This is a genomic window from Bradyrhizobium sp. SMVTL-02 (assembly GCF_051853005.1).
Taxonomy (GTDB): Bacteria; Pseudomonadota; Alphaproteobacteria; order Rhizobiales; family Xanthobacteraceae; genus Bradyrhizobium.
Window position 1 is genome coordinate 7,118,826 of sequence record NZ_CP182469.1, and the last position, 111,805, is coordinate 7,230,630.

Below are 111,805 nucleotides of genomic sequence, written 5' to 3' on the forward strand. Positions count from 1 at the left end.
GAATGCGCTGAGCTGAAGTCCATGCCGCCCGATCTGGGACGGCCCGCACGCGACCCATGTGGGACATTTTCACTTAACTTAAACAATAGCAAAAGGCCTCCGGGGTCGGACCGGAGGCCTTCTGGCTCGCTGGGGTACATCCGCCCGAGCGAACTTCAATGCGGTTGCCGGAGCTGCCGCTCTATGTCTAAGGCTTGCTCTGCGTTGCGGGCCTCCTTGAGAAGTTCGTTCTTCTCAGCACCGATCGGCTCAGCGTCAGCTCGCTTTCTCATGTGCTCCGCGAATTGAGCCAAGCGGTCTTCGAGAGAGGTTGTCTGCTTGATCCGCCTGCGCTTCAATCCCATCGCGTTTCCTTTTCTTGACTTGATGAGAATATGCAATTGGGCACGAAGTGCCCACAACAAAGGTTAATCTCGCGATCCTTGAATCGGCAGAGGGACTTCGGCGACGAATGTCGCCCCACGTTGGGCTTGTTCAGTTGCTTACTCAGTTTGCTCCGACGACCTCGCCCGGTCTCGGATGCTCGTTGCGCACTTCGGCTTTCGCCCGAACACCCGCCTTCATAACAAAAGTTAAAGGCGCTCGAGGTCAATTCTAAGCAGAGCAACCATTCTGCACTGTCGCTGTTTTGCCAAGCACAGACACACGAATAGAGGCAGCCGAGACATTTGCACGAGCCCCGTCCCACAATCGATCCGCACGACCCCGCCGCCTGCAGTCAATGGGCGCTTCGCTTGGAAACGAACGGAGGGAGCTCAAGGCTGCGATTCATCAATTCGGCAGCGCCGCGGATGCGGTGGCCTATGGCCTGCAGCAGTGGCGGCACAGCGCCTCTCGCGGCCAGTGGCAGGCGCGCACCGGCGCGCCGCAGGTGGGCATTCTCTCCGACACGATGGTCGCACGCGGCGAGCAGCTCTCGTCGGTCGCGATGATTTGCGTGAACGCCATCGGCCTGGTCGCCGGCGCCGTGCCGCGGATCCTTCCCGCGGCGCGCGAAGCCGACATCGACGCCTATCTCGATGGCCTCGACGGTCTTTTCGTGGGCGGCGGGCAGACCAACGTTCATCCCTCGCGTTACGGCCAAATGGTCGACGAGACTCGCGACGGCCCGTTCGATGAATTCCGCGACGAAGTCGCGCTCCATCTGATCCCGCGCGCGCTGGCGCGGGGCATCCCCGCACTCTTTGTCTGCCGGGGCATCCAGGAGCTGAACGTCGTTTTTGGCGGTACGCTGTCGAAGGAGCCGGATGGCCTGCCAGAAGACCAGCGCCACGGCACGCCCGACGCCGACAATGAAGATGCGCGCTACCGGCTCCGGCAAAAGGTCACGCTGCGCAAAGGAGGTGTCCTGCAACAGATCTGCGGCGCAGACACCGTCACGGTGAATTCGCTGCACAGTTTCCTGATCAAGGATCTCGCACCGGGGCTCATCGCGGAAGCGGTGGCGGAGGACGGCTCCATAGAGGCCGTCAGCGTCGCGGGCGCCGGCGCCTTTGCGCTCGGCACGCTGTTTCACCCGGATTATTGGGCAAGCACAGATCATGCATCGGCGCGCATCCTCTCCGCCTTCGGAGATGCGGTTCGCCTGCATGCAAAGGCGAAAAGGACAGCTTAGGGCCATGCACCGCTACCGCTTCGGTATCGAGGAGGAATATTTCCTGGTCAACCGCCAATCCGCGGCGCCGCGGTCCGAGCTGCCGAAGGCCTATATGACGGCGGCTCAGAAGCGCCTTGGCGAGCGACTGACCACCGAGATACTGCAATCGCAGATCGAGGTCGCGACCCCGCCGCTGACCAATTCGGCCGATGCGCTGGCCGACCTCGCGCGCTACCGCTCCGTCCTCGCCGAGGTCGGCAGGGATCACGGTATCGGCATCATCGCGGCCGGCACGCACCCGCTGGCGCAGCCGCAGCAGCAGCGCATGACGCGCAAGCGCCGCTACAGCAAGGTCACCAGCGACCTCGGGATGGTCGGCCTCGGCAACCCGATCAGCGGACTGCACGTCCATGTCGAGGTGCCCGAGCCCGATTTGCGCGTCGAGATCATGCACCGCCTGGTGCCGTTCCTGCCGCTGCTGCTGGCGCTCTCGACCTCGTCGCCATTCTGGTGCGGCTACCCGACGGGGATTGCTGGGCTACCGCAATGCCGCCAACGACGCTCTGCCCCGGACCGGCTTTCCCGAGATGTTTCGCAACCTCGCCGAATACGAGACTTACGTGAAGACGCTGGTTGATGCCGGCATCGTCCCCAACGCCACCTATGTCTGGTGGGCCTTGCGGCCCTCGCTGCAGCATCCGACCCTCGAGCTGGGCATCACCGATTGCTGCACCGCGATTGCGGATTCGGTGGCGATCGCAGCGCTGTTTCGTGCGATGGTGAGGCACGCGGTGCATCATCCCGAGCTGAATGCCGACCATTCGGCAGTGCATCGCGCGCTGATCGAGGAAAATCGCTGGCGCGCCCAGCGCTACGGAACAGATGGCACCTACATCGATCTGTTGTCGTTAGAGCCGGTCTCGTTCAGAAGCTGGCTGGACGCGGTGATCGCCATGCTGGCTCCCGATATCGAGCATCTCGGGGTCGAAGACGACATCCAGCATCTCAAGAGCATCCCAAAGCGCGGCACCTCGGCCCACCTTCAGCTCGAATATTACCGCGGCTTGCTCAAGTTCGGCCGCTCGCCACGCGAAGCGATCGGCGACGTGACGAAATGGCTAAGGACTTCGACCGAGACCGGCAAGTTTCACCGCGAGGAACGACGAGCTGAAGAAAGCCAGGGATCAACAGCCTTTCGCAACACCGGTGGCCTTTGGGTCGAAACTGCCTCCGGGTGATCTCGCGTCCAAGTGAACGCTAAGCGCGATCTGTTTCGACGAGTCAGGGGCTCAAGGCGTTGTTTCCAATGCAATACGACCTTTTAACGATCCACCTCGCCAAACACGATGTCCAATGAGCCCAGAATCGCCGAGACATCGGCGAGCAAGTGACCCTTGCAGAGAAAGTCCATCGCTTGAAGGTGCGCAAATCCCGGCGACCTGATCTTGCATTTGTAGGCCTTGTTGGTGCCATCCGAGACCAGGAACACTCCAAACTCGCCTTTGGGGGCTTCGACGGCTACGTAGATCTCGCCGGCAGGAACGTGAAAACCTTCCGTGTACAGCTTGAAATGATGAATGAGCGCTTCCATGGAGCGCTTCATCTCGCCGCGCCGAGGCGGCGCGACCTTGTTGTCTTGTACGAGAACCGGGCCTCTTCCGTCCGGAGACCTCAGCTTCTCGATGCACTGCTTGATGATGCAGATCGACTGCCGCATCTCCTCCATTCGAACGAGATACCGGTCGTAGCAGTCGCCGTTCCTGCCAATCGGGATATCGAAGTCCATTTCCGCATAGCAGTCATAGGGCTGCGCCTTCCGTAGGTCCCAGGCCGCCCCGGACCCGCGCACCATCACGCCCGAGAAGCCCCAGGCCCAGGCTTGCTCGAGGAGCTACTAGCTCCCTTCAACGATTAATTCGATCCCGATTGGTCCTAACGCCTTGGAAGTGCTAAACTATTGAGCTGAGAGAGCGGGCGATTTGCTCCCGTTTCCTGTTAACGCATTACGTTGCGGTGGAGGCCGCCGTGAGGATTGATCGAGCGTTGCAGATCGCAAGTCGAGCCCGCGTGCGGCGATATGCTTTGCCGCCGGGGACTGGCGCGCCGACGCCAACATCGCCGTCATCCGAGCGTGATCAGCGTGGTCGTTTCTTGCAGGGCCATGTCGGTGTGAGCCCTGGTCGGCCCCCGCGCGATGAGCTGTGGGAGGTGTACATCGATGATCTCTTCCATTCCTGGCGCTACGGCGGTCGCGCAGCGATCCGGCGACTCATGAAGCAGGATCCGGCCACGTATTTGCGTATCATGATCAACGTGGTCGGCAAGCTGCCCACGCCGAGGGATTGATGGACGCAGCACCGAACGATCTGGATCGTATCGCCAAACGGAAGCGGCAGAACGTACTGCGGGTGCAGCGGTGCCGGGCGCGCAAGCAGTCGGGCGCGCGCATTGTGCGCATCGAGGTCACGGATTGGGCCGAGACGCTCGACGCGTTCGTCCCGATCGGCGTGCTCGCGGCTGAGCAGCGCAACGACGATACGGCAATCGAGGCGGCCATTGCGCAGTTGTGCCGGGCGGGGTTTCGAGCCGTTGAGGCGCAGCAGAAGGCGTCTGCCTAATATCGCCTAGCAACCGATCGCCAAGGCAAGAGCGGCTTGGGCATCGAAGCGCAGCAAGATTTCTATTTTTTCCTGTACCTCCCCTTGGGTCCACCTGACGCCGAAAAAAGGTGGCGCACCCCCTCTGCTGTGAGGTGATAAAAGGCAAGCCCGCCAAGTCCGCCCGATGGATCGACCTATGGGCTGCATTCACGAGACTGTCTTAGTGACGCATGACGCATAGTGACGCATTTGACCTTCCCCCTAACTTCACGCGCGCGATATGGGGGATATATAAGGAGAAACAGGGGTCACACGCGTCAGTGCGTCACTCCCGTGACGCATAATGACGCATTTGGGCGTCACTAATTTGATCCACCATCTTGCCATGTTTGCTTCTTTGCCGTTATTGCCGCGCCAGTGCGTCACTTGATCCACCAGCGACCATTGGCCTGTCGCGGTGCCCGGTACCAGCCTTGCCGCTCCAGCACCGCAGCAATCCGTCGTGCGTCGGCGGTGCCGATTCTGCCATCGGACACAAAGCCGAGCGCATTCTTAGCCACCTGTGAGACTGTGACCTTCGCGTTCGTCAATAGCGTCTCAAGATAATCGGCAATCGGCACCTCCCAAGGATCAGCCTCGTAGCGCTCGTCCTGTTCCGGCTTGATGTAGTTAGCCTCGAAGGCCTTGTCCGGCCACCACTGCACACCGTCTCGAAACAGCTGCACGGCCTCGGCCAACAGCTGGTCGCGGTCCCTGCGCAGGCCAGTGAGATCGATTGTGCCGGTCTTGACCGGCCAGTAGCGCCGAGCTCCGGTCTCGTCGCGCAGGTAGACCGATTTGTTAGTGGTACCAATGAAAACGCACTGCCGCGGCTCAACCGATTCTTTGTAGCCATAGGTGCGGCGATAGCGCTCGGTGGTTCGTGAAATGAACGACTTCAGCTGCGCGCTCTCCGCCCGGCTCATGGCGTTGAGCTCGGAGATCTCGATGATCCACTTGCCGCGCAGGTGCTGGCTGACATCCTTTCCAGCCGTGGCGATGTCAGGCAGATTGTCGGAGAACCATTCGCCGGCGATGATCTTGCAGGCCGACGACTTGAACTCGCCCTGCAACCCTTCCAAGATCAGCATGTAGTCGGCCTGGCATCCTGGCTGATAGATCCGTGCCACAGTAGCGACCAGAAACATCCGTCCGATTGCCGTGGTGTACTCGCTCGGTTTGACGCCGAGATAGGTCACCAGCCACTGCGCAACCCGCGGTATGCCATCCCAAATCAGACCATCGAGATAATCCCGCACCGGATGGAACCGCCGCTCGTGCGCCCGCAGATCGATTGCCCTGTGCACGGCATCCCGTCCGATCAGCGGCAGACCATTGAGCTGAAGCCACTCCTGTATGGCGGTGGCGTCGACATCTTCCACCGGCTTTGGTGTCGCCAGGTCGAGTTGGCTGCCGATCTTCCGGATCATGACCTCGCCGCAATACATCTCGTCATAGGCGAGCATGGTCTTGACGGCCTCGTCGTTGCGCAACGCCAGCATAACGTTGGCCAAGTTGGACAACGGCCGTCCCTTGCCGTCGCGCTGGCAGAACCTGAGCCACCACTGTCCCGATGTGCCGGTCGTGCTGCCAGTAGCCGTAGCACTAGCCCCACCTCCAGCAGCAGCACCGGCACCACCAGCGCCACCAGCACCACGGACACCAACACCACCGCCAGCTACAGCGCGCCATTTGTCGAACGAGCGCATGACCTCAGCCAGCAGCCGTCCAGCATATTTTGCGCCGATACCGTTGGGATGTTTGGCGAGCTCTTCGGCAATCTGATCGGGCGACCAGCCTTGACCAGCCAAATGCCAAACCACCCGCTGGAATTCTTCGCTGCGACCTCCTTGCGGGCGCCATTCTGAATCAGATCCGGGTAATCCGGAGCAACTTGTTGCGGTCCGGCGTTATTGAAATCAAGCTCATTCTCCTCGTCGATCGGTTCGACCGAGATCAGCATCTCGCCATCAAGTTCGCAGCGCGTCGGCCGTTGGGCATTATCAGAGAAGCGCGCCACCAGCGCGTCAAACAGCGCATCATATTCTGGCAGTTTGGTGCTCACCGGGAGTCCCGGATAATCACCTGAGATCTGGAATCCGGAGATGGTGATATAGCGCTCGCAGTGCCGATAGAATTCGATGGCACAGCCATTGGCGCCGAGACTGATCTTCTTGTGCAGCTTGCTGCAACGGGCAATGCCAATGATGCGCGCGCCGGTGCCGGACACCGTCCATTCCAGATAGCAACCGGCAGTAGCGGCTTCGACAAACAACTCCTCCACCCACCGTGGCACTTCGCCAGTGGCAACGTCGCGAATGCGATCGAGATCGATAGCGCCGAGCTCGCTGTCCTTCAGCATGAACCCGATGCCATCACACTGCCCGTTGACAAAGGCGAGCACCGCATCTTCGTAGCTGCCCCAGGTGCTGGGATCGTTGGATCTGGCTTTGCTATTAGGATAACGTGCCTGGAATGGCGGCTTGGTCCACTTGACCTTGCCGTTTTGATCCTTTCGTTCCTGCCATTTCCACACCACCCAGCGCTTCAACTTGGTGAGTGGCAGCAAGGCTGCTGGCAGATGCGCAAGATCGGAATGACAGGTCCGTGGCTTCGAAACTGTTGCCATCATTCTGTTGTCTCCTGGATCATTCCTCCGGATTTCTCTCACCACCGCATGTTTTGGGGATCATAGTGCCCGCCAAGTCTGACGAAGATGGCGAGCAGATACCTGGCCTGTTTCGCGCTCGGCTCACGCAACAACGTCACGCCGGCCATGTCATCGATGAAGGTGCGCTCCCAGTCGTTGCGCAATCTTGCCTGATTGCGCCGGCAGAACAGCGCGATCTCGTTCCAGCGCGGTTCTCCATTCCTGTCGTAGAATTCCCGTGGCGCCTGTTGCGCGCGCATCTGTTCGGCGCGCCCCTTGTCGACGCCGCGGGCGAAGATGATCTCAGCGTCCTTGTCGGAATATTTCCGCTCCTCAATTTCGCCGTTGCAGTTCTCAAGGACTATAGCGAGATCGTTAATCGACAGTCCTTCAGACATGAGTATGCGTTTCAGCGCGGCTGCCGCAGCCACCACCTCACCATCGAAGTCGGAGCCGAGTCGGCGAAAGACTGCCGCGATCCGCTTTGCGATTGTCTCGTTCAGCACTGCAGTCATCGTTGTCTCCAGCAACGTTCGCGGTGTTGGCACATGCGACAACGCCAGTCGTCGGCATCCTCGGTGATTCGCGGCAATAGCTCGCCGGCGCGCGTCGCCACGATGATCATGACCGCACGGTCGCTCATCATCTGTGCCAGTTGCGCGTTGAACGGCACCAGACAATGCAGGCGTTCACAGGTGTCGGCATTGACGACGCTGAATAGTGCTGGGTTGGTACAATCCAAATAGGCCTGATAGATCGAGACTTGCGCCGCGTAGATCTCGTAGAGCCCGACCAGACCGTCGAGCTCGATCGCGCGCCAACTCTTGGCCTTCAGGCATTTGTGCTCCCACACACAAGGATATTGGAGGTTCGGCACCGCGGGTCCGCTAATGATGATGCCGTCAGCATGGCCCCGAAACAGGCCATCGGCGGCCACAAATTTGAGGCGATCAGCTGGCGCGAACTTGAACCCGGCGGCGACGAGGTGCTGGCGCGTCACTTCTTCGAAGAAGTGCCCGCGGGCAAAGATATCCTTGATGCGCGCCGGGAATACCGGGTCACACATCCAATCGTACTGCACCTTGCGCAAGCACTCGGATCCGATCGCGCTGGCGCCGAGATAGTGCCGGTAGTTCTCGCTCCGCGGCTCAGCGCGTTCGATCAACTCGTTGATGAGTTGGCTGATCGGCTGGTCCGACAAGTTGGAGCGGTTGAAGTTCCGGACGGTACTCATGCTTTACGCCTTAAGTCGACACATCGCGTGCCATGCTGACGTAGCACCTCCGTGAGAACCCAGCGCAACGACCGAATACCATCAACGCCAGGCAGTGGTCGCAGCGTCAGTACGAACGTGTTGTTTTCTAAAAATGAATGGCATCCCCATTCTTCTCATCGAGACTTGGCCTACGAAGCTGGGCCGCGCCCTGATCGCGTGTGAGCGCGGCTTGATCGATTAACTGCCGCACCATCAACACAAAGTTGGTCATCTCGTCTTTCGACCAGGCCATCAGCGGCTTCGACCAATCGATGCCGCTCTTGCCAGCCAGCAGTGGGAGGACCGAGCGCGCGGCTGCAACATCACCGGGCGATGGGGAATGCTCGATCGCGCGCATCAGCTCTTCTGGATCGAGACATTCGGCGATGGCCTGCTGATAGCGAGTCTGAATCCAGCCGAAGATCACGCCACAGACAATCCAGCCCCACTCTCGATCGTTCAATCGCCCTACCGGCGTGTTCAGCAACGGAGCAGAGCCAACCGCCCTGCGGGCCTCTGCGATGGCGGCAGCGGTTGCCTGCCGCTGCCACTCGTCTTCCTTTTCCGGCACCTCGCCCATCACCCACCCATGAGGGTCGCGCGATCGCATTGGCCGGCGGCGCGCTTGGCGTCGATGCATTCGCGCTGGTCGTCTGGACTTTCTCAGGTTGCGTCCATCCCCGCCGTTCCGGCGTGATGACCTCTGCAATCGTATTCTTGGCCTCGTAACCATTCTGTGGTGGTTTGATTCCGAGACGTGCCACAAAGCGGAGTCCCTCGAGCTCGCCCCATCCGGCGATTCTCCGCTTGGCCTGCGCCTCCTCGCTTTTGTCGTCGGGACGAACGCCGCGCGCGCTTTCCAGCATCCACCGCAACGTGTTGCGGGAGATCTCGGCTGCCTTTGCATGCCCTTCTGTTGTGCCGTGCAGGGTCAGTCGCTGATACAGCTTGCGTTTGGCGTGCGGTCCCTCAACGACCACGAACTCGCAGTCAAGGCCTTCACTGTTACCGTCCTGCGCGCGGGTCAGATAGCCATCGTCGCCAATGCCACCAGGCCGGATATTGAGTTGCAGGATGCAGATAGTGCCTGCGGGGATCACATCTGACGTACGCTGTTCGCCGCTGGCGGTATTGAAGTCAAGATCAGCAGACATGGTGGGTTTCCTTCTTTGCGGTTGGATAGTTGCAGTGGGAGTCATCGAGTTGCAGTTGCATGGTCTAAGTCTCCTTGGGTGGTGGTAGTGAGTTTGATAAGTAGTTTGCCCAGGTCCGGCTCTTCGATTTGCGCAAGGCGACCGCTGCGGTCCTTGGCCGGGTAACCCCATGCATTGGGCGTAGTACAGACGAACCCACGGATCGGTGGCTTGCCATCGCCAAAGTCAAGGAATTGCATCGTGATGATCTGGTCGACGATGCCCGGCAGTTCGCGGCCGGTCTTGGCACCTTCGGCTTGCAGTTGCCAGGTGGCGACGTTGAAGTCGTCAACGTTGCGCTCAAGAACGCCCACAAACACGATGTTCTTGGCGCGCGCGTGCTGGAGCTGATTCAACCAGAGGATCATCTCGCGGCCATGCAGGCCGTAGGCGCCACGGACGTCTTTCCTGCCGGTACGCTCTGAGGTTGCCTCCGGCTGTTGTTCGGCCCAGCGATGTGAAAGCCTGGAAATTGCTGTGAGCGAATCGACGAACACGGTCTCGATCTGATCAAGGTTCTCCAATTTGCCGCCGACCGCGTCGTAATGTGCCGGCGAGTAGCAGGCGCTGGGCGGGAAGCTCCGGTTCGGCCCCCCGATCCGACAGGCGAGATCGCGCGCGGTCGGCCAGTCGTCCAGCCTGATGGTCGCGATTGGCACGTCGAGGACGGCCAAATCGCCGGCTTCAATATCGATGAACAGCGCGCGTGCGGGATCTAGCGTACGCAGCAGCGACGTCTTGCCGACGCCGGGTGGGCCCACGATCAGCACCTTCGCGCCGCGGCGTTCGCGCAACCTGTCGTCTGCGCTGATGATCTGCATGGCGAGTCTCTTTTCTTGAGTTGAGTAAGCAGCAGCGTCGCCGCCTCGCTGTTCTGGGCGGCGAGCGCTTTGACGCCGCCGGCGGCGAAGGCAGCGACGGCCTTGAGCAGATCCTCCAGCCGGCCGGCTGCGCCGAGATCGAACTTCGCCACGGCTCCGCCGGTGACGCCGGCGATCTCGGCATAGATCTCGCCGACTCGTTCGTCGTTACCTTCCTGAAACAGCAAGACCGGCACATCACCGAGCCTGCGCGCCTCGGTGTAGAGAATGGTTGGCAGTTCTTCGCAGGCGTCCGAAATCAGCACCAGCGCGGCTACCCTCTTCCGCTCATTTTCCTTGCGAGCGTGGATCAGTATTTTCCCTATCTGGGTTTCACCGGAGCGGCACATCACACCGGACATGATAGCGGTCAGCGACCTGGCGTCAGACAGCCAGCGTGAAGCGACGCATTCGGCCGCGCCGCGGAAAAGGACCAGTTGAATATCCAGCCCTCCGATCGCGGCTGCGGCGTCGAACATCTGCGCCGTCAGCTTCGCTGCCCTGTCCCAGGTCGGTTGCCTGCTCGCGGTAGCGTCGATCGCGAAGATCAGTCGGTTGCGGACTGGATCGACCTTGGCAAAGAATTCATCGAGATGTGGACGTGTCGAAACAGATGACGATGTGACCGCTGAAGATGCTGCGGCGGGAAATAGTTTGAACTGCTCGTCCATTTGTCTCTCCGTTGCTGTGGGGTTGCACCGCCGGCTGAAACGAGCTCGGCCGGCGACGCGGGGCTAGCTGGCAGCCGCTTTGATCAGAATGTCGAACGCATGGTCGACGCCGACCTCGCGGAATGCGGCGAGCAACTCGGTATCGGTGATGGACGGATTCTTTTGGACGGGTGGCACTAGCGAGAGCCGGCCCGCTTCGATCTCGGCACGCTACGGCATGCCAGGCGTAGGCATAGCTGACCCGGGCCAACCTCGCGGCCTGCGCCAGCGTTGGCTGGATGAGCTGCATTTGGCCGCGGTAGAGATCGGCCGCCAAAAAGGCTTTGCCGATGGCGTCGTACTTGTTATGGGCCAGGTAATTCCCCGACACGGTCGGGGGCAGATCGACGCGCACGGCATCGTTGCCATTGACGCTTGGTTTTGAGAGGTGGTACAGATTTGTGCCCATTGAGACCTCCTAGGTCGGGCGGTTGCGGTTACGAGACGCTCTCGCTGCAAACGAAGGCTTCTCGGTTTTTCCAGCTCATGCTGGGAAACTGGTTCACATAAGACAAAGCCCTGGAGCCGACTGATGTCAGCCCAGGGCACTTTTCATTCAGCTAGCTGCAGAAGCTTGAGTCCAGCATCGCGCGGAATGATCCGGCGGCCGCCGACCTTAACGCTAGCGAGCTTGCCCTCTTGCAGCAATTTCCAGACGGTGGCAGGCGACAGGCTGCTGAGGACGGCGAACTCCTCAACGGACCAGCCGAGGCGTCGTTCGAGATCGATCTTGAAGGACGGGGCCATAGAGAACCTCCCAGAGCGGACCAGATCGCTACAGAGGCTCCGACGTTATCCCCTCAAGAGAAATTCAGTCATTAGGAGTTGGATTGTGACAAGATCTTCCGCTGTCGGCTTAGATCGTTGATCAGTCCAACGGCATCGGCATGTGACGCGCCGACAAGTCGAAGGCATTCGTGCACGAAATTGGCGAACGGCCGATCAGGATCTGATGGACTAACGGTAGCCGTCGGCTTCTCGCCTGTCGCTTCCAGCCACGCCAATTGTAGATTCATGACGAACCGCCGCTCGAGCTCGCGTTTTGCTGAACGTGCTGCAGGGTCAAGCACGTCAGTGACCCCGCCGGCGTCGAGCGCATTGGCCTCGGTGAACTCGGGTAGAGGATCGTCCGCGTTGGCCTCGGTGAGCTCGGGTACATGGTAGCGGCTCTGCGCCGGGCCACGAAGGTGCGGCTGCCATGTGACCGATCGCCTGCCTGATGGGCGCGTGCGACCTTGGATATAGCAACCCCCAACCCGGCAAAGTCGCTCGATCATTTTGCAGGCATACTCACGGCGCTTAGGATCGCGTAGCTCCTGCTCGGTCGGCAATCTCAGTCCGGCTGCTCGCGGCCCTGTCCGGCTCAGCCGCGCTTCGAGATAGCGAAGCGTTTCTGGTGAGAGCTGGGCACGCAGCACTGCAACGCGATCATATTGCCGGCGCTCGGCCGCCTGGTAGAGCGCTTTGATTTTGTCACGCACTTCGCCGACGGTATGTAGTCGGACCTCACGCGTATAGATACTTGCAGCCTGACGGACGCCTTCGGCAAGGAGCGCTGGATTCATGTCCGGAGAGAGATACTTCGCCAACCGTGCCATACATGCATTGTTGAACACGCGCTGCACGTCAGCTTCTGCAATCGCGAGGTGTTTCTTACCGGTCACGTGGGCCTGTCGAACTTGTACGTTCGGTCCTGCTCGAGCTCCTCATTCAACATCATTAGGGAAAACCGCCGCCCCCGGATGCATCTCAACATCTCAGCCCAATTTACCTTCCGGCCATACACGACTGACCCTGCTTCAAAGGTAGACATAGAGTTCCTCCCACTCGCTTCCGTGTGTTAAAGGGCCTTTCGGCGCTCTCGGCCAGCGCTTGAATTCAACTTGCGCTGCGAGCGTGCGGCCATTCGCTTGCGCCACTTGGCGTGGCTGGCGGCGGTGATGCGAACGATCTTGGTCCCTGGTACGCGGAGTTCTTCCGGTCCTAAGCCGCGTCGGCGCAACTGGAAGTACGTCGTCCAACTGAGGTGCTCAAGTGCGCAAAACTCTCGGATAGTTTTCGATGCAATGTCATCCATGGGTGCAGTCCTTCCTTTCCTGTTGCTGTTATTGCTTTCATCTTGACCTTCTGACAGCGCGCTTTCATCTCCATCACTTCGATTGCGGCGAAGAGGGCTTTTTCATCCAGAGGCCGAACATGATGCCGAGATTGCACTCTTGGCAAGAACTCCGTGACCAAGCACGCCGGGCACAGATTTAACGGCGACTGCCGCAGGCGTTGGCCTACTGGCGCCGACAGGGTATCGACGTAGCCGCGCATCCAGGTGTGCCCGTCCGTCGAGGTCCAGCACTTCGTTTGGTTTTCGCTGTCGGCTGGTCGTTTGCTCACGGGTCAACCTCCTCCTTCTTCGTTTTGCGCGGGCGGCTTTTGCTCGTGCTCTTCGTCTGTGGGGGGACGCGCGACTGAACCTCCTCCGAATTGATGGACACCCGTAGTAGGCTCGAAGAGCCAGGAGGTGTCGGATGGAAGGACGTCAACGTCGCTCGTTTACCGATGACTACAAGCGGCAAGCGGTTGATCTCGTAGCGTCTAGCGGTCGCTCGATCGGCTCGGTTGCCAAGGAACTTGGCTTGCGTGATTCCGTGCTACGGCGGTGGGTGGAGCAGCGAGGGGCCCGGCTGGAGCCGACGGCGGCGGCGCGGCGCCCCGCAACGCAGGCGACGCTGCCGTCGGCGGACCACGCGGCGGAGATCGCTCGTCTGCAGCGCGAGAACGACCGGCTGCGCATGGAGCGCGATATTTTAAAAAAGTCCATTGCGATCTTTGCTGGAGTTCAGAAATGAGATTTCGCTTCATCGAAGATCGCCGCGCCGACTATCCAGTGACGATCATGTGCGACGTGCTTGGCGTCTCGCCTGCTGGATATTACGCCTGGCGAGCGCGCCCTGAGAGCCAGCAGGCCATTGCCAACCGTGAGCTCGTCGACGACATCAAGCGGGTTCATCGCGACACAAACGGCCGCTACGGCAGCCCGCGCATCCATGCCGAGCTGAGAGCCCAAGGCCGTGGAGCGAGCCGTGGTCGCATCGAGCGGTTGATGCGTCGTCACGGTATCAGAGCCATCATGGCGAGGCCGCGACGGGTGCGCACCACCGACAGCCGTCACGATTTCCCGATCGCGGCGAACTTGCTCGAGCGCAACTTCGTCGCCGCCGCGCCGAACCGCATCTGGCTCGCCGACATCACCTATGTCCAGACTGATCAGGGCTGGCTCTATCTGGCCACGGTCATGGACCTCTACAGCCGCAAGATCGTCGGCTGGGCGATGGCGGATCATTTGCGCGCCGAGCTGCCTCTGGCGGCGTTGCGGATGGCAATCGCGGCGCAGCGGCCAAATGCCGGCCTGATCCACCATTCCGATCGCGGCGTTCAATATGCCTCGGCGGATTATCGCAAGCTGATGCAAGCCACCGGCCTCAGAGCCTCGATGAGCCGCAAGGGCGACTGCTATGACAATGCCCCGATGGAGAGCTTCTTTCACACGCTCAAGACGGAGCTCGTTCACCACCGGCACTATGAAACGCGGGCAGAAGCCACACGGGATCTCTTTGCCTATATCGAGGGCTTCTACAATCGAGTTCGCCGTCACTCCGCCATCGGCTTTATCAGCCCGATCGAGATGGAGCTAAAAGCAGCTTAACCCTGTCCATTTTTTCGGTGGAGGATCAGACTCCTCTTTGGGCGCTTCTCGCCGCAGCCAACGTTCAAAGATCTCCTTTTCGAAGAAGTCCTGAGCGCGATAGCCACCGCGCCGCCGCGCACCGACCAGATGGCTCTTAATGTGCAGCCGCCGAAGCAGAGCGCTTATATCCCACTGGTTCACGCGCTTGCCATTATAGTTGCACCATTCGGACGTTGGCTCATTGGTCAGGCGCCGGACCAGCTCTTCGCTCTCAATGTACTTGCGCATTTCCACGGCAAAGACGACCCAAAGTTCGTGCAGCAGGCGTTCCAGCCAGCTGGGTTCGCGCTCCTCACGCAACAGCCGATCCAGGGCATTGCGTGCCATCCCGGCCCACTCATCGCCGGCCAGTTCTGCGACAGCCAACAACAATTTTGCATTCGCTTTTGGGCGGTTCACAAGGCCAGCAGGAAATAACGGTGTCGCGCTCTTCAGCGCGTCGATGTTGTCCGTGGCCCAGCGCGCCAGCTTGCACTTTAAGATTTTGAACTGCTCGAGCAGTTCAAGGTTGTGGGGGTCGACTTCAACAAGCTCTTCCCCCGGCAATGGCCGGGTAAGTTCGATCAAAAGGCAGCGCGTCAGCAGGGGCTCCGGGATGTTAGTGCCGATAAGTGTGACCGCCTTGGGACAGAACACATCGAATGCGACCGATTTTCCACCAATCTCGCGCCTGACTGGAATATCGCGCGTCCAGCCAAACAGGAAAACGTCCGTGACGTCGGCCTTGCAACTGGATCGACTGGCGAACAATGTATCGACGTTGTCGAACAGCATCGACGGTTGCTCACGGTCGGCCAAGCGGAAGATGCTGGCCGGCGTCGGGTTGCTGCCATATGCAGCGGGCCTCGGCACCAGCCGCCTGATTACGTCGATCAGCAAGGTAGTCTTGCCGCAATCCTTGTCGGGCGCAGTGATAACCAGATAAACGGACCAATGTGCGATCGGGTGAACCCAGGCCATCATCACCCATAGCGCGGTGGCCAACACCTCGTGCGGCTTTGCCGCGACATGAGTGCTGATGCGGGCAATTAGCTCCTCCAGCACCGTCGCCGTGCTGACGGACTCACCCCACGGCTCGACGCCCCATTCCGACATGCTGCTGTGCTTTTCTGCTTCAGCTTCAGCTTCGCAATAAGCGGTGAACTCCGCAGTGAGTGCACCAACATCCTCATCGAATTTCTTTGCCAGTTCAGCGATCTTGCCGTCGTGCTGGTCGATCGGGAGCTTGATGATGTCGGCGAACGCCCTTGGTTTTTCCTTCGCCTTCCTGGTAGCGAGCTCCTCGGCGTACATCTTTTCGCGAAACCGTTGCGCTTCAGTTTTGCGCAGCCGTTCGGCGCGCTGCTCTTCGAGCTTTTGCCGCGCCAATTGCTTTGCTTCTTCCGCCTCGCGCTCATCACGGATCGCTTGGCTCATGGATGTGAGGGCATTCACCAGTGCCGCGAGCGTCATGTCGGTCATGCCCAAAGCACCCAAGGCCTGCAACATCAGCTCGTAGCGTAGCGGCTGAGAGAGTTGAAATGCGCGGTCGACCGCGGCCAGGTCGGCAAGGCGTTCAGCCTCGGCCCTGATTTTGGCTTCGGCCTTGCTGCTATGTTCAATCTCGGGGAATTTGATGATTTTGTCGTCGGCCATGAGAACCCTCCCGCGCCGAGATGGGTTCTCAAAAAGCACGAGACCGCCATCGGCGCAAAACTGTTGCGCAAGGCGGCCTACCGTTGACGTTCACGACGTTGAACGCACCGCATTGCGCGGTGCCGGGGGCCGGTAGTTCAAGGCTTACCCTAAAGGGCAGCAGGGGTATGGTTCTATCGGTGCTGGCGCTCGTGAAATGCGCGGCTGGACCGTATGTGTAGGCGGTGTTGAAACGCAGTGCAAGGCACAGCAATGAACAATTACGGACATACAGTCGTAAGATGCACATCCATACTAAGTGGTAGCTTGAGTGAGAGGTTGAGAGGCTGGCGGTCGAACTTCGGGCCTATCCAACAAATCCGGAACAACTCGGGAATCGGAAAAGCGATGGGACATCGATTTCTGGACTTGCCGACCTCTCAACCTCTCGCCCCGCCCCAATGATTTTTGCCTTGGTTGTTGGTTATCTGGTTTGCAATCCATCTTCTGCTTTGCAGAAATGTTGCGATCAGACAACCAGCACCCCCCGGGGGCGCAGGACGTCCACGGTTGTTCAGGAAGGTGTTCTAGCTCCTGCCTGCGAAGTTGATTGATGCCGAGCGTCAGCTCAAGATCAGCAATCCCTATTACAAGCACATTTCGACATCATAGGAGCGCAGACGGCAGCAGCCCAAATCCTCATTCATCATCACGGCAGATCCCAATGACGTTGGATCCCCGCCGCGGCGTCTTCTGCAGGTACTGACCAACAGGACTCCGCCGTCTACTGAAATGTTTCGGCGAACGCGCCGCGATTTGACCGGCCATCGAAGCCAACTCGCGCCGCCGCTCGGCTTCAAGCTGGGCGGCCCCGCTCCGAGCGAACTCGGCCATCCGCTCGCGCCAGGCGGTACGCGCTTCGGCAGTGATGCGAATGATTCTTGTGCCGGGCACGACCCGTTCCTCAGGCCCCAGACCGCGCCGTCGCAGCGAATAGTAGGTTGATTTAGAAAGAGACTCGGCGCGGCAGAACTGCGAGACCGTGAGCGCAGAGTCGACGTGCGACACCTGTAGTGCAGGATTGCTGATTTTCGACATCGAGACCGCCTCCTGGCCGAGGGGTCTCAAAAGCATGAGGCCGCCCCGGCGCAAATCGTGTTTGCGCTTGGCGGTCCTCGTTGACGTTCACGACGTTGGACGCACCGCATTGCGCGGTGCCGGGGGCCGGTAGTTCAAGGCGACCCTAAAGGGCGCAGGGTATGGTACTCTCGGTGCTGGCGCTCGTGACTGCGCCGCATTAGTACCTTAGCGCAACCCTCAGACATTCGCAAACAACACGCACCGCCCGCGATGTTTGGTCGATGTTTGGTTTGCCGAAATTTTTGGAAGCTAAGTGCTTGATTTTATTGGCGCTCCCTAGGGGAATCGAACCCCTGTTTCAGCCTTGAGAGGGCCGCGTCCTAACCGCTAGACGAAGGGAGCGTGAGGGACAGGACATAGCCGCGAATTTTGCCGGCGGCAAGGTGAGATTCACGCGGTTCAGATGGCCTTTTCAACCGTCGTCCTGGCCTAGGGCGCAATCGCGCACGGGAGCTACAACCAACCCGTTCCCCCGAATGGTGATGGTCAAGGCCGCTCTCACGGCTCGTTGGCGAATTTCAGCTTTCCGGCCGGCCTCAAGGTGTGGGCGTCGAAAGTGCGGATCTCGGTGACCCCGCCGATATCGAGCGTGATCACCAGGCGGCCGCCGGCGACCCCGGTCGCGATGATTTTGGCGCCCTTGGGCAGGGTGGCGATGACGTCGCCGGCGGCTTCGACCGCCCTTCCCTCCGACTTGAAAAGGCGGTAGCCCACCGCGATCAGCACGGCGCAGATCGCCAGCGCCGTGGTCAACCCCGCGATCAGCATCATCCGCCGCACCCGCGCGAACAGCGCGGCCTGCTCGGGACTCGGTTCGGGAAGAGCGGTATCAGACGTCGTCATGGAAAGTCTTGGCCCTAAAAGTCTTGGCTCTGCGCAAAGGTTGGAGGTTGTCGTCGCCGGCGACGAGGGCTCGCCCCGGCTCGACCGCGTGCTGGCGGCGCACCTCACGGACCTGTCGCGATCGCGGCTGAAAGCCCTGATTTTGGCGGGCGCGGTGAGCCTGAAGGCCACCGCGATCCGCGACCCCGCTTATCACGTCGCATCCGGCGATACGATCATAATCGACGTGCCGGAGGCGGCGCCCGCCGAGCCGAAAGGCGAGGATATCGCGCTCGATATCGTGTTCGAGGACGACGACATCATCGTCATCAACAAGCCCAGGGGCCTGGTCGTTCACCCCGCGGCCGGCCACGAGACCGGCACGCTGGTGAACGCGCTGATCGCCCATTGTGGCGCCTCGCTGTCGGGCATCGGCGGGGTGCGCCGGCCCGGCATCGTGCACCGGCTGGACAAGGACACCACAGGGCTGATGGTGGTCGCCAAGAACGACCTCGCCCATGCCTTCCTGTCCGCCCAGTTCGCCGACCACGGCCGCACCGGCGCGATGCGGCGTGGCTACATGGCCTTTGCATGGGGCGTGCCGAACCGGCACCGCGGCACCGTCGATGCGCCGATCGACCGCCACCCGCACGCCCGCGAGAAGATGGCGGTGCGGCAGGGCGGCCGCGAGGCAGTCACCCATTGGGAGATCCTGGAGAGCTTTGCCGGGCGCGACGGCAAGCCGGTCGCCGCCCTGCTGGCTTGCGAGCTCGAGACCGGGCGCACCCATCAGATCCGCGTCCATCTCGCCCATATCGGCCACCCGCTCATGGGCGACGCAGTCTATGGCCCGCATTTCAAGACCAAGGCCCACCAGCTCGGGCCGGAATCGCGAGGAACTCTAACCGCGCTGGGGCGCCAAGCCCTGCACGCTTATCTTCTGGTATTGCAGCACCCCAGAACCGGAGAATTACTCCACTGGGAGGCGTCTCTCCCGGAGGATTTGCTTCTCTTGGAAAGCGCGCTGAAAGCGGCGCAATGACGCAGGCCGTTTAAGAAAGTCGTTACATTACAAAAAGTTATAGCTGCCACACGGGGACGTGACGTCAGCAATCCTTCCCTTTTCGCCCCCCGATGGGGTATATTGCGCCTGCGTTGGAAATGACCCACGCGGAACATCGCAGCCCGGCCGGCTTTGACACAGCGGTCGTCTGCCTGGCCCGCCGCTATCGGGGGCCTGAACCTTTGGAGGGCGCACTATGGCCCGTACCGCTGCTTTGCCGGTCCTCAATGGAGAATCCGGCCTTTCTCGCTACCTTGCCGAGATCCGCAAGTTCCCTATGCTGGAACCTCAGCAGGAATACATGCTCGCCAAGCGTTGGCGCGAGCATGACGATCGCGACGCGGCGCACCAACTCGTCACCAGCCATCTTCGCCTCGTGGCCAAGATCGCCATGGGCTATCGCGGCTACGGCCTGCCGATCTCCGAGGTCGTCTCGGAAGGCAATGTCGGCCTGATGCAGGCGGTGAAGCGTTTCGAACCCGAGAAGGGGTTTCGTCTCGCCACGTACGCGATGTGGTGGATCAAGGCGTCGATTCAAGAGTACATCCTGCGTTCCTGGTCGCTCGTGAAGATGGGCACCACCGCGAACCAGAAGAAGCTGTTCTTCAACCTGCGCAAGGCGAAGAGCAAGATCAACGCGCTGGACGAAGGCGATCTCCGCCCCGACCAGGTCGCGACCATTGCCAAGCGCCTGGGCGTGACGGACCAGGACGTGATCGACATGAACCGCCGCCTCGGTGGCGACGCGTCGCTCAACGCACCGATCCGTGACGACGGCGAAGCCGGCGAATGGCAGGACTGGCTGGTCGACAACACGCCCAACCAGGAAGCCATGATGGCGGAGCACGAGGAGTATGATCACCGCCGGGACGCGCTGAACGGCGCCATGGGCGTGCTCAACCCGCGCGAACGCCGCATCTTCGAGGCCCGTCGCCTCGCCGATGAGCCGATGACGCTGGAAGATCTTGCCGCCGAGTTCGGCGTGTCGCGCGAGCGCGTCCGCCAGATCGAGGTCCGCGCCTTCGAGAAGGTGCAGTCTGCGGTCAAGGGCACGATCGCAAGGCAGGAACAGGCCGCGCTGGAAGCCGCGCATTAAGCGGGCTTGCGCGGCAAGAGATTGGCGGATCGAAAGAGACGAAAAGCCGGCGGTGACGCCGGCTTTTTTGTTGGGTGTGGGCTTCGACATGTTTCGCGGGGATCCTGCGGGGCCCATGAACGCTTGCGACGGGTCGCCCGACAAACTCTTGCCGGGCCGAATCCAAAGAACGGACACGCGCCGTGTCGATCATCCTGCAATCCACAGTCGGCGGCTTCGAAGCCCAGTTCATGCGCAAGCTGCCACTGGTCGAGCAGGCGATGCGCGAGCACGGGCTCGAGCCGTCCGAATTCGTGATCTCGAAGGACTATGCCTCGACCGCGACAGTGCCGTTCGTGGGGCCGTTCTTCTACGATTACAGCGTGTTCTTCGGCGACGAGAAATTCACCGTCACCGAGCCGAACGACATGGTGTTCCTGGACTACTTCTTCAAACGCGTGCTGGCCGCCGACGGGCCGCCGGAATTGCCGAAGCGGCCGGGCCTGATCCGGCGGCTGTTCCGCTGGATGGCGCAGCCGGTGTGATCTTCCCCTCTCCCCTTGCGGGAGAGGGTGGTGAGGGGTCTCTATCCGCACGTACTGATGTGCGATTGTTCGCGGAGAGAGCCCCCTCATCCGGCGCTTCGCGCCACCTTCTCCCACAAGGGGAGAAGGGAAGAACGCACCGCCATTACGAAGACAACTTTCTACTCCCCCCAAGTCCGGGCCAGCGTCGCGAGCCAACAGCCTTCGCAATAGCGCGCGTCCTTGTAGTCGATCCAGTTGTGCGCATAGACGTGATCAAGCGGGATGTCGTAGCGCGCGCGCAGCACCTTCACGAGGATCTTCCACGCCGCGACCTGCGCCTCGGTCGGTCCCGTCGCGACATCAGGATAGTTGCCGGCGAACTCGACGCCGATCGAATTGTCACGCACGACCTGACGATAGGTCGGCCGGTTGTCGATGTACTTGTTGTCGTTGCGGTTGGCGCCGTCGCCGTGGGTCGGCACCAGGTTCTCGGCGACCGCCCAATAGACCGTGCCATCGGTCTCCACCCACACCGTGACGCCGCGGCGCCTCGGGTTCTTCGATTGCTCCACGGCGCCGCCGCGCGCCGAGCCCGCCGGCCCCTCGGTCTGGTGCACGATGATGTTGCGCCAGGGATGGGCGCTGCGGACATCGCCCCACGGCGCGAGCCAGACCATCTTGAGGCCGGGAATGTCGGGCGTGCCGGAGGCGCGCGCGATCTTCGCGAGCTCGGCGTCGGTTGCGGCGGCGGGCGTGATCAGGAGAGCGGCGAGAATGACCGCGAGCAGGCGAGGCATCATCATGCAGGTCCACTAACGGACCCAGATCGTAACAGGCTTTACGCGAATGTGCGCTCGCTCTCGGCCGGTCCGATCGGCTCCGGCGAAAGCGGCGGGGCCGGATCGTAGACCGCGAAATCGTTCTTGCCGTTCTTCTTGGCGGCATAGAGGGCGTGGTCGGCATGCGCGATGAGGCGGTCCGGGAATTGGCCGATGCCGCGGTCCCATTCGGCGACGCCGATCGAGATCGTGATCGGGATCTCCTTGGCCGTGCAGGTGGCGGCATCCTGGCGACAGACCTCGAGCACGCGGCGGGCGATCGCCGCAGCCTCGCGCAGGGACGACGACGGCAGCACCACGCAAAACTCGTCGCCGCCGGTTCGGGCGAGCATGTCGCCCGGCCGCAAGCGCGTTTGCGCCATCAGGGTGAAGTGCCGCAGGCAATCGTCGCCCGCGGCGTGGCCGTGGGTGTCGTTAATGGTCTTGAAGCCGTCGAGGTCGATCACCAGCAGCGAGAACGGCTCGCCGCTGCGCTCCGAGCGGGCGCATTCCTCGGACAGGCGCTGCAACAGATGGCGCCGGTTGGCGACGCCGGTGAGATCGTCGAGCAGCGCGAGGTCAGCGACCTCGCCCCGCAGCCGGTCCATCGCCATCAGCAGGAAGCCGAAATTGAGCGTCATCGACAGGAACAGCAGTCCCAGCACCATGACGGCGTGGTTCTGACCGCCCGCGATGGCCGAGAAATCATAGCCGAGCAAATTGCCCACGACGCGCATGCAGAACGTAGCGACCAAGGCGATGATGACAATGCCGGACAGCCGGGCTCCCGGGCTGACTCGCTCTTCCGGCGGCGACAGCAACAGATGCAGCGAGCGCAACAACGGCAGGGACTGCCCGAGCGTGTAGCAGAGCATCCGCAGCGGCATGTGATCGAAACCGAACTTGAAGAAAGCGACTGCACCCAGGCTCAGGGCGCTCGCCGCGACCATGAACCGCCAGGATACTGGCCGATGATAGAAGCGCTGGATGCCCATTGCGGCGAAGCAGCTCGCCGCGATGATGCCGGCACCGCCGATCAGAAGCGGCACAGCAGACATGACCAAGAGGCCAATCAGGGCAACCACCGCGCCGGCCGCGCCGACGAAGGCCGATGCCATCCAGAACCGAGCGGCCGCGAATTTCGGATAGGAGCGCGCGACGTAGGCCCAGATCAGGCCGAGCGCGAGAAAGTTGACGACGAAGACCGTCCAGAGTGTCGGTACGTTCAGCATGGCGAGCGCCGCGCGCACAGCATCGCGTCCCCCATTCCTGGCAGCCGTCCGTCCATGACCCATCCCCGTCTTCTTGCGGGGAACAATGCGCGGACTGCGCTTAACGGAGTCTCACCGAGATCCTTCAAAGCGCGCCTTTGGTTTTGGATTCATGAACGGCGCGGTCGCGTTGTCGGATCGTTAGGCATGTCGCCGCGGTCCCGCCGCGTCCCTGTCACAACGCGCTCGATGCGGATTCGCGGGCAAAAATCACCCGAAAATGCATCTGAGTTGTGGATAACGCGATGACACGGATGTGACAGCACAGGGCAGAGCCCTGCGAATCTGCTGAGTTTATGGTCGAGGATATTGCGAGGCTGGCCCTCCGCCGAGCATCCCTCGTGTCGCGTTCAACCATTTAACCCCTAAGAGGATACTATGGCTAAGAAAGCGAAGAAGGCGGCGAAGAAGAAGGCGAAAAAGGCCAAGAAGGCGAAGAAGAAGTAACGAGGCTTCTTTTTCTTTGCCCGGGTGGAGCCTCGCTCCGCCCGGGCGTCGGGACCGATTGGTTCGAAGGTGGCGGGCGCAAGGCTCGCTTTTTTATTGGGCGGCGTGTAGCGCCCGCTCAGCTTCTCGCTCCCTCTCCCCGTTCTTACGGGGAGAGGGTGGGGTGAGGGGCCTCTCTTCCCAGCGCGATTGTCGATGGACCTGTACCCCCTCACCCGGATTGCATCTACAATGCAATCCGACCTCTCCCTGCAAACGGGGAGAGGTGAAGGAAGCAGCGGGGACAAGGTGAAGAGCCTACCTTTCCGCGAACGCCAGCTTGGCGCCGAGTGCGGCAAAGCCCGCGGCAAAGCTGCGGCGCAGCCACGCCATGACGCGCGGGCGGGAGATCACGCGCTCGCGCACCTAGGCGGCGCACAGGCCATAAATGGCGAACACCACAAAGGTCATCGCCATGAAGGCGCCGCTCAAATCGAGCATCTGCGCCAGCACATGAGCCTCGTCCGCCGCGATGAACTGCGGCAGGAAAGCGAGGAAGAAGATCGACAGTTTTGGATTGAGGATGTTGATCAGGAAGCCGGTGACGACGACCCGGCCGCTCGACCGCTCGCGGATCTCGCGGACATATAGAGCAGATAGAGCACCCCGCCCCATTTCAGCGCGGCGAAGGCGAGCGCGCTGGTATGGAGCACGGCGGCAAGCCCGAGCATGGCAGCACACATGTGCGGCACGATCCCGAGCGTGCAGCCGAAAGCGGCCGCGACACTGGCGCGCGATCCGCGGGTCAGTGCCGCCGCCAGCGTATAAAGCACGCCGGTGCCGGGGGAGGCGACCACGATGAGCGAGGTGAGCAGGAAGGACCAGGACATGAGCGGGCCTTACCAGTCCGCCTCACGCCAGGAAAGTCGGCTGGCGCGAACCGGCCGTCAGGACAGCTGCGCGATCTCGGCCTCGCGCAGCACGTCGAGCGGTGCCCACGGCTTGGCCCAGAATTTCGCGCCGTCAGGCAAGGGCTGCTTCAAGGGACGACCGGAGGTGACGACGACGTCGAGCTTCGGATTGCGGTCCTTGGCAACATACGCAAGCTCGACGCCGTTCATGCGGCCTGCAAGCTGTACGTCGGTCAGCATCAGGCGTAGCGCACCGGCCTTCTTGTCCAGCACGCGTTCGGCAGCTTCGGCACTCTCGCACTGAATAACCTGATAGCCGCTCTCTTCGAGCAGGACACACAGCATCTCGCGCTGCATGACGTCGTCTTCAACAATGAGCGCTGTCGCGCCAAACGGCTGTGCTTGTCCCATCGACGGCTCCTGATGCCTGCGTCGGTAACGTATGTTAAAAACAACGAGCGGCTATGGTTCGGTTTCGTTTCAAAAAAAGTAAGCCGTGGTTCCATGGTCGGGGACTTGACGTGGGGAGATCATGACTGCGATTCGCGGCGCCGCCGCCATTACGGGAGCCGCAAGCGGCATCGGCCGCGCGCTGGCTATTGAGCTCGCCCGGCGCGGCTGCGACCTCGCGCTTGCCGACCGCGACGAGGCCGGGCTGAAATCGCTCACCGCCGAGCTCGGCACGAGCCGCAAGATCAGCCTGCATCGAGTCGATGTCGGCGAGGCGAGCGACATCGCGCGGTTCGCCAGCGAGGCGACCATGGCGCATTCGTCGCTCGGCATCGTCGTCAACAATGCCGGCGTGGCGCTGCTGGGGACGGCATCCCGGCGGCATCGCCACGTCCATCGCGCGCAATTCCCGCACCGGCGTCGGCGTCACCGACAATGCGCGCCGCTCGCAGTTGATCGAGCGGTTCGAAACCGCGGCGAAGACTACGCCAAAGGACGCTGCGCTACGCATCATCAAGGGCATCGAGAAGAACGAGCCCCGCATCCTGATCGGCAACGACGCAAGGTTCATGGACCTGTTGCAGCGCTTCCGCCCGGGGACGTATTGGGCGCCACTGCAGCGCAGGTTGGAGAAGATGGCGAAGGGGACGTGAACGTCGCCTGCTCTTCCACCCTGCCCCGGAGGGGGACGGTGAAGTCACTGCCCCGCCAGCCTGTCCGCGAAATACCCGATGGTCTTGCGGTAGACCACCGCCCTGTTCCACTCGCGCATCGCCTCGAAATTGGCGGTGCCTTCGCCGTAGGGCTGCCCCATCTTGAAGCCGCTCGTGTGCAAGAGGTTCGCGGTCGAGGCGAGCACGTCGGGGACGCTGTGGCGGAGATCGACATGGCCGTCGCCGTCGAAATCGACGCCGTACTTGATGTAGGACGACGGCAGGAACTGGGTCTGGCCGATCTCGCCGGCATAGGCGCCGATCAGGTCGCGCAGCGGCAGGTCGCCGCGCTGCACGATCTTGAGCGCGGCGAGCAGTTCGCCCTGGAACAGGTCGGTGCGGCGGCAGTCATGCGCGAGGGTCGCCAGCGTGCGGATCACCGGCAGCTTGCCCATGTCGCCCTTGCCGAAATCGCTCTCCAGCCCCCAGATCGCGACCAGGATGTAACGGGGCACGCCGAACTGCTGCTCGATGCGCGAGAGCAGCGCGGCGTGACGCTGCAGCAGCGCCCTGCCGCCATTGATGCGGCCCGGGCCGACGCGGGTCGAGACATACTGCTCAAAGCTCTTGTTGAAGGTGTAGCGCTGGCGCCGGTCGAAGGCGAGCACGGCCCCGTCCTGGGTGATGCCGCTGAATGCCGCGCTGGTGACGTTTCCCGAGACGCCGGCGCTTTGCGCTTCCGAGGCCATGGCGGCAATGAAGCTGTTGAAGTCGCCGCCGCAGCGCGCGGCCTGCGCCGAGCCGCCGGCCAAACCAAAGAAGCAGGCGGCGGCCAGAGCGTATCTCAACATGTCGAGCGATCCCCCAAGATCCCGGTGCGAAGCAGGGTGCGATCATGCCCGGGAAAGCCGCCAGCGTCAAAGCGGCACGCTTGATCCGCATCAACGTGTCTGGTGCCCTGCTTTCTAGACCGGCGGGGAGCGCCGTCCGGGAGAAGTGCCAATGACGACAGGATGCGCATGCGCATCATGGCTCGCAACGTCGTCGCGCCCCGGAATGACGGACGAGGCAACTTCCTTTATGATGTCGGCGCTTGTGTAGGAGGTGCCATGCCTGACAATCATCGACCTCGACCAACCCGCCTCCTGCGCGTCCCGCTGTTCCGCCTGCTCGCCATCAACCTCGCGATCGGCGCCTGCGCAGCAGTGCTGCTCGTCGGCGGGCTGCTATGGCTCAACCCCGGTCATCTGCGCGAGCTGATCTTCGCCGACCGCACACCCGGCATCGCGCTTGTTCTGCTGCTCGCCTCCTTCTTCGTCACCTTCGGTTCCGCCGCGATGGGCAGTGCGATCATGGCGCAGGAACGCAAACAAGATGTCGGTGGGCGCAACGGCGGCCACGGCTCGCGACTCGCCGTTCAGGACGTGACGCGGCGCCCGCGGCCAAGATAAACCTCTGCAGCGATGGAACTCGCCCTCGCGCGAGGAACCGCGTGTCTGCACGCAGACGGGAACGTGCGGCGGAGCGCAATTCTCTACAGGCGTCCAACGCCCGCTGCATCGCCAGAACAGCAATATGAACAAAGTGCTTCGATAACCCAAACAATTGCTTCGACGTGCATCGGAACTTAACTTCACGGTCACCGCATATCCGCTGAGCTCGCCGCGACACCAGCGCTCTGTCGATTTGACTTGCCAAGGCATGGCAAAAGGTATATTCTTCTATTTCAGGTTGTAGCCCTGCCAGCCCCGGGCGACGCTGAAGACCAAAATAAACGGCGGGCTTTGCGCCCGCCGTTTATTGAGGGTTCGCACCGGACCTTCGAAAAGCGCGTGGCGCTTCCATTCCAACATCTCGCCGATCGATGGCGCCGAGCGCTCCGCAAGACCACGGCTGCATGCCCGACAACCGCCAGAGTCATTTGACTGCGGCGCCCTGATCGACGACAAGCCGCCATGGCCAAGAAACCCGGAACCAATCCCAAAGGCGAATTCGCCTTCTTCAACGTCGTCTATGAAGACGGCTCCCAGCGGTCCAACCGCCGCGTGCCCGCCGAACTGCTCGGCGGCCTCGACGGCGATGAACCCGCCCGCAGCTTCATCATGGAGCAGGACCGCGAGATCGCGGAGAAATCGGGACGACCGCCGCTGGCGATTAAAAGCCTCGACCGGGTGGGAGCGAAGAAGAAATAGGCCGACCTTGGCAGGCGCTCACCAGCCCCGGCAGCTTGTTGCGCTGCCAGTCGATGCCGGCGTCACAGACCCGGCAGCAGACGGTGAGGTGGGGCCGATGATCCAGAATCACGGCAGCAAATCGATTGGCCTGAAAATCGCTTCAAGCAAAAACGGCGAGCTTTCGGCCCGCCGTTTTCGTTTGCATGGATGCCCCGGGGGCATGACGATCCGGATCAGTTATCCAGGAACGACCGCAGCTTCCGGCTCCTTGACGGATGCTTCAGCTTGCGCAGCGCCTTGGCTTCGATCTGGCGGATACGTTCGCGCGTCACCGAGAACTGCTGGCCGACTTCTTCCAGCGTGTGGTCGGTGTTCATGCCGATGCCGAAGCGCATGCGCAGGACGCGCTCTTCGCGCGGCGTCAGCGAGGCGAGCACGCGCGTGGTGGTCTCGCGCAGGTTCGACTGGATGGCGGCGTCGATGGGCAGGATCGCGTTCTTGTCCTCGATGAAATCGCCGAGATGTGAATCCTCTTCGTCACCGACGGGGGTCTCGAGCGACAAGGGCTCCTTGGCGATCTTGAGGACCTTGCGGACCTTCTCGAGGGGCATGCCGAGCTTCTCGGCGAGTTCTTCCGGGGTCGGCTCGCGGCCGATCTCGTTGAGCATCTGGCGGCTCGTGCGCACGATCTTGTTGATCGTCTCGATCATGTGCACGGGGATGCGGATGGTGCGCGCCTGGTCGGCGATCGAGCGGGTGATCGCCTGCCGGATCCACCACGTGGCGTAGGTCGAGAACTTGTAGCCGCGGCGATACTCGAACTTGTCCACCGCCTTCATCAGGCCGATGTTGCCTTCCTGGATCAGGTCGAGGAATTGCAGGCCGCGGTTGGTGTACTTCTTGGCGATCGAGATCACGAGACGGAGGTTGGCTTCCACCATCTCCTTCTTGGCCTGACGGGCCTCGCGCTCGCCCTTCTGCACGGAGTGCACGATCTTGCGGAACTCGACGATCTCGAGACCGGTGAGCGCGGCGAGCTGATGCACCTCGTGACGAAGGTCCTTGATGCGATCCTTCTCGTGGTGGACGAAGTTCTTCCAGCCTTTTGCGGAAAGTTTCGAGACACGGTTGAGCCAGCGCGGATCGAGCTCCGAGCCGGTGTAGTTGCGCAGGAAGTCCTCGCGCGCGACGCCGTGGCTGTCGGCAAGGCGCATCAGGCGACCCTCGTGCGAGACGAGGCGCTTGTTGATGTCGTAGAGCTGCTCGACGAGCGAATCGATGCGCGCCTGGTTGAGGCGCAGCGACTTCACCTCGACGATGATCTCGTCCTTGAGCTTGCGGTACTTGCGTTCCTGGTGCGGCGACAGCGAGGGCCCGTGCGAGGTGCTCTCGAGCTGGTTCTGGATGTCCTGCTCCTGGAGCTTGCGCAGCTTCTTGTAGCTCTCGGCGATCTTGTCGAAGATCTCGACGACCTTCGGCTTGAGCTCGGCCTCGATCGCCGCGAGCGACATCTGGTTCTCGAACTCGTCGTCCTCGTCCATGTCGGCTTCGGCGGCGGCCTCGCCCGGATCCTTCTCGGCTTCGCCGTTGCCGGCGGCGGGCGCGGCGCGGAACGGGGTCGGCGACGGCGGAGCTGCGGGCGGCGCGACATGGGCGGGCGCAGCGGCGGATGCGGTGGCTTCACCGCCCTCGGCCGTGGCTTCGCCGCCTTCGGCAGCGGGGCCGCCGATCATCGCGGTGTTCATGCCGCCCTTGGCCTCGGGACCGGCATAGGTCGCTTCGAGATCGATGATGTCGCGAAGGAAGATTTTTCCTTCGTTGAGCTCGTCGCGCCAGATGATGATGGCCTGGAAGGTCAGCGGGCTTTCGCACAGGCCTGCGATCATCGCCTCGCGGCCGGCCTCGATGCGCTTGGCGATCGCGATTTCGCCTTCGCGGGAGAGCAGCTCGACCGTGCCCATCTCGCGCAGATACATGCGCACGGGATCGTCGGTGCGCTCGCCCGGCTCGCTCTTCTTGACCTCGGTGACGGCCTTCTGGGTGACCTCGACGAGCTCGTTGTCGGTCTCGTCCTCGCCGCCCTCGTCCTTGTCCTCCTCGCCTTCGCTATCGTCGGCTTCGGTGACGTTGATGCCCATGTCCGAGAGCATCGACATGATGTCCTCGATCTGTTCGGGCGAGGTCTGGTCGGACGGCAAGACTTCGTTGAGCTGATCGAAGGTCACGAAGCCACGCTTCTTGGCCTGCTTGATCATCTTCTTCACTGCCGCGTCGGACAGGTCGAGCAAGGGCGACGGCGCGTCCTGGGAATCCTTCTCGGGAGCATCCGCTGCCTTGTCGTCTTTTTCCTTGTCCTTCGCCTGCAGCGTCTTTGCCTTGGTGGCCATCCATTGCTCCTAAACGCGCTTCATGCGAGACGTTCGCCGCGCCCGCGTGAATTCCTTGAACCTGTTGCTCGACGCTCTCGCTTCGGCAGCTCTCGACACGGAAAGGGCGGCGCACACGTCTCTCGCCACCCCCAACTCTCTCTCGCCGGATTTGCCTAACGCTTCGTGAGCCTCTTTGTCGCGGCGGATGCAGGTGTAGTGCCAACAGCTATTGCGCGGATTCATTCCTGACGCGTCTGTTCTGCCTGCGGCCGCCTCTGGGCCAAAGTGCTACAAGACCGTTAAGCCTCGATTAACCCTGTTTTTGCCGCCAAACCTTGGATTTGGCGAGTCTTTTAGCGGTTCCGGCCACGACCGTCCGCATGATTCTTTCGTCACACGCTCTTCTGCACCCGACCCGACAGTTCGCCAAAACCCTCGATCAGGGCCTCGGTACCGTCGACTTCGGCCATCCGAGCCTTGACGTCACGCAGCCATGCCAAATTGGCCTCGCTGGGGTCCTCCCCCAAGGCCAGCTCGGCGTCCTTCAGCTCTCTAAGTAGTGAATGCCATTGCCGATGCAAGGCGACCAGCTGATGCCAGGTGGCAAGAACGTCGTCCCGTGCCGCCCCCTCGCGGGCGCCCCACACCGCCGCGGTGGTAATGGCGCTCTCAACTCTTTGAAGGACTTGAGAAAATCCACCCTTTGCGAGGTCGCCGCGCATCTTCTCGGCCTGCTCCTCGGGGTCCGGCGAGTGGTAATGGTCGTTGACGAAGGCGCTGATAATGCCGGCCCGGAGCTTGTGGGCCTCGGGATGGGCCAGCTCCAGGGCGGCCACCTCCTCCAGGTGCTCATGCAGCAGCCAGGGGTGGTTGATCAGGCTTTGCAGGATCAAAGCCTCCCGGCGGGAAATGGCACTTCTCTGTCCGCGCATGATAGGGCTTGCCGCCAGCTGCGGGCTCGCCGCCTGGTAGGGGCCGGAGGGCAGCAGGGTCGGGCCCGGCAGGCCGCGGCGCCCGCCGCCGAATCCCTGGCCGGCGAATCGATTCGCGCCGCCCCCGCCCCGCGGCTGGAACGGACGGCCGCCGCCGGGGCGGAAATTGCCGCGACCACCAAAGCCGCCGCGCCCGCCTTCGGGAGCGAAGGTGCGCTGCAGCCGCTCGACGAAGTCGTCGCGGTAGTAGCGCCGCACCACCTCGTCGCGGATGCCGTTCGTGAGCTCCTTGATGCGCGCCTCCAACGCGGCGCGGCGCTCGGGCGTGGCGAAATTGCCGCCTTCGAGCTCGCGCGACCAGAGCATGTCGGCGAGCGGACGTGCCGCCGCAATCACCTCTTCCATCGCGCCACGGCCGCCGGAGCGCACGAGATCGTCGGGGTCCTGCCCTTCCGGCAGCAGGGCAAAGCGCAGGCTCTTGCCCGGTGCCAGGAAGGGCAGCGCGAGATCGGCGGCACGATAGGCCGCCTTCTGTCCGGCGCGGTCGCCGTCGAAGCAGAGGATCGGCTCGTCCGCCATCTTCCAGAGCAGCGCGAGCTGGCTTTCGGTCAGCGCAGTGCCGAGCGGCGCCACCGCACCCGCAAAGCCCGCGGTGACCATGGCGATGACGTCGACATAGCCTTCGACCACGATCAGCGCGCCGCCGTCATGGGTGGCTTTGCGCGCCGTCTGGTGGTTGTAGAGATTGTCACCCTTGTGGAAGAGCGGCGTCTCCGGCGAGTTCAGGTATTTTGCCGGAACGTCCTTCTCCAGCGCGCGCCCGCCGAAGGCGATGACGCGGCCGCGCAAGTCCGTGATCGGAAACATCACGCGATCGCGGAAGCGGTCGTAAGGAACGGGAATGTCGTTGCCGGCCACCAAGAGGCCGGTCTCGACCATGTCGTCGACGGAGATTCCGAGCTTGCCGAGATGCTCCTTCAGCGCGAAGCGATCGGGCGAGGCATAGCCGAGACGGAATTGCAATTGCGTCGCCGGCGAGATGGCGCGGTCGGCGAGATAGCCACGCGCTTTAGCACCGACGCGCGAGGCCAGCGTCTCCGCAAAATACTTGGCGGCGAGATCCATGACGTCATGCAGCGAGCGGCGCCGCTGCTCCTCGCGCGCCGCGTTGGGCGTCACCGCCGGCAGCGGCAGGCCGGCCATGTTCGCGAGCCGCTCGACGGCCTCGGCGAACGGCAGGCCGTCGGTCTCCATCACGAAATTGATGATGTCGCCGTGCTTGCCGGAGGAGAAGTCGTGGTAAAAGCCCTTCTGGTCGTTGACGTAGAAGGACGGCGTCTTCTCCTGCTGGAACGGCGACAGCCCCTTCCACTCCCGACCCGCCTTCTTCAGCTTGACGCGCTTGCCCACGACTTCGGAAACCGAAAGCCGGGCACGAAGCTCGTCGAGGAATTGGGGCGTGAAGCGCATGGGATCTGTGTAGCGCGAACTGGGGTGAGTCGGGCGAAGATCAGGGTTATAGGCGTAGCTTGCCCAATAGTCAGGTTTAGGCGGGTTATCCGGGTTATTCGACCTATGCACAGGCCTTGAACCCCGCCCGGTTCCACGCTTCCATACCCCCATGTTCAGGACCTTTCGAGGTGGCCACAGTGGGGGCTGGCGCGTCACCTCGATTTCACCGGTGACTGGCGAGCCCCTGCCCTTCATGCCGGCGCTGTCGGTGACCGACAGCGACGCGGTCTCGTTGCCGCTTGTGCCCTCGCGCAATGCCTGGCGGCTGGTCGGCGTTGCCAGCACCTTGCGCTACACCGAGCGGCCCGAGAAGCAGCAGCTCGTGGCCGTGCAAGCCGGGCTCGGCCGCCCTGAGGCCACCAGCGCAGCGCTGATCCCGATCCGCAAATCGCAGGCCTGGTGGGACCTGACCCAGGAAGAGCGGCGCAAGATCTTCGAGGACAAATCGCACCACATCGCCGGCAGTCTTCGTTTCCTGCCCGCAATCGCGCGCCAGCTCTATCACTGCCGCGACCTCGGCGAGCCGTTCGACTTCCTGACCTGGTTCGAGTTCGCCCCCGCGGATGCCTCGTTGTTCGAGGAGCTGGTGGCGATGCTGAGGCAAACCGAGGAATGGAGCTATGTCGAGCGCGAGGTCGACGTGCGCGCGGTGAAGGAGGTGCTGTCGGCGTAGGGCGAACTGCCGCCGCGATGGAGGTCTATTCCCTCGCCCCGTTCTGACGGGCCCGCGACGAGCTTCACTCGCGCTGGCAGGCTTCTGGTGAGGGGCTCTCTCCGCGCGTGAGATCATCGAGAGACCTGTACCCCTCACCCGGATCGCAAGAGCGATCCGACCTCTCCCCGCAAGCGGGGGGAGGTGAAGTCCACATTCGTGATCAGTGGTCGAGAAACCGTCCCGACTCGATGCGGGGCAGATCCGTGACGGGCCAGTTGTAGATATAGGTCCACGCCTTCTCGGTCGTGCCGTCAGGCAGCGTCACCTCGATCAGCTCGCGCAGATATTCGGTCGGCTCGGGAAAGCCTTCGCCGCAGGCTTCATACATGTCGAGCTCGCGCAGCAGCTCGTCGGCTACGCGCAGCTGGAAGAGCTCGCCATGGACGAGGTCGGAGGACGCGTCCGAGCGCAGCAATCCCGGATAATGCTTGATGAGGAACAGCTTGCCACGGCAGGTTGCCTCGCCGATGAAGTCCGCGTGCTGCGCAAGCAGCCGCGCCATCGGATGGTCGAAGTCGCGCATCAGGGTGCCGTAGACGAACAGGCGGTTGGAGGTCATGACGGGGTCTATAGCCGGCCATGAGATGGAATGACAGCGCTATACGTTGGGGAAGCATCGTGCCCGCCACCGTCATTGCGAGGAGCTCTTGCGAGGAAGCAATTCAGACCGTCGTTGCGGAAACGGACTGGATTGCTTCGCTCGCAATGACGGATTGGAGCACCCCTCACCCCGCCGTCGCCACAGCCGCGCCGACTACCTCCTCGCTCACCACTTCGAACTTCCTCAGCTCCATCCGGCCAAAGCTCGTCGACAGCGCGACATCGGCGGCGTCCCGCCCCGTGGCCATCAGGATGCGGCCGATGCGGGGGGTGTTGTGGCGGGCGTCGAAAGTGAACCATCGGCCCGAGAGCCAGACCTGAAACCAGCCGGAGAAATCCATCGGGAACGGTTCGGGCGGGATGCCGATATCGCCCATGTAGCCGGTGCAGTAGCGCGCGGGGATGCCCATGCAGCGGCAGAGCGCGACGGCCAGATGCGCGAAGTCGCGGCAGACGCCGGTCTTCTGCTCGTAGACGTCGTGCGCCGACTTCATGTGATGGGCGTGCTCGTACCCGAAGGTGACATGCCGATGCACGAACGCGGTGATGGCAGAGACGCGCTGCCAGCCCGGCTCGGTCTTGCCGAACAGCGACCAGGCGATGTCGGTGAGCTTGTCGGTCTCGCAATAGCGGCTCGGCATCAGATAGAGCAGCAGTTCGTTCGGCAGCTCCTCGATCGGGATCTGCTGTGCATCCGGCATCACCTCGTCGGGCAGGCCGCTGTCGCGCACCAGCGCGCTACCTTTCAGCGTCACGCCGCCGGCCGGCGCCATGAGGCGGCCGCACACATTGCCGAAGCCGTCGTGATAGAAGCGGATGGGAACGTCGGGCTCGGCAACCACCGTCTCCCGGCCGATGATGTCGGCCTGTCGCGAGGGGTGCATGTTCAGCATGATCACCATCGGTGTCGGCTGCAGCGCCGCGTAGGTGATCTCGAAGCCGACCTTGATCTCCATCACGGAACCTCTGCGTCCATCTCTTCGTCGCTGTCTTGGTCGTCGGAGACCACCTTGATGTTCACTTCCATCTCGTCGAAGGCGTCCTCGGAGCCGATATAGACGCCGTGCAGCGGGATCGCCTGGCGCGGGTCGCGGGCGACCGCGACGCGGATGAGGTCTCGGGTGCCGACGATACCGTTGGTCGGATCGAACTCGATCCACCCTGCGCTCGGCAGATAGACCTGCACCCAGGCATGGGTCGAGCCGCCGCCGACATGGCGTTCCGCGATGTCCTCTGGCACGAAGATGTAGCCGGAGACGAAGCGCGCGGCGATGCCGAACTGGCGCAGCGCCTCGATCATGAACAGCGCATAGTCCCGGCAGGTTCCCGTGCCCGACTGCAAGGTGTCGAGCGGATGCTGCGTGCCGGGCTCGTGACGCTTGCGGTACCTGAACTGCTCGCCGATCGCGTGCGTCATGCCGCTCAGGATCTTGAAGGTCGGCGTCGGGGCCTCCTCGTCGAGGAAGCCGCGCGCCCATTCTCCGATCTCCCCGTCGGGATCGGCATATTGCGGCGTGATGTACTGGACGAGATCGGCGAACTCCTCGTCGTCATAGACGAACGGATAAAAATAGGCGGCATCGTCCGCGGTCAACGCGAACTCGTCGACCGGATTGTGCTCGACTGTGACGTGCCAGTCGAAGGTCAGATGATCCGCGCGCTCGTCGAAACTGGCGATCGCGACCGAGTTGCCAAACACATCGTGGATCCAGCGCAGCGACATCGGCTCGGGCGAGATCTCGAGCCTCGAGTCGAGCACGCGCAAATCATGCCCGTCGCGCGGACGCAGCATGATGCGGTGTTCGCCGAACGCCACCGGGCGGTTGTAGCGATATTCGGTCTTGTGATGAATCGTCAGCAGCGGCATCGTCCGACCATCATGGTGATTTTGGGTAGGCCAATCTATACCGATTCCTGCCCAATTTTCGGGGTGACTGCATCTTCCATAGGCAATCAGGATGGCTTTAGACACAGCCGGCACGACCGATCAACTGCTCGGCGAGAGTGACATTCCGTCAGTGCATGAGGTGAATGCAGAAGGCACATCGCCCTTCCTGCTCACCGCGGATCACTACGGACGCGCATTGCCGCGCGCGCTCGGCGATCTCGGCATTCCCGAGAGCGAGCTCGTCAGGCACATCGGCTGGGACATCGGCATCGCCGGCGTCGCCGAGCGCCTCGCCAGGATGCTCGATGCGCACCTGATCGCGCAGCGCTATTCGCGGCTCGTGATCGACTGTAACCGTCCGCCCGGCGCTGCGAGCTCGATCCCCGTGATATCGGAGGCAACCACGATCCCCCGCAACGAGGCCATCTCCGATGCCGAGCGCGCGGCGCGGCGGCGCGAGATCTTCGAGCCCTATCACCATCGCATCGACACGACGATCGGCCGGCGCCTGCACGACAAGCGCCCGACCGTGCTGGTGTCGCTGCACAGCTTCACGCCCGTCTATGCCGGCGTCGCGCGGCCCTGGCACATCGGCGCACTGTACAATCGCGACACCGTGCTGCCGCGGCTGCTGCTGAAGCATCTTCGCCGCGAGAGCGATCTCGTCGTCGGTGACAACGAGCCCTATGCGGTGAGCGACCTCACCGACTACACCATCCCCGTGCACGGCGAAGCCCGCGGCCTCGTCAACACCGGCATCGAGATCCGCCAGGATCTGATCGCGGACCAGTCCGGCCAGCAGCAATGGGCGGAGCGGCTGGCAGGGCTCTTTGCGGAAATCGAGGTGGAGCTGCGGGCGGAGAGGTTGGCGTAGCCAGCCAAGCCGACCGTGCGCTCCCTCCCCCGCTTGCCGGAGAGGGTTCATTTGGCCCTGGTCAGCGCCAGCCAGATGCCGCCGCCGATCATGAAGCCGCCGGAGATGCGCGACATCAACCGCGTGCGGCGGGCCGAGAAGAATTTCCGGGCGCGACCCGCTGCGATGGCGTAGAGCGCGTCCGTCATCACGGCGGTGACCATGAAGGTCGCGCCGAGCAGCGCGACTTGCGGAAAGTGCGGCTGACTCATGTCCATGAACTGCGGGATGAAGGCACCGAAGAACACCAGCACCTTCGGGTTCGACAGCAGCACCAGGAAACCTTGCAGGAAAAACCCGCCGCGCGGCGGCGGAGGCGGTGCGTCGACATCGACGCCCTCGACCGGCGCCCAGATCAGCCTGATGCCGAGCCAGACCAGATAGGCGGCACCTGCAAAGCGTACCCAGTCGAACCAGTAGCCCATGGTCGCCATCAGCGAGGTCAGGCCGATCGCGACGATGCCGATGACGATGGCGAGACCCGCTTGCGCGCCGGCCACGTTCGTGAGCGCCGCACGCGTGCCATGACGCAGCCCGTTGGCGATGACGAGGGTCACGATCGGACCGGGCAGCAACGCCAGCGCAATGCACGCGGCGACGAAGGCGAGGTAGGCTTGCATGGACATCATGGGCGGGACTCGGCTGGCGGCGGATTTGAAGTATTAATGCATGGGATGGGCGGGAACGGAAGCTCTTCTCCCTCTCCCCGTTCTTACGGGGCCGCGACGAGTTCGGCTCGCGCTGAGAGGACCGGGGTGAGGGGCTGCCTCCGCGAAGGCGAGGGCAGAGGGATCGACACTGTCCGCTCCCCCGTCATTGCGAGCGAAGCAAAGCAATCCAGAGTCCCTCCGCAGAAAGATTCTGGATTGCTTCGCTTCGCTCGCAATGACGGGGTGGGGAAAGCTGACGTAAGATCAACCAATTGAATTCGCGGATGCTCCCCTCACCCGGAAGAGCAGCGCCTCACCTTCCGTCCAGCGCCGCTGCCATCCATCGCTTCATCTCCTGCGTCTCCAGAAGCTCCAGCGCCGCGCTCTGCACGGCGTTCGCCTCGCCCGCGCCTTGCGCTACTGCGACGAGCAGATCGCAGCGGCGCGACAGCGCGAGGCCGGCGGCGGCGTGGCGGGCGCCGCCGGGCATGTCGAGCTCGTAGTGCCTGATGCGGCCCGGCATGGCGGCTATGCCCACGGCGTGACCAGGTGCGACGGGGGCAAAGCGCGGACTGATCAGGTCGATGTCGGTGACGCGGTCGACCTCCTCGTCATCGGCAATGCCGATATCGCAATTGCAGAAGCCGCGCTTGGCGCGGACATAGAGCTCGTCGCCATCGCATCCGCCCGCGGTACAGCGGAACGCGCGGCCCGCGGGCCAGCCATCGCGGGGAAACGGCCACGCGATCTCCTGCCATCGGCCGCCGCGCTCGGTCCCATCGGCATGCACGCCCGCAACCGCACCGAGAGCGATCGCCGCGGCCGCGATGATCATCGCGCGCCGCATCGTCAGTTCCTCGGCAGGCCGGCGACGGCGCGCGCTGGCCCGGTCAGCTCGAGGATATGCAGGCCGGTATTGGCCCGGTCGACGATGTAGATGTAGCCGCGATCATCCGTCTCGACATTGTTGGTCTGGATCGCGACCTTGCAGCGCTCACCGCCTTCGACGGGAATGCAGCGCTTGTCAGTCGCCGCGGTGATCGCCGGGATGAAATAGCCGACCTCCCTCGGGTGATAGGGATCGCGGATATCGAGCGCGCGAACCCCGGCGTTGAAGAAGGCGATGAATGCCATCTTCTTGTAATAGACCGGCGCCATGCTCTCGTTCGAGGAATGAGAGCCGAAACGGCCGCCACGCTGGCAGAACTGCCCGCTCGCCTCCGGCACGGTGTAGCTCGAGATCATCATCGGCCGGGTCTCCGTGGTGACATCCGCGAACCACACCATCTGCCGCGCCTCGCCGCATTCGTTGAGGATCGCCTCGTCCACGATCATGACGATGTCGCGCGTCTTGCCGTCCTTGTCCTCGGCAAACTCCGCAACGGGCATGTCCAGCATCGGAAACGTCGTGTGCGCGCCGTTGAAGGCCGACATCGGCATGCGCGCAATCTCGGGAAAGCGCAGATTGTCCGCTGTCGGCTCCTTGGGCCCCGTCAGGAGCTTCTCGCGGTCGACGATCTGCAGGATGCCGCCCTTGTTGGTGCCGTAGCCGAAATAGACCCGGTTGCCGTCGGGCCCGGTCGAGATCGGGCCGTGCAATTCGGTCGGCACCGCGCCGGCCGAACCCGGCTCCTGACCTGGCAGACCGAAGTCGCGGATCTTCTGCGGATGGGCGGGATCGGAGAGATCATAGACCTGCGTCATCCGCCGCGTGCGCCAGTCCGGCGCGCCTGAGACGAGGAAGGCGATGCCGGTGTCGCATTCCCACCAGCTCTTGTGCGTGTCCTTCAGGCCAGCGATGCGCGCGATGAGCACGGGACTGGCGGGATCAGTGACGTTCCAGATCTCATGCGCCTCGCTGCCGAAGGTGCGCAGCATGTAGACCGCGCTGGGATCGCCCTTCGGCAACGACTTGCCGTCGCAGACCCGCACCATCTGCGCGCCGCCGGATTCATACTTGCCCTCCTGCCCCGGCAGATGACGCAGATACTTTGGACGCGCGGGATCGGTGACGTCGACGATCGAGGTTCCGTTCGGCTCCGCCTGCCCCGTCATCGGATTGACGGGAGCGGGCACATCGTCGGTGCCGCCGTGATGGCCGATATAGGCGATCCAGCGGTCGCCCTGATGATGGATGGTCGGCTGATAGGCGCTGCGCACCTGGAGGTCGTTCGCGCCGACCAGCTTCATGTTGGAAGCCTCCGGCGGCGCGCCGATCGTCTGCTTCTGGGCGTAGACAAATGTGCTGTGGACGAAAAGGACAAGGCCTGCGGCAGTCAAGACACAACGGAACATCGATGTCCTCCCGGAACCAATCTGCGTTGGCTGAGATGAAAGGCTAACACGGTCAATCCTGCGGCCCAAAGACACCATCTTGACATGCAACCATTTGGTTGCCTATGATCACTATCATGGATGAAGTCTTCAAAGCGCTGGCAGACGCATCGAGACGGTCGCTGCTGGACAGGCTTCACGCCAGGAACGGCCAGACGCTGAACGAACTCTGCGAGGGCCTCGCGATGACGCGGCAGGCCGTCACAAAGCACCTTGTCATTCTCGAAGAGGCCAATCTGGTCACGACCATCAGGCATGGCCGCGAGAAGCTTCACTATCTCAATCCGGTGCCGATCCATCAGATCGGCGAACGCTGGATCAGGAAGTTCGAGCGCGACAAGCTCGTGGCCCTCAGCGAGTTGAAACGCCAGTTGGAGAAGCGCGATGAGTAAGCCGCAATTCGTCTATGTGAGCTATATCGAGACCACGCCGGAGAAACTGTGGGAGGCGCTGACGTCGAGCGCGTTCACCAGGCAATACTGGTTCGGCGCCGAGGTGGAATCAGACTGGAAGGTCGGCTCGCCCTTCGCGCTCCTGCTCGACGGCGAGGTTACCGATTCCGGCGAGATTTTGGAGGCCGATCCGCCGCGGCGGCTGTCCTACAGCTTCAAGCACCACAAGTTCGAGGAACTGCGCGGCGAGCCGATCTCGCGTGTCGTCTTCACCATCGAGCCGTTCGGCCCGCTCGTGCGTTTGACCGTGTTGCATGACGGCTTCGTCGAGGGCGGCAAATATCTCGGCGCCGTCTCCAACGGCTGGCCGGCGATCCTGTCCCACTCAAGAGCCTGCTCGAGACCGGCAAGCTGCTCGGCATTCCGCGCGCAGCGCTGAACAAGGGATTCGATGCAAAATGAACCTCGATCAATTCAAGCCGCTCACGGTCTACACCATCTACATCGCCTCGACGCCGGAGAAGGTGTGGGACGCGCTGACCTCGGCCGAGTTCAGCAAGCAGTATTTCTTCGGCAACGCCGTGGAGGTCGAGCCGCGCCTTGGCGGCGCGTTCATCGTGCGCACGCCGGATGGCGCGCTGCACATCAGCGGCGAGGTTCTCGCCTACGATCCGCCGCGAAAGCTCTCCGTCACCTTCAACGTCAACTGGCCGGAGCTGATCGAGAAGCTTGGCCCGACGCTGGTGACTTACGAGATCGAGCAGGTTGGCGATGCGGTTCGTCTCACCATGAGCGAAGGCCATGACCGGTCGCTCAGCGACGATATCCTCGAAGGTGGACGCCAGGGTTGGCCGGCGATCCTGTCCAGCCTCAAGAGCGTGCTCGAGACCGGCAAGCCGCTGGCGGTGAAAATCGGCCCGCCGAAGCGGATGCTCGATGCGCTGAAGGCGATGGGGATCAAGACGCCGTAGGAGAGAATACAAGTTGCGCGAGGCCCTCTCCCTGTGGGAGAGGGTGGCTCGCCGTGAAGCGGCGAGACGGGTGAGGGGTATGTCTCCGCAAAGATTTCTTGCAGTAGAATCCGCTGAAGCAACCCCTCGTCCGGCGCTTCGCGCCACCTTCTCCCACAAGGGGAGAAGGAAGAAGGGCAGCGGAGACTACGGCACCGGCACCACGAGCCGCCGATACAGATGCCACGTCGCGTGCCCGAGCACGGGCAGCGTCACGATCAGCCCGAGAAAGTACGGCAGCGCAGAAACGATCAGCAGCATCACGATCACCGCGGCCCAGCCGATCATCGGCAGCGGGCTCGTCACCACCGCACGCACGCTCGTCACCATGGCCGTGACGAAATCGACCTCGCGATCGAGCAGCAGCGGAAACGACACACGGTCAGCGAAAACAGGATCACCGATAGCACGGCGCCGACCGCGTTGCCGATGGCGAGGAACAGCAGGCCCTCGTTGGTGGTCAGCACCACCGTCACGAATTCCTGCAGGCTCGAGAACGAGGCATGCAGGCCGAGCAGCAGCGCGATCAGGAGCCGCACCTGGTACATCCAGATCACGAACATGAACAGCGTAACGAACGCCATCCAGCCGATTTCGCTGCGCGAGCGGATCGCCGACCAGATCGCGCCGAACGACACCGGCTCGCCGCGCTCGCGGCGGCGGCTGACTTCATAGAGGCCGATCGCCACGAACGGGCCGATCAGCGCGAAGCCAGCGGCCAGGGGATAGACCAGATAGACCATGCCGAAGGCGGTGAGGCAGAGCATGATGGCGATGCCGCCAGCGGCATAGAGCGCGCCGAAGCAAAGCCCGTAGAGCGGCAGCGCCTGGAAGTCGCGCAGACCCTCGACCAGCGCCTCGGCGATGTCGGTCGCCACGACGGGGCGCACCACCGGATCGACCTTGCCCGAGATGGACATCAGCTGCCTCCTCATCTGCCGGCGCGATCTTCGTCGCACGCGACCTCGATATTAGCGCCCTCCCGCACCGCGCGCACGCGCCAGTTGATGACGGAAACGACGGTATCGCAGTGAGCCGGCAACCCCTCCTCCTCCCACCCGCCAAGCGTGTGCGCCAAAATCTTTCCTCGCTTTTCGGCACCATGCCTATGGACGGACCGGAGGGCGGTGCCGCAAATTGTACCTCCGCCCCTTACATGCGATGGACCAGAGCGGATCATTCGACCGATGAGCTTGCGTACCCGGCTACTGATCCTCGTCATCGCGGCCATGCTGGTGCCGGCGGGCCTCGTCGGCCTGCGCTTCATGCAGAACCGCAGCAGCGACATCAACGCCGCCCTGACGAATCTGGCGGCGGCAGCCGACGAGATTGCAAGTGACCTGGACGAGAAGATCCAGGGCACCACGCAGCTGCACTATGGTCTCGCCCGCGCCCGCGACCTCGACACCCGCGACAAGGCGGCCTGCTCGGCGTTCCTGTCGGAAGTGCGCGAGGAATACCCGCAGTTCACCGGAATATTGACCATCGACCCCGACGGCAGCCTGTTCTGCGACTCGCTGCGGACCAACCGCAGCCTCGATCTCCGGGATCGCGCCTATTTCAAGCAGGCGCTGGTCTCGCGCGGCGTGGTGCTCGAGCCGGTGTTTGGCCGGCTGACCGGGATGTCGGTGCTCCAGATCGCTTATCCGGTGCGGACGGACGCCGGCGCGCTCAAGCTGATCCTGCTGGCTTCGTTCAACCTGCGCAAATTCGCGGAGTTTCATCACAAGCGCCTGCTCGCCGAGAAGGATGTCCTGCTGGTCGACGGCAAGGGCACGGTTCTGGTCGCGCCCTCCGGAGCCGGCTGGTCCGTGCCCGTCGGCGGGTCGATCGCCGGTTCCGAACTGTTCCGCTTCGCGGCAGCGCCCGACCGGGAGCCCTTTCATGAGGTGACCGATGGCGCGGGCCGCACCCATGTCTGGAGTGTCGCCGCCCGCTCGCCGGCGACCCGGGATGCCGGTCTTTACATCCTGGTCGGACGGTCCAAGGACGGGCTGGTTGCGGCCGCGAACCGCCGGCTCTACGAGGACCTGGCGATCCTCACCGTGGCCTCGCTGCTGCTGCTGGCGGCGGTCTGGATCCTTGCGACCGTGAGCGTGGGGCGCCAGGTCGGGCGGCTCGCGACGATGGCGAAGAAGCTCGGGCGCGGCGATCTCAGCGCGCGCATTCCGCCGCCCCATCCGGGCGGCGAGCTCGGCGGACTGATGACCCTGCTCAACGACACCGCCGTGTCGCTGCAGCAGCAACGCGCCGCCATCGCCGATCTCAACCAGAAGCTCAGCCAATCGCAGAAGATGGAAGCCATGGGCCAGCTCACCGGCGGCGTGGCGCACGATTTCAACAATCTCCTCACCGTCATTCTCGGCAATTCGGAGCATCTTGCCGATCAGCTGGCGGGCAACAAGGAATTGCGCCGCATCGCCGGCGACATCGCCACCGCCGCCGAGCGCGGCTCCGACCTGACGCGGAGCCTGCTCGCATTCGCGCGCAAGCAGCCCTTGAGGCCGCGCGACATCGACATTGCCGGCAAGCTGCTGGAGATGCAGCCGTTGCTGCGCAGATCGCTGGGCGAGCACGTCGAGTGCAGCTTCGCGCTCGATGCGGATCTGTGGATGACCAGCGTCGATCCCGGCCAGCTGGCGACCGCGCTGCTCAACCTCGTGCTCAACGCACGCGACGCCTTGCCCGACGGCGGCAAGCTCACGGTCGAGGCGCGCAACATCTCGCTCGGCGAGTCCGACCTCGACGTCAACGGCGAGCCGCGGCCGGGCGACTACGTCATGGTGGCCGTGACCGACACCGGCACCGGCATGAGCGCCGAGGTGGCGAGCCGCGCCTTCGAGCCGTTCTTCACCACCAAGGAGGTCGGCAAGGGGACCGGGCTTGGCCTCAGCATGGTCTATGGTTTCGTGCGACAGTCCGGCGGCCTGGTGCAGATGCAGTCCGAGCCGGGACACGGCAGCGCCGTCAGGTTGTTCTTTCCCCGTCTTGCGACACCGCCGGCCGAGGCTGCACTACTGGCAGAGCACATCGCGGCACCCGATGGCAGCGAGACTATTCTCGTCGTCGAGGACGACGACATGGTGCGCGCCTATGTCGAGAACGAGCTGAAGGCACTCGGCTACCGCGTCATCGCGCGGTCGAACGGTCCCGCGGCGCTGGACTTGTTGCGCCAGCGCGGCGACATCCATTTGCTGTTCACCGACGTCGTGATGCCCGGCGGCATGTTCGGGCCGGAGCTTGCGCGGCAAGCAACGGCGCTGCGGCCCGGGCTCAAGGTGCTCTTCACTTCCGGCTACACCCAGGATCCGGTCAAGACGCCCGACGGCGTCGGCGACGCGCGCATCCTGAGAAAACCGTTCCGGCGCAAGGATCTCGCCGCGATGCTGCGGGCGGCGCTCTCGACGCCGTCGCGATGAATCAGGACGAGAACGCGAGCTGGAACGCGAGATAATCGTCGGCCTCCAGCGTCATCCTGCGCCAGCCGGAGTACATGAGCTCCAGCGCCCCGCGGCTTGAGAGGTCTTCGACAAGGAAAAGCCTAACCCCTCGCCCGCAGCTCGCGCCGCAGCACCTTCCCCGTCGCCGTCATCGGCAGCGTCTCGGCGAATTCCACATAGCGCGGATATTCGTGCGCGGCGAGCTGCACCTTCACGAACTCCTGGATCTCGCGCGCGAGCGCGTCGCTGCCGGCGAAGCCCGGACGCAGCACGATCCAGGCCTTGATCGATTCGGTACGGATTGGATCGGGGATGCCGACCACGGCGGCCATAGCCACCGACGGATGCTTCATCAGCGTGTGCTCGATCTCGGCGGGGCCGACGCGATAGCCGGCGGTGGTGATGACGTCGTCCTCGCGGCTGACATACCAGAAATAGCCATCCTCGTCCTGCACGCCGAGATCGCCGGTGAGCAGAAACTCGCCGGCATATTTCTTCGCCGTCGCCTCCGGATTGCGCCAGTATTCGAGCATTGTGACGGGGCATGGCTGGCGCACGCCGATGATGCCGCGCTGACCGCGCGGCAGTTCCTCGCCCTTGTCGTTGACGATGCGGACGTCGAAGCCCGGCGTCACCTTGCCCATCGAACCCGGCCGGATCGGAAAAAGATTTGAGTTGCTGCCGACCACGAGATTGCACTCGGTCTGGCCGAACACCTCATGCGCGTCGATGCCAAAGGTCTCGCGCACCCATCCCAGGAGTTCACCGCCCAGCGATTCGCCGCCCGTAAAAATGCTGCGCAGCCTGACGCCGGGATGCTTCACGCTGGCCTGCCGCATCAGCTTCAGCGCGGTCGGCGGCAGGAAAACGTTGCGCACGGACAGATCGGCCATCATCTGCATGGCCGCCTGCGGCTCGAATTTTCGCGCGCGATGACCGACCAGCGGGATGCCGTGATACCAGAACGCCAGCAGGCCGTTGACGAGACCGCCGATCCAGGCCCAGTCGGCCGGCGTCCACATCAGGTCTCCGGGCCGCGGCAGGAAGTTGTGACACATCTCCACATTCGGCAGATGGCCGAGCACGACTCGATGCGCATGCAGTGCGCCCTTCGGATTGCCCGTCGTGCCCGAGGTGTAGATGATCAGCGCCGGATCATCGGCCGAGGTGTCGACGTTTGCAAAATCCTCGGCCGCGGTTTCGATCGCTGACCAGAACGGCTTTGCGCCGGCGTGGACGGCGCCGCTCGTGACATAGATATCCTGCAGGTAGGGCAGCCGATCGCGGATCTTCGTCAGCTTCTCCCAGCCAGCCTCATCGGTGACGATGGCTCTTGCCTGCGAATTCGACAGGCGGAATTCCAGTGCATCCTCGCCGAACAGCGCGAACAGCGGGATCGAGATCAGCCCGGAGCGGAACGCCGCCATGTGCGCAATCGGCAATTCCAGCGACTGCGACAGGAACACCGCGACGCGATCGCCGCGGACAAGCCCGTCCGCCTGCAATACATTGGCGAAGCGGCGCGACATGTCCGCGACCTCGTCGAAGGACGTGCGCGTGGTGACGCCGTTCTCGTCGACATAGATCAGTGCGAGACGGCCGGTGCCGTCAGCATGGCGGTCGCAGCACGCCTCCGCGATGTTGAAGCGCGCAGGGATGTCCCAGCGGAAGTTGCGATAGAGCTCGTCGTAGGTCTTGGCTTCGGTGAGCATCGGCTTGGTCGTCTTCCCGGTCTCTTGTTGTTATTGCACAGGTTCACCGCACCGTCGCGAAGAACTTCCTGACATCGCGCACGAACAGTTCCGGCTGCTCGAAGGCGGCGAAATGGCCGCCCTTCTCCATCTCGCTCCAATGCGTGATGTTGTGGAAGTTCGGCTCCATCCAGCGCCGCACCGGCGTGATGATCTCCTTGGGGAACACCGCGACGCCAGTCGGCACCTTCACTACCGGCGTCGTTCGGCGCTTGCCAAAACTCTCCCAATAGAGTCGCGCCGACGAGGTCGCCGTCTCGGTCGCCCAGTACAGCATGACGTTGTCGAGCAACTCGTCCCTCGTGAAGATGTTTTCGGGATGACCGCTGCAATCGGTCCAGGCCCAGAATTTTTCCAAAATCCAGGCCGCCTGTCCGCTCGGCGAATCCGTCAGGCCATAGCCGAGCGTTTGCGGGCGCGTCGATTGCTGCTTGGAGTAGCCGGAGTCGAGATCGACATAGTGCTTGAGGCCGGCAAGCGCGCGCTTCTCCTCCGCCGTCGGCTCGCCCTCGACCTTCGGCGCCGCGTTGAAGGCGAGCGTGATGTGGATGCCGGAGCAGTGCTCGGCATCCTGCGCGCCGAGCGAGGTCGTCACCGCCGAGCCCCAGTCGCCGCCTTGCGCGCCGTAACGGGCGTAGCCCAGCCGGTCCATCAGCTTCGCCCAGGTCGCCGCGATGCGGTCGACGCCCCAGCCGGTGGTCTTCGGCTTGGCGGAGAAGCCGAAGCCCGGCAGCGAGGGGCAGATCACGTGAAAGGCATCGGCGGGACTGCCGCCATGCGCGGCAGGATCGGTGAGCGGCGCGATCACCTTCTGGAATTCCACGATCGAGCCGGGCCAGCCATGGGTGATGATCAGCGGCAGCGCGTTTGCTTCCTTCGAACGCACGTGGATGAAGTGGATGTCGAGCCTGTCGATCTCGGTGGTGAACTGATCGAAGCGATTGAGCTTTGCTTCGCGGGCGCGCCAGTCGTAGCCATCAGCCCAGTAGCTGCAGATCTCCTGGATCCACTTCAGCGGCGCGCCCTGGCTCCAGTCGTGCACCAGCTCCGACTCCGGCCAGCGCGTGCGCGCGAGGCGCGATTGGAGGTCGGCGAGGATGTCGTCGCCGATGGCGATGCGGAACGGTTTGATCCCGGCGGTCATGGTGCCTCCCTATTTTCTTATGGAGAGAGTAGACCGAACTGATGCCGCATCAAAGATGCCTCTTCTCCCCTTGTGGGAGAAGGTGGCGCGAAGCGCTGGATGAGGGGTCTCTGTCCGCTTGCTCATTGTGAGAGGCTCGCGCGCGGAGAGAGCCCCCTCACCCGTCTCGCCGCTACGCGGCGACCCACCCGTCTCACGCAAGGGGAGAGGGTAAGACGAGCTAGCCCGACAGCGCGGCCTTGACCAGGCCGCTCGCCTTGCCGAAGTCCATCTGGCCCGCGTATTTCGCGCGTAGCACGGCGATCACCTTGCCCATGTCTTTCATGCTGCTCGCGCCGGTTTCAGTGATCGCATCCGCGATCGCCTTCTTCACCTCGTCCTCGGACATCTGCTTCGGCAGATACGCCGAGATCACCTCGATCTCCTCGCGCTCCTGCTTGGCGAGTTCGGCGCGGCCGCCCTTGTCGTAGAGTTCGACCGCTTCCTGGCGCTGCTTGATCATCTTCTGCAGCACGGCGAGCAAATCGGCATCCGACAGCGGCGGCTTGCCCTGCCCCCGCGCGTCGATGTCGGCGTTCTTGATGGTCGAGTTGACCATGCGCAGCGTGGACAGCTTGCGCTCGTCCTTGGCCTTCATGGCCTCCTTGACCGCATTGTTGATGTCGTCGCGCAGCATGGTCGGGGGGTCCTTCTCGTTCGATTTCGCATGGTCTAAGCCGTTCGCAGCCAAGAGGCCATACCGGAGCCGGCGCTGGTGCATTGTTTCCTCGCCAGGGCCCGAAACGGCTCAAAATTGCCAGTTCCGACCCAAGTGCCCGACGCGGGCTGCCAAATATGCAAAAACGCATGTGAATCGGCCCTCTCCCGCTTTGACGGGCGCAGGCGGGGGGCTTATGAAGCGGGCTCATGACACAACATGACAACGATCCCGCTTGGCCGGACCACAAACCGACCGCGCTCCTCGTGCTTGCCGATGGCACGGTGCTGGAGGGCTTTGGTCTCGGCGCCGAAGGGCATGCCGTCGGCGAAGTCTGCTTCAACACCGCGATGACCGGCTATGAGGAGATCCTCACCGATCCCTCCTACGCCGGCCAGCTCATCACCTTCACCTTCCCGCATATCGGCAATGTCGGTACCAACGAGGAAGACATCGAGACGGTGAACATGGCCGCAACGCCCGGCGCCCGCGGCGTGATCCTGCGCACCGCGATCACCGATCCCTCGAACTACCGCGCCACCAAGCATCTCGACCAGTGGCTGAAGGCGCGCGGCATCATCGGCCTCTCGGGCATCGACACCCGCGCCCTGACCGCGCTGATCCGCAGCAAGGGCATGCCCAATGCCGTGATCGCGCATTCCAAGACCGGCGAGTTCGACCTGCACGGCCTCAAGGAAGAAGCGCGCGAATGGCCCGGTCTCGAGGGCATGGACCTCGTGCCGATGGTCACGAGCGGCCAGCGCTTCACCTGGGACGAGACGCCGTGGGCCTGGGACAAGGGCTTTGGCCGGCAGGAGAAGCCCGAGTTCAACGTCGTCGCCATCGACTACGGCATCAAGCGCAACATCTTGCGCCTGCTCGCCGGCGTCGGCTGCAAGGTGACGGTGGTGCCGGCGACGACCTCGTCCGAAGACATCCTGGCGATGAAGCCCGACGGCGTGTTCCTGTCCAACGGCCCGGGCGACCCCGCCGCGACCGGCAAGTACGCGGTGCCTGTGATCCAGGACGTCATCAAGTCGGGCACACCGACCTTCGGGATTTGCCTCGGCCACCAGATGCTGGGCCTTGCCGTCGGCGCCAGAACCAAGAAGATGCATCAGGGCCATCACGGCGCCAATCACCCGGTCAAGGACGAGACCACCGGCAAGGTCGAGATCACCTCGATGAACCACGGCTTCGCCGTGGACGAAAAGACCTTGCCGAAGGGCGCGACGCAGACCCACATCTCCCTGTTCGACGGATCCAATTGCGGCATCCAGCTCGACGGCAAGCCGGTGTTCTCGGTGCAGTACCACCCCGAGGCTTCGCCCGGCCCGCGCGACTCGCACTATCTGTTCCAGCGCTTCGCCGATCTGATGCGGCAGAAGAAGAGCGCGTAAGGCGCGTTCTCCACGACGACTTCACGACAAAAGCCCGGGCTCGCCCCGGGCTTCTTCGTCGAGGAACGCGGTCTCATGCCGCTCGTTGATCCCTGCTATCCTCGCGCAGGAGCACAGCCATGTCCGTCGTCCGCGACAAGGCCGAGCCGCTCGCCATCGTTTTCGAGGATGACGGGCTCGTGCCGAACAACATTCTTCCGTTCCTGGTCTACCAGGGCGCGGTCGAGCTCGACCCGAAGCAGCCGGAAGAAACCGTCGAAAACCTGTTCGAGGAGAACGAATGGGGTGGGACGTGGCGCAACGGCGTCTACGACTATCTACATTATCACGCGACGGTGCATGAGGTGCTCGGCGTTGCGCGCGGCAGCGCGCGCGTCCGTTTCGGCGGCGATCATGGCCAGGAGCTGGAGATCAAGGCCGGCGATGTCGCGATCCTGCCGGCCGGCACCGGGCACCAGTGCATCAAGGCGAGCGATGATCTCTGCATCATCGGCGCCTACCCGCCAGGCAGCAAGATGGAGATCACGCGGGCAACGCCGGAGAACCACGCGAAGGCGTTGAAGACGATTCCAAAAGTGGCGATGCCACCGGCTGATCCGGTGACTGGGAAGGATGGCGCGTTGATGCGGTTGTGGCGGAGTTAGCTGCGCTCATTCAACAAACTCCACCGTCGTCCCGGCGAACCTCCTCAGACCGGCTTATGGCGCGAGATGGCCATGACCTGTCTTCGCCAGCTGACTTACGCCGCGTTGCTGCCTTCCTGCCGGGTCGCCTCGAACAGGAACCATGTCCGCCGCTCGGTCTCGTCGATGAAGACTTCGAGGATACTGGCGCTAGCGACGTCACCGGCCTCGTCGCAGACGTCGTGTGCCTTGCGCATCGCGGCCGCAACGTGCTTGTTGTCCTGCATCAGCTCGCGCAGCATCTCGCGCGGTGGGACGTAGTCCTCGTTGTTGTCCTTGATGGTCTGGAGCTTTGCGACCTGGCCAATCGACCTCAGCGTGGTGCCGCCGATCTTGCGAACTCGCTCGGCGAGCTGGTCGGTGGTGGCGAAGATCTGGTCCGACTGCTCGTCGAGCAGCAGGTGATAGTCCCGGAAGTGCCGGCCGCTGATGTGCCAGTGGAAATTCTTGGTCTTCAGATACAGTGCAAACGCGTCGGCCAGGAGCACGTTCAGTTGTTCCGAGACCTTCTTGACCCCGTCGGGCGACAGGTCGGTGGGGGTGTCGAGATCGGGCGAGACCTTGTTGCTGGTTTTGCTCACGGGAGACCTTCCTGTTAGGACGCGGACATTGACGGCGCGCCGTCGCACCCCTAACGCAAGGCGGGCAGCGCCGGTTCCTTGACAGGAACCATTTGGCCGGGACCTGCGGATACCATGGACGATTGGATCGATTATTACGACTCGACGCATACGATCTATGTCAGCAAGCTGCATCGCGACTTGCACTTCCAGATCATCGCGCGGGACATCATCGGCTACATCACTTCGCCCGGGGCGACCGTGCTCGATTACGCCTGCGGCGAGGCGCTGTCCGCGAACCAGGTCGCGGCCGCCTGCGGCAAGCTGATCCTGGCCGAACCGGCGCCGGGCGTGCGCGGCCGGCTGATCGCGCGGTTTGCCCCCAACACCAAGATCCGCGTCCGCTCGCTCGACGATGTCCGCAAGATGCAGGACCAGTCCATCGACCTCGTGGTGATGAACTCGGTCGCGCAATACATGACACCGGCGGAGCTCGATGCCGCGCTGCTCAATATCCGGCGATTGCTCACTCCGTCCGGCAAGCTGGTGCTTGGCGACATCCTTCAGCCGCATGTCGGCATGTTCAGGGACGTGATTGCGCTGCTCGGCTTCGGCTGGCGGCACGGCTTCCTGAAAGACGCGCTGATCGGGCTGATCAGCACCGCGTTGTCGGATTACCGTCAGCTGCGCTCGAAGATCGGGCTGCAGCGCTACAGCGAGGACGAGATCACCGCGAAGCTGAAGGCGGCCGGCTTCGCGGTTCAGCGCGCGCACGCCAATATCGGGCACAATCGCTGGCGCATGACCTTCATCGCGCGGCCACCTCTGGTTCGTTAAGCATAACAATTAGTCGTTGTGGCTTGTCGGACTGCAATCAGTAATGTCCCCGCCGGCCCGGTGGCGGAAGCGTCTACGCGAGGGCGGTGCAACGCTCTTCATCCTGGTTCAAATCCAGGCCGGGTCTCCACGTTTCGCCCGCAGGGCTACGCGTGGCGCAGCCGCGCTGAACCCGCAGGGGCGAAGCGTGTCCGGCGTACCTGAAGCGAAGCGAAAGCGAAGACGGACTGACGGCTAACGCGCGCCGTATCAGCAGCCCACGCGCAAGCGTCTCACCGTCGGTCAACCTCAACCAATTCGCACTCCGGCAGCAGCGGAAGCCTGTCCGCATCCCTGGCTGCGGAGCTGAGCACGGCATCGAGCAGGCCGGGGAAGCGCGCCTCCAGATCCTCGCGGCGCAGCCGCATGAAGCGGTTGGTGCCCGCCACGCGGGTCCGCATCAGGCCGCAGTCGCGCAGCTTGGCGAAGTGATAGGCGAGGTTCGACTTGCCGCTGAGCGCGCTGAAGTCGCTGCAGCGGAGTTCGCTGCTGACACGTTCCTGCTGGGCGAGCTGGTAGACGATCGCCAGACGGATCGGATCGCTCAGACAATCCAGAACCATCGGCAGCTCGATCTGCTCGCGGGTGGGATGGTGGGGTGTGCGGCTCATGATCCCGGAATCATAGCGATGCGACCACAATGTTCAATAGTTCTTGAACCAATTGACAGAGCGATCGCTTGGTTCGATAGTTCAATAAACGTTGAACATATGGATTGTTTCTGATGAGCGTCTTCTGGCTGGCCCTGGGGGCCTTTGCGATCGGCACCGAAGGGTTTGTGATTGCTGGACTTTTGCCCGCGCTTGCGGGCGACCTATCGATTTCGGTCTCGGCCGCGGGCCAATTGGTCACCGCCTACGCCCTCACCTATGCGGTGGGCTCGCCGATCCTGGCGGTGGCGCTGAACAACATCGACCGCCGCACCGTGCTGGCCCTGGCGCTGGCGACTTTCATCGCCGGAAACCTCGCAGCGATGGTGTCGTCCAACTACGCCCTGCTGCTGGTCTCGCGGATGCTGATGGCGCTGGGCTCGGGGCTCTGCATGCCGACGGCGCTAGCGGTGTCGGTCGCCGTCGCCTCGCCCGAACGGCGCGGCCGCGCGGTGGCGCTCGTGACCTCCGGGCTCACGGTCGCAACTGTCATCGGCGTTCCGCTCGGCAATCTCGTCGGCAGCCTGCTCGGCTGGCGCGCGACTTTTGCCATGGTCGCCGTGATCGGCGCTGTTGCGCTCGCCGGCCTGCTGCTCGGTCTGCCTCGCGGCCTGCCGCGCAACACGGCTTCGCTCGGTGACCGGCTGGCCGTGGCGCGGCACGGCAACGTCCTGATCGCGCTTCTGATCACCACTCTCTGGGCGCTCGGCGGCTTCACCGTGTTCACCTATTTCGCGATCCCGCTGCGCGGACTCGGCTTCGCTGCCTCGCAGATCAGTCTGGCGCTGCTGGTGTTCGGCGGCGCGGCTGCGATCGGGAACATGCTCGGCGGCGCGCTGGCGGACCGGCTCGGCACGCTGACCACCGCAGCGCTCGGGCTCGCCGGCATGGCGAGCGCGCTGATCCTGCATTCGCTGGTCCTCAAATTGATGCCGGGGCAAGCGCACTACGCCGTGCTGGGCGCGATCTTCCTGTGGGGCATCTCGGGCTGGGCGTTCTATCCGGCCCAGGTCGCCAGCATCATCCGGATCGAGCCGCAGGCCTCGATGATCGCGCTCTCGCTCAATGCCTCCGCGATGTATCTCGGCTTCGCCATCGGCGGGGCCTTAGGGGGAGCGGTACTGGCCACCCTGTCGCCGACCGACCTCGGCTGGATCGGCGGATCGAGCGTTGCGGCCTCGCTTCTGGTGCACCTCGCCCGCGGCTGGCAGGCCCGGCCAAAACCCGTCAAAATTGCCGGTTGATGGGCGTTTTTCGGGGTTTCGCCGCCCCGAAAACTGGTCTAAGACCCACCCGCGCGCGAGGGAGACCCCCGCGCTCTCGCTCAAGGGACGCGCGGCAAGCGCGCCCTTTTTTTGTGCCCAAATTCCAGCCCGCGAGCGGTGATGCCTAAACGAACCGACATCTCGACCATCCTGATCATCGGCGCCGGCCCCATCGTGATCGGCCAGGCCTGCGAGTTCGACTATTCGGGCACGCAAGCGGTGAAGACGCTGAAGGAAGAGGGCTATCGCATCGTCCTCGTCAATTCCAACCCGGCCACGATCATGACCGATCCGGAATTGGCCGATGCGACCTATATCGAGCCGATCACCCCGGAGATCGTCGCAAAGATCATCGAGAAGGAACGTCACGTCATTCCCGGCGGCTTCGCGCTGCTGCCGACCATGGGCGGCCAGACCGCACTGAACTGCGCTCTGTCGCTGCGGCGGCAAGGCACGCTCGAGAAATTCGACGTCGAGATGATCGGCGCGACCGCCGACGCGATCGACAAGGCCGAGGATCGCCAGCTCTTCCGCGAGGCCATGACCAAGATCGGGCTCGAGACCCCGAAGTCGCGGCTCGCCAACGCGTCCGAGCTGAAGAAGTCCTTCCGCGACAAATACCACGCCGAGCGCGAGAAGCTGTCGGGCGCAGCGCTCGAGGAGCTCGACCGCCAATGGACCCTCGGCGAAAGCGACCGTCGCAAGCGCTACCAGGAATACGCATTCGGCCAGGCCATGATGGCGCTGTCCGAGATCGGCCTGCCCGCGATCATCCGTCCCTCCTTCACCATGGGCGGCACCGGCGGCGGCATCGCCTACAACAAGGAAGAGTTCCTCGACATCATCGAGCGCGGCCTTGACGCGTCCCCGACCAACGAAGTCCTGATCGAGGAATCCGTCCTCGGCTGGAAAGAGTTCGAGATGGAGGTGGTGCGCGACAAGAACGACAATTGCATCATCGTCTGCTCGATCGAGAATTTCGATCCGATGGGCGTGCACACCGGCGACTCCATCACGGTGGCGCCGGCGCTGACGCTGACGGACAAGGAATACCAGATCATGCGCGACGCCTCCCTCGCGGTGCTGCGCGAGATCGGGGTGGAGACCGGCGGCTCCAACGTGCAGTTCGGCGTCAATCCGGAAGACGGCCGCATGGTCGTGATCGAGATGAACCCGCGGGTATCGCGTTCGTCCGCGCTGGCGTCGAAGGCCACGGGCTTTCCGATCGCCAAGGTCGCGGCAAAACTCGCGATCGGCTACACGCTCGACGAGATCGCCAACGACATCACCGGTGGCGCAACGCCGGCCTCGTTCGAGCCGACGATCGATTACGTGGTGACCAAGATCCCGCGTTTCGCCTTCGAGAAATTCCCCGGTGCCTCCTCGACGCTGACGACGTCGATGAAGTCGGTCGGCGAAGTCATGGCGATCGGCCGCACCTTCCAGGAGAGCCTTCAGAAGGCGCTCCGCGGACTGGAGACCGGCCTCACCGGCCTCGACGAGATCGAGATCGAAGGTCTCGGCCGCGACGACGACAAGAACGCGATCCGCGCCGCATTGGGCACGCCGACGCCGAACCGCATCCTTCAGGTCGCCCAGGCGATGCGGCTCGGCTGGTCGAACGAGGATATCTTCAACTCCTGCAAGATCGATCCGTGGTTCCTCGGCGAGATGCGCGGCATCGTCGACATGGAGGAGAAGGTCAGGAAGCACGGCCTGCCCGGCAATGCTTTCGGCATGCGCACGCTCAAGACAATGGGTTTCTCCGACGCGCGACTTGCGGTGCTCGCGCAGACGACGGAGGCCGCGGTCACCGCGAAGCGCCACGCGCTCGGTGTCCGTCCGGTCTACAAGCGCATCGACACCTGCGCGGCTGAATTCGCTTCACCCACCGCCTACATGTACTCGACCTACGAGTCGCCATTTGCAGGCCGCACCGTCGACGAGAGCACGCCGTCGGACAAGAAGAAGGTCATCATCCTCGGCGGCGGGCCCAACCGCATCGGCCAGGGCATCGAGTTCGACTATTGCTGCTGCCACGCCTGCTTCGCGTTGCATGATGCCGGCTATGAATCCATCATGGTCAACTGCAACCCGGAGACCGTGTCGACCGACTACGACACCGCCGACCGGCTCTATTTCGAGCCACTCACCGCCGAGGACGTGCTGGAGATCATCGCGAAGGAGCGGTCGAACGGCACGCTGCACGGCGTGATCGTGCAGTTCGGCGGCCAGACCCCGCTGAAGCTCGCGCGTGCGCTGGAAGCCGCCGAAGTGCCGATCCTGGGCACCTCGCCCGATGCGATCGACCTCGCGGAAGACCGCGACCGCTTCAAGCGCGTGCTGGACAAGCTTCGCCTCAAGCAGCCGAAGAACGGCATCGCCTATTCGGTCGAGCAGGCGCGGCTCGTCTCCGCCGATCTCGGCCTGCCGCTGGTGGTGCGTCCGTCCTACGTGCTCGGCGGCCGCGCGATGCAGATCATCCGCGAGGAGAACCAGCTCAACGACTATCTGCTCGGCACGCTGCCGGAGCTGGTGCCCGCCGACGTCAAGGCGCGCTACCCCAACGACAAGACCGGGCAGATCAACACCGTGCTCGGCAAGAACCCGCTGCTGTTCGACCGCTATCTGACCGATGCCACCGAAGTCGACGTCGACTGCCTCTCGGACGGCAAGGACACCTTCATCGTCGGCATCATGGAGCACATCGAGGAAGCCGGCATCCATTCCGGCGACTCTGCCTGCTCGCTACCGCCGCACTCGCTCGACACCAAGATGATCGCGGAGCTGGAGCGTCAGACGCGCGAGCTCGCGCTCGGCCTCGACGTCGTCGGCCTGATGAACGTGCAGTACGCGATCAAGGACGGCGAGATCTACGTGCTCGAAGTCAATCCGCGCGCCTCGCGCACGGTGCCGTTCGTTGCCAAGGTGATCGGCACGCCGGTCGCCAAGATCGCGGCGCGGATCATGGCCGGCGAGAAACTCGCCGACTTCAAATTGAAGAGGGCCGATCTCAAGCATGTCGGCGTCAAGGAATCGGTATTCCCGTTCGCCCGCTTCCCCGGCGTCGACACGGTGCTCGGCCCCGAGATGCGCTCGACCGGCGAGGTCATGGGCATCGATCGCTCCTTCGCGGTGGCATTCGCCAAGAGCCAGCTCGGTGGCGGCACGCGGGTGCCGCGCAAGGGCACAGTGTTCGTCTCGGTGCGCGAGAGCGACAAGGTCCGTATCGCCGATGCCGTGCGCCAGCTGCATTCGCTTGGCTTCAGGGTGCTGGCGACCTCGGGCACGGCGCGCTTCCTGACCGACCAGGGCATCCCGGCGGAGAAGGTGAACAAGGTGCTGGAGGGACGGCCGCACATCGTCGACGCCATCACCAATGGCGACGTCCAGCTCGTCCTCAACACCACCGAAGGCCCGCAGGCTCTCGCGGACAGCCGTTCGCTGCGTCGCGCCGCCCTCTTGCATAAAGTGCCGTATTACACCACTCTTTCCGGGGCCGTGGCCGCGGCGCAGGGCATCCGCGCCTATCTGGGCGGGGACCTTGAGGTTCGCACCCTGCAGAGCTACTTTTCGGAAACCTGATCGCGAGCGGCGGTGAGCCCGCCGCTAAGTGGTTGGCAATGAAGCTACAATGGCCGGAGGAACTGTCCGGCCATGTGGTTGTTCTGTTCCGGCGCCAGACCCACATAACGTTCCGGTGGCGGCGTGTTCGGCCCCGGAAATATCGACGAATCAAGGTTGCCGCGCCCTTCTGTCAGTGGGGCGCGCCGGCCGAAGGACGAGAGAAGAGATGGAAAAGGTTCCGATGACCCAGGCCGGCTTTGTCGCGCTCGGGGAAGAATTGAAGCAGCGCCAGTCCGTGGACCGTCCGCGGATCATCGAGCATATCGCCGAGGCGCGCTCGCACGGAGACCTGTCGGAAAACGCGGAATACCATGCCGCGAAGGAAGAGCAGTCCCACAATGAGGGCCGCATCGCCGAGCTCGAGGACAAGCTCGCGCGCGCCGACATCATCGACATCTCGAAACTTTCCGGCGACACCATCAAGTTCGGCGCCACCGTGACGCTGGTCGACGAGGACACCGAGAAGAAAACGGTCTGGCAGATCGTCGGCGAGGTCGAGGCCGACGCCAAGAAGGGCCGCATCTCCATCACCTCGCCGCTCGCGCGCGCGCTGATCGGCAAGAAGAAGGGCGCCTCCGTTGAGGTCAACACGCCCGGCGGCGCCAAGGCCTATGAAATCACCAAGGTGGAGTGGCGGTAAGCTTTTGCCGCTGCGTCCCCTGACGTTTCGAAAAGGCCGCGCAGTGCGCGGCCTTTTTGTTTCGGCGTGGTGCTCGGGTTGTGGTGAACTCACGCCCTCGCCACGCGTCATTGCGAGCGCAGCGAAGCAGATCCAGAATCTTTCTGCGGAAACGGTCTGGACTGCTCGCTGCGCTCGCAATGACGGAGAGGAGCATCAGCTGGTCTTCGCCTCTCCCCGTAAGAACGGGGAGAGGTGAAGCCCTACCTCCGTCCCTTCACCTCGAGCGGCACCGCCGCCTCGTATTTCGAATTGTGCAGCACCAGCGACGTCCGCACGTTGCGGACATGCGGCGCCGCCGTCAGGTGCGTCACGAAATCCTGGAACGTCGCCATGTCCGGCGCGACGCATTTCAGGATGAAATCGACCTCGCCCGACAACATCCAGCATTCCCGCACCAGGGGCTCGGCGCGAACGAACTCCTCGAAGGCGCGCAGATCCGCCTCGGCCTGGCTGGACAGGTGCACGGCGGCGAACACCGTGACGTCGAACCCCAGCTTTCGCGCGTCCAGCAGTCCGCGATAGCCGTGGATATACCCCTCCTCCTCCAGCGCCCGGACCCTGCGCAGGCAGGGCGGCGGCGAGATGCCGACCCGCTTGGCCAGCTCGACATTGGTGATTCGACCATCGGCCTGAATCTCGGTGAGAATTTTCAGGTCGATCTCGTCTAGGCTCCGCGACACGTGATTGGAACTCCTGGCCTTTGCGGCGGTATTGAGTAGGTCTGTCGCAATCCTCATAGCCTAGTCCGCCCGGTTAGCGCAATTTTATTGCGCGTGCAGTGCAATCGACTTTTGTTCCTTGTTGGAAAAATCCGCCGACAGGGAATGCAATTCTTGCATGGCTCATCAGAAGGCTTAGATTAGCTCTGATATTTCAGCGCCTCCGCGAGGCCTCCCGGCACGTTCCGCGCCCGCGCTGCAAATCCCCCGTGAAAGGCGTCCATCGAAATGTCCGCTCCTGTTCATGCAAAGGTCGTCATTATCGGCTCCGGCCCCGCCGGTTACACCGCCGCGATCTACGCCGCGCGCGCGATGCTCGAGCCGATCCTGATCCAGGGCATCCAGCCGGGCGGTCAGCTCACCATCACCACCGACGTCGAGAACTATCCGGGCTTTGCCGACGTGATCCAGGGCCCCTGGCTGATGGAGCAGATGGAGAAGCAGGCGGTCCATGTCGGCACCAGGATCGTCACCGATCTCGTCGTCAAGCTGGATACGGCGCAGCGGCCGTTCCGCCTCACCTGCGACAGCGGCGACGTCTATCTGGCCGACGCCGTCATTCTCGCCACCGGTGCGCAGGCACGCTGGCTCGGGCTGCCGTCGGAACTAAAATTCCAGGGCGGCGGCGTCTCGGCCTGCGCCACCTGCGATGGCTTCTTCTACCGCAGCAAGGAGGTCGTGGTGGTCGGCGGCGGCAATACCGCGGTCGAGGAAGCCCTCTACCTCACCAACCATGCTTCGCAGGTCACCATCGTGCACCGTCGCGATCACTTCCGCGCGGAGCGGATCCTGCAGGAACGCCTGTTCAAGCACCCGAAGATCAAGGTGATCTGGGACTCCGCCGTCGACGAGATCTGCGGTACCGAGAACCCGAACAAGGTCACCCATGTCCGCCTGAAGAACGTCAAGACCGGTGCGCTCTCGGACGTGAAGACCGACGGTGTCTTCATTGCCATCGGCCACGCGCCTGCAACCGAGCTGGTCAAGGGCCAGGTCAAGCTCAAACCGTCCGGCTATGTCGAGGTCGCCCCGAACTCGACCGCCACGTCGGTGCCCGGCCTGTTCGCCGCCGGCGATGTCGCCGACGAGACCTATCGCCAGGCCGTCACGGCCGCCGGCCTCGGCTGCATGGCCGCTCTCGAAGCCGAACGTTTCCTGGCCCTGCGCGCCAGCGAGCGCGCCGCAGCGGAATGAAGATCATGCCCCGAACACGCGACGGATTTACGGATATGGACTGGGACAAGCTGAAGGTGTTTCACGCGGCGGCGGAAGCGGGCAGCTTCACGCATGCGGGCGAGCAGCTCGGCCTGTCGCAATCGGCGGTCTCCCGCCAGGTCTCGGCGCTGGAGCAGGAGCTCTCGGTCTCGCTGTTCCACCGCCACGCCCGCGGCCTGATCCTCACCGAGCAGGGCGACCTCTTGTTCCGCACCGCGCATGACGTGTTCATGCAGCTGCAGGCGGCGCGCGCGAAACTGACCGACAGCCGCGAGCGGCCGAGCGGCGATCTCAAGATCACCACGACGCCGGGCGTCGGCATCAACTGGCTGATCCCGCGGCTCGGCGAATTCACCGCGCTCTATCCGGAGATCCGGATCTCGCTGATCGTCACCGACGAGGAGCTCGACCTGTCGATGCGCGAGGCGGACGTCGCGATCCGCACCCGCAAGCCGACGCAGCCGGACCTGATCCAGCGCAAGCTGTTCGCGATGGGCTTCCACGCCTATTGCTCGCCGGAATACATCAAGCGCTTCGGCACGCCGCGGACGCTGGAGGAACTCGACTCCCATCGCATCATCACGCTCTCCGACGGCAACTTCGCGCCGCATCTGCAGAACCGCAACTGGCTGGTCGAAGCCGCGCGCAACGGCTCGGGCCCGCGCGAGGCGTACTTCAAGGTCAACAACATCCTCGGCCTCGTGCGGGCCTGTCAGCAGGGCCTCGGCATCGCTGCACTGCCCGACTATCTGGTCGAGGAACAGAGCAAGCTCGTACAACTGTTCGGCGAATCGGATTCGATCCAGCTCGACACCTATTTCGTCTATCCCGAGGAGTTGAAGACGGTCGCGCGCGTGCAGGTGTTCCGCGACTTCGTGGTGAGCAAGGCGCAGCGCTGGCCGTCCTGATTTCCGCATGTCTGACATGCGGCCTCGGCTGTTGCTGCACGGCGCTCGTCAAGCCCATACTGTTTGCACGCTGAGCCTTCGCGTTGCGCATTTGTCCCCCTCCTCCAGTGGCGCGGGAGTTCAGTAATCCCTCTTGGAAGGTGATTGTGTCGGCCTCACGTGGCCAATACCTAAGCCGGGCCCTCGGGTCCGGCTTTTTTTCTGCCGAAATCGGCTTTCGCCCTCCGCGTGTATTGACAGTTTTGGGCGTCCCCCGCATTCTTTGCCAATGATCACGAAGTCGTGCGCACGCGTTTCGAAAAAAGGTCCCCGTCCGGGGACCTCGGAGTTTTGCGCGCGCTTTTAACGGCTTCGTCATCGCGAGCTAGATCCCGAAAACCCCGCCACCTGGACGGGGTTTTTTCATGTGCCTCCGTCTCAGGTTTTTCCCGAGAAGGAGATGGAACATGACCGGACTACGCGACCATTTGCACGGACTCTGGCTGCCGCTGGTGACGCCGTTCCGTGACGGCAAGCTGGACGAGGCCTCGCTGCGGCGGCTGACCCGGCATTACCGCGGACAGGCCGTCGACGGCTTCATCCTGGGGGCGACCTCCGGGGAAGGCATGACGCTGCGGGAGGGCGAGCTCGAGCGCCTCGTCGCCGTGGTGCGCGACGAGATGTCGGCGGGCCGCCGCACCTTGCCGATCTGCCTCGGACTGTCGGGCGCCGACACTGCGCGGCTGAAGGACCGCTTGGACGAGACCGCGGACTGGCCGATCGAGGGCTATCTGATCGCAAGCCCCTACTACTTGCGGCCGTCTCAGCGCGGACTGCTGGCGCATTTCGAGGCGCTCGCCGACCACGCGGCGTGGCCGATCGCGCTCTACAACATTCCCTATCGCTGCGCGGTCAACATCACCAACCAGACCATGCTGCGGCTCGCCGCGCATCCCAACATCGTCGGCGTCAAGGATTGCGGCGCCAGCCGCGAGCAATCGATCGCGCTCTTGCGTGACCGGCCCAAGGGATTTCGCGTGCTGACCGGCGAGGACGCCAACTATCTCGAGGCGCTCATCGACGGCGCCGATGGCGGCATCGTGCTGTCGGCCCATGTCGAGACCGCGACCTTTGCCGCGGTGTACACGGAGGCGAAGCGCGGCGACCACGACGCCGCGCAGGCGCGCTGGAATGAGGTCGCCGCGCTCACGCGCCTGTTGTTCACCGAGCCGAGCCCCGCGCCGGCAAAGTATTGGCTGTGGCGATCCGGCCTGATCGACAGCCCCGAACTGCGCCTGCCAATGGTGGAGGTGAGCAGCGAGCTCGCAGCCACGATCGATCGCGAGATCGAGCGACGGATGAAAGTTCCGGCGTAGTGCACTCTCTCCACGCGCGCAGCTCGTCCTTGTCCCCTTGCGGGAGAAGGTGGCGCGAAGCGCCGGATGAGGGGTTCTCTCGACGCGCAACACTGTTCGTGAGGAGAGGGACCCCTCACCCGTCTCGCCGCTACGCGGCGAGCCACCCTCTCCCGCAAGGGCAGAGGGTAAGGCGCCCACGTGGTTAATCGCACCCCAACACTCTTCGCAGCTGCCGCATGGCGCATCCACGTCTCGTTTACGAGACCGCACCTATCGTCCTTCCCAAAGTCTACCAAAAAGGGGGAATGACCATGGGGCATCGCACCCGGCCTACGGCCGCGCAGCAATTCGCGCCCGCCGATCTCATGCAGGGGATTCTCGTCGTTTCGTCGTTCGCGTTCTGGGCAGTGGTGCTCGGCCTGATGCCGGTGCTGCTGTTCCGGGTCTGGCTGACCTGAGACGGCGGCGCGCCGCGATGGTTAAGCGCAAGTGGCAAATGCGCTCAAAATGCGAGCGGGCTTGCAAGCCGGAATTTTAAAACATCCCGCATAGCATGATGCCCCTAAGCGAAGAAATCGCGGGGGCGTTTGTGAATAGTCATAATGAAATGGCGTCGCATTTCGGCGCCGGACGGCAGAGCCTGTCCACCGAAGAGAGCTTCACCACCGAAGACATCCTCTGGGCCGTCGGCATCTGGTCGGTGATCCTGACGCTGTCGCCGGTCATCGTGTTCTACATGCTGATGGTGGCGTGAGTTTCATCTCGAGATTCCGGATCTGGCGCTTACGCACCATCCCGGAATGACAGGTGAGCCCGGAAACGCAAAACGCGCGGACCTTCCCGCGCGTTTTCCGTCCGGGGAATGATCTATGAAAAATTACGCCGCCTGCCTGTGCATTGCGCCGGATCCCGACGCCGTGCCGCGAATGGCCTTGACCGAACGCTCGATCGCCGCCCACAGCCTTGCGATTTCCTGAGCCGCACGGCTTTCGGCCTGATATTCACGCGCGCCTTCGCCGTGGCTCAGCGCCATCAACAAATCCGAACGATTGGTGATCTGACCGCCCCACACCGGAGCGCGGAATTTCGCCAGCGCCTCGCGGGCGATGGTGACGATCGGGCTTTCGGCCTCGTCGCGCTTGGCCGGAGCACCGTTGAGCACGACCGCGTAGGGCTTGCGCGCCGCGCGGCACATCTGGATGGTTTCCTGCACCGCGTTGACGTCGAACACGCCGGGACGGGCGGGGATGACCACCATGGTGGCATTCTTGATCGCGTCGTCGACGACGGCCGAGAGGTTCGGCGGCGTGTCGATCAACACCCATTCATAACCGTCGCGCTTGGCAGCGGAGACGATGCCGCTGACGGAGTTCACGGCGGCCTTGATCGGCGGCTCGTTGGTGCCGCGCAGCTTGTGCCACAGCGTCAGCGAGCCCTGCGGATCCGCGTCCACGAGCATCACCTGCTTGCTCGCCTTGATCTGCGCGGCGAGATGTGCAGCCAGGGTACTCTTGCCCGAGCCGCCTTTACGCGATGCAAAAACAATAACGTTCATACCCTTGGCCTCCAGATTGACCCCTGGCCGCGAAAATGAATCAGCGCACTGATTCGGGAAAGAAAAATTTACCGGGAGTTGCTTGGCCGCCACGAAATAACAAGGCGTGTTGGCTTTTGAGTCACACTGCTGCACGCGACGAGACACAAGCCACAATGCATCGCGCCTGAAACGAGCATATGTGCGCTTTTCGAGCAACGCGGCGGTAAAGCCGAATGCAACCCTGCCGCGCAAACTTTCTTCCGACTCTTTTCCATCGCGTGTGGCGGCAATCGCCGCGGGTCCGCGCGCATGGTGCTGCGAACAAAACGAGTCCGACGCTGTCGCACGGCTGACCCGCAATCATCTGCTTCGCGGCACAAACCGCTTTCACGCCTCTCGCTTTCGGAGGACATCGCAGGACATGCAAATGCCCGGGTGAAGACGCCCCCCGGGCATCAGCAGGTTTCGAACAAGGAACGTGCGGCGCGCTTCAGCCCTCGTCGCTTTTCTTCTTCTTGCTCGCCTTCGCCGCCGGCTTGCTGCTCTTCTTCGCCGAGCTCTTCGACGCGGCACTGGCGTTGGTCGGCCGGTCGGCGCGGGCTTCGCCGGGCTCGGGGCCCTCGCGGAAGAACACCTTGCATTGCGGCGACAGCTGGGCCTTCTTCTGGATCATGCAGGCGGTGATGGCATCGACGTTCGGAACGAACTCGCCGCACAGCCGCATCGCATCCGGCGTGCAGGCCTGCTGCTGCTCCGGCGTGTAGGCAAGGCCTGAGCCCGGTTGGACCAGCACGGCCAGCGCGACCCCGGCGATGGCAGCAAGAACGGACTTCCCAGAGTGAAACGCCGGCATCGATCCCCCCAATGTCTGACCGTGGCGGAGTGTGGGTGAACCGCGGTTCGTTGGCAACGAGGGGGGATGCGAAAGGCCGGAGTTGTGCGGTCTCGGCAACAGGCCGGAGCAGCCGGCCATCTCCTCCGCTGTCGTCAGCCGGCTTGCCGCATTCGCCGAAGCTTCGGCGGGCCGAGCACCCTTGTGGCCCCGGCGGAGCCGGGTCGCGGAGGATGACAGCTGAGTTTGGTCAAGGACTCCGGCTAACCCTCGGCGAAACTGACGAGATCGCCTTCCAGCTGCAGGCTCGGGGGGCCCTCCAACAAAAACTGCGAAAACAACCCCATGCACAGTAGCCGGGCCTCGAGGCATCTGCGGATTTTACGAATCCGTTTTGACTCGTCGGGCAAAACAGGGGCATAATGCCGGCATCGAAAAATGCGTGGGGTGGTCGGCCGATCCCCGTGAGGTCAAAGGGCGCATGGCCACCATCCTGATCGTCGCACCGGTGTTCGCCCTGATCGCGGCGGGCTATGTCGCGGTGCTGTTTCGCTTCGTCTCCGAGACCGCACACAAGGGCATCTCCGAATTCGCCTTCAGCATCGCCATCCCAGCGCTGCTGTTTCGCAGCATCGTCGTGTCGGAATTCCCCGACGTCAGCCCCTGGCGGATGTGGGGCAGCTATTACGGCGCGCTCGCGCTCACCTGGATCGCGGCGCTGACGCTCTCGGCGGCGCTGCGCGCGCGGCGCGCTACCAGCGAGGACGGCGTCGTGTTCGCGATCGGCTCGGTCTACGGCAACATCGTGATGCTCGGCATTCCGCTCGTGCTCTCCGCGCTCGGCAACGAGGCGGCAGGACCGATGGCGCTGATCCTGTCGGTGAACACGCCGCTGCTCTGGCTCTGCGGCATTTTGCAAATGGAGCTCGTCAGCCAAAAGCGCAGCGGCTCGCCGCTCTCGATCATCTGGCCGGTGCTCGCGGATCTCTCACGCAACCCCTTGATGCTGGGAATAGGTTTCGGCGTGGTCTGGCGTTTTACGGGCCTCGGCCTCAATCCCGTCGTCGACCGCACGATCGAGCTGCTGGCGCAGGCGGGCTCGCCAGCCGCGCTGATCGCACCCGGCATCAATTTGTTTCGATTCGAGGTGAAGGGCGAGAAGCTGAGCATTTTGGTGATGTGCGCGCTGAAACTGCTGGCGATGCCGGTCGCAGCGTTCGTGCTGGCAAAGCTGCTCGCCCTGCCGCCGAATGCGGCCGGCGTGATCGTGCTGTTCGCGGCAATGCCGACCGGCGCCAACGCCTACATCTTCGCGGTCCAGTATCAGCGGCTGGTGAACCCGGTGTCGGGCGCGGTCGCGCTGGGGACATTGCTGGCGGCGGTGACGTTGCCCGTGGCGGTGTGGGTAGCGGCGGGGATGAGGTAGTTCGGCTCGCCCCTGTCCGAATGATTTGAGGGCTAGCGGCGGCGACTGAAACTTGTAGCTGAGCCTCACGCGCGCAACGTCGGTCGTGAGTTGGCCGCCGATGCTGCAATTGGCATCGGGTCTGCCCCTCCCGTCGGCGAATGGTCGCATCGCCATCCGATACATCGTATGCAGGAATTCGCCGCCGACAATCCAGTTCAAGTCCAGCGCATATTCGACGCCGACGCCACGCCACCCCAGAGAACGCCGCTGCCCTTGGCCGTGATTCAGTGGCGTTTCCAAAGGTCGCGCTTCCGACGAAATTGTCGATTCCGTCCCGGTCGGCCTGACGAGACGGCCGGAATACATGGCAGGACTGCGATACGGCGGTGATCCTTGGATTGCCCTATCTCCCTCAGACGTGGGCCACCAACATGTTCTGCGCGCTGCAAGGGGCACAGGATGACGAATGGCTGCAATCACCGGAGTGGAAGCAGTACAAGAACGTTCGGAAGACGATGGAACAACGTCAGATGTCCGTGTCTGTGATCCAAGCTGCCAACCGTATCTGCTGCCGACAAGTGATTGATGCTGAAGGCCACTGCCCTCCTGCTGACATCTTTATTGTGCTGCCGAAGGATGCCTTGGGTGGCGCTGTACTCGATGACATCAAGGCCGATATGCCGGGGATCAAGGTGACAGACTGGGCCTTCGCACTGGACACCCCAAAGGAGAAGAAGCTCGCATCGGTAGCTCTCACGCACGGCTCATCTCCTGTATGGAGAAGCAGGCGCCCGGCCCGGTGTCCCTCACCGTTATTCAACGCGACCTACAGCTCAGCAGTGTGAAGAAGCTACGTGAAATGTTGAACGACAGCTAACACCCGGCCTCACAGGCACTCAGGGAGAGAAAGGTAAGCTACCTTCCCGGCGTCGGCCGGGGATCGAAAAGCTACCTTGTGAAAGCAGCGTAACGAGAAACAGGCCGCACACAGGTTTCCCTCGGGAGCCCGCGTGCGACCTCATTTTAGGCTATGCATTCACATGTCTGCTTAGCAACCAAGAGCGCCACAAAAGCAGACCTAACGATATTGACGCGACGGGCCAAAAGCGACGGTCACGCGCTGTCCAGTCTCAACACCGTCTTCGCTGGTCCGAGGGACGCTGCGCCTTTGGCAAACGATCAGAAGCCCACATGCTCGTTCATGTAGAAGGTGTTAAGAATGGAGATCCGAGGCTGATCGGTCTTGATTGGCGGGCGGCCGTGCCAGCTCATCTTTGCCAGCGAGTGATAGGCTTTCAGGACCACGAACGCATATCCGACATTGGGCAGGAAAGGGATGGTTTTCACGGGCTCAAGGCAGTAGGAACCAACATGAAACAGGCCTTTGAGGGAAGCCCGATAAAGCGTCGTGCCGAGAGCTTCCTGGCTGATGTCGGCCGGGCAATAAAGCTGCATCGTCACAACCTTTTTGCGTGTGTCCGGATGCGGTTTGATCTGGTAGCCGTCCCTGTCCCAGTAGAGCACCGGCTTCGCTACTAGCTTCAGATCGTCGACGCCCGGCACCTTGTCGCCGCGAGCGCGAATTTCAAGCCCGTCGTGCAGTCTGTTCCGGATCGCCCGCTCGACCCCCTTCGAGGTCAACATGGTCGACACCGCAGCCCATGCAGGTCGCAGTGACGGATCGATCTTGTCTATATTCTCGCCATAGAGGCGCAGCGCCCTACGCGTTCCCGTGCCGGTGATCGGATCATATCCTTCAGTGGGAACATTCCGTACCAGATCCCGGTAAAACTCCACGGGAAAGAAATTGCGGAAGACAATATGGGGGAAGGGAAAAGAGAAATGATCGGCTGCCTCGATGCTGGCAACCGCATGGGCCGTGAGTTCGTCGGCCAGATCAGAAGGAGCCGTCTCTGCAAGTGCCTCCATAAGGATACCTCAGAACGCATTTATGTTCATTTGTTAACTCAATCAATTCTCACTCTTGCGGCCGAAACAAGGCACAAGCGGCCATCGTGTAGAGAAAAGGGCGTGAGATTGAACCGCTAATCGCCTTGCAGCTCGTCCGCTTCTGATGGATTAGCCGACTTGCGCGATCCTCGGCTTACCTTGGTGCCGCGTGTAGACATTGGCTTGCTGAGCAACCGGACACGCGACCACCGAGGGAGCACACGTTCAATCCAGCTTGTAGCGAGGGAATTTCTTGAGAGCTTCGGCCATGGCAAATACGGTCGGCGGGCCATATTTCCGTCCCTCGGTCGCCTGCGTGTGCCCTGTGATGGCGTCGTTCATTTTCTCCGACATCCCGATTTCATCACCGATCCTCTTGAAGAGATGGCGCCAAGCATGGTTGGGGCTAAGTTCGGGATCGTCAACACCTAGTCCGCGAACCCATGTTCCTCAGTGAGCGCGAGCAGTGTCGGCGCGAGAACGTGACAGCTTCAACGGGTCATTGCTTTTCTTCTGTGGCGTCCTGTCATTGTAGAACAGCGCCCCCTTCCCAACCTGCTGAACCATTTCGATGAAGCCCTGAGCGATCAGGTGTTCATGGATCGGCACAACGCGCGGCTTGCCAGTCTTGAGCGTGCCCGCCTCGGGGGTCAGCTTCATTACGTAGAATCCGTCGCGTCCTTCGATGTCGCCGCCGCGCAACTGAGTGATTTCACCTGACCGCGCGCCCGAGTACGCACACAGCCATGGCACCCAACGGCGCGTCCTCTCAGTTGGCGTGACAGGCTTCTGATACGCAAGGCCGGCTTTCAGAATGATTTGGCCTCTGCCGTGGTGAAGCTGCGGGCGTCCTCGCGCGTCTGCACCTTGCGGGGAACGTCAACCTTGACTTCCTTGAAGGGATTTTGGCGAACGCGCTTGTGCTCGCGCGCCCAGCTAAACACTCGACGCGAGGCTGAACGCCAAATCTCCCGCACAGTTATCGCCGTACGCTTGGCTGTTATTAGACCATGCACCCACTTGCGCGCAGCGTCCTCGGTGATCCCGTCCGTCCCCACCTCGGCAAACTCACGTTGCATTTCCAGAAATACGGCTCGCCAGCGGGAAAACGTATTAGGTGCGGGCGTTGTCGCAGTAACGAAAGCCTCGAACAATTACCAGCAACTCACGCCTGAGCCGTGAACTGCGGAAAGCTGTCGGGGGTGTCATCGCGTGAGTAGTCGCCATTCGCGCGCCTCTCCAGCAACATTATCGCGAGCAGAAGGTTGTCGCTAACAGCATCGACAAAGAGCGCATAGGCGGTGGCGTTCAGTGCCTTACCCTCGCTCGCAAGAAACGTCGCCACCCGCCAATTCAGCGATACGCGGCCTCACCGCTTCTCGGACCTCGGGCTCCTTCTGCCACTCCCAATGCGGATCGGCCGTGGGATTGTCGTGGTAGCTTTCGGGTGCCTCGGGATAAATCACATCCCACACGAGGTAGTCGCCCATTTCCTCCAGCGCTTCGCCGGTCCAGGATCAGCCTCGTGCAGCTTCACGTACCAACGGCCCGCGAGAGCGATTGCGTTGAGCCTCGTGAGTGGTTGCCCCTCGCCGCTCCTTTGGGCTCGCAGCGATGCGCGTTTCAACCTCAGCTTCCCACTCGCCAAGGCGGGCCTTAGCTTCGTGCTTGGGGGTGTCGGCCGCGAGTTTGAGATGAGCTTCACGCCTGGTCCCATAGAGCCTTTGGTACTCCTCGCGAACGTCCTCGGGGACACCTTTGCGAGCAAACCATCGACCGTCAGAAGCTCGATTCAAACCGACCATACGCAATGCCATTTGTAGCGCCTTTTGTATTTTAGGCGGCGCAAATACATCAGGTCTATCAAGAAGATGCTGAGAATGCGGAGTTATCCGGCACGGTGGTACAGTTGGGTGGGCTCGAACCACCGACCTCCTGTTCCACAGACAGGCGCTCTAACCAACTGAGCTACAACTGCATCCTTGCGAGCGCCCGGGGGGCGCCCTTCCCAGGGCCGACAACCGAGGGGGCTGGACGGGGCGGAAACTAGGTGCAACGGCCTCATTTGGCAAGGCCGCAGTGGCGCGAAAAAACAGCGGAAAACATGTTCAGCCCGACGAAATCGGCCCGGATGGTGACCATCAATGTGCTGAGCCTCGCGCGCTTGGCGGCGACACTCCCCGTGGGGAGAGAGCGCTCTCCCCGGCCTCTCCCGCATCCGCCTTCGCCAAGGCTTCGGCGGACAAGAGCGGGAGAGGCGAAGAAAAACCCGGGCCGTGGGGCCCGGGTTTCTCAACTTGATCGATCCGCCGCTTTGGTCAGGCAGCCGGCTTGTAGAACTTGGCAGCGCTCGCCTTGATCGGCTCGGCGGTCTCGGCGGCGACGCGCTGGCTGATCTCGACCAGCTCCTTGGCCTGGGCCTGGAAGGTCTCGAGCTGCTTGCGGGCGTGGTCGTTCCACAGCGTGAACGCGTCCGACGGCGACTTGGCGCCGAGCAGCTCCTGGGCGAAGTCCAGCGAGGCCGTGGAGTTGGCCTTCATGAACTCGACCAGCTTGGCGGTGTACTCGCTGGCGCCCTTGGAGGCGCAGGTGAACACGGCCTCGACGGTGCCGTTGTGGGTCTCGGCCGCGTCCTTGAACTTGGCGTAGCTCTCGCGGGCCTGCGATACGCCCTTCTCGGCGAACGCACGCATCTGCTCGGGGACCTCGAACGGAATGATCGAGGCAGAAAACGGATCAGTCGCACCTGTCATGGTTGTCCCTCACGCTAATCTAGAAAAAATGAAGTGAGCCTTACGGCGCGCCCGCCGGCCAACCGGGGCCGTCTGTTGGCGGGTACGAAGACTGGATACGCGAAACAAACGAGATGACTCGCCCCAGCGCCCAGCATTGTGGTTGCCTAACATGTCAACATTGTGCAGCGCAATGCATCGGACGGGTGCGGCGCGAAATTTAATCACGGTGAGGGTGAGGTTCCTAGAGGGGGGAACCCGAGGTTGAGGTAGTCTGGTGCGGGGAAGACGGCCTGAGCAAGCGCCTCGTCCTTCGAGACGACCGCTTCGCGGTCTCCTTAAGGATGAGGCTAAACAGCATTGCCCAGATTGAACTGCCGCCGCGCTCTCCTCCCTCATCCTGAGGGCCCGCCGTCGGCGGGCGTCTCGAAGGATGCGTTGCGGGCGAGCCAAGGATGCCGCGTGCAGCCTCGACTGCCGGCCGGACGATCGCCCCGCCCGCGAATCCTGCGGATGCAGGCGGGCTGCGGCTTGCGGGTTCTACTGGATTAAGGTTATCGCGGCTTTGGGCCCCTCTGTCGGGGCCGGGCCGTGGACCTGCCCGCGCCCGCGGGCAATACTAACCCTTTCTTAAGGCTGCCATTCCGGCAAGCCGCCACAGAAGACGCCGACAGCGAGACGTGAAGCCGGTTGGATGAGTAGTTCGGATTTCCAGTTGCGAGGCGTGGGCGATCCGCGGCTGGCCGTGCATGCGACCTCGCAGCTTCCCACCTGGCTGTTCGCGGTCGACGGCAGCCGCGTGCTGTGGGCCAATCCGGTCGGCGCCAGGCTGTTCGGCGCGGCCCATGCCGCGGCACTCGCGGAGAAGATCTTCGGCCCTGCCGACAGCCATCGCCGCCAGGTGGCCCGGCTCGCCCGCCAGCTCCCGGGAGGCGGCGCCGTGCGGCTGGAGCGGCTGCGCGGCTTCGGCGCCCGGCTCGGCACCCTCATGACCTGCGCCTGCGCGCGGCTCGACTTCGCCGACGGCAAGAACGGCGTGCTCGTCACCGCGCTGGACCCGACCGGGCAGCCGATGCCGCTGGTCGAGCGGCTGCATCGCCTGGTCGAGGCCGCGAAGGTGCCGATGGCGGCGTTCGCGCCCGACGGCCTGTTCGTCGGCGCCAGCGAGGCCGCCCGCTCTTTGCTCGGCTTTCGCGACCTCGACGAGGCCGGCCTCGAGCAGGCCCGCAGCGATGCGCTCGCCAAAGGCCGGGTCGAGACGCCGATCGGCATCGGCCACATGGTGCTGCAGCGGGTCGGCACGGGCGCCGATGTCGGGCTGGTCGCGCTGATCGAGCCGGCCGCTGCGCGGCCGGCGCGCGAAGCGGTTCAGGAGATCATGGGCGAAGAAGCCGCCCAGCCTGCGCCTGACGCGCCGCCCGCCCCCCCGGCCACGGCGCCGGACGATGTGCAGTCTTCACAGCCGAACGAGGCCGCCTCCGGAATCAAGCTGTTCGATGCCCTTGCCGAACCGAGCGACCCGCCAGCCGAGACCATTGCGCAAGCGCCCGAGGTGCCCGCGGGCGAGCCGGCCGCGGAGATCTTGATCCCCGACGCCGTCGCGCCCGAGGCGTCTGCCGCGGAAACGACCGGCGAAGTCATCGACGTCGCGGCAAAATCTCCGGTTGAAAACCCGCCCGCAGCCATTGCGCCGCCGCAGGCCGCGCTGATCACATCGGGCATGGTCGAGCCGCCGCCCGCGCCCGCAGAGCCGCCGCGCCAGCATCCGCTGCGCTTCCTCTGGCAGATGGATGCGGACGGCCGCTTCGTGCTCGGCTCGGACGAGTTCATCCGCCTGATGGGCGCGCACACCGCGGCCGGCTTCGGCCGCCCCTGGCGCGAGATCGCCGAACAGTTTTCGCTCGATCCCGAGGGCCGCGTCGCGCAGGCGCTCGCCAGCCACGACACCTGGGCCGGGATCACCGTGAACTGGCCCGCCGATGGCGGCGAGCACCTGCCGGTCGAACTCGCCGGCCTGCCGGTCTACGACCGCGATCACAACTTTGCGGGCTTCCGCGGCTTTGGCGTCTGCCGCGATCTCGACGGCCTCAACCGGCTCGATGCGCTGCGCCGCTTCGAGCTGTTCGTCGCGCCGCACGCGCAGCAAAGCCCTTCCGCGGATAGCGTCGAGTCGGAGCCGATGGCGGAGGCACCGCCTCCCTCGGTCGAACCGCCTGCACCTGAGCCTGAGCCAACGCCCGAGCCTGTCGCTGAACTGCCCGCACCAACACCAGACGCGCATTCACACCCAAGCGATCCGGAAACGCCAGTGGAAACGTCTCCCAACGTCGTGCCGTTCCGCAGCCCCGGCGATGCGAGATCGCCGACGCTGACACCGGTCGAGAACAGCGCGTTCAACGAGCTGGCGCGGCAATTGTCCGAGCGGCTCGAACGCGAGCGCGAGAGCATCGCAGTCGCCGGCGCCGAGCCGCCGACTGCCGCGACTGCGCCCGAGCCGCCGCTGTCCGAGCCCGAGTTCGAGCCCGAATCCCTGCCGCCGCCCGCACCGGCCGAATGGCTGACCGAGCCCGCGCCGCCGGCGCGCGGCATCAGCCTGCGCGACCGCACGCTGCTCGACCTGTTGCCGACGGGCATTTTGATCTATCGCCTCGACCGCCTGCTCTACGCCAACCCGGCGTTCCTCGCGCGCTTGGGCTATGACAGCATCACGGCGTTGGAGCATGCCGGCGGACTGGACGCGCTCTATGTCGAGCCGGGCGTGTCGTCGGCCTCCAGCACGTCGCAAGGCGGCACGCCGGTGACGATCAGCGCGACGCTTGCCAATGGCGAAGCGCCGCTGCCGACCACGGACGCGCATCTGCACAGCATCGACTGGGACGGCGACAGCGCGCATGCGCTGATCTGCGCGCTGCCGCAAGCCGCACCCGCGATTGCCGCGCCCCAGGTTGCCGGCGAGCCGGTCGTCCCCGAGTCCTTCCCCTACGCGCCTGATGTGGAGCCTTCGGCCGGCGATGCCGACGCGGAAGATCTCGCCGCGATCCTCGACACCACCGCCGAGGGCATCCTCATGTTCGATGCCGAGGGCAACATCCACGCCTGCAACCGCAGTGCCGAGGCGCTGTTCGGCTATGACGGCGAGGCGCTGCTCGAGCAGAATCTGGTGACCCTGTTCGCGCCCGAGAGCCAGCAGGTCGTCGCGGACTATCTCGACAGCGTGAAGAGCCAGGACATCGCGAGCCTGCTCGATCATGGCCGCGAGGTGCTTGGACGCGAGAAGAAGGGCGGCGTCATTCCGCTCGCCATGATCATGGGCCGCACCCGGCCCGACGGCCCGAACTTCTTCGCCGTATTCCGGGACCTCTCGCACGCGAAGAAGGGCGAGAGCGAGCTGACGCAGGCGCGCCGCCTCGTCGACGGCGCGGCGAGTGCCAAGGCCGACATGCTGGCGCGGATCAGCCACGAGATCCGCACGCCGCTCAACGCCATCATCGGCTTTGCCGAGGTGATGATCTCGGAGCGCTTCGGCAGCCTCGGCAACGAGCGCTACGGCGAGTACATGAAGGACATCCGCGCCTCCGGCGAGCGTGTCATCGCCATCATCGACGATCTCCTGGAGCTGTCGCGGATCGAGACCGGCAAGCTCGACCTCACCTTCGCCAACCTCAACCTCAACGACCTCGTCGAAGCCTGCGTCGCGGTGATGCAGCCGCAGGCCAACCGCGAACGCATCATCATCCGCACCTCGCTCGGCCATGCGCTGCCGCAGGTGAGCGCGGACGCGCGCGCGCTGCGGCAGATCACCATGAATTTGATCTCGAACTCGATCCGGCTGGCGAGCGCCGGCGGCCAGGTCATCGTCTCGACCGCGATGACCGACCGCGGCGAGATCGCACTGCGCATCCGCGACACCGGCCATGGCCTCACCGAGCGCGAGGTCGCCGCCGCGATGGAGCCGTTCCGCACCCCGCCGCCCGGCGATGCCGCGGACAATTCCGCGCTCAATCTGTCGCTGACCAAAGCGCTGGTCGAAGCCAACCGCGCCCGGTTCAACATCAAGAGCGCCGGCCACGGCACGCTGATCGAAGTGGTGTTCGCGCCGGTGACGGCGGGGGCGTGATTGGCCGCCGTCATTGCGAGCGCAGCGGTCGCGGTAGGGACGCTCATTGCTGGGCGCCCCCCGCACAGATCCGTACGTGCGGCTTTCCCGCATACGGCTCCCACCTCGGGTGAGTAGCGGTGAAGCGTGTTCGGGGCCAAGGATGGAGGATTTGTGGCTTGGGGAGCAAGTCGGAGGCAAGCCGCGCGACCCGCTGCCACGTGGTCCCGTCAATCTGGCTGCGGCGCCGAAGCATCCGCCTCCATTGTTCGGTGACGAAGTAGCGGAAGGCGCTGAGCGCTCGGCTGTTGGTCGGTACCGCGTGGTAGTTGAAGTACCCGGTAACGACCTGCCGCAGCCATTTGCCCTGTTCGAGCACCGACTGGTGCATACGCCGTCGCATTCCCTGCTTCACGGCTTGCAGTTTCGCCCGCATGCGGTCTTTGCGAGACTTGCGCCTGATCTGGAACTTGCCTTGCTTGGATCGGCTGCAGATGAAGGTGAAGCCGAGGAAGTTGAAGGTCTCCGGCTTGCCGAGCCCGCGCCGCCTGCGGTTGTCCTCCGCATGACGTCCGAACTCGATCAGCCGGGTTTTCTCAGGGTGCAGTGACAGCGCGAACTCCTGCAGCCGTTTGCGCAATTCTTCGAGGAAGTGCCGGGCCTCATTCTCATGCTCGAAGCCGACGATGAAGTCGTCAGCGTAGCGCACGATGATCATGTCACCCGCGGCCTCGCGCCGTCTGAAGCGTTCGGCCCACAGATCGAGGGCATAGTGCAGGTAGATGTTGGCAAGCAGCGGCGAGATCACCGCCCCTTGTGCCGTCCCCTGTTCGCTGACCCTGACCGTTCCTTCTTCGAGAACACCCGCCTTGAGCCATTTGCGGATCAGACGGATGATACGCTGGTCGCCGGTCCGATGTTCGACGAAGCGGATGAGCCATTCCTGGTCCACCATGTCGAAGAACGAGCGGATATCGGCGTCAACAATGAAGTTCACCCGCCGGCTCTCGATTCCGACCAGCAGCGCATCCATCGCATCGTGCGCGCTGCGCCCGGGCCGGAACCCATACGAGAACCCGAGGAAGTCCTCCTCGTAGATCGCGTTGAGCACCGTAGCGGTTGCCCGCTGAACGATCTTGTCCTCGAGGGACGCAATCGCCAGCGGTCGCTGCCGCCCATCCTGCTTCGGGATATGGACCCGCCGCGACGGCTGCGGCCGGTACGCTCCCCGGTGAACACGAGCATGCAGGTCCTCAAGATTGGCCTTGAGGTCTTGCTCGTAGTTCCGCCACATCATTCCGTCCACACCCGGCGCGGCATGCTTCTTCAGCGCGAAGAACTCCGCCTCGAGCAGTTCAGGCGTGATGTGGTGAAGCAGCGCAGTGAACCTCTCCTTCTTCCTTTCCCTTGCAGTTCGCCGTATGCGTTCCAACGCCTGTGTCACGCTTGTCCGGCTCGGCGTCCGGGGCGTGCTTTGCTGGTCCGCATTCCCCTTGGTCGCGGCCCTTCGCTCCACCAACTCCTCCGCGGATCGCTCCGCTTCGTTCGCAGGCTTCGACGCTACTACGGCCGCGTCCGACTTCCCGCATCCGTTCGTCATCGGCTTTGGCTCCTCGCCTTCCCGATGCGGACCTTGGGGGCATGTTGCCATCGGTCAGATGCGGGACCTCCCAGGTTCCGACGCGGTCCTTTGCTGCGTGATGGGGTCTTCGACCACGGCAGAGCGTCAGCGCCTCGCATAACGGCGCCGCACATGTTGCCTTCGACGTTGCTTACCGGCTCGGCCTCTGCGAGTTTCTGTCTTTCGCGGCTCAATAGCCCACCCCACAGCATCGTTGTGTACGCTTCGCAGCCGCCGTTGCCGACGGCCACGCAACACTCACTACCGGGCGCTCGCTACCGCTTACCCGGACCGGACTTCCACCGGTTGGACCACGCCAGCTTGCCTGGCGCACAAACAATCCAGAATCCCTTCGGAAAGATTCCGGATTGCTTCGCCACGTTCGCAATGACGAGGGGTTAGAGTGGCGCGTCCCTTACCGTGCAAGCTTACGCTGCGCGCACCGTATGCAGGAACTTGCTCACCTCGATCTTCAGCCGGTTGCTGTCATTCGACAATGACTGCGCCGCGGAGAGCACCTGCGAAGAGGCCGAGCCGGTCTCGGTCGCACCCTGGCGCACGCTGCTGATATTGGCGTTGACCTGCGAGGTGCCGGCCGCCGCGTTCTGGACGTTGCGCGAGATCTCGCCGGCCGCCGCGCCCTGCTCTTCCACGGCGGCGGCGATGGTGGAGGAGATCTCGGACAGGCGCTCGATGGTGCCGCCGATGGTCTTGATCGCGCCAACGGAGTCCTGGGTCGCGACCTGGATGCTGGAGATCTGCTGGCCGATGTCGCCGGTCGCCTTGGCGGTCTGCTCGGCCAGCGCCTTCACCTCCGACGCCACCACGGCGAAGCCGCGCCCGGCCTCGCCCGCGCGCGCCGCCTCGATCGTGGCGTTGAGCGCCAATAGGTTGGTCTGGCCCGCGATTGCGTTGATGAGTTCGACCACATCGCCGATGCGCGCGGCCGCGCGCGACAATTCGCTGACGCGATCGTTGGTCTGGCTGGCCTGGCTGACGGCATCGCCGGCCATGCGCGCCGATTGCTGCACCTGGCGGCTGATCTCGTTGACGGACGCGGTCAGCTGTTCGGCTGCGGAGGCCACCGACTGCACGTTGGTCGCCGCCTCCTCGGACGCGGCTTCCACCAGCGCCGCAAGCTCGGTGGAGCGGCCGGCGGTCGTCGTCAGCGACGTCGCGGAGGCCTCGAGCTCGGTCGCGGCCGACGACACGGTCTCGACGATCTCGCCGATCGCGCCCTCGAAATCGTCGGCCATCCTGATCATGTCGGCGCGGCGGCGCTCGGCGGCGAGCTTGTCCTGCCTGATCTTCTCCTCCGCCTCCTCGCGCGCCTTCCGTTCGGAGTTGATCTTGAACGTCTCGACCGCCCGCGCGATCTCGCCGATCTCGTCGGGACGGCCGAGCCCCGGCAGCGCGATGGCGAAATTGCCATTGGCGAGCTCGATCATCGCAACCCGCACCGCCGACAGCGGCTTCGACACCGAACGCCCGATGAAGATGCCGAGACCGAGCACACCGGTCGCAATCACCGCGATCGCGACTGCAATCCAGAACTGGATGCTGGCGCGCTCGGCATCGTTCAGGCGATCGGCCTCGACGCGGACCCGGTCGACCGATTTCGAGATCTGCTCGATCACGGGCTCGACCGACGAGAAGGCCTCGGACATGGCCTTCAGCTCGGCCGCCAGCTTCAGCGCGGTCTCCATCCAGGCGGCGAAGTCGCGCTGGTAGTCGGCGAGTTTCTGGCGCAGCTCGGCCTTGCTGCCGTCGGGAATGGCCGCCGCATCGACACCATCCGCGAATTCCGTCGCGCGCTTCTTCATGTCGTCGCCATATCTGGCGTCGCGACGCAGCATGAAGTCCTTCTCATGCCGGCGCATCATCAGCATGATCACCTTGAGCTGGGAATTCTGGAGCTGGTCGACCTGGCTCTCGATGCCGTGGACGGACGTGCGCAGGCGGCCTTCGAGGCCGGACTTCTCGTCGAGGCCGAGCCGCTGCCGTTCCTCGACGACCGCGGCAAAGCGCGCCTGGTAGATCTTCAACGACGCATTCATCGCGTCGATCTGCTGCGCCAGCTCCGGCTTGCCGAGCGCTGCGATCCTGCCGCGGAGCGTCTCGATATCGAGCGCCACCTGCCTGCTGATCTCCGCCTGGCGCTGGGCCCTGGCCGGATCGTTGCGCAGCAGGAAATCCTTTTCGGCGCGGCGCGCCTTGAGCAGCTCGACCGCGATCCTGTCGTTCAGCTCGAACACGCCGCGTGCATCCTCGGCCGCGTCGCGATAGACGCCCATCACCCGCTCGCCGTAGAGGTGAATGCCGCCGATCAGGACGACGCCGATGACGCCGAGGACGCTGATTGCAGTGATCTTGTGCGCGAGCCTGACAGAGAAGAGCCGCATCGTGATGCCGGAGCTGGTGGTGGCCGATGCGGTTGATAAAGCGCTAATGCCCGAAAACTTCCGTTAATTTGCGGGCACGTAGAATTACGTGCTTTGTGACACAATGCACTGCAACGGGCACATGAACCAACAAAGAAGCACGGCGCATGACGCGCCGTGCTTCCCTGGCTGAGCGTTCAGCGAGGCGATCGGCTCAGCTATAGATCTCGAACAGGCCGGCGCCGCCCTGGCCGCCGCCGATGCACATGGTTACCACGCCCCACTTGGCCTTGCGGCGGGCGCCTTCCTGCAGCAGATGGCCGGTGAGACGGGCGCCGGTCATGCCGAAGGGGTGGCCGATCGCGATCGAGCCGCCATTGACGTTGTACTTGGCCGGATCGATCTCGAGCTTGTCGCGGCAATACAGGCACTGGCTGGCGAAGGCTTCGTTGAGCTCCCACAGATCGATGTCGTCGATCTTGAGGCCGGTGCGCTTCAAGAGCTTCGGGATCGCGAACACCGGGCCGATGCCCATCTCGTCGGGCTCGCAGCCGGCGGTCGCCCAGGCGACGAAGCGGCCGAGCGGCTCGAGGCCGCGCTTCTCGGCGTCCTTGGCTTCCATCAGCACCACGGCGGCCGCGCCGTCGGAGAGCTGGCTGGCATTGCCGGCGGTGACGAACTTGCCGGGGCCCTTCACCGGCTCGAGCTTGGCCAATCCTTCCATCGTGGTGTCGGGGCGATTGCACTCGTCGCGGTCGACGACGTAGTCGACGATCGACTCCGCCTTGGTCTGCTTGTCGACGACCTTCATCCTGGTCTTCATCGGGACGATCTCGTCCTTGAACTTGTTCGCCTGCTGCGCGGCGGCCATGCGGCGCTGCGATTCCAGCGAGAACTCGTCCTGGTATTCGCGGCTGAGCTTGTAGCGCTCGGCGACGATGTCGGCGGTGTCGATCATCGCCATGAAGATGTCGGGGGCGACCTTGAGCAGCTCAGGATCGATGGATTCGTTCGGCGAGCCGCCGCCGGGAATGGAGATGCTCTCGACGCCGCCGGCGACGATGCAATCGGCGCCGTCGGAGCGGATCGAGTTCGCGGCCATCGCGATGGTCTGCAGCCCCGAGGAGCAGAAGCGGTTCACCGAGACACCGGCCGTGGTCTTCGGCAGTCCCGCCAGCAGCGCGGCCTGGCGGCCGATGTTCGGTGCGCCGTGCGCGCAATTGCCGAGATAGCAGTCCTCGACATAGTCCTTCTCGACACCGGCCCGGTCGACCGCGTGCTGGATGGCGTGCGCCGCAAGCGACATCGGCGGCGTGATGTTGAACCCGCCGCGGCCGGATTTCGCGAGGCCCGTGCGCGCATAGGAAACGATGACGGCTTCACGCATTGTTTTCTCCCTTGTCGAACGATTTTGAACGGAGCGTCCTGACGCCATTGGTACACAAGTCAGGAGGTCGCGGGGAAAATAAAACGCCGCCTCCCGGTAATGGAAGCGGCGTTGTTCCGCCGGTCGGAATATGTTTGTAGAAGGCGAGAGGATCCGACTTTGCCGGCTCGCTCTGTCACCTCTCCCCAGCGGGGAAGGTGAAGATCAGAACGTCAGCGCCTTGGCCTGCTTGACCTGCGGCAGGGCCTGCACCTTGGCGAGCACGTCGGCCGGCACGGCGCCGTCGACCTCGACCAGCGCGATCGCATCGCTGCCGGGGGCGACGCGGCCGAGATGGAAGGTTGCGATGTTGATGTTGGCATCGCCCAGCAGGCTCGCGAACTGGCCGATGAAGCCCGGCTTGTCCTCGTTGGTGATGTAGATCATCGACTTGCCGAATTCGGCATCGACCCGGATGCCCTTGACATCGACGAGGCGCGGCTTGCCGTCGTGATAGACGGTACCGGAGACCGAGCGCTCCTGGCGTTCGGTTGCGACGGTCACGGTGATCAGGCTCTCATAGTCGCTCTGGGCGGCGCGGACGATCTCGTCCACCACCATGCCGCGCTCCTTGGCGACGACAGGCGCGGACACCACGTTGACCTCGCCCAGCATCGGCCGCAGCAGGCCCGACAGCACCGCGGAGGTGATCGCCTTGATCTTCATCTCGGCGACGTGGCCCTCATAGGTGATCTCGACCTTGAGGATGCCGCTCTCGGTGAGCTGGCCGGCGAACGAGCCGAGCTTCTCGGCGAGCGCGATGAACGGCTTCAGCTTCGGCGCCTCTTCGGCGGTGATCGAGGGGAAGTTGACCGCGTTCGAGATCGCACCGGTGAGCAGGTAGTCCGACATCTGCTCGGCGACCTGAAGCGCGACGTTCTCCTGCGCTTCCGTGGTGGAGGCGCCGAGATGCGGGGTGCAGATCACGTTGGGATGGCCGAACAGCACGTTGGAGGTCGCGGGCTCCTCGACGAAGACGTCGAAGGCGGCACCGGCGATGTGCTTGGAATTGAGCGCATCGACCACGGCCTGCTCGTCGACGAGGCCTCCGCGGGCGCAGTTGATCAGGCGCACGCCCTTCTTCATCTTGGCGATTGCGGCCGCGTCGATGATGTTCCTGGTCTTGTCGGTCAGCGGCGTATGCAGCGTGATGAAGTCGGCGCGCTTGAGGAGGTCATCGAGATCGACCTTCTCGACCCCGATGTCCTTGGCGCGCTCCGGCGACAGGAACGGATCGAAGGCGACCACCTTCATGCGCAGGCCGAGCGCGCGGTCGGCGACGATCGAGCCGATATTGCCGCAGCCGACCACGCCGAGCACCTTGCCGGTGATCTCGACGCCCATGAAACGGTTTTTCTCCCACTTGCCGGCCTGGGTCGAGGCGTCGGCCTGCGGGATCTCGCGGGCGAGCGCCAGCATCAGGGTGATGGCGTGCTCGGCGGTCGTGATCGAATTGCCGAACGGCGTGTTCATCACGATGATGCCCTTGGCGGTCGCCGCGGGGATCTCGACATTGTCCACGCCGATGCCGGCGCGGCCGATCACCTTCAGCTTGGTCGCCTTCTCGATGATCTTGGCCGTCGCCTTGGTCGCGGAGCGGATCGCGAGGCCGTCATAATTGCCGATGATCTCGGCGAGCTTGTCCTTGTCCTTGCCGAGGTTGGGCTGGAAGTCGACCTCGACGCCGCGGTCCTTGAAGATCTGCACGGCGGCGGGAGAGAGCGCGTCGGAAATGAGAACTTTGGGTTTGGTCATGGGGATGTGTCCTCTGCCTTCCTCAAAGAAGGGGCTTAGACCGGATTGGATGAATGTCTGGGAGCACTTCTCCCTCTCCCTGTTCTTACGGGGAGAGGGTTGGGGTCAGGGGCAGCCGCGGGCGAAGGCGTAAATCGAGAGGGCCCCTCACCCGGATCGCTGCGCGATCCGACCTCTCCCCGCAAGAGCGGGGAGAGGTGAAAACATCAGGCCGCCTTGGCGAGCTGCGCCTTGGCCTCGGCGAAGGCCCAGTCGATCCACTGCGTCAGCAGCTCGACGTCCTTTGCTTCCACCGTGGCGCCGCACCAGATGCGCAGGCCCGCCGGTGCGTCGCGGTAATAGGCGAAGTCGTAGCCGGCGCCTTCCTTCTCGACCAGCGCCACCAGCTTCTTGCTGAACTCGGCCTGCGCGTCGTCGGAGAGCGAGGTGATCGCGGGATCGGTGAACTTCAGGCACACCGAGGTGTTGGAGCGGATCGAAGCGTCCTTGGCGAGGAAGTCGATCCACGGCGTCTTCGCCTTCCAGTCGGCGAGCACCTTGGTGTTGGCGTCCGCACGCGCGATCAGCGCCTTGAGGCCGCCGATCGACTTCGCCCAGTTCAGCGCATCGAGATAATCCTCGACGCACAGCATCGACGGCGTGTTGATGGTCTCGCCGACGAAGATGCCTTCGTTCAGCTTGCCGCCCTTGGTCATGCGGAAGATCTTCGGCAGCGGCCAGGCCGGCTTGTAGGTCTCGAGCCTCTCCACCGCGCGGGGCGACAGGATCAGCATGCCGTGCGCGGCCTCGCCGCCGAGCGCCTTCTGCCAGGAGAAGGTGACGACGTCGAGCTTGGGCCAGTCGAGCGGCTGCGCAAAAGCTGCCGAGGTCGCATCGCAGATGGTCAGGCCTTCGCGGGTCGCACTGATCCAGTCGGCGTTCGGCACGCGGACGCCCGAGGTGGTGCCGTTCCAGGTGAAGACGACGTCGCTCTTGGGATCGACCTTGGAGAGGTCGGGAATCTCACCGTACGCCGCGTTGAGCTTGGTGACTTCCTTGAGCTTCAATTCCTTGACGATGTCGCTGACCCAGCCCTCGCCGAAGGATTCCCAGGCGAGCGTGGTGACGGGGCGCGCACCCAGCAGCGACCACAGCGCCATCTCGACCGCGCCCGTGTCGGAGGCGGGCACGATGCCGATGCGATAATCGGCGGGCACTTCAAGCACTTCGCGCGTCAGATCGATCGCGAGCTTGAGCTTGGTCTTGCCGACCTTCGCGCGATGCGAGCGGCCGAGGGCTGCGTCCTTGAGATTTTGGGCGTTCCAGCCGGGGCGCTTGGCGCAGGGGCCGGAGGAGAAATGCGGCACGGTCGGCCGCGAAGCGGGCTTCGCTACAGTCATGTCTACCCTTCCAGATAGTGAGCCTCCCGTTGGGGGGAGGTGTCCCGCCGCGGCTGATACGGGAAACGGGCAGAGTCGTCAAGAAAGTTCGGGCGTCTCACGCCGGAGTGAAGGCGCCTCGGGGGCGATTTCCGGGGCTTCGACCACAGTGAGCGCATTCAGCAAGTCCGTGGCATCGCTGATCAATTGCGCCGCGCGGCGGCGGCTGCTGACTTTCAAAATGCATTTGTCGTTGGCCTGCACAACGTAGTCGTTGCCGACCTTGATCATGGAATAGCTTGTCATCGAAATCCCCGAACTGACCGAGCCCGGTTTCCGACGCTCCGTAGCACCGTTCGTTCCTGCTTCCACGTGAACGAAGGAGGGGTAGTTTATCAGCTCTTAAGATGAACGAACGCGCAATCCGAATTTGCAGATGGCGCAACGGCCAAGCGGTGTTGCGTCAAAAGCGGACAGTCATGCCGACATGACTCGCAGCAAATCCCAGCCGCTTGTAGAAGCGCTGCGCATCGACGCGCGTCTGATGCGTCAGCAGCTCGACCAGATTGCAGCCGCGCGCCTTTGCCTCCGTCACGGCCCATTGCACCAGCTGCTCGCCGATGCCGCGGCTGCGACAATCAGTGGCAACGCGCACGTCCTCGAGCAGACCGCGGATGCCGCCTTGCGAGCTGATGCCTGAGAGAACAGCGAGTTGCAGGCAGCCCACCACCCTGCCCTCGCTTTCGGCAACGACGAGCGTCAGATTCGGATCACGCTCGACCCGTTCGAAAGCCGCGTAGTAGGACGCAGGCAGCGGATCCTCCACGCGCTCGCGAGCGCGCCCGAGATGATCATCGGCGAGCATCGCCACGATCGCCGGCACGTCCTCGCGGCGCGCGGGACGGATCGAGATGGACTTGTCGTTCATACGTAAACTCCAATAACCCGGCGCGGGCTCAGCGCGCCGGCGGCAAGCCGAGAAAGGCCTCGGCGTCGCCGATCCAGCGGCGGATGGCCGCATGGCGACCGAGGTCGAAACCGCCTTCATGCGCGAGGCGGGTATAGGCGAGCAGCGAGACATCGGCGAGCGATACCGCATCGCCGGCGAAGAAGCGGCTCGTGGCGAGATGCTGCTCCATGCGGTCGAGCGCCGCATAGCCGCGCTTGACCTTTTCAGGATCGAGCTCGGAAGCGTCCTTGCCGAGATAGACGATGAGGAAGCGGCACACCGCGATATAGGGCTCGTGGCTGTACTGCTCCCAGAACAGCCATTCGTCCATCTTCGCCGCAGCAAAGGCATCGCGCGGAATGAGGACGCTGTCGCGGGCGAGATAGCGGATGATGGCGTTGGACTGCGCCAGCGTGCGGCCATCGTCGAAGGCGACGGTCGGCACCTGGCCGGTGCCATTCATCTTGAGGAATTGCGGCGTGCGCGTCTCGCCCTTGCGGGTGTCGATCTCGATCCACTGATAGGGCACCGCGAGCTTGTCGCAGACCCACTTCACCTTGAGACAATTGCCGGAATTGCTGTCGCCGTAGATCTTCATCGCTGCCGCCCCGCCGCGCTGAGCGACAGAGCATCAGGACGAAGGGAAGCTGTCAACCGGCGAGACGTGCAACCGCGTCAAAACTTGTAGCCGAGGCCGAGGCGCGCGTTGTTCAGCGTCACCTGCGTGTTCATCACGGGAGAGAATCTCACATATTCATATTCGACGCGCGCGAACAGGCCATCCCAGATGCAGTATTCGAGACCGAGACCGGCAGTCCAGCCCACCGCGAAAGTATTGGTTCTGTGCTGCGACTGGGTCTGCGATTGTGCCGGAACGGGGTTCGTCGGGCCGATGATCGTGATGACATTGCCGAAGGCGTCCGTGACGGTCGAGTCCTGCCGCAAGGTCACGTTGCTCGTGACCGTGCGGGACACGTCCATGCGTCCGACGGCGGCTCCGGCGAACATGTAGGGCATGAAGCCGCCGCCGTCCCAGCCCATGCGCCCGCGCAAGGTGATCATGTCCTTGACCTGCGCCGCAGCGGTACCGGTCAGTGTCACCCCATAGTTGTTGGTGACGCCCGGGGGGCGCGTTTCGCCGGCCGGGTTGACGATCATGAGCGAGTTCGAGCCCGACGTCGACGTCGCGAGATTGTTGAAGTAGCTGTAGGTGCCCTCGAGACTGAGGATGGCGTCATACCATTGCCAGTTGCGGCCGATGAAGCCGCCGAAATTGACGCCTTGCGTGTTGGTCTTGTTCATCAGCGACCACGTCGACGTCGGCTGCTGAAGAACGCTGTCGCGGAAGATGTAGTTGGTCAGGCCGACGACGCTCTGGCTGAAATCGCTGGCGTCGCTGGTGTAGCCGGCGTTGCCGCCGACGTAGAAGCCGTCCCAGTTGCGAGACGTCTTCGACAGGCCGTCGGTGAAGCCGCCGCGCAGGACCGGCAGATCCGGCATATCGGCCGCGTGTGCGGCAGACACCGTCCCCAACATCGCTGCCGCCAACAAAAGCCTCCGCATCGCAACGCTCCAAATCGGACTCGAACTGTCGCCATGATCATGGCTCGTTAACCTTAACCAATGGTTGCGTCCGGCGGCTTCGCCGCCGTCGGGCCATGAAAAATCCGCAAAGCAAAACGGCGCGGGATGATCCCGCGCCGTCAAGAGACGTTAAGCGATGAGCTCGAGGATCAGCCCCTGGTGACGAGCGGCGCCGGCGCGTAGGCCGGCGGGCTGTTGAGATCCCAGCGCACGCCGAGCTTCAGATCGTGCGAGGTGAGCTCCTTGATCTTGATCGAGGTCGGACCGGAGGCACTGTTGTCGAACAGGCGGAAGTTGCCGGGCGCGGCATCGCCGAGGTTCATGTAGCTGTAGGCCAGTTCGACGGTGAACCCGGGATTGACCTTGTAGGCAAGGCCGGCGTGGGCGGCCCAGGCGAGGTTCCACTTTCCGTTGTCTGCGAAGTAAGCGACGCTGTTGTTGAGCAACGGGCTGTACGACACGCCGTCGTCGCGGAAGCCGCTGATCTTGTTGTAGGAGCCGCCCACGCCGGCGCCGATGAACGGGGTGATGCACCACCAGGTGCCGAGATCGACATAGGCATTCGCCATGACGACCCACTCGGACTTGCTGCCGGCGTAATTGTTGGCGCCGACGAAGCCGGGTCCAACGACGTTGTCGCCGCCATGCAGATTGGCCTTGCCCCGGTACTGGCCGATCACGTCGGCGCGGAACCAGTTGTTGAAGCGATAGCCGACGCCGAGATCGAACAGCGGCGAGGAGTCGAAGCCGAGGCCCTCCGTCGTCTTCGTAAACCCGGCGGGCAGAGAGGCCTCGATGCGCTCTGCGCGCTGGTTGGTCATGCCGATGTCGCCGCGGAGGTACCAGCCGCCGAAGTCGGCGGGCGGAGCCGGCGGCGCGTACATCGGAGGCGGCGCCGCGATCGGCATATCGGCGGCAAACGCCATCGACGAGATCAGGGTTGCCGCACCCGCGGCAAGGAGAGACTTAACGCTACGCATTGGCTTCGTCCTTATGGCCGGTGAGGCAAATGCAGACGCCCCACGTTCTGGAAACTCACGACCCGGACGATGGCAGCAAATGTTTAAGCGCCACTTAACCCTAATTTTTAAGGTTGATTTTTTCCCTACTCACACGCGGACGCGGCGCGAGCGTTGCAGAATTGCAAGCCTTGCCGCCTCGCAATTGCTAACGATGCATGAAGCCGGAATGCAGCGAAGAACGGTTTGTTAACGCGCGTGCTGCGGAAGTTTCGGCAGGAACACCGCAAGCAGTCCGATTGCCGGCAAATAAGCGCAGACCTGGTAGACGAACTCGATCGAGGTGTGGTCGGCCAGCTTGCCGAGCACGGCGGCGCCAAGGCCGCCGATACCGAAGGCGACCCCGAAGAACACGCCGGAGATCATGCCGAAGCGGTGCGGCACCAGCTCCTGCGCGAACACGATGATCGACGACGTCGTCGAGGAGATGATCAGGCCGATGATGACCGACAGCACCGCGCTGGCGTAGAGCCCGGCATAGGGCAGCGCCAGCGTGAACGGCAGCGCGCCCAGGATCGAGATCCAGATCACGATCTTGCGGCCGAAGCGATCTCCCAAGGGGCCGCCGAAGAACGCGCCGACCGCATTCGCCGCCAGGAAGATGAAGAGATAGATTTGCGCCGCCTGCGTCGACACGCCGAACCGGTCGATCAGGTAGAAGATGTAGTAGCTCGACAGGCTGGAGACGTAGAGCTGCTTCGAGAACAGCAGCGCCACGAGCACGAGAAGTGCAACGGCAACACGGCGCGAGCTCGGCCCTCCGGGGTGGGTGTGGACGGGCGCGGCCTTTTTGGTCGTGATCTGCGGTGCGTACCAGCGTCCGATGCGCCAGAGGATGAGAATGGCGAGGAACGCGATCGACGAGAACCAGGCGATGCTGCCCTGCCCGAACGGCACCACGATCAGCGCGGCCAGCACCGGCCCCATCGCCGTGCCGAAGCTGCCGCCGAGCTGGAACACCGATTGCGCAAACCCGTAGCGGCCGCCGGAGGCGAGCCGCGCGATGCGCGCGGATTCCGGATGAAACACCGCCGAGCCGAGGCCGACCAGCGCGGCGGCGACGAGGATGACGAGATATTGGTGCGCGGCGCTGAGCAGCAGCAGGCCGAAGAAGGTCGAGGCCATGCCGATCGACAGCGAATAAGGCTGCGCCTTCTTGTCGGTGTAGTGCCCGACCACCGGCTGCAGCAGCGAGGCCGTGAACTGGAAGGCCAGCGTGATCATGCCGATCTGCGCGAAATCGAGCGCGTAGGTGTCCTTCAGGATCGGATACACCGAGGCGATCAGCGACTGCATGGTATCGTTGAGGAAGTGCGAGAAGCTGATGCCGGCAAGCACGACATAGGCCGGCCCTGCGGCCGACTTGGCAGCAGACTTGGCAGCAGACTTGGCAGCAGACTTGGCAGCCGCGGACGCAACATCGCTGACGACGACGGGCTCGGTCAGCGTTTCCTCTGAGACGACGACAGGCTTGTTCAATCGAGCGATCCCGGCGCGGCAGATTGCCGCGATCTGCTGATTACGATGCAGGTGGCGTCGAAACCACCGCCAATCGCAAATGGCTGGGATGCGTCTCTTACCCTCCCCCTTGTGGCCCTTGGGGGAGAGGGTGGCTCGCCGCGCAGCGGCGAGACGGGTGAGGGGTTTCTCTCCGCCTGTAAGCCTCTCATGATTGAGCGCGCGGAGACAACTCATCCGGCGCTTCGCGCCACCTTCTCCCAGAAGGAAGGAAAAGGAAGCGGCGCGCTTACGCCGCGGCTTGGCCCAACGCGGAGACGATGGTGTCGACGACGTCCTCGACCAGACGGCGGTCCTCGCCCTCGCCCATGACGCGGATCACCGGCTCGGTGCCGGAGGAGCGGATCAGGAGGCGACCGTGGCCGTTGAGGCGCTTCTCGCCGTCGGAGATCGCCGACTTGACGTCGGAATCATCGAGCGGCTTGCCGCCCTTGTGGCGGACGTTCTTGAGGATCTGCGGCAGCGGATCGAAGCGATGGCAGACTTCCGACACCGGCCGCCGCAGCTTCTGCACCACGGCCAGCACCTGCAGGGCGGCGACAAAACCGTCGCCGGTGGTGGCGTAGTCGGACAGGATGATGTGGCCGGACTGCTCGCCGCCGAGATTGTAGCCGCCGTTCAGCATCTGCTCGAGCACGTAGCGGTCGCCCACCGGCGTGCGCACGAGATCGAGCCCCTGCCCCTTGAGGAAGCGCTCGAGGCCGAGATTGGACATCACGGTGGCGACGATGCCGGGACGCGAGAGGCGGCCGTCTTCCTTCCAGCTCTGCGCGATCACCGCCAGCAGCTGGTCGCCGTCGACGACATGGCCCCGCTCGTCGACCAGGATGACGCGATCCGCGTCACCATCCAACGCGATGCCGATGTCGGCGCGCATCTCGCGCACCTTCTTCGACAGCGCCTCCGGCGAGGTCGAGCCGCAATCCTTGTTGATGTTGAAACCGTCGGGCTCGACGCCGATCGGCACGACGTCGGCGCCAAGCTCCCAGAGCGCTTCGGGCACCACCTTGTAGGCGGCGCCGTTGGCGCAATCGATCACGACGCGCAGGCCCTCGAGCGAGAGATCGCGCGGCAGCGTGCGCTTGGCGAATTCGATGTAGCGGTCATGCACGCCGTCGATACGGCGGGCGCGGCCGAGGCTTGCGCTCTGTGCGAGACGCTTGTCGAGGGATTCGTCGAGCAGCTGCTCGATCTGCCGCTCGACGTCGTCGGAGAGCTTGAAACCCTGCGGGCCGAACAGCTTGATGCCGTTGTCCTCGAACAGGTTGTGCGAGGCCGAGATCATCACGCCGAGATCGGCGCGCATCGACTTGGTCAGCATCGCGACCGCCGGCGTCGGCATCGGCCCGACCAGCAGCACGTCCATGCCGACCGAGGTGAAGCCCGCGACCATCGCGTATTCGATCATGTAGCCGGACAGGCGGGTGTCCTTGCCGATGACCACCCGGTGGCGGTGGTCACCGCGCTGAAACGCAAGGCCTGCCGCCTGGCCGACCTTGAGCGCGAGCTCCGGCGTGATCAGTCCGTTGGCGCGGCCCCGAATCCCGTCCGTGCCGAAATATTTGCGACTCATATGGTCCCCCGAGCAACAACCAGGGATCCCCTCTACAACCACGGGCTGCCCGAACGGGACCCGCATCCCCTGATCTGCTGAGGGGTCTTATAAAGCCATCGCGGCTAACTTGGCTTCAAAAAATATGATGAATCATTACGGAACCGGCGCCGCGACCGCCTCGGTAACACATTGTTAACACTGCAGTTCCGATGTGACCAGCGGAAAGCTGGCGGAACTCACCCTAGTCCGCGCGCTTCACATGGCCGTCGCCGCGGCTCGGCGCCGGCTGGGTCACGTTGACGGGATCGGAGCCCGGAAAGGTCTCTTCCAGCCCCTCCTCCAGCGCGTCCTCGAGATCCTGCTTCTCCTTGATCTCTTCGGGCGAAGGTCTCGCGTGCGGCTTCGTCATGGCGGCCTCTTCTCAAACGATTTGGCTGTGCATCCAACCATGCTAGATGATCCCTCGACCTTCCTATGCAAGACTCTTGGGTAAAGACGGGTCGGGAAACGTTCATGAAGCACATCACGTGTATCGACGATCTTCGCGCGCTGCATAAGCGCCGCGTGCCGAAGGCCTTCTTCGAGTATTGCGACCGCGGCTCCTATGCCGAGGAGACGCTGCGCGCCAACCGAGAGGACATGCAGGCCATCAAGTTCCGCCAGCGCATCCTGGTCGACGTCTCCAAGCGCGACACCTCGACCACGATCCTCGGCGAGCCCTCGACCATGCCGCTGATCCTTGCGCCCGTCGGCCTGCTCGGCATGCAGCATGGCGACGGCGAAATCTACGCCTGCCGCGCCGCGCAGGCCGCCGGTATCCCGTTCACGCAATCCACGATGTCGATCTGCTCGATCGAGGACATCGCTGCCAATGTCGAGAAGCCGTTCTGGTTCCAGCTCTACGTGATGAAGGACCGCGGTTTCATCAAGGACCTGATCCAGCGCGCCGCCGCAGCCAGGTGCAGCGCACTCGTGCTCACCGTCGACCTGCAGGTGATCGGCCAGCGCCATGCCGACATCAAGAACGGCATGACGGTGCCGCCGGAATGGTCGCTGTCGAAGCTCCTTGATTTCGCCAGCAAGCCCGCCTGGGTCTCCGGCGTGCTGCGAGGCAAGCGCCGCACCTTCGGCAACATCGCCGGCCACGTGAAGAACACCGAGGACCTCAACCGTCTCGCCGAGTGGACGGCCTCGCAGTTCGACACGTCGTTGAACTGGAAGGACGTCGAGTGGGTCCGCAGCATCTGGCCGGGCAAGCTCATCATCAAGGGCATTCTCGACGTCGAGGACGCCGAGGAAGCCGCCAAGACCGGCGCGCAGGCCCTCGTCGTGTCGAACCATGGCGGTCGTCAGCTCGACGGCGCGCCGTCCTCGATCGAGGTGCTGCCGGAGATCGCGGACGCGGTCGGCGACAGGATGGAGATCATGTTCGACGGCGGCATCCGCTCCGGCCAGGACGTGATGCGCGCGCTCGCGCTCGGCGCAAAATCCTGCATGATCGGCCGCGCCTATGCCTATGGCCTCGGTGCCGGCGGCCAGGCCGGCGTCGCCAAGGCGATCGAGATCATCCAGAAGGAGCTGCTCACCACCATGGGCCTGTGCGGCGTCAACCGGATCGACGAGATCGACGATCACGTGATTGCGGTGTGAGGCGCCCTAACCTCTCCCCGTAAGAACGGGGCGAGGGAGCGAGAAGGCGAGGCGCCCCTCACACCCTCACATCGGCGGCGTGATCCCATCCCGCCCCACATTCACCCGGTTCGCTTCCAGCGAGCCGATTCCCTGGCGAGATCATCACATCGGCGGTGTCAGGCCCTCGCGGCCGACGCTGACGCGGTTGGTCTCGAACGAGCCGTCCGGCAGCTGCTTCATGGAGGCGATCACCTTGGCGCCGGGCTTAAGCTCGCCCTTGTCGCCGGGCACGAAGGTCACCACCGGCGTGTCGTCCGGGACGAACACCTTCTTCTCGCCGTCCTTGTACTTGACCAGGAGCGTATGGCCGTCATTGCCGAGCACGCTCTCCGCGACGGTCGCATTGGTCATGCTGGAATTCGGCTTGAGGTCGTAGGGCCGCGAGCCTTCGCCGGTGCCGCGCATGCTTTCGGGAAACACGTGGACCTCGACCGCGTTCTGGCCGCCGTCCGGTCCCGGCACGGTGGTGGCGCCGACGAAGGATCCGACCTTGATGTCGGCGAGTGAAATTTTTGCAATTCCCGACACGCTGACGTCAGGGGCGATGCGCAGCTTGACGTCCTCGCCGCTGCGCGACTTGACCTGCATGGTGTCGCCGTTGACGCTCTCGATCGTGCCGCGCACGCGCGTCGGCACCGGCGCCTTCTGCGCGACGGCCACGAGCGTCGAGACGGTTACCATGGCGACGGCGACGAGCGGGCGTATCAAGGTTGTACGTTGAATAGTCATGACGGTCTCCGATTGTCCCACGGGGATAGAACTCCGGAGATGGTGTGCTATTCGCCGTTACCCTCTCAAGTCTTTGTGAGATCTGCCTCGACCAGTGCGCGCAGCTCGGCCGTGACCTGCGGCCGCCGGCCGAACCACAGCTCGAAGCCGTGCACCGCCTGGTGCAGCAGCATGCCGAGCCCGTCGGCGGTCTTCAGGCCGCGCGCTTTCGCGGCGGCCAGCAGCGGCGTCACCAGCGGGACGTAGACGAGATCGGCGATGACGGCTTCTTGCGGCAGGCGCGACACGTCGACGTCGAGCGACGGCTGGCCATGCATGCCGAGCGAGGTCGTGTTCACGAGAAGTTTTGCACGGGGCAGCACGTCGCCGATCGCGTCCCAGGTCACGGGATGCACGCTCGCACCGAACTGTCCTGCAAGCGTCGCGGCCCGCCCGATGGTGCGGTTGGCGAGATGGATGCGCTTGATCCCGCGCTCGCGCAGCCCGAACACGACCGCGCGCGCGGCGCCGCCGGCGCCGAGCACGAGCGCCTCTTCCGCCTTTTCCCAGCCGGGCGCGCTGGCGTCGAGATTGTTGATGAAACCTTCGACGTCGGTATTGGTGGAACGCAGCTCACCCTCGGTAAACCACAGCGTGTTGGCCGCGCCGACGGCCCGCGCGCGCGCATCGGGTGTCGACAGCGCCAGCACGGCTTCCTTGTGCGGGATGGTGACGTTGGCACCGACGAAGCCGCGCAGCGACAGCCGCAGCACGAAATCGCGCAGATCCTCGGGCGGAACCGCCTCGATGACGTAGCCACCTTCGATGCCGAGCGTACGCAGCCAGTAACGATGGATCAGCGGCGAGCGCGAATGCGCAGCCGGCCATCCGATCAGACAGGCTGCGGGAGCCTTGGTCACGGTCGTCCTTCCCCTCGGTGGTTTCCGCGATGATCCATTTCGCGTCCCGCGGGCGCTGTCAAGCGCGCGGGAGACGCAGCGTGACGCCGCGGCAGGCGTCGATCAAACCGCCCGGCGGACGTGCGCGCGGTCAGCCCGCCGCAGCCTCGTCGGCCGCTCGGCTCTTGATGTCGGCGACGGCGCGCTCGAGGCTCGTGCGATAGCGCGCGCGCGGCGGCGTCACGCCATGGGTGAGCAGGGCGCGGCGGACCGCAGGCGAGGCGCCGGTGATGAACAGGCGGATGCCCTGGCGGTGGGCCTTGGCGGCGACCCGCCCGAGCACGTTCGCCGCCGTCGAATCCAGGAACGGCACCGCGGCGAAATCGACCACGAAGGCCTTGCGCTTGTCGGCGATGCCGTCGAGCACGCCGCCGATCGCCGAGGCCGCGCCGAAGAAGAACGCGCCGGTGATGCGATAGACCAGCACGTCGCGGTCGACCGCGAGCCCGGGATCATAGCGCACGCGCTCGCCATTGCCGTCGTCGGGACGATCGGCGGCGACCAGCGGCGTGCGCTCCTCGATGCCGGTCATCTCCGCCATGCGGTTGATGAACAGCACCGCACCGAGCGCGAAGCCGACCAGGATCCCTTCGGTGAGGTCGCGGAAGATCGTCAGCAGGAAGGTCGCGAGCAGCACCACGGCATCGCCCCAGGAGGAGCGCAGCAGCGTGGCGAATTCCTGCTTCTCGGCCATGGTCCAGGCGACCACCACGAGCACGGCGGCGAGCGCGGCAAGCGGGATGTAGCTGGCGAGCGGGGCAGCGATCAGCATGAACAGCAGCAGGAAGACCGAATGCAGCATGCCCGCCAGCGGCCCGCGCGCGCCGGCGCGGATGTTGGTGGCGGTCCGCGCGATCAGGCCGGTGACGCAGATGCCGCCGAACAGCGCCGAGCCGATATTGGCCGCGCCTTGCGCCACCAGCTCGCAATTGGAGCGGTGGCGGCGCCCGGTCATGCCGTCGGCCACCACGGCCGACAGCAGCGATTCGATTGCCGCGAGCAGCGCAAAGGAGATCGCGTCGGGGAGCACCGCTTTGGCCTTCGCAATCGAGAACGCGGGGAGCGCAGGCGACGGCAATTCGCGCGGAATCCCGCCGAAGCGGCTGCCGATGGTTTCGACCGGCAGCGAGAACGCCGCACATATGACGGCCGCGAACACGACTGCGATCAGGATGCCGGGCCAGGACGGCCGCCAGAGCCGCAAGGCCGCGATGATCGCGATGCTGACGAGCGCGACGACTAGCGCCGACGGGTTGATGGTCTGCAGGCCGCCCGCGAGTGCCGTGAGCTTTGGAACGAACTCGCTGGGCTCTTTTCCCGCAAGCGTGATGCCCGAGAGATCGCGGAGCTGGCTCGCAAAGATGATCACGGCGATGCCGGCGGTGAAGCCGACCGTGACGGGATAGGGAATGAACTTGATGTAGGTGCCGACGCGCAACAGCCCGGCCGCGATCAGGAACAGTCCCGCCATCGTGGTGGCGAGGATCACGCCGTCGACGCCGTGCCGCTCCGCGGTCACCGCGACCAGCACGATGAAGGCTCCCGCGGGCCCGCCGATCTGGAAGCGGCTGCCGCCGAGCAGCGACACGATGAAACCGCCGACGACGGCGGTGTAGAGGCCGCGGTCCGGCGTCACACCCGAGGCGATCGCGATCGCCATCGACAGCGGCAGCGCGACGATCGCGACCGTGAGGCCCGCGAACACGTCGGCGCGAAAGTCGGCGACGCCGTAGCCTTCACGCCAGACGGTGACGAGCTTTGGCAGATAGAGTTCGGTGAAGGTCGGCCGGCGAAGCTGGTGCAACCGGTCCGCGTGATCGCCTGTGATGCTCATACCCCGAAGTGCTCCGCTGCCCACAATGCTCCAATGCATCGTGCGGCCGCGTAGCTCGGCGCGACGGTGCGTTAGTTCAGACTGCTCCGGAGCATGGCCCGCAAGATCATGCCCCTACTCGCCGCGGCGGCCCCGGCTCCTTGAGGCGAACGCCCCGCCCGCCCCTGTCACTGCGCGTCTGCTCGCCGATCAATTCGACGCCGGCCCGGTCGAACGCCTCGACCACCTTGATCAAGGTCTCGACCACACCGCGCACGTTGCCGGTCGACGCCTCCATCCGCTGGATGGTCGGCAGCGACACACCGGCGAGCTCGGCCAGGGTTTTCTGGTCGATGCCGAGCAGCGCGCGGGCCGCCCGCATCTGGAACGAGGTGATCACCTTGGCCTCACGTGTCAGGAGTTATAAGTGATACTTGGAACATATACAATGATGTAAAATACATCATTGTAGGGCAAAGGCAAGGGACTGCCCGTCTGTCTTCCTCCGTCATTGCGAGGAGCTCTTGCGACGGTCGCGGTAGGGACGCTCATTGCTGGGCGCCCCCCGCACAGATCCGTACGTGCGGCTTTCCCGCATACGGCTCCCACCTCGGGTGAGTAGCGGTGAAGCGTGTTCGGGGCCAAGGATGGAGGATTTGTGGCTTGGGGAGCAAGTCGGAGGCAAGCCGCGCGACCCGCTGCCACGTGGTCCCGTCAGTCTGGCTGCGGCGCCGAAGCATCCGCCTCCATTGTTCGGTGACGAAGTAGCGGAAGGCGCTGAGCGCTCGGCTGTTGGTCGGTACCGCGTGGTAGTTGAAGTACCCGGTAACGACCTGCCGCAGCCATTTGCCCTGTTCGAGCACCGACTGGTGCATACGCCGTCGCATTCCCTGCTTCACGGCTTGCAGTTTCGCCCGCATGCGGTCTTTGCGAGACTTGCGCCTGATCTGGAACTTGCCTTGCTTGGATCGGCTGCAGATGAAGGTGAAGCCGAGGAAGTTGAAGGTCTCCGGCTTGCCGAGCCCGCGCCGCCTGCGGTTGTCCTCCGCATGACGTCCGAACTCGATCAGCCGGGTTTTCTCAGGGTGCAGTGACAGCGCGAACTCCTGCAGCCGTTTGCGCAATTCTTCGAGGAAGTGCCGGGCCTCATTCTCATGCTCGAAGCCGACGATGAAGTCGTCAGCGTAGCGCACGATGATCATGTCACCCGCGGCCTCGCGCCGTCTGAAGCGTTCGGCCCACAGATCGAGGGCATAGTGCAGGTAGATGTTGGCAAGCAGCGGCGAGATCACCGCCCCTTGTGCCGTCCCCTGTTCGCTGACCCTGACCGTTCCTTCTTCGAGAACACCCGCCTTGAGCCATTTGCGGATCAGACGGATGATACGCTGGTCGCCGGTCCGATGTTCGACGAAGCGGATGAGCCATTCCTGGTCCACCATGTCGAAGAACGAGCGGATATCGGCGTCAACAATGAAGTTCACCCGCCGGCTCTCGATTCCGACCAGCAGCGCATCCATCGCATCGTGCGCGCTGCGCCCGGGCCGGAACCCATACGAGAACCCGAGGAAGTCCTCCTCGTAGATCGCGTTGAGCACCGTAGCGGTTGCCCGCTGAACGATCTTGTCCTCGAGGGACGCAATCGCCAGCGGTCGCTGCCGCCCATCCTGCTTCGGGATATGGACCCGCCGCGACGGCTGCGGCCGGTACGCTCCCCGGTGAACACGAGCATGCAGGTCCTCAAGATTGGCCTTGAGGTCTTGCTCGTAGTCCCGCCACATCATTCCGTCCACACCCGGCGCGGCATGCTTCTTCAGCGCGAAGAACTCCGCCTCGAGCAGTTCAGGCGTGATGTGGTGAAGCAGCGCAGTGAACCTCTCCTTCTTCCTTTCCCTTGCAGTTCGCCGTATGCGTTCCAACGCCTGTGTCACGCTTGTCCGGCTCGGCGTCCGGGGCGTGCTTTGCTGGTCCGCATTCCCCTTGGTCGCGGCCCTTCGCTCCACCAACTCCTCCGCGGATCGCTCCGCTTCGTTCGCAGGCTTCGACGCTACTACGGCCGCCTCCGACTTCCCGCATCCGTTCGTCATCGGCTTTGGCTCCTCGCCTTCCCGATGCGGACCTTGGGGGCATGTTGCCATCGGTCAGATGCGGGACCTCCCAGGTTCCGACGCGGTCCTTTGCTGCGTGATGGGGTCTTCGACCACGGCAGAGCGTCAGCGCCTCGCATAACGGCGCCGCACATGTTGCCTTCGACGTTGCTTACCGGCTCGGCCTCTGCGAGTTTCTGTCTTTCGCGGCTCAATAGCCCACCCCACAGCATCGTTGTGTACGCTTCGCAGCCGCCGTTGCCGACGGCCACGCAACACTCACTACCGGGCGCTCGCTACCGCTTACCCGGACCGGACTTCCACCGGTTGGACCACGCCAGCTTGCCTGGCGCACAAGCAATCCAGCTTCCGCGGAGGGATTCTGGATTGCTTCGCTACGCTCGCAACGACGGCAGGGAGGAGAGCGGGAGAGTCCAACTTTCACCGCACGCGTGGGAGACGGCCCCTCACCCCACCCTCTCCCCGCAAGAACGGGGAGAGGAAGTGAGAGAGGCATGCGTGCCTTATTGCGCGACAGACCGACTCACGCCGCGTGCTGATGCGCGGCGATGATCTGGTCGGCGGCGCGGCCCGTGACTTCGGCCATGTGGTCGAACTGGCGGGTGAAGCTGCCGGCGCCTGCTGTCGCGGAGCGCAGCTCGACGATGAGCTCGCCGATCTCGGCTTCCGGCATCATGGCGCGGACGCAGTCCCAGCCGCTCCAGCCGTCCCGGGTGTCGAAGCCGAGGATCTGGCCGCGCCGCGCCGACAGGATTGCGTTGATCTTGGCGGTGGCATCGGTCGGGCAGACGATCTCGACCACGTGGATCGGCTCCAGCAACACCGGCTGGCATTGCGGCAGGCCTTCGTTGAGCCCGACCCGCGCCGCCGTGCGGAAGGCGAGATCGGAACTATCGACGCTGTGATAGGAGCCGTCGGTCAGCGTCACCTGCACGTCGGTGACGGGGAAGCCGAGCGGACCGCGCGCGAGGCCATCGACGACCCCTTCCTCGACCGCCGGGATGTAGTTGCGCGGCACCGCGCCGCCGACCACCTTCTCGGCGAATTTGAAGCCGTCGCCGCGCGGCAGCGGCTTGATGTCGAGCACGACATCGCCGAACTGGCCGTGGCCGCCGGACTGCTTCTTGTGACGGCCGCGCTGGGTGATCGGCTTGCGGATGGTCTCCTGATAGCCGATCGCGGGCGGATGCGAGGTGACCTTGACGCCGAAGCGATCGCGCAAACGCTCGCTGGCGACGCGCAGGTGCATCTCGCCCTGGCCCCACAGCACGGTGTCGTGGGTCTTGGGGTTCTGCACAATCAGGAGCGAGGGATCCTCCTCGTGCAGCCGCATCAACGCCTGGCCGAGCTTGACGTCGTCCTTGCGGTCGGTGGCCGCGACCGAGATCGCGAGCACCGGCGGCGTCGGTTCGATCGCGATCAGTGCCGCGGGCGCCGTCTTGCCGCTCGAGACCATGTCGCCGGTCTTGACCGGATCGAGCTTGGCCAGCGCCACGGTGTCACCGGCTTCCGCCGAGGCACGCTTGGTGTCGTAGGCGCCGTTGACGGCGAGAATGCCGGAGATGCGCCCCGCGCCGCCGGAGGAGGATTGCAGCGTGGCGCCGTCGTCGAGATGGCCGGCGATGAGACGCGTCAGCGACAGTTTTCCGCCGTGCTGCGAATGCAGCGTCTTGAAGACGTAGCCGAGTGCATCCTTGCTTTCGGGCGCACCGAGACGTCTTGCGGTCTCGGCGATGCCGGGCGCCTCGTGGCGCAGCGCCTTCATCAGACGCAGCACGCCGTTCTCGCGCGCGGCCGCACCGAGCAACACCGGGCAGATCAGCCCTTCGCGCAGTTCGCGGGCGAGATCGTCGAACACGGCATCGCGCGGCGGCTGGATGTCCTCCAGCAGCTGCTCCATCAGCGCGTCGTCGTGGTCGGCGAGCTTCTCCAGCATCGAGAAGCGGGCTTCCTTCTCGCGGTCGAGATCGCCGCCTTCGAGCGCGACCACCTCGGAGGCCTTGTGCTCCCGATAGACGAAGGCGCGCTCCAGCGCGAGATCGACGAAGCCCTCGATCAGCTCGCCCTTCCAGATCGGGATCTGGCGCAGCACCAGCGGCACGCGCGAGGCGGGCTGCAGCATCGCGAGGGTCTCGCGAATGCGCTGGCTGGCGCGGTCGATCTTGTTGAGGAACAGGAAACGCGGGATCTTCAGCTCCTCCAGCTCGCGCAGGATGATCTGAAGCTGCGGCAGCTTCTTCTCGTCGGCCTCGCAGACCACGATGGCGGCATCGACCGCGGGCAGCGCGGCGCGCATGTCGTGGGCAAATTCGACGGAACCGGGACAATCGAGGAAGGTGTAGCTGTCGCCCATGAAACTGGTGGTGGCGGCAGTCAGGCCGACGGTCATCTTGTGATGACGGGCCTCCGGGGTGGCGTCGCCGACGGAAGTTCCGGCGTCGACGCTGCCGGCGCGCGGGATTGCGCCCGTTCGCGCCAATATTGCTTCCAGAAGTGTGGTTTTACCGCTTTGGAAAGGGCCCACCAGCGCGATGCACCGTGGACCTCGGGGACTTCTGACGTCTTGTCCCATTTCGCCGCCTCCTTTGTATGGAGCTCGGCCCGTGATTGGGTCGGCAAACGTAGATGCTCTGCCCGTCCCCGAGATTTGGCAAGCATCAAACGTCGCTGCGGTGCGTCGTCGATTGGATCGCGATCAGATCGTTGTGATGTTTCACCTCTCCGCGCCGGGGAGAGGTGAAGCAGCACCGCCCCAGGCGTTTTAACGACCCGGACGGAGTTCCAGGCTTTCGAGGCCGGCGGCGACGTTGAGGCCGACCTGGCCCTGCACGCTGAGCGGCTGGAGCGCGATCGAATTGTTGGAGCCGCCGACCAGCACGTTGCCTCCGACGCCGACGCCGAGCGAGGCGCTGCCCTGCGCGCCGGCGTAATTGCCGGAGAGGTCGCCCGGACCGAGCCGGTCGACCGGCGCGAACACGCCCCACGCCAGCGTGGTCTCCTGCGTGATGCCGATGTCGAGGCCCACTTTCCGGATCGTCGCGACATAGCGGTCTTCAGGCAAGCCGTCGGCGCGCAGCACGCAGCCGAGGTTGGTCACCGATCCCACGATGAAGCCGACGCTGGCGCCGCCGCGGCATTCGAGCACGCCGACCCGGACCATCCGCTGCTGCTGCGCGCCGCTGGTCGCGACGGAGGCAACGAGGCTGGCGGCAGCGAGCCCGGCGAAGATGAACGAACGGCGCATGAAATGTCTCCGGCGATGAGTGTGATGCGAGCAGAGAGAGCGCCCCACCCGTGTTGCGCGATGTCTATGCCACAAGAGCGTTGTGGGTGCCAGATCGGACGTATCTGAAATGAACGCCCGGAGAGAGGCCCCTCACCCCGCCCTCTCCCCGTGAAAACGGGGAGAGGGAGCGAGAGAGCGGCGCGTCCCTCACGATCGACAACAATCAAAACGCGCTAGCGGCCGCGACTTAACTCTCCCGCCTTCTGCGGGGAGAGGTCGGATTGCCCCGGCGATGCGAAGCATCGTCCGGCGCGATCCGGGTGACGGGGCAAGGCACGCTGCTGGCCCAAACAAAAGCCCATCCGACTCCACTCAATCGAAACACGCACAAAAAAGCCCGCCGGAGGCGGGCCTTTCGCGAACTTAGTCGAGACGCGATCAGCGCAGATTGCCGCAGAAGCGCTGAATGCGCTTGCAGGCGTCTTCGAGGTCCGAGGTCTTGGTCGCATAGGAGATGCGGAAGGCCGGGCCGAGGCCGAAGGCCGAACCCTGCACCACCGCGACGCCTTCGGTCTCGAGCAGCTCGGTGACGAACTGCTCGTCGTTCGAGATCACGTTGCCCGAGGGCGCCTTCTTGCCGATCGTGCCGGCGCAGGACGGATAGACGTAGAACGCACCTTCGGGACGCGGGCACTCGATGCCGTTGGCCTGGTTGAGCATGGAGACGACGAGGTCGCGGCGCTCCTTGAACACCTTGTTGTTGGCGGGGATGAAGTCCTGCGGACCGTTCAGCGCTTCCACCGAAGCCCACTGCGCGATCGAGCAGGGGTTCGAGGTCGACTGCGACTGGATGGTCGACATCGCCTTGATGAGCTGGGCAGGGCCGCCGGCATAGCCGATGCGCCAGCCGGTCATGCAATAGGCCTTCGACACGCCGTTCACCGTGAGCGTGCGGTCGTAGAGGCTGGGCTCGACCTGCGCGACCGTGGTGAACTGGAAGTCGTCATAAACGAGGTGCTCGTACATATCGTCGGTCATCACCCAGACATGCGGATGCTTGACCAGCACGTCCGTGAGCGCCTTCAGCTCTGCCCTGGTGTAGGCCGCACCGGTCGGGTTCGACGGCGAGCACAGGATCACCCATTTGGTCTTCGGCGTGATCGCGCGCTCGAGGGCCTCGGCCCCGAGCTTGAAGCCGGTCGCGGCGGTGCAGACCACCGGCACCGGCTCGCCGCCGGCGAGCGCCACCATTTCAGGGTAGCTGACCCAATAGGGCGCGGGGATGATCACCTCGTCGCCCGGATTGATGGTCGCCATGAGCGCGTTGTAGAGCACCTGCTTGCCGCCGGTGCCGACGATGATCTGGTTCGGCTTGTAGACGACGCCGTTCTCGTGCTGGAACTTCGCGATGATGGCTTCCTTCAGTTCGGGGATGCCGTCGACCGCGGTGTACTTGGTCTTGCCGGCCTCGATGGCGCGGATCGCCGCGAGCTTGATGTTGGCGGGCGTGTCGAAATCGGGCTCGCCGGCACCGAGGCCGATGACGTTGCGGCCCGCCGCTTTCAGCGCCCGTGCTTTATCCGTGACCGCGATGGTCGCGGACGGCTTCACACGGTCGAGCGCAGCGGCAAGGAAGGACATCGTCATCTCCTGACAAGCGTCGTGAAGCCTTTCGCCTCACGACTCTGATTGTGGGAATGGAGGCACCCTAAAACGTGTGCCGTTGCACCGCAAGAAACTTCGGCCCGATCCCGCAAAAGTTTCCGAATTCTGCCGCTTCAAGCCGCGATTTCCCGCAATTTTCCGCAACTTTGCCGCGCAAACCCCTCATATCCGGCAAGGCTTGTCCTCCGAGCAATTTCAGGCCGCTTCGATACCAAGAACCGACCACGACGCTGACGTTTCGCGAACGCCTGGGCCCTCGAGTCGATCGTGAGCGCCCGGCGCGATCACAGCCGCCCAACGTCTCAGCAGTTATGGGCAACGCCGACGCGTTGACGCAGGCGTGATCTCGATTTGCAGCGTCGCGCGGAAATGATCTTCCGCGGCATTGCGGTGCGGTAGGGTTTTCGAGTTTTTCTATTGGCCGGCACTTGCGGCGGATTCGCATCGGCATCATTGTTTAGCCGCGGCGCGTGGGCAGGATGCGCCGCGCTTCCCGTCCCAGGTTCAGAACTTTCAGAATGTACAAGCTCTATTCGATGCAACGCTCGGGCAACAGCTACAAGGTCCGCCTTGCGCTGGCGCTGTTGAACGTCCCTTACGAAGCGGTCGAGGTGGACATTCTGCGCGGCGAAAGCCGCACGCCGGACTTCCTGTCCAAGAATCCGTCGGGCCAGGTGCCGCTGCTCGAGGTCGGCGAGGACCGCTACCTCGCCGAGTCCAATGCCATCCTCTGGTATGTCGCCGTCGGCACGCCGCTCGCACCGGAGAACCGCATCGACCGCGCCGAGGCGCTGCAATGGATGTTCTTCGAGCAACACGCGCTCGAGCCGAATATCGGCGCCGCCTATTTCTGGCTGTCGCTGGTTAAGGGCGGCCGCGACCTGCAGACCCACGCGCTGGAGGACTGGATGGAGCGCGGCTATGGCGCGCTCCAGGTGATGGAGAACCATCTCAAGACCAGCCCCTATTTCGCCGCCCGCCAGCTCACGGTCGCGGACATCGCGCTGTACGGCTACACCCACCTCGCCGATCGCTGCGACTTCGACCTCGAGGCCTTCCCGGCGATCCGGGACTGGCTGAAGCGCGTCGAGGCCGCCCCCGGCTTCGTGTCGATGGACTGGCGTCCGGCTGATATCGACGACCCCGCCAGCATCGCCGCGGGGGCCTGAAAACCCGGAAGGCCGAACTCGAGGAAGGTGCGCTCCTCTCCCGCAAGCTTGCAAGAGAGGTGCAGCGAATGCGCGGCTCGACTGGTCCGCAACCACTCCGGGCGTTAAGAATAGCGGGTATAGTGTTAACCCCTGCCCCGATCCCGCCATATTCTGCGCCCCGGCCGCCGCAATCTTGCCGGTTGAAATGGTGAAATTGTTCGGCGTCGCGGCTGATTCGCTCGCACGTTGAAGGATTTAGACCATGACTCAGGCGTCCGGCACGGCAGGCTTTCAGAGCCGAACCGATACCGTTTCGTCTTCCCGGCTGACCAATGCGGTCGCGGCCTCGCTCGCCGTCGCCGCGATCTCGCTATGCCTGATCGTCACCCTGACAGTGCTGTCGACCAAGGCGACCATGGCGATGGGCCTGCCGGTCTGATTCCCGTTTCGTCCTGGACCGCCTTCAAGGTGCCGCGCGGCCCGCGCTGCACGGCATCGACAGGGCGTCGATGAAATCACCTGTGGTCGTCGTGGCAATTACCCTGACCGCGGCCATCCTGGTTGTGCGGCATCGCTGTTGATTTTCACGGGCATGCGCAAGAGCTCGGGCACCTCGACGCTGAACGCGCCGCCGTTGCAGCAGCGCGTCAGGCATTCGCATTTGGTGTAAAATCATCCGAAAGCTTGGCGCGCGCTCGCAAGCCGCCTTTAAGCACACCGCAGGATTCCTCACCGCGCAGGCGCAACAATCGGTCAATGTTGCGGCGTTCCCTCGTTCAGGAGGAACGAGACAGGCCATGCGGTCCGGATGGCGAGCGATTTGCGGTCCGATACTGACGGTAGCGATCACGCTGCTGGCAATCCTGCTCGATCGATCCGTTCAAATTCCCTCGCCTGCGCCGCTGTTCGTCTGCATCGTCGCGCTTGCCGGCGCGCTGGCGGGTTTCGCCTCCGCCATGGCCAGCGCGGTCCTCGCGGTCGCCGGCGCGGCGCTGTTCTTCGCCGGGCATCGCGCCGTGCCCTTCCATGCCAACGCGGACATGGTCGGCCTGCTCGCAGTGACGGCCTTCGGCACCGCAGGCATCACCGGCCTGATGCGCGAGCGGCTGCTCGCTGCCTTCGCCACCGAGCGCCAGAGCCACGCCACCGCCGCGCGGCTGTCGGCCGCACTCGACCAGGTCGACATCGGCATCGTGCTGCTCGACACGGAGACGCGCGCCGAATTCATCAACCGCGCCTTCCGCGATTATTTTGCGGTGCCGGACGACATCGCCGACGGCAAGCCACCCTTCATCGCACTGATGTATCACAGCCGCGACACCGGCGCGTTCGAATTGCCGGAGGACGAGCTCGGCACTTTCATCGCGCAGCGCATGGAGATGGTGCGGGTCGGCGATGCGACGCCGATCAACATCAAATTGCGCAATGGCGAGGTGCTGCGCTTCGTCTGCGCCGCGCTGCCCGACGGTGGGCGCATGCTGAGCTACACGCCGGTCACCGACCTCGTGCGCCACACCGATGCGCCGGCGCGTGCCGACTATTACCGCTCGCTGCGCGATCCCACGAACCGCAAGCTGATCCGGTATCTGCGCGCCGCGGAGTGAGTTGGTCGACCGTGCGCCCATCGTATGCGCCGGCGCTCGCGGACACAGCCCCTCACCCCACGGTGAGGGGCCGGGCACATCATTTGCCACGACCGAATGTCCATCCGTCTCGCATGAAAATTGATCGCCTCCCCTTCATCACGTATGAAGGACGCCTCATCGATCGCGGAATTCTCACATGTCGCTCACCATTCGCTCCGTCACGAGGCAGGACTACGATCAATGGCTCCCGCTCTGGGACGGCTACAACGCCTTCTACGGGCGCTCCGGTCCGACTGCGCTTGCGGGCGAGATCACTAAGATGACGTGGCAGCGCTTCTTCGATGCCTATGAGCCGGTGCACGCGCTGGTCGCCGAAAGCGACGGCAAGCTGCTCGGGCTGACGCACTATCTGTTCCATCGCAGCACCACCGCGATCGAGCCGTCCTGCTACCTGCAGGACCTGTTCACGCTGGAAGCCGCGCGCGGCAAGGGCGTCGCCTCGGCGCTGATCCATGGGGTGTATGAGCGGGCCAAGCTGGCGGGCTCGCCACGGGTCTACTGGCAGACCCACGAGACCAACCTCACGGCACAGCGCCTGTACGACCAGGTCGCGGAGCGGTCCGGCTTCATTGTCTATCGCAAGCTGTTCTGATCCACGCGCACCGCCTGTGGGCAACTCGTCCTGTCACCGGCACGTTACACACCGGGACTAGGCTGCAGTTGCGTCTGATCAGGCCCCCCGTCACCGATCAAGCGCCCCAAAGCGGTCCCCGTCAGTCGCCGCGTCTGACAGGGGCCGCATTTCTTTGTCCGCGCCGCCGGCATGGCAGCAGCGCGGCGGGCGGCTTGCTGCTGCGGCGCGTACTGGTCAGAATGCCCGCCGCTCATCTCCGACAGAATCTTTCATGGAAATTCGCAATCTCGGCGCCTCCGGACTACGCGTGTCCGCGGTCGGGCTCGGCTGCAACAATTTCGGCCAGCGCACCGACCTCGAGACCTCGCGCAAGGTCATCCATCGCGCGCTCGACCTCGGCATCACGCTGTTCGACACTGCCGACATCTATTCGAACATGGGCGGCTCGGAGACCGTGCTCGGCACCGTGCTGGGCGATCGCCGCAAGGACATCATGCTGGCGACGAAATACGCCAAGCCCATGGCCGAGGATGGCACCAGGCAGGGCGCCTCGCGCCGCTACATCATGGAGGCCGTGGAGGCGAGCCTGAAGCGGCTGAAGACCGATTACATCGATCTCTACCAGCAGCACGACTACGACCCGCTGACCCCGATCGAGGAGAGCCTGCGCGCGCTCGACGATCTCGTCCGCCAGGGCAAGGTCCGCTACATCGGCAATTCGAACTTTCCGGCCTGGCGGATCGCGGAAGCCGAGTACGTCGCACGCGCGATGAATGTCAGCCGCTTCGTCTCGTGCCAGGACGAATATTCCCTGCTCGTACGCGACATCGAGAAGGACCTGCTGCCGGCCGCGACGGAATACAAGCTCGGGCTGTTGCCGTTCTTCCCCCTCGCAAGCGGTCTGTTGACCGGCAAATACAGGAAGGGCGAGGTCGCGCCTGCCGACACCCGCTTCGGCAAGGTGCCGCGGCTGCGCGACCGCTACGTCACGCCGCGCAACGAGGACATCGTCGAGAAGCTCCAGGCCTTTGCGAAAGCGCGCGGCCATTCGATGCTGCAGCTCGCCTTTTCCTGGCTCGCCGCGCGCCCGCAAGTCTCGAGCGTGATTGCCGGTGCGACCCGCGTCGAACAGATCGAGGAGAACGTCAAGGCGATCGCCTGGAGACTCAGCGCCGACGAGATGGCCGAGATCGACAGGATCACCTTGGGCTGAAGTGTAAAGGGCGGCGCTACTTCGCGCCGCGCCCCACCGTCTGCATGACTTCAAAACCCTCGAACTGGGGATGGCCGAGATAAAGCGGCTTGTTGTCGCCGGCGCGGTGATGCGCGGCGCGAAACGCCTCCGACTTGGTCCAGGCCTCGAAGGCCGCATGGTTGGCCCACACGGTGTGGGAGGCGTAGAGCGTGTGGTCCTCGGCTTCCGGCCCGCGCAGCAGATGGAATTCGACAAAGCCCGGCACGTTGTCCAGATGAGTGTCGCGGGTCAGCCAGACCTGCTCGAAGGCGGACTCGGAGCCCTTGGCGACGCGGAAGCGGTTCATGGCGATGTACATGCGGTGGTCTCTCCTGATCCGGAATTGTAAGGGACGCATCGCCCTCACACTCCCTCGCCGCTCTTGCGGGGAGAGGGTGGGGTGAGGGGCCGTCTCCGCCCATTCGGCGTCGATTGTAGGCGAACTGCGTGGCGCACGCACGGTCAATGTGGGAGTCGGAAACACGGCCCTCTTGGCAACAGTGTGCCCTGCCCCTCAACCGGATCGCGCCGGACGATGCTGCGCATCGCCGGGGCGATCCGACCTCTCCCCGCAGAAGGGCGGGGAGAGGTTATGTAACCAATCCCTTCATCGGCCGCACGCTCGCGCTGTCCGGAAACACCGTCTCCGCCAGCACGCGATCCGACAGGCCGAACTGGTCCTGCAGCACGCCCTTGATCACCGCGCGCAGGTCCGTCGTGGGCTTGAGGTCGCGGGCCTCGTACAAGTTCGCGAGCTTGAGGCCCGGCCAATCCGAGATGACGCGGCCGCCTTTCACGGCGCCGCCGGCGAGCAGCGCGATGGTACCGGTGCCGTGATCGGTGCCGTCGGTGCCATTGATGCGCGCAGTGCGGCCGAACTCGGTGGCGACGACGACGACGGTGTCGCGCCAACGCTCGCCCAGACCGCTCTCGAATTCGGCGAGCGCGCCGTCGAGACCGCCGAGCAGGAAGGCGAGACGCCCGACAGGGCCGCCCTCATTGGCGTGCGTGTCCCAGCCGTCGAAGGCGAGCGCGGCGATGCGCGGGCCGTCGTCGGCCGCCATCAGCTTGGCCGCGCCCCGGGCCACTTGCCGCATCTGCGCAACCTGATTGCCGCCCTTCGCCTTCATGTCGTCGCCAACAGCGGCCTTGTCGAGCTGAAGGCCTTGCGACAGCGCCGCCGCCAGCGCGGGATCGCGGTGGCGATAGAGCTCGACGAGCCGCATCGCGGTGTCGTCGTCGGCCTGCGGCAGCGCGACCGGCGCCCAGCCCACGGTCGGCGCATTGCCGCGCAGCACCAGCGACGTGGTCGGCCCGACCGCAAGGCCGCTCGACACGCGCTCGCCGCGCGGCAGCGCCTCCAGCGCACGGTTGAGCCAGCCGGACTGCACGCGACCCGGGCCGGCATAGCCGCTTTCGAGCACGTCCTGGCCGTCGAAATGCGAGCGGTCGCGATAGGGCGTCGCCACCGCATGGATCACCGCGGCATGCCGGTCGCGATACATGCGCGCGAACTCCGGCATCGCCGGATGCAGCGCGAAGAACGAGTCGAGCATGATCGCGCGATGTGCGCCATCGGCCGTGAGCGCGATCGAGCCATGCAGGCCGGCGTAGTCGGGGTCACCGAGCGGCGCGACGGTCGAGAGCCCGTCGAGCGCGCCGCGCAGGATCACCACGATCAATCTGGGATCACGTCCGTCGGCGGCGCGCGCGAATTTCGGCAGGTAAGCCCACGCCGCGAACGAGGCGCCGCCGAGCAGGAGCCCGCGGCGCGAGGTGAGGAGCCGGTTCTCGATGCAGTCGATCATCTTCATCTCCTCTGCATTTCCGGCGACATCAGCAGCAGCGCCAGCGCCTGCTGGCGCGACTCCGCGCGTTCGATGGTGCGGCGCGTTTCGATCGAGGCCGCGTCGGCTGCTGCGAACTCCAAGAGGTCGAGCGGATCGATGTTGTTGCCGAGCCGCGCGCCCATCTGGGCGGCGATGTCGAGCCTCAGCTTCATGCCCTCAGGCGCGGCCCAGGCGGCGCTGGTGTCGGGGAAACCGTTGGGCCCTGCCGGCGACCACAGCGGCTGTCCCAGCAGGTTGAGATTGTTCAGATACGCGCCGGGATCCTCGGGCACGCGCGCGAGCAGCCGGCCGCTCGCGACCAGGAAATCGTAAGGGCTGCGCATCTTGGTCAGCGGCGCTTTCCAGGCCTCGTCGGCATCGACCAGCGCCGTCGCAATCGCCTTGAGATCGCCGTCGGTCCTGACGAAGACATCGCGCAGCCGCGCCACGAGCGCGGGCGGGGGCTCATCTGCGACGAAATGGCGGACGAGCTTGGTCGCGATGAAATTCGCGGTCGAGGGATGACGCGCGATGTCGGCGAGCGCAGCCTCGCCCTGCGCAAGGCCGCTCGGCTCATAGGTCTTGCCGAGCAGCATTTGCGGCCCGGGCTGGTGCGCATTGGCGTTGAACACGAACGAGCCGGGTGTGCCGAGCTGCCCTTGCCGACCGGCATAGGTCCAGCCGGTGATGATACGCGCGAGCGAGGTGACGTCCTCCTGCGTGTAGCCACCGCCGACGCCAAGCGTATGCAGCTCCATGATCTCGCGCGCGAGATTTTCGTTCAGCCCGCGCTTGCGGTTCTGCCCGGCGCGCGAGTCAGGGCCGAGCGATTGCTGGTTATCGAGGAAGAACAACATCGCCGGATGCTGCTCGACCGCCTTCAGCATGTCGGCGAAACGGCCGAGCACGTGCGGCCTGATCGCCTCGCGCTCGAACGCACCGGCCCAGATCCGCGCCAGCTCGCCCTTGCTGGCGGAGATGCAGAAATGATTGGACCAGAACACGACGAGACGCTCGGTGAAGCCGCATTCGACCAGCGTCGCGCGCTGCAGGCGCGCCAGCGCCTCGGCGCGAAAGGTCTTCTGGATCACGTTGAGCGGCTGCGGCGCGGGCTTTGCCGCCGGCGGCGTGGCCGCGCTCGGCTGCATCGTTTCCGGCTTCGCCATCGTGTCGGCAGGCTTCGCCTCCGCCATCTGGCCGGCGATCTCGGTCGCGGCTGCATTGAGTGAAAGGTTGCGGCGCAAAGCGGGCTTCTGATCGGCCGGCGCCTGCGGCGGCGTCTCAGCGGCCTTGCCAGTTTCCTTGGCAGCCTCGCGCGCCTGCTTGACCTGCTCCTGATAGGCAAACACCGCCTGCCCGAGCTGCGGCGTCGATTGCAGCCCCGGCGCCTCGAGCAGCACGCCATTGGGACGGGCCAGTTCCGCCTTCACGAAGCCGCGCGGATCGGAGGCCGCGTTGATGAGATCACCCGATGCACCACCGCGGGCACCGAAGCCGAAGCGGTTGAGCGCAACGAGGGCGGCTTGCGAATCGCGTGCCATCGATTTGTCCTTCGCGGATTGCCAACCGCTTTCCTGATGCGTGCGCTGCGCATAATATAGCGCAGCAACAGATGAACCCGACATGAAAATGACGGCGAAGCTTCGGCGTAAATCATGACAATTCCGAAAGAAATGCCGTCAGCGCCGGCACTTCCGCGCCGCCTCATCTGCTCCCGCTGCGGCAGCGAATTCGGCTGCGATCTGTCCGGCGATTGCTGGTGCGCGGAGGAAACCGAGCGCCTGCCGATGCCGGTCAAGGGCGAGGATTGCCTGTGCCGGGCATGTCTGCGCAAGGCTGCAGAGGCGAGCGCTGCTGGTTAGATGCGACACGCAGCCATATTCTCCCGTGTCGTCCCGGCGAAACCAGGGCGACGTTGGAGAGCGAGTGTGCCCGACAGCTACACCGCAAATCCCGGCGACTTCCGCGCCATGCCGTCGAAGGCATCCAGCAGTTTCCCGCGCCAGGCATAGACCGGATCGTCCGTCTCCAGCAGCTTGAACGGGCTCACCACGCGCGCCCACTGGAATCCGCCGAACACGATGTAGTCGGCATAGTTCGGTGCCTGCCCGCCGAGAAACGGCTGCGTCTTGAGCGTCTGGCGCATCACCTCCAGCGACTTGCGGAATGCGATCACGCCGGCATCGCGGCTCCCCATGATCTCCTCGAGAGTCTTGCCGCCGAAGCGCGCCTCGCGGGACTTGCGGAAATAGGCGGCATCCACCTCGGCCAGATTCTTCGGGATGTCGGCGATGATGAGCGGAAAGATGCCGCCGACGATCGCGATGTCGCCCCACGCGTTGATCATGCGCGCCATGGCGCGGCCGCCCTCGCCGCCGAACAGTGACGGGCGGTCCGAAAAATTGTCCTCGAGATAGTTCGCGATGGTCCAGGAATCGACGATCGGCCTGTCGTGATGCAGCAGCACCGGGACTTTCTCCGAGCCGTGCGGCGCGATCGCGCTCTTCTGGGTGAAGCGCCAGGGCACCGTCTCCGCCGACAGACCCTTGTGCGCCAGCGCCATCCGCGTGCGCCAGCAATAGGGGCTGAAGGGGCGTGCGGCGTCGGTGCCGACGAGCTCGAACAGTTTGAGTGACATGGCTGGCAGGCTCCTCATGCTCCGTCATTGCGAGGAGCTCTTGCGACGAAGCAATCCAGACTGCCGTCGCGGAGACATTCTGGATTGCTTCGCTTGCGCTCGCAATGACGATGTGGAGGCGGCAGCGTGCATCACCGCCCGTTGGTGCGCAGCAGCCTCTCGCCGCCTTCCGTCACCGCGATGACCAGTCCGACACCGGGCAGCGTCTCGCGCGCCACGTAGCCGCGCTCAGCGGCGTCTTCCCAGATGGTGAGGCGCGGGCACGAGGTCTTCCAGGTCGAAATCACCTCGGCATAGGCGCGCGGTTCGCGCGCGATCCATTCGACGAAGTCCAGCACCAGCGGATCGGCGTTACAGCTCATTGCAAACCTCCCTTTTCGAAAGCGGCCAGCACCGGCGTGCGAACCAGGAGCCAGCCGCCATAGGCGATATAATAGCAGGCGATGGTGGTGATCAGCTTGTTCGACCAGGCGATGAATTGCTGGTCGGTCATGGCTTCGAGGATGCGCCGCGCCAGCGTGGTGCCGAGCATCGAGGCTGCGATCGCGACGCCGGCGAGCACGGGATCGAGGCTCGCGGCCTGGTCGATGATGCCGCCGAAATAGACCAGCTTGGTGAAATGGCTGACGAGCTGGCACATCGCTTTCGTCGCGACCTTCTCGCGCCGGCCAAAGTCGCCGCCCAGGAAGAAGGTGTCGAGCAACGGCCCCGACACGCCGGTCATCAGCATCAGGCCCATGCAGATCGTCCCATAGACAGTGCCCTGCCAGAGCCTGTCGGGATCCGGCTTGATGTCTGACGGCAACAGCCGTGCCATGAAGGGGGTGATGCCGAGCAGGAGCAGGGCCGTCGGCTTGTCCGGCACGTAGCGGGTGATGGACCAGGCGGCGAGCGCAATGGCAGCACCGACCATGTAGTTCGCGACCGGCCGCCAGCGGATATGCGCCCGCCACAGGAACGCGCGCCAGCCGTTCGAGGCCATCTG

103 protein-coding genes, 3 tRNA genes and 5 pseudogenes (1 of these 111 running past the window's edge) are annotated in these 111,805 nt (G+C 64.0%); 41 read left to right on the forward strand and 70 right to left on the reverse strand.

Going from position 1 to position 111,805, the window contains the following annotated elements; all coding sequences use genetic code 11:
- Positions 1 to 796 precede the first annotated feature (796 nt).
- Genes ACNJYB_RS34075 through ACNJYB_RS34085 form a run of 3 tightly spaced genes read left to right on the forward strand, consistent with a single transcriptional unit; the run spans position 797 to position 2,835 of the window.
- Complete coding sequence (locus ACNJYB_RS34075) at positions 797 to 1,615, forward strand: gamma-glutamyl-gamma-aminobutyrate hydrolase family protein (RefSeq protein WP_439370949.1); 819 nt, start codon at positions 797 to 799, stop codon at positions 1,613 to 1,615.
- Positions 1,616 to 1,619: 4 nt separating this feature from the next.
- Positions 1,620 to 2,234, forward strand: a complete 615-nt coding sequence (locus ACNJYB_RS34080) for a carboxylate-amine ligase (protein ID WP_439370950.1) — start codon at positions 1,620 to 1,622, stop codon at positions 2,232 to 2,234.
- A complete protein-coding gene (locus ACNJYB_RS34085) occupies positions 2,185 to 2,835 on the forward strand; it encodes a glutamate-cysteine ligase family protein (RefSeq protein WP_439370951.1) in 651 nt (216 codons plus the stop codon). The genes ACNJYB_RS34080 and ACNJYB_RS34085 overlap by 50 nt, the downstream gene beginning before the upstream one ends.
- 83 nt (positions 2,836 to 2,918) lie before the next feature.
- On the opposite strand, the pseudogene ACNJYB_RS34090 reads toward ACNJYB_RS34085, so the two are convergent.
- Positions 2,919 to 3,485 (reverse strand): annotated as a pseudogene (locus ACNJYB_RS34090) (NADH-quinone oxidoreductase subunit D); the annotation flags it as partial.
- A 320-nt stretch (positions 3,486 to 3,805) separates the two neighbouring features.
- Here ACNJYB_RS34090 and ACNJYB_RS34095 point away from each other — a divergent pair.
- Positions 3,806 to 3,943, forward strand: a complete 138-nt coding sequence (locus tag ACNJYB_RS34095; protein WP_439370953.1) for a hypothetical protein — start codon at positions 3,806 to 3,808, stop codon at positions 3,941 to 3,943.
- Positions 3,943 to 4,215, forward strand: coding sequence for a hypothetical protein (locus tag ACNJYB_RS34100; protein ID WP_439370954.1), 273 nt, complete (start codon positions 3,943 to 3,945; stop codon positions 4,213 to 4,215). The genes ACNJYB_RS34095 and ACNJYB_RS34100 overlap by 1 nt, the downstream gene beginning before the upstream one ends.
- Before the next feature lie 404 nt (positions 4,216 to 4,619).
- Here ACNJYB_RS34100 and ACNJYB_RS34105 read toward each other — a convergent pair whose 3' ends face one another.
- The 5 genes from ACNJYB_RS34105 to ACNJYB_RS34125 form a co-directional block, all read right to left on the reverse strand.
- Positions 4,620 to 5,945: a VapE domain-containing protein gene (locus ACNJYB_RS34105; protein WP_439370956.1), complete on the reverse strand. Its 1,326-nt coding sequence runs from the start codon at positions 5,943 to 5,945 to the stop codon at positions 4,620 to 4,622.
- Positions 5,915 to 6,868: a hypothetical protein gene (locus ACNJYB_RS34110; RefSeq protein ID WP_439370957.1), complete on the reverse strand. Its 954-nt coding sequence runs from the start codon at positions 6,866 to 6,868 to the stop codon at positions 5,915 to 5,917. The genes ACNJYB_RS34105 and ACNJYB_RS34110 overlap by 31 nt, the downstream gene beginning before the upstream one ends.
- Before the next feature lie 35 nt (positions 6,869 to 6,903).
- Positions 6,904 to 7,401 (reverse strand): hypothetical protein, encoded by a 498-nt coding sequence (locus ACNJYB_RS34115; RefSeq protein WP_439370959.1) that lies wholly within the window; start codon positions 7,399 to 7,401, stop codon positions 6,904 to 6,906.
- Positions 7,398 to 8,087 carry a hypothetical protein gene (locus tag ACNJYB_RS34120; RefSeq protein WP_439370960.1) on the reverse strand — a complete coding sequence of 230 codons (690 nt, stop codon included), beginning with the start codon at positions 8,085 to 8,087 and terminating at the stop codon, positions 7,398 to 7,400. The genes ACNJYB_RS34115 and ACNJYB_RS34120 overlap by 4 nt, the downstream gene beginning before the upstream one ends.
- A 160-nt stretch (positions 8,088 to 8,247) precedes the next feature.
- Complete coding sequence (locus tag ACNJYB_RS34125) at positions 8,248 to 8,721, reverse strand: hypothetical protein (RefSeq protein WP_439370962.1); 474 nt, start codon at positions 8,719 to 8,721, stop codon at positions 8,248 to 8,250.
- Between the two features lie 88 nt (positions 8,722 to 8,809).
- On the opposite strand from ACNJYB_RS34125, the gene ACNJYB_RS34130 reads away from it, so the two are divergent.
- On the forward strand, positions 8,810 to 9,247 hold the full coding sequence (locus ACNJYB_RS34130) for a hypothetical protein (RefSeq protein WP_439370964.1): 438 nt from the start codon (positions 8,810 to 8,812) through the stop codon (positions 9,245 to 9,247).
- 89 nt (positions 9,248 to 9,336) lie between these two features.
- On the opposite strand, the gene ACNJYB_RS34135 is transcribed toward ACNJYB_RS34130, so the two are convergent.
- The 5 genes from ACNJYB_RS34135 to ACNJYB_RS34155 form a co-directional block, all read right to left on the reverse strand.
- A complete protein-coding gene (locus tag ACNJYB_RS34135) occupies positions 9,337 to 10,155 on the reverse strand; it encodes an ATP-binding protein (RefSeq protein WP_439370965.1) in 819 nt (272 codons plus the stop codon).
- Positions 10,098 to 10,865 carry a VWA domain-containing protein gene (locus tag ACNJYB_RS34140; RefSeq protein ID WP_439370966.1) on the reverse strand — a complete coding sequence of 256 codons (768 nt, stop codon included), beginning with the start codon at positions 10,863 to 10,865 and terminating at the stop codon, positions 10,098 to 10,100. The genes ACNJYB_RS34135 and ACNJYB_RS34140 overlap by 58 nt, the downstream gene beginning before the upstream one ends.
- A 591-nt stretch (positions 10,866 to 11,456) precedes the next feature.
- Positions 11,457 to 11,651, reverse strand: coding sequence for a helix-turn-helix domain-containing protein (locus ACNJYB_RS34145; protein ID WP_439370967.1), 195 nt, complete (start codon positions 11,649 to 11,651; stop codon positions 11,457 to 11,459).
- A 71-nt stretch (positions 11,652 to 11,722) separates the two neighbouring features.
- Complete coding sequence (locus ACNJYB_RS34150; protein WP_439370968.1) at positions 11,723 to 12,568, reverse strand: hypothetical protein; 846 nt, start codon at positions 12,566 to 12,568, stop codon at positions 11,723 to 11,725.
- A gap of 319 nt (positions 12,569 to 12,887) precedes the next feature.
- Positions 12,888 to 13,292, reverse strand: coding sequence for a hypothetical protein (locus tag ACNJYB_RS34155; protein ID WP_439370969.1), 405 nt, complete (start codon positions 13,290 to 13,292; stop codon positions 12,888 to 12,890).
- Positions 13,293 to 13,426: 134 nt separating this feature from the next.
- On the opposite strand from ACNJYB_RS34155, the gene ACNJYB_RS34160 reads away from it, so the two are divergent.
- Positions 13,427 to 14,604 (forward strand): IS3 family transposase gene (locus tag ACNJYB_RS34160; RefSeq protein WP_439368046.1). Its coding sequence is split into 2 segments (ribosomal slippage): positions 13,427 to 13,724 and positions 13,724 to 14,604, totalling 1,179 coding nucleotides; the frame shifts between segments, so codons are not numbered across the junction.
- Here the strand turns inward: ACNJYB_RS34160 and ACNJYB_RS34165 are convergent.
- From ACNJYB_RS34165 to ACNJYB_RS34180, 4 genes are all read right to left on the reverse strand, one after another.
- Positions 14,590 to 16,281, reverse strand: a complete 1,692-nt coding sequence (locus ACNJYB_RS34165) for a DUF3631 domain-containing protein (protein ID WP_439370970.1) — start codon at positions 16,279 to 16,281, stop codon at positions 14,590 to 14,592. The genes ACNJYB_RS34160 and ACNJYB_RS34165 overlap by 15 nt on opposite strands.
- Before the next feature lie 678 nt (positions 16,282 to 16,959).
- A complete protein-coding gene (locus tag ACNJYB_RS34170; protein WP_439370971.1) occupies positions 16,960 to 17,358 on the reverse strand; it encodes a hypothetical protein in 399 nt (132 codons plus the stop codon).
- Positions 17,359 to 17,667: 309 nt separating this feature from the next.
- Positions 17,668 to 17,742, reverse strand: a tRNA-Glu gene (locus tag ACNJYB_RS34175).
- 156 nt (positions 17,743 to 17,898) lie between these two features.
- On the reverse strand, positions 17,899 to 18,243 hold the full coding sequence (locus ACNJYB_RS34180) for a hypothetical protein (protein WP_439370972.1): 345 nt from the start codon (positions 18,241 to 18,243) through the stop codon (positions 17,899 to 17,901).
- Here ACNJYB_RS34180 and ACNJYB_RS34185 point away from each other — a divergent pair.
- The 3 genes from ACNJYB_RS34185 (at position 18,242) to ACNJYB_RS34195 (ending at position 20,905) form a co-directional block, all read left to right on the forward strand.
- A complete protein-coding gene (locus ACNJYB_RS34185) occupies positions 18,242 to 19,264 on the forward strand; it encodes an RluA family pseudouridine synthase (protein WP_439370974.1) in 1,023 nt (340 codons plus the stop codon). The genes ACNJYB_RS34180 and ACNJYB_RS34185 overlap by 2 nt on opposite strands.
- A gap of 217 nt (positions 19,265 to 19,481) precedes the next feature.
- Complete coding sequence (gene rpoH, locus ACNJYB_RS34190) at positions 19,482 to 20,381, forward strand: RNA polymerase sigma factor RpoH (RefSeq protein ID WP_157328162.1); 900 nt, start codon at positions 19,482 to 19,484, stop codon at positions 20,379 to 20,381.
- A gap of 182 nt (positions 20,382 to 20,563) precedes the next feature.
- Positions 20,564 to 20,905 carry a hypothetical protein gene (locus ACNJYB_RS34195; protein ID WP_439370976.1) on the forward strand — a complete coding sequence of 114 codons (342 nt, stop codon included), beginning with the start codon at positions 20,564 to 20,566 and terminating at the stop codon, positions 20,903 to 20,905.
- A gap of 161 nt (positions 20,906 to 21,066) precedes the next feature.
- On the opposite strand, the gene ACNJYB_RS34200 is transcribed toward ACNJYB_RS34195, so the two are convergent.
- The 4 genes and pseudogenes from ACNJYB_RS34200 to ACNJYB_RS34215 all read right to left on the reverse strand — a co-directional run bounded on the left by ACNJYB_RS34200 (position 21,067) and on the right by ACNJYB_RS34215 (position 24,724).
- A complete protein-coding gene (locus ACNJYB_RS34200) occupies positions 21,067 to 21,690 on the reverse strand; it encodes a peptidoglycan recognition protein family protein (RefSeq protein WP_439370977.1) in 624 nt (207 codons plus the stop codon).
- A gap of 35 nt (positions 21,691 to 21,725) precedes the next feature.
- Positions 21,726 to 22,937 (reverse strand): GGDEF domain-containing protein, encoded by a 1,212-nt coding sequence (locus ACNJYB_RS34205; RefSeq protein WP_439370979.1) that lies wholly within the window; start codon positions 22,935 to 22,937, stop codon positions 21,726 to 21,728.
- 783 nt (positions 22,938 to 23,720) lie between these two features.
- Positions 23,721 to 24,292: pseudogene (locus ACNJYB_RS34210) on the reverse strand (LysE family translocator).
- A gap of 57 nt (positions 24,293 to 24,349) precedes the next feature.
- Positions 24,350 to 24,724: a response regulator gene (locus ACNJYB_RS34215; RefSeq protein ID WP_439370980.1), complete on the reverse strand. Its 375-nt coding sequence runs from the start codon at positions 24,722 to 24,724 to the stop codon at positions 24,350 to 24,352.
- A 121-nt stretch (positions 24,725 to 24,845) separates the two neighbouring features.
- Between ACNJYB_RS34215 and ACNJYB_RS34220 the strand changes: the two are divergent.
- Positions 24,846 to 25,416 (forward strand): annotated as a pseudogene (locus ACNJYB_RS34220) (SDR family NAD(P)-dependent oxidoreductase).
- A gap of 44 nt (positions 25,417 to 25,460) precedes the next feature.
- Here ACNJYB_RS34220 and ACNJYB_RS34225 read toward each other — a convergent pair.
- On the reverse strand, positions 25,461 to 26,267 hold the full coding sequence (locus tag ACNJYB_RS34225) for a lytic murein transglycosylase (protein ID WP_439370981.1): 807 nt from the start codon (positions 26,265 to 26,267) through the stop codon (positions 25,461 to 25,463).
- A 258-nt stretch (positions 26,268 to 26,525) separates the two neighbouring features.
- Between ACNJYB_RS34225 and ACNJYB_RS34230 the strand changes: the two genes are divergently transcribed.
- Positions 26,526 to 26,867, forward strand: coding sequence for a hypothetical protein (locus ACNJYB_RS34230; protein ID WP_439375713.1), 342 nt, complete (start codon positions 26,526 to 26,528; stop codon positions 26,865 to 26,867).
- A gap of 504 nt (positions 26,868 to 27,371) precedes the next feature.
- On the forward strand, positions 27,372 to 27,608 hold the full coding sequence (locus ACNJYB_RS34235; protein ID WP_211413203.1) for a hypothetical protein: 237 nt from the start codon (positions 27,372 to 27,374) through the stop codon (positions 27,606 to 27,608).
- 215 nt (positions 27,609 to 27,823) lie between these two features.
- Here the strand turns inward: ACNJYB_RS34235 and rpoD are convergent, their stop codons facing one another.
- Together rpoD and dnaG are read right to left on the reverse strand one after the other, a co-directional pair.
- On the reverse strand, positions 27,824 to 29,977 hold the full coding sequence (gene rpoD / locus ACNJYB_RS34240) for an RNA polymerase sigma factor RpoD (protein WP_439370983.1): 2,154 nt from the start codon (positions 29,975 to 29,977) through the stop codon (positions 27,824 to 27,826).
- 374 nt (positions 29,978 to 30,351) lie between these two features.
- Complete coding sequence (gene dnaG / locus ACNJYB_RS34245; RefSeq protein ID WP_439370984.1) at positions 30,352 to 32,361, reverse strand: DNA primase; 2,010 nt, start codon at positions 32,359 to 32,361, stop codon at positions 30,352 to 30,354.
- A gap of 151 nt (positions 32,362 to 32,512) precedes the next feature.
- Between dnaG and ACNJYB_RS34250 the strand changes: the two genes are divergently transcribed.
- Positions 32,513 to 33,076 carry a chlorite dismutase family protein gene (locus ACNJYB_RS34250; protein ID WP_439370985.1) on the forward strand — a complete coding sequence of 188 codons (564 nt, stop codon included), beginning with the start codon at positions 32,513 to 32,515 and terminating at the stop codon, positions 33,074 to 33,076.
- 202 nt (positions 33,077 to 33,278) lie between these two features.
- Here ACNJYB_RS34250 and ACNJYB_RS34255 read toward each other — a convergent pair whose 3' ends face one another.
- The 3 genes from ACNJYB_RS34255 to ACNJYB_RS34265 form a co-directional block, all read right to left on the reverse strand.
- On the reverse strand, positions 33,279 to 33,677 hold the full coding sequence (locus ACNJYB_RS34255; RefSeq protein WP_439370986.1) for a gamma-glutamylcyclotransferase family protein: 399 nt from the start codon (positions 33,675 to 33,677) through the stop codon (positions 33,279 to 33,281).
- A gap of 166 nt (positions 33,678 to 33,843) precedes the next feature.
- A complete protein-coding gene (locus ACNJYB_RS34260; RefSeq protein ID WP_439370988.1) occupies positions 33,844 to 34,674 on the reverse strand; it encodes a transglutaminase-like domain-containing protein in 831 nt (276 codons plus the stop codon).
- Positions 34,674 to 35,585, reverse strand: coding sequence for a transglutaminase family protein (locus ACNJYB_RS34265; protein WP_439370990.1), 912 nt, complete (start codon positions 35,583 to 35,585; stop codon positions 34,674 to 34,676). Before ACNJYB_RS34265 ends, ACNJYB_RS34260 begins: the two co-directional genes overlap by 1 nt.
- 91 nt (positions 35,586 to 35,676) lie before the next feature.
- Between ACNJYB_RS34265 and ACNJYB_RS34270 the strand changes: the two genes are divergently transcribed.
- Positions 35,677 to 36,480, forward strand: coding sequence for an N-formylglutamate amidohydrolase (locus ACNJYB_RS34270; protein ID WP_439370991.1), 804 nt, complete (start codon positions 35,677 to 35,679; stop codon positions 36,478 to 36,480).
- Between the two features lie 47 nt (positions 36,481 to 36,527).
- On the opposite strand, the gene ACNJYB_RS34275 is transcribed toward ACNJYB_RS34270, so the two are convergent.
- The 3 genes from ACNJYB_RS34275 to ACNJYB_RS34285 form a co-directional block, all read right to left on the reverse strand.
- A complete protein-coding gene (locus ACNJYB_RS34275; RefSeq protein ID WP_212341692.1) occupies positions 36,528 to 37,148 on the reverse strand; it encodes a LysE family translocator in 621 nt (206 codons plus the stop codon).
- Positions 37,149 to 37,482: 334 nt separating this feature from the next.
- Complete coding sequence (locus ACNJYB_RS34280; RefSeq protein WP_439370993.1) at positions 37,483 to 38,016, reverse strand: hypothetical protein; 534 nt, start codon at positions 38,014 to 38,016, stop codon at positions 37,483 to 37,485.
- 2 nt (positions 38,017 to 38,018) lie between these two features.
- Positions 38,019 to 39,464 (reverse strand): LVIVD repeat-containing protein, encoded by a 1,446-nt coding sequence (locus ACNJYB_RS34285; RefSeq protein ID WP_439370995.1) that lies wholly within the window; start codon positions 39,462 to 39,464, stop codon positions 38,019 to 38,021.
- A 116-nt stretch (positions 39,465 to 39,580) separates the two neighbouring features.
- Here ACNJYB_RS34285 and ACNJYB_RS34290 point away from each other — a divergent pair, with 116 nt between their 5' ends.
- The 3 genes and pseudogenes from ACNJYB_RS34290 (at position 39,581) to ACNJYB_RS34300 (ending at position 40,866) form a co-directional block, all read left to right on the forward strand.
- Positions 39,581 to 39,895, forward strand: a complete 315-nt coding sequence (locus ACNJYB_RS34290; protein ID WP_439370996.1) for an ArsR/SmtB family transcription factor — start codon at positions 39,581 to 39,583, stop codon at positions 39,893 to 39,895.
- A pseudogene (locus ACNJYB_RS34295) lies at positions 39,888 to 40,357 on the forward strand (SRPBCC family protein). Before ACNJYB_RS34290 ends, ACNJYB_RS34295 begins: the two are co-directional and overlap by 8 nt.
- Entirely contained in the window at positions 40,354 to 40,866 is a 513-nt protein-coding gene (locus tag ACNJYB_RS34300; protein ID WP_439370997.1) for an SRPBCC family protein, read from the forward strand. The pseudogene ACNJYB_RS34295 and the gene ACNJYB_RS34300 overlap by 4 nt, the downstream one beginning before the upstream one ends.
- 186 nt (positions 40,867 to 41,052) lie before the next feature.
- Here ACNJYB_RS34300 and ACNJYB_RS34305 read toward each other — a convergent pair.
- Positions 41,053 to 41,825 (reverse strand): annotated as a pseudogene (locus ACNJYB_RS34305) (DUF2189 domain-containing protein).
- 267 nt (positions 41,826 to 42,092) lie between these two features.
- Between ACNJYB_RS34305 and ACNJYB_RS34310 the strand changes: the two are divergent.
- Positions 42,093 to 44,324 carry an ATP-binding protein gene (locus tag ACNJYB_RS34310; RefSeq protein ID WP_439370999.1) on the forward strand — a complete coding sequence of 744 codons (2,232 nt, stop codon included), beginning with the start codon at positions 42,093 to 42,095 and terminating at the stop codon, positions 44,322 to 44,324.
- 122 nt (positions 44,325 to 44,446) lie between these two features.
- Here ACNJYB_RS34310 and ACNJYB_RS34315 read toward each other — a convergent pair whose 3' ends face one another.
- From ACNJYB_RS34315 to ACNJYB_RS34325, 3 genes are all read right to left on the reverse strand, one after another.
- Positions 44,447 to 46,057: an acyl-CoA synthetase gene (locus tag ACNJYB_RS34315; protein ID WP_439371001.1), complete on the reverse strand. Its 1,611-nt coding sequence runs from the start codon at positions 46,055 to 46,057 to the stop codon at positions 44,447 to 44,449.
- 43 nt (positions 46,058 to 46,100) lie between these two features.
- Positions 46,101 to 47,240, reverse strand: coding sequence for an epoxide hydrolase family protein (locus tag ACNJYB_RS34320; RefSeq protein WP_439371003.1), 1,140 nt, complete (start codon positions 47,238 to 47,240; stop codon positions 46,101 to 46,103).
- Positions 47,241 to 47,460: 220 nt separating this feature from the next.
- Positions 47,461 to 47,916, reverse strand: coding sequence for a GatB/YqeY domain-containing protein (locus tag ACNJYB_RS34325; RefSeq protein WP_439371005.1), 456 nt, complete (start codon positions 47,914 to 47,916; stop codon positions 47,461 to 47,463).
- 230 nt (positions 47,917 to 48,146) lie between these two features.
- On the opposite strand from ACNJYB_RS34325, the gene carA reads away from it, so the two are divergent.
- Positions 48,147 to 49,337 carry a glutamine-hydrolyzing carbamoyl-phosphate synthase small subunit gene (carA, locus tag ACNJYB_RS34330; RefSeq protein WP_439371006.1) on the forward strand — a complete coding sequence of 397 codons (1,191 nt, stop codon included), beginning with the start codon at positions 48,147 to 48,149 and terminating at the stop codon, positions 49,335 to 49,337.
- Between the two features lie 119 nt (positions 49,338 to 49,456).
- Positions 49,457 to 49,981 (forward strand): cupin domain-containing protein, encoded by a 525-nt coding sequence (locus tag ACNJYB_RS34335; protein WP_439371007.1) that lies wholly within the window; start codon positions 49,457 to 49,459, stop codon positions 49,979 to 49,981.
- A gap of 95 nt (positions 49,982 to 50,076) precedes the next feature.
- On the opposite strand, the gene ACNJYB_RS34340 is transcribed toward ACNJYB_RS34335, so the two are convergent.
- A complete protein-coding gene (locus ACNJYB_RS34340) occupies positions 50,077 to 50,601 on the reverse strand; it encodes a Dps family protein (protein WP_439371009.1) in 525 nt (174 codons plus the stop codon).
- Between the two features lie 114 nt (positions 50,602 to 50,715).
- Between ACNJYB_RS34340 and ACNJYB_RS34345 the strand changes: the two genes are divergently transcribed.
- Both ACNJYB_RS34345 and ACNJYB_RS34350 read left to right on the forward strand, forming a co-directional pair.
- Positions 50,716 to 51,417: a class I SAM-dependent methyltransferase gene (locus ACNJYB_RS34345; RefSeq protein ID WP_439371010.1), complete on the forward strand. Its 702-nt coding sequence runs from the start codon at positions 50,716 to 50,718 to the stop codon at positions 51,415 to 51,417.
- A 54-nt stretch (positions 51,418 to 51,471) separates the two neighbouring features.
- Positions 51,472 to 51,547: transfer RNA gene (locus ACNJYB_RS34350), tRNA-OTHER, on the forward strand.
- A gap of 142 nt (positions 51,548 to 51,689) precedes the next feature.
- On the opposite strand, the gene ACNJYB_RS34355 is transcribed toward ACNJYB_RS34350, so the two are convergent.
- A complete protein-coding gene (locus ACNJYB_RS34355) occupies positions 51,690 to 52,067 on the reverse strand; it encodes an ArsR/SmtB family transcription factor (protein WP_439371011.1) in 378 nt (125 codons plus the stop codon).
- Positions 52,068 to 52,180: 113 nt separating this feature from the next.
- Here ACNJYB_RS34355 and ACNJYB_RS34360 point away from each other — a divergent pair, with 113 nt between their 5' ends.
- From ACNJYB_RS34360 to greA, 3 genes are all read left to right on the forward strand, one after another.
- Positions 52,181 to 53,350: an MFS transporter gene (locus tag ACNJYB_RS34360; RefSeq protein WP_439371012.1), complete on the forward strand. Its 1,170-nt coding sequence runs from the start codon at positions 52,181 to 52,183 to the stop codon at positions 53,348 to 53,350.
- A gap of 141 nt (positions 53,351 to 53,491) precedes the next feature.
- On the forward strand, positions 53,492 to 56,956 hold the full coding sequence (gene carB / locus ACNJYB_RS34365) for a carbamoyl-phosphate synthase large subunit (protein ID WP_439371013.1): 3,465 nt from the start codon (positions 53,492 to 53,494) through the stop codon (positions 56,954 to 56,956).
- A 208-nt stretch (positions 56,957 to 57,164) separates the two neighbouring features.
- Positions 57,165 to 57,638 (forward strand): transcription elongation factor GreA, encoded by a 474-nt coding sequence (gene greA / locus ACNJYB_RS34370; RefSeq protein WP_027563740.1) that lies wholly within the window; start codon positions 57,165 to 57,167, stop codon positions 57,636 to 57,638.
- Between the two features lie 242 nt (positions 57,639 to 57,880).
- Here the strand turns inward: greA and ACNJYB_RS34375 are convergent, their stop codons facing one another.
- On the reverse strand, positions 57,881 to 58,360 hold the full coding sequence (locus ACNJYB_RS34375) for an Lrp/AsnC family transcriptional regulator (RefSeq protein WP_026312113.1): 480 nt from the start codon (positions 58,358 to 58,360) through the stop codon (positions 57,881 to 57,883).
- 267 nt (positions 58,361 to 58,627) lie between these two features.
- Here ACNJYB_RS34375 and trxB point away from each other — a divergent pair, with 267 nt between their 5' ends.
- The 5 genes from trxB (at position 58,628) to ACNJYB_RS34400 (ending at position 62,613) form a co-directional block, all read left to right on the forward strand.
- Entirely contained in the window at positions 58,628 to 59,593 is a 966-nt protein-coding gene (gene trxB / locus ACNJYB_RS34380; protein ID WP_439371014.1) for a thioredoxin-disulfide reductase, read from the forward strand.
- 5 nt (positions 59,594 to 59,598) lie between these two features.
- Positions 59,599 to 60,522, forward strand: coding sequence for a LysR family transcriptional regulator (locus ACNJYB_RS34385; protein ID WP_026312114.1), 924 nt, complete (start codon positions 59,599 to 59,601; stop codon positions 60,520 to 60,522).
- Between the two features lie 446 nt (positions 60,523 to 60,968).
- The gene (locus ACNJYB_RS34390; RefSeq protein ID WP_439371015.1) at positions 60,969 to 61,877 is read left to right on the forward strand and encodes a 4-hydroxy-tetrahydrodipicolinate synthase family protein; all 909 of its coding nucleotides are present in this window, start codon (positions 60,969 to 60,971) and stop codon (positions 61,875 to 61,877) included.
- Between the two features lie 218 nt (positions 61,878 to 62,095).
- Positions 62,096 to 62,317, forward strand: a complete 222-nt coding sequence (locus ACNJYB_RS34395; protein ID WP_439371017.1) for a hypothetical protein — start codon at positions 62,096 to 62,098, stop codon at positions 62,315 to 62,317.
- Between the two features lie 98 nt (positions 62,318 to 62,415).
- The gene (locus ACNJYB_RS34400) at positions 62,416 to 62,613 is read left to right on the forward strand and encodes a hypothetical protein (protein WP_439375714.1); all 198 of its coding nucleotides are present in this window, start codon (positions 62,416 to 62,418) and stop codon (positions 62,611 to 62,613) included.
- Between the two features lie 123 nt (positions 62,614 to 62,736).
- Here ACNJYB_RS34400 and ACNJYB_RS34405 read toward each other — a convergent pair whose 3' ends face one another.
- Complete coding sequence (locus ACNJYB_RS34405) at positions 62,737 to 63,414, reverse strand: AAA family ATPase (RefSeq protein WP_439375715.1); 678 nt, start codon at positions 63,412 to 63,414, stop codon at positions 62,737 to 62,739.
- A gap of 472 nt (positions 63,415 to 63,886) precedes the next feature.
- Positions 63,887 to 64,249 carry a hypothetical protein gene (locus tag ACNJYB_RS34410; protein WP_439371018.1) on the reverse strand — a complete coding sequence of 121 codons (363 nt, stop codon included), beginning with the start codon at positions 64,247 to 64,249 and terminating at the stop codon, positions 63,887 to 63,889.
- Positions 64,250 to 64,709: 460 nt separating this feature from the next.
- Between ACNJYB_RS34410 and ACNJYB_RS34415 the strand changes: the two genes are divergently transcribed.
- Entirely contained in the window at positions 64,710 to 65,654 is a 945-nt protein-coding gene (locus tag ACNJYB_RS34415) for an AEC family transporter (RefSeq protein WP_439371020.1), read from the forward strand.
- Between the two features lie 368 nt (positions 65,655 to 66,022).
- Complete coding sequence (locus ACNJYB_RS34420) at positions 66,023 to 66,481, forward strand: hypothetical protein (RefSeq protein WP_439371021.1); 459 nt, start codon at positions 66,023 to 66,025, stop codon at positions 66,479 to 66,481.
- Positions 66,482 to 66,815: 334 nt separating this feature from the next.
- Here ACNJYB_RS34420 and ACNJYB_RS34425 read toward each other — a convergent pair whose 3' ends face one another.
- The 6 genes from ACNJYB_RS34425 to ACNJYB_RS34450 form a co-directional block, all read right to left on the reverse strand.
- Positions 66,816 to 67,565 carry a hypothetical protein gene (locus ACNJYB_RS34425; protein ID WP_439371023.1) on the reverse strand — a complete coding sequence of 250 codons (750 nt, stop codon included), beginning with the start codon at positions 67,563 to 67,565 and terminating at the stop codon, positions 66,816 to 66,818.
- 471 nt (positions 67,566 to 68,036) lie between these two features.
- Entirely contained in the window at positions 68,037 to 68,246 is a 210-nt protein-coding gene (locus tag ACNJYB_RS34430) for a hypothetical protein (RefSeq protein ID WP_439371024.1), read from the reverse strand.
- Positions 68,247 to 68,395: 149 nt separating this feature from the next.
- Positions 68,396 to 68,740 carry a hypothetical protein gene (locus ACNJYB_RS34435; protein ID WP_439371026.1) on the reverse strand — a complete coding sequence of 115 codons (345 nt, stop codon included), beginning with the start codon at positions 68,738 to 68,740 and terminating at the stop codon, positions 68,396 to 68,398.
- Positions 68,741 to 68,751: 11 nt separating this feature from the next.
- Entirely contained in the window at positions 68,752 to 68,931 is a 180-nt protein-coding gene (locus ACNJYB_RS34440; protein ID WP_439371027.1) for a hypothetical protein, read from the reverse strand.
- Between the two features lie 556 nt (positions 68,932 to 69,487).
- Positions 69,488 to 69,564: transfer RNA gene (locus ACNJYB_RS34445), tRNA-His, on the reverse strand.
- Between the two features lie 340 nt (positions 69,565 to 69,904).
- On the reverse strand, positions 69,905 to 70,339 hold the full coding sequence (locus ACNJYB_RS34450; protein WP_439371028.1) for a phasin: 435 nt from the start codon (positions 70,337 to 70,339) through the stop codon (positions 69,905 to 69,907).
- Positions 70,340 to 71,012: 673 nt separating this feature from the next.
- Between ACNJYB_RS34450 and ACNJYB_RS34455 the strand changes: the two genes are divergently transcribed.
- Positions 71,013 to 74,435: a PAS domain-containing protein gene (locus ACNJYB_RS34455; protein ID WP_439371029.1), complete on the forward strand. Its 3,423-nt coding sequence runs from the start codon at positions 71,013 to 71,015 to the stop codon at positions 74,433 to 74,435.
- Positions 74,436 to 74,478: 43 nt separating this feature from the next.
- Here the strand turns inward: ACNJYB_RS34455 and ltrA (ACNJYB_RS34460) are convergent, their stop codons facing one another.
- The 13 genes from ltrA (ACNJYB_RS34460) to ACNJYB_RS34520 form a co-directional block, all read right to left on the reverse strand.
- Positions 74,479 to 75,858: a group II intron reverse transcriptase/maturase gene (ltrA, locus tag ACNJYB_RS34460; RefSeq protein WP_439368749.1), complete on the reverse strand. Its 1,380-nt coding sequence runs from the start codon at positions 75,856 to 75,858 to the stop codon at positions 74,479 to 74,481.
- A 605-nt stretch (positions 75,859 to 76,463) separates the two neighbouring features.
- On the reverse strand, positions 76,464 to 78,437 hold the full coding sequence (locus tag ACNJYB_RS34465) for a methyl-accepting chemotaxis protein (RefSeq protein WP_439371030.1): 1,974 nt from the start codon (positions 78,435 to 78,437) through the stop codon (positions 76,464 to 76,466).
- Positions 78,438 to 78,630: 193 nt separating this feature from the next.
- Positions 78,631 to 79,803 carry a thiolase family protein gene (locus ACNJYB_RS34470; protein ID WP_439371032.1) on the reverse strand — a complete coding sequence of 391 codons (1,173 nt, stop codon included), beginning with the start codon at positions 79,801 to 79,803 and terminating at the stop codon, positions 78,631 to 78,633.
- Positions 79,804 to 80,007: 204 nt separating this feature from the next.
- Positions 80,008 to 81,597: a phosphoglycerate dehydrogenase gene (gene serA, locus ACNJYB_RS34475; protein WP_439371033.1), complete on the reverse strand. Its 1,590-nt coding sequence runs from the start codon at positions 81,595 to 81,597 to the stop codon at positions 80,008 to 80,010.
- Between the two features lie 206 nt (positions 81,598 to 81,803).
- On the reverse strand, positions 81,804 to 82,976 hold the full coding sequence (locus ACNJYB_RS34480; RefSeq protein WP_439371034.1) for a phosphoserine transaminase: 1,173 nt from the start codon (positions 82,974 to 82,976) through the stop codon (positions 81,804 to 81,806).
- A 78-nt stretch (positions 82,977 to 83,054) separates the two neighbouring features.
- Positions 83,055 to 83,261 (reverse strand): hypothetical protein, encoded by a 207-nt coding sequence (locus ACNJYB_RS34485; RefSeq protein WP_439371035.1) that lies wholly within the window; start codon positions 83,259 to 83,261, stop codon positions 83,055 to 83,057.
- A gap of 157 nt (positions 83,262 to 83,418) precedes the next feature.
- Complete coding sequence (locus ACNJYB_RS34490; protein WP_439371036.1) at positions 83,419 to 83,883, reverse strand: GNAT family N-acetyltransferase; 465 nt, start codon at positions 83,881 to 83,883, stop codon at positions 83,419 to 83,421.
- A gap of 28 nt (positions 83,884 to 83,911) precedes the next feature.
- Positions 83,912 to 84,502 carry a glutathione S-transferase family protein gene (locus tag ACNJYB_RS34495; RefSeq protein ID WP_439371038.1) on the reverse strand — a complete coding sequence of 197 codons (591 nt, stop codon included), beginning with the start codon at positions 84,500 to 84,502 and terminating at the stop codon, positions 83,912 to 83,914.
- Positions 84,503 to 84,579: 77 nt separating this feature from the next.
- Positions 84,580 to 85,467, reverse strand: a complete 888-nt coding sequence (locus ACNJYB_RS34500) for an outer membrane protein (RefSeq protein ID WP_439371040.1) — start codon at positions 85,465 to 85,467, stop codon at positions 84,580 to 84,582.
- A 170-nt stretch (positions 85,468 to 85,637) separates the two neighbouring features.
- Positions 85,638 to 86,468, reverse strand: a complete 831-nt coding sequence (locus tag ACNJYB_RS34505; protein WP_439371042.1) for an outer membrane protein — start codon at positions 86,466 to 86,468, stop codon at positions 85,638 to 85,640.
- 228 nt (positions 86,469 to 86,696) lie between these two features.
- Positions 86,697 to 87,986, reverse strand: coding sequence for an MFS transporter (locus tag ACNJYB_RS34510; RefSeq protein WP_439371043.1), 1,290 nt, complete (start codon positions 87,984 to 87,986; stop codon positions 86,697 to 86,699).
- A gap of 268 nt (positions 87,987 to 88,254) precedes the next feature.
- Positions 88,255 to 89,598 carry a phosphoglucosamine mutase gene (glmM, locus tag ACNJYB_RS34515; RefSeq protein WP_439371044.1) on the reverse strand — a complete coding sequence of 448 codons (1,344 nt, stop codon included), beginning with the start codon at positions 89,596 to 89,598 and terminating at the stop codon, positions 88,255 to 88,257.
- A gap of 223 nt (positions 89,599 to 89,821) precedes the next feature.
- Entirely contained in the window at positions 89,822 to 89,989 is a 168-nt protein-coding gene (locus ACNJYB_RS34520) for a hypothetical protein (RefSeq protein ID WP_439371045.1), read from the reverse strand.
- 104 nt (positions 89,990 to 90,093) lie between these two features.
- Between ACNJYB_RS34520 and ACNJYB_RS34525 the strand changes: the two genes are divergently transcribed.
- A complete protein-coding gene (locus tag ACNJYB_RS34525; protein ID WP_439371047.1) occupies positions 90,094 to 91,230 on the forward strand; it encodes an alpha-hydroxy acid oxidase in 1,137 nt (378 codons plus the stop codon).
- Between the two features lie 144 nt (positions 91,231 to 91,374).
- On the opposite strand, the gene ACNJYB_RS34530 is transcribed toward ACNJYB_RS34525, so the two are convergent.
- The 8 genes from ACNJYB_RS34530 to ACNJYB_RS34565 form a co-directional block, all read right to left on the reverse strand.
- Positions 91,375 to 92,001: a hypothetical protein gene (locus ACNJYB_RS34530; RefSeq protein WP_439371048.1), complete on the reverse strand. Its 627-nt coding sequence runs from the start codon at positions 91,999 to 92,001 to the stop codon at positions 91,375 to 91,377.
- 65 nt (positions 92,002 to 92,066) lie between these two features.
- Complete coding sequence (locus tag ACNJYB_RS34535; RefSeq protein WP_439371049.1) at positions 92,067 to 92,900, reverse strand: shikimate dehydrogenase; 834 nt, start codon at positions 92,898 to 92,900, stop codon at positions 92,067 to 92,069.
- A 130-nt stretch (positions 92,901 to 93,030) separates the two neighbouring features.
- Complete coding sequence (locus ACNJYB_RS34540; protein ID WP_439371050.1) at positions 93,031 to 94,773, reverse strand: SulP family inorganic anion transporter; 1,743 nt, start codon at positions 94,771 to 94,773, stop codon at positions 93,031 to 93,033.
- Between the two features lie 106 nt (positions 94,774 to 94,879).
- Positions 94,880 to 95,152: a helix-turn-helix domain-containing protein gene (locus ACNJYB_RS34545; protein ID WP_439371052.1), complete on the reverse strand. Its 273-nt coding sequence runs from the start codon at positions 95,150 to 95,152 to the stop codon at positions 94,880 to 94,882.
- Positions 95,153 to 95,300: 148 nt separating this feature from the next.
- Positions 95,301 to 96,680 carry a group II intron reverse transcriptase/maturase gene (gene ltrA / locus ACNJYB_RS34550; RefSeq protein ID WP_439371053.1) on the reverse strand — a complete coding sequence of 460 codons (1,380 nt, stop codon included), beginning with the start codon at positions 96,678 to 96,680 and terminating at the stop codon, positions 95,301 to 95,303.
- 700 nt (positions 96,681 to 97,380) lie between these two features.
- A complete protein-coding gene (locus tag ACNJYB_RS34555) occupies positions 97,381 to 99,429 on the reverse strand; it encodes an elongation factor G (protein ID WP_439371054.1) in 2,049 nt (682 codons plus the stop codon).
- A gap of 189 nt (positions 99,430 to 99,618) precedes the next feature.
- Positions 99,619 to 100,101: a DUF992 domain-containing protein gene (locus tag ACNJYB_RS34560; protein WP_439371055.1), complete on the reverse strand. Its 483-nt coding sequence runs from the start codon at positions 100,099 to 100,101 to the stop codon at positions 99,619 to 99,621.
- Positions 100,102 to 100,521: 420 nt separating this feature from the next.
- On the reverse strand, positions 100,522 to 101,724 hold the full coding sequence (locus tag ACNJYB_RS34565; RefSeq protein ID WP_439371056.1) for a pyridoxal phosphate-dependent aminotransferase: 1,203 nt from the start codon (positions 101,722 to 101,724) through the stop codon (positions 100,522 to 100,524).
- A gap of 542 nt (positions 101,725 to 102,266) precedes the next feature.
- Here ACNJYB_RS34565 and ACNJYB_RS34570 point away from each other — a divergent pair.
- The 5 genes from ACNJYB_RS34570 (at position 102,267) to ACNJYB_RS34590 (ending at position 106,332) form a co-directional block, all read left to right on the forward strand.
- Complete coding sequence (locus tag ACNJYB_RS34570) at positions 102,267 to 102,917, forward strand: glutathione S-transferase family protein (protein WP_439371058.1); 651 nt, start codon at positions 102,267 to 102,269, stop codon at positions 102,915 to 102,917.
- A gap of 244 nt (positions 102,918 to 103,161) precedes the next feature.
- Complete coding sequence (locus ACNJYB_RS34575; protein WP_439371060.1) at positions 103,162 to 103,338, forward strand: hypothetical protein; 177 nt, start codon at positions 103,162 to 103,164, stop codon at positions 103,336 to 103,338.
- 358 nt (positions 103,339 to 103,696) lie between these two features.
- A complete protein-coding gene (locus ACNJYB_RS34580) occupies positions 103,697 to 104,503 on the forward strand; it encodes a PAS-domain containing protein (RefSeq protein ID WP_439371061.1) in 807 nt (268 codons plus the stop codon).
- 178 nt (positions 104,504 to 104,681) lie between these two features.
- The gene (locus ACNJYB_RS34585) at positions 104,682 to 105,137 is read left to right on the forward strand and encodes a GNAT family N-acetyltransferase (protein WP_439371063.1); all 456 of its coding nucleotides are present in this window, start codon (positions 104,682 to 104,684) and stop codon (positions 105,135 to 105,137) included.
- Positions 105,138 to 105,390: 253 nt separating this feature from the next.
- Positions 105,391 to 106,332, forward strand: coding sequence for an aldo/keto reductase (locus tag ACNJYB_RS34590; RefSeq protein WP_439371065.1), 942 nt, complete (start codon positions 105,391 to 105,393; stop codon positions 106,330 to 106,332).
- A gap of 16 nt (positions 106,333 to 106,348) precedes the next feature.
- Here ACNJYB_RS34590 and ACNJYB_RS34595 read toward each other — a convergent pair whose 3' ends face one another.
- The 3 genes from ACNJYB_RS34595 to ACNJYB_RS34605 form a co-directional block, all read right to left on the reverse strand.
- The gene (locus tag ACNJYB_RS34595) at positions 106,349 to 106,672 is read right to left on the reverse strand and encodes an antibiotic biosynthesis monooxygenase family protein (RefSeq protein WP_439371067.1); all 324 of its coding nucleotides are present in this window, start codon (positions 106,670 to 106,672) and stop codon (positions 106,349 to 106,351) included.
- A gap of 271 nt (positions 106,673 to 106,943) precedes the next feature.
- Positions 106,944 to 108,161: a DUF1501 domain-containing protein gene (locus ACNJYB_RS34600; RefSeq protein ID WP_439371069.1), complete on the reverse strand. Its 1,218-nt coding sequence runs from the start codon at positions 108,159 to 108,161 to the stop codon at positions 106,944 to 106,946.
- A gap of 2 nt (positions 108,162 to 108,163) precedes the next feature.
- Entirely contained in the window at positions 108,164 to 109,723 is a 1,560-nt protein-coding gene (locus tag ACNJYB_RS34605; protein WP_439371070.1) for a DUF1800 domain-containing protein, read from the reverse strand.
- Between the two features lie 114 nt (positions 109,724 to 109,837).
- Between ACNJYB_RS34605 and ACNJYB_RS34610 the strand changes: the two genes are divergently transcribed.
- Positions 109,838 to 110,044 (forward strand): cysteine-rich CWC family protein, encoded by a 207-nt coding sequence (locus ACNJYB_RS34610; protein WP_439371072.1) that lies wholly within the window; start codon positions 109,838 to 109,840, stop codon positions 110,042 to 110,044.
- A 77-nt stretch (positions 110,045 to 110,121) separates the two neighbouring features.
- Here the strand turns inward: ACNJYB_RS34610 and ACNJYB_RS34615 are convergent, their stop codons facing one another.
- The 3 genes from ACNJYB_RS34615 to ACNJYB_RS34625 all read right to left on the reverse strand — a co-directional run.
- Positions 110,122 to 110,820 carry a glutathione S-transferase family protein gene (locus ACNJYB_RS34615; protein WP_439371073.1) on the reverse strand — a complete coding sequence of 233 codons (699 nt, stop codon included), beginning with the start codon at positions 110,818 to 110,820 and terminating at the stop codon, positions 110,122 to 110,124.
- Positions 110,821 to 110,951: 131 nt separating this feature from the next.
- Positions 110,952 to 111,182, reverse strand: a complete 231-nt coding sequence (locus ACNJYB_RS34620) for a hypothetical protein (protein WP_439371075.1) — start codon at positions 111,180 to 111,182, stop codon at positions 110,952 to 110,954.
- Positions 111,179 to 111,805: the 3' portion of a TSUP family transporter gene (locus tag ACNJYB_RS34625; RefSeq protein WP_439371076.1), read on the reverse strand. It continues 153 nt past the right edge of the window; the window shows 627 of its 780 coding nt (coding positions 154-780); the start codon falls outside the window, past its right edge; its stop codon occupies positions 111,179 to 111,181. Before ACNJYB_RS34625 ends, ACNJYB_RS34620 begins: the two co-directional genes overlap by 4 nt.

Coding starts and splice junctions, on each gene's coding strand:
- rpoD (WP_439370983.1), bottom strand. CDS start 29,977: ATGGCCACCAAGGCAAAGACGCTGCAGGCGAAGGACAAGGAAAAAGAC.
- ACNJYB_RS34200 (WP_439370977.1), bottom strand. CDS start 21,690: ATGATGATGCCTCGCCTGCTCGCGGTCATTCTCGCCGCTCTCCTGATC.
- ACNJYB_RS34575 (WP_439371060.1), top strand. CDS start 103,162: ATGACTCAGGCGTCCGGCACGGCAGGCTTTCAGAGCCGAACCGATACC.
- ACNJYB_RS34585 (WP_439371063.1), top strand. CDS start 104,682: ATGTCGCTCACCATTCGCTCCGTCACGAGGCAGGACTACGATCAATGG.
- ACNJYB_RS34135 (WP_439370965.1), bottom strand. CDS start 10,155: ATGCAGATCATCAGCGCAGACGACAGGTTGCGCGAACGCCGCGGCGCG.
- ACNJYB_RS34500 (WP_439371040.1), bottom strand. CDS start 85,467: ATGCGGAGGCTTTTGTTGGCGGCAGCGATGTTGGGGACGGTGTCTGCC.
- ACNJYB_RS34400 (WP_439375714.1), top strand. CDS start 62,416: ATGCCCCTAAGCGAAGAAATCGCGGGGGCGTTTGTGAATAGTCATAAT.
- ACNJYB_RS34610 (WP_439371072.1), top strand. CDS start 109,838: ATGACAATTCCGAAAGAAATGCCGTCAGCGCCGGCACTTCCGCGCCGC.
- ACNJYB_RS34170 (WP_439370971.1), bottom strand. CDS start 17,358: ATGTCGAAAATCAGCAATCCTGCACTACAGGTGTCGCACGTCGACTCT.
- ACNJYB_RS34185 (WP_439370974.1), top strand. CDS start 18,242: ATGGAAAGTCTTGGCCCTAAAAGTCTTGGCTCTGCGCAAAGGTTGGAG.
- ACNJYB_RS34355 (WP_439371011.1), bottom strand. CDS start 52,067: ATGAGCCGCACACCCCACCATCCCACCCGCGAGCAGATCGAGCTGCCG.
- greA (WP_027563740.1), top strand. CDS start 57,165: ATGGAAAAGGTTCCGATGACCCAGGCCGGCTTTGTCGCGCTCGGGGAA.
- ACNJYB_RS34215 (WP_439370980.1), bottom strand. CDS start 24,724: ATGGGACAAGCACAGCCGTTTGGCGCGACAGCGCTCATTGTTGAAGAC.
- ACNJYB_RS34595 (WP_439371067.1), bottom strand. CDS start 106,672: ATGTACATCGCCATGAACCGCTTCCGCGTCGCCAAGGGCTCCGAGTCC.
- ACNJYB_RS34115 (WP_439370959.1), bottom strand. CDS start 7,401: ATGACTGCAGTGCTGAACGAGACAATCGCAAAGCGGATCGCGGCAGTC.
- ACNJYB_RS34250 (WP_439370985.1), top strand. CDS start 32,513: ATGTTCAGGACCTTTCGAGGTGGCCACAGTGGGGGCTGGCGCGTCACC.
- ACNJYB_RS34255 (WP_439370986.1), bottom strand. CDS start 33,677: ATGACCTCCAACCGCCTGTTCGTCTACGGCACCCTGATGCGCGACTTC.
- glmM (WP_439371044.1), bottom strand. CDS start 89,598: ATGAGTCGCAAATATTTCGGCACGGACGGGATTCGGGGCCGCGCCAAC.
- ACNJYB_RS34480 (WP_439371034.1), bottom strand. CDS start 82,976: ATGACTGTAGCGAAGCCCGCTTCGCGGCCGACCGTGCCGCATTTCTCC.
- ACNJYB_RS34580 (WP_439371061.1), top strand. CDS start 103,697: ATGCGGTCCGGATGGCGAGCGATTTGCGGTCCGATACTGACGGTAGCG.
- ACNJYB_RS34310 (WP_439370999.1), top strand. CDS start 42,093: ATGAGCTTGCGTACCCGGCTACTGATCCTCGTCATCGCGGCCATGCTG.
- ACNJYB_RS34325 (WP_439371005.1), bottom strand. CDS start 47,916: ATGCTGCGCGACGACATCAACAATGCGGTCAAGGAGGCCATGAAGGCC.
- ACNJYB_RS34125 (WP_439370962.1), bottom strand. CDS start 8,721: ATGGGCGAGGTGCCGGAAAAGGAAGACGAGTGGCAGCGGCAGGCAACC.
- ACNJYB_RS34165 (WP_439370970.1), bottom strand. CDS start 16,281: ATGGCCGACGACAAAATCATCAAATTCCCCGAGATTGAACATAGCAGC.
- ACNJYB_RS34230 (WP_439375713.1), top strand. CDS start 26,526: ATGCCTGACAATCATCGACCTCGACCAACCCGCCTCCTGCGCGTCCCG.
- ACNJYB_RS34315 (WP_439371001.1), bottom strand. CDS start 46,057: ATGCTCACCGAAGCCAAGACCTACGACGAGCTCTATCGCAACTTCCGC.
- ACNJYB_RS34280 (WP_439370993.1), bottom strand. CDS start 38,016: ATGCGGCGCGCGATGATCATCGCGGCCGCGGCGATCGCTCTCGGTGCG.
- ACNJYB_RS34525 (WP_439371047.1), top strand. CDS start 90,094: ATGAAGCACATCACGTGTATCGACGATCTTCGCGCGCTGCATAAGCGC.
- trxB (WP_439371014.1), top strand. CDS start 58,628: ATGTCCGCTCCTGTTCATGCAAAGGTCGTCATTATCGGCTCCGGCCCC.
- ACNJYB_RS34205 (WP_439370979.1), bottom strand. CDS start 22,937: ATGCTGAACGTACCGACACTCTGGACGGTCTTCGTCGTCAACTTTCTC.
- carB (WP_439371013.1), top strand. CDS start 53,492: ATGCCTAAACGAACCGACATCTCGACCATCCTGATCATCGGCGCCGGC.
- ACNJYB_RS34335 (WP_439371007.1), top strand. CDS start 49,457: ATGTCCGTCGTCCGCGACAAGGCCGAGCCGCTCGCCATCGTTTTCGAG.
- ACNJYB_RS34430 (WP_439371024.1), bottom strand. CDS start 68,246: ATGAAGCTGACCCCCGAGGCGGGCACGCTCAAGACTGGCAAGCCGCGC.
- ACNJYB_RS34415 (WP_439371020.1), top strand. CDS start 64,710: ATGGCCACCATCCTGATCGTCGCACCGGTGTTCGCCCTGATCGCGGCG.
- ACNJYB_RS34080 (WP_439370950.1), top strand. CDS start 1,620: ATGCACCGCTACCGCTTCGGTATCGAGGAGGAATATTTCCTGGTCAAC.
- ACNJYB_RS34105 (WP_439370956.1), bottom strand. CDS start 5,945: ATGCGCTCGTTCGACAAATGGCGCGCTGTAGCTGGCGGTGGTGTTGGT.
- ACNJYB_RS34520 (WP_439371045.1), bottom strand. CDS start 89,989: ATGACGAAGCCGCACGCGAGACCTTCGCCCGAAGAGATCAAGGAGAAG.
- ACNJYB_RS34605 (WP_439371070.1), bottom strand. CDS start 109,723: ATGGCACGCGATTCGCAAGCCGCCCTCGTTGCGCTCAACCGCTTCGGC.
- ACNJYB_RS34225 (WP_439370981.1), bottom strand. CDS start 26,267: ATGTTGAGATACGCTCTGGCCGCCGCCTGCTTCTTTGGTTTGGCCGGC.
- ACNJYB_RS34405 (WP_439375715.1), bottom strand. CDS start 63,414: ATGAACGTTATTGTTTTTGCATCGCGTAAAGGCGGCTCGGGCAAGAGT.
- ACNJYB_RS34425 (WP_439371023.1), bottom strand. CDS start 67,565: ATGGAGGCACTTGCAGAGACGGCTCCTTCTGATCTGGCCGACGAACTC.
- ACNJYB_RS34485 (WP_439371035.1), bottom strand. CDS start 83,261: ATGACAAGCTATTCCATGATCAAGGTCGGCAACGACTACGTTGTGCAG.
- ACNJYB_RS34395 (WP_439371017.1), top strand. CDS start 62,096: ATGGCGCATCCACGTCTCGTTTACGAGACCGCACCTATCGTCCTTCCC.
- ACNJYB_RS34565 (WP_439371056.1), bottom strand. CDS start 101,724: ATGTCCTTCCTTGCCGCTGCGCTCGACCGTGTGAAGCCGTCCGCGACC.
- ACNJYB_RS34450 (WP_439371028.1), bottom strand. CDS start 70,339: ATGACAGGTGCGACTGATCCGTTTTCTGCCTCGATCATTCCGTTCGAG.
- ACNJYB_RS34085 (WP_439370951.1), top strand. CDS start 2,185: ATGTTTCGCAACCTCGCCGAATACGAGACTTACGTGAAGACGCTGGTT.
- ACNJYB_RS34345 (WP_439371010.1), top strand. CDS start 50,716: ATGGACGATTGGATCGATTATTACGACTCGACGCATACGATCTATGTC.
- ACNJYB_RS34270 (WP_439370991.1), top strand. CDS start 35,677: ATGGCTTTAGACACAGCCGGCACGACCGATCAACTGCTCGGCGAGAGT.
- ACNJYB_RS34285 (WP_439370995.1), bottom strand. CDS start 39,464: ATGTTCCGTTGTGTCTTGACTGCCGCAGGCCTTGTCCTTTTCGTCCAC.
- ACNJYB_RS34360 (WP_439371012.1), top strand. CDS start 52,181: ATGAGCGTCTTCTGGCTGGCCCTGGGGGCCTTTGCGATCGGCACCGAA.
- dnaG (WP_439370984.1), bottom strand. CDS start 32,361: ATGCGCTTCACGCCCCAATTCCTCGACGAGCTTCGTGCCCGGCTTTCG.
- rpoH (WP_157328162.1), top strand. CDS start 19,482: ATGGCCCGTACCGCTGCTTTGCCGGTCCTCAATGGAGAATCCGGCCTT.
- ACNJYB_RS34505 (WP_439371042.1), bottom strand. CDS start 86,468: ATGCGTAGCGTTAAGTCTCTCCTTGCCGCGGGTGCGGCAACCCTGATC.
- ACNJYB_RS34290 (WP_439370996.1), top strand. CDS start 39,581: ATGGATGAAGTCTTCAAAGCGCTGGCAGACGCATCGAGACGGTCGCTG.
- ACNJYB_RS34560 (WP_439371055.1), bottom strand. CDS start 100,101: ATGCGCCGTTCGTTCATCTTCGCCGGGCTCGCTGCCGCCAGCCTCGTT.
- ACNJYB_RS34320 (WP_439371003.1), bottom strand. CDS start 47,240: ATGACCGCCGGGATCAAACCGTTCCGCATCGCCATCGGCGACGACATC.
- ACNJYB_RS34180 (WP_439370972.1), bottom strand. CDS start 18,243: ATGACGACGTCTGATACCGCTCTTCCCGAACCGAGTCCCGAGCAGGCC.
- ACNJYB_RS34300 (WP_439370997.1), top strand. CDS start 40,354: ATGAACCTCGATCAATTCAAGCCGCTCACGGTCTACACCATCTACATC.
- ACNJYB_RS34455 (WP_439371029.1), top strand. CDS start 71,013: ATGAGTAGTTCGGATTTCCAGTTGCGAGGCGTGGGCGATCCGCGGCTG.
- ACNJYB_RS34110 (WP_439370957.1), bottom strand. CDS start 6,868: ATGATGGCAACAGTTTCGAAGCCACGGACCTGTCATTCCGATCTTGCG.
- ACNJYB_RS34100 (WP_439370954.1), top strand. CDS start 3,943: ATGGACGCAGCACCGAACGATCTGGATCGTATCGCCAAACGGAAGCGG.
- ACNJYB_RS34470 (WP_439371032.1), bottom strand. CDS start 79,803: ATGCGTGAAGCCGTCATCGTTTCCTATGCGCGCACGGGCCTCGCGAAA.
- ACNJYB_RS34275 (WP_212341692.1), bottom strand. CDS start 37,148: ATGATGTCCATGCAAGCCTACCTCGCCTTCGTCGCCGCGTGCATTGCG.
- ACNJYB_RS34620 (WP_439371075.1), bottom strand. CDS start 111,182: ATGAGCTGTAACGCCGATCCGCTGGTGCTGGACTTCGTCGAATGGATC.
- carA (WP_439371006.1), top strand. CDS start 48,147: ATGACACAACATGACAACGATCCCGCTTGGCCGGACCACAAACCGACC.
- ACNJYB_RS34490 (WP_439371036.1), bottom strand. CDS start 83,883: ATGAACGACAAGTCCATCTCGATCCGTCCCGCGCGCCGCGAGGACGTG.
- ACNJYB_RS34495 (WP_439371038.1), bottom strand. CDS start 84,502: ATGAAGATCTACGGCGACAGCAATTCCGGCAATTGTCTCAAGGTGAAG.
- ACNJYB_RS34555 (WP_439371054.1), bottom strand. CDS start 99,429: ATGGGACAAGACGTCAGAAGTCCCCGAGGTCCACGGTGCATCGCGCTG.
- ACNJYB_RS34265 (WP_439370990.1), bottom strand. CDS start 35,585: ATGCCGCTGCTGACGATTCATCACAAGACCGAATATCGCTACAACCGC.
- ACNJYB_RS34465 (WP_439371030.1), bottom strand. CDS start 78,437: ATGCGGCTCTTCTCTGTCAGGCTCGCGCACAAGATCACTGCAATCAGC.
- ACNJYB_RS34260 (WP_439370988.1), bottom strand. CDS start 34,674: ATGGAGATCAAGGTCGGCTTCGAGATCACCTACGCGGCGCTGCAGCCG.
- ACNJYB_RS34540 (WP_439371050.1), bottom strand. CDS start 94,773: ATGAGCATCACAGGCGATCACGCGGACCGGTTGCACCAGCTTCGCCGG.
- ACNJYB_RS34615 (WP_439371073.1), bottom strand. CDS start 110,820: ATGTCACTCAAACTGTTCGAGCTCGTCGGCACCGACGCCGCACGCCCC.
- ACNJYB_RS34235 (WP_211413203.1), top strand. CDS start 27,372: ATGGCCAAGAAACCCGGAACCAATCCCAAAGGCGAATTCGCCTTCTTC.
- ACNJYB_RS34145 (WP_439370967.1), bottom strand. CDS start 11,651: ATGGCCCCGTCCTTCAAGATCGATCTCGAACGACGCCTCGGCTGGTCC.
- ACNJYB_RS34590 (WP_439371065.1), top strand. CDS start 105,391: ATGGAAATTCGCAATCTCGGCGCCTCCGGACTACGCGTGTCCGCGGTC.
- ACNJYB_RS34530 (WP_439371048.1), bottom strand. CDS start 92,001: ATGACTATTCAACGTACAACCTTGATACGCCCGCTCGTCGCCGTCGCC.
- ACNJYB_RS34385 (WP_026312114.1), top strand. CDS start 59,599: ATGCCCCGAACACGCGACGGATTTACGGATATGGACTGGGACAAGCTG.
- ACNJYB_RS34410 (WP_439371018.1), bottom strand. CDS start 64,249: ATGCCGGCGTTTCACTCTGGGAAGTCCGTTCTTGCTGCCATCGCCGGG.
- ACNJYB_RS34600 (WP_439371069.1), bottom strand. CDS start 108,161: ATGATCGACTGCATCGAGAACCGGCTCCTCACCTCGCGCCGCGGGCTC.
- serA (WP_439371033.1), bottom strand. CDS start 81,597: ATGACCAAACCCAAAGTTCTCATTTCCGACGCGCTCTCTCCCGCCGCC.
- ACNJYB_RS34390 (WP_439371015.1), top strand. CDS start 60,969: ATGACCGGACTACGCGACCATTTGCACGGACTCTGGCTGCCGCTGGTG.
- ACNJYB_RS34140 (WP_439370966.1), bottom strand. CDS start 10,865: ATGGACGAGCAGTTCAAACTATTTCCCGCCGCAGCATCTTCAGCGGTC.
- ACNJYB_RS34570 (WP_439371058.1), top strand. CDS start 102,267: ATGTACAAGCTCTATTCGATGCAACGCTCGGGCAACAGCTACAAGGTC.